The sequence below is a fragment of the Cedecea sp. genome, from assembly GCF_036500665.1.
Classification (GTDB): Bacteria; Pseudomonadota; Gammaproteobacteria; order Enterobacterales; family Enterobacteriaceae; genus Cedecea.
On the sequence record NZ_DASYBS010000042.1, the window covers coordinates 1 to 113,999 of the forward strand.

Consider the following 113,999-nt stretch of genomic DNA (forward strand, 5'->3'; position numbering starts at 1 on the left):
CTCCGTTTTATCTCCCAGTCCTGGGTCGGCTGAGATGCGTTCCCGACGCTCTCAGCCTCCGGCCGTTCCCGACGTCCGGACCCTGGCCAGTCGGAGAGAAAACGGAGGCGATTTAAGCCGGAACCGAGCCTCGCTTCAAACCCGCAGCTACACAGAACATTACAGTCGCTTCAAGACCTACAGCTACACCCTTGTTCCCGGCTCTCATCGCCCCCGGTTATGACCCAACTCAGGCGGGGTTGAGCTGCCGGGAGCAGCGAAAGAGAGCGATCGTCGGGAACGAATCGCGAACGACCCCGACTGTTTGGGTGATGGCCGGTGGGTTTACCGCTTCAGCGGCGATGAGCTTGCCGGGCGCCGGGGCTGTTCGGGGGATGGCGTTATCCCCCGGACACGTTCACCGTGCTCTGAACGTGCAGGGAAAACAGACCTACGGGTGAACGGAATAACTGCGGAGCGACAGAATTCTCCCGGAAGATTTTGAAAGAACGTGGGATAAGAGACAGAGAGAAAGATAAACGAACCCTCCGGCGGGAGGCACCTCCCCCGATTAAGAATTTTCCTTAAGCTAAATCAAACCCCACTGGCAAAGCTGATTTATGCCCCACTGGCTTTGATTTGAAACAAAATTTAACGCTTATAGCGGTTCGCCTAATGCGTTAGTGTGATAAAAATCACATTCAGGCGGCAGTGGAACTGTCGTCGACACCCGTTTTAGTTCCAGTTGAAAGAAAGTTAGGTCGAACGTTATGGATGCGAAACCAACTCGCAGCCCCGGCGGAAAAATTGCGCTGTGGCTGTTTTATGCTTTTTGTTTGTACATCGTTTGGGCGATGGTGCGTTACTTTTGGGTCGTTAGCGGGGTCACCAGCGGCGATTTAGGCACCTTCAGCGGTAAACTCCTCGGGGCGCTGATGGGGTTACTGGTGCTCGGGTCCGTGGCGGCAGTGCTGGGCTGGGTAGCCTGGTACACAAGGCCGCGTGCTTATCCCGTTCGCGCCAGGGAAAATAGACTGCGTTGAATCCAGATTGTCCGATGAGCCACCAGTCTTTGCGTGGCTCAGGATGTATACCTTCCAGCTTTAAAACTTTCCGCTGAACTCATCCTATTTATCTCATATTTTTTCCTGGCATCATTTAATTTTCCCTGTGCACTTCAATGCTATTTTATCCTCATAAAAAAGAGGGTTTTTAGTATTTATATAACTGTGCGTAAAGTCACGTTTGTTATTTTTCGAACTGTCTACACTGCTGGGAGATTTATGGGGGGAACTATGCACGTTTATATTGTTCGAATCATAACGCTTTATCGCTTTATGCTGCTGATGTTCGGCGGCAGGGCGCGCGTCTGGTTGAATAATAGCTGCTGGTTTAATAGCGTGAGCGAACTGGAAAAAGACGACTCCGTTTATTCCGATTCGCTGGATAACGTCTGTGTCGTAAATTGGTCCCGGCTCTGGTGTAGCGCAGAGGATCTATATCATTCGCTTCGGCATCCGCATTTCCCATTATTAAAAGCGAGGCATAGCGTTGTACGTCCGCGCCGCCTGGCCATCCGTAAACGCTATGAACTTGCTTTCTTGTTCCGTATTTCCAGCCTGCATCAGCTGCTGATGTGCCTCCACGCCAGCGGCGACTGTGGAGACGCCAGTATGCAGGAGACTGTTCTACCGCGAAGCACAATGCGCTTTTCAGCCATTGTGCTTTTTTTATTGCCTCAATTCAGCCTGATAAGGAGTTGTTATGTATATCGTTTGTGTTGCAGCTTGTCCTACGGGCGTAGCCCATACCTACATGGCTGCCGAAGCGCTTGAAATCGTTGGTCAACAGCGCGGGCATAACGTCAAAGTTGAGACCCAGGGCGGCATGGGCGTTGAGAATGAAATCAGCGCCGACGATCTCGCCCGTGCAGACGCGGTGATTATTGCCGCCGATGTAGCCATCACCGGGAAAGAACGCTTCGACGGCATGATAAAACTTGAATGCAGCGTGGCGGATCCGATCAAGTTCGGCGCTGCCGTTTTTGAAGCGATAGAGTCGGAGATAGCAAATGGCTAAATTTAAGCCTGAGGGGAGAGCCCCGGCCGGGACCGAAATTAAGACCGCCATCATGACCGGAGTGTCATGGATGCTGCCGTTTGTGATTGCCGGGGCGGTTATCATGGGCATCGCACGTATCGGGGCTTCGCTGTACGGCATCGATAATATTTGGGATGCCAGCCATGCGCAGGCGACGAGCATCGTCGTGCAGGTGCTGCATAAGTTTGACGGTTTTGGTGGCCTGGCGTTGTCGCTGATGCTGCCGATTGTCGCCGGGTACATCAGCTTTGCCATCGCCAATAAGCCGGGGCTTGCGCCGGGAATGGTGGGCGGCTTACTGGCCAGCAGCCTCGGTACCGGCTTCCTGGGCGCGCTGGCGGCGGGGTTTGTCGCGGGGTACATCGTGCGGGGGCTTGCAACCTATATCACGTTGCCTAAAGCCCTGGCTTCTGCGGGGCCGATCTTCATTCTGCCGGTCGGTGGAACGCTGCTTACCTGTATGGTGATGGCTTTTATCATCGGCAGTCCGCTGGCGGCGCTGAATCACGGCATGGAAAGTTGGCTGTTGGCGATGTCCGGCACCAACAAAATTATTCTTGCTGCCGTCGTGGGCGGGATGGTGGGTTTTGACCTGGGGGGGCCGGTTAACAAAGCGGCGGTGACTACTGCGATGGCCTTGCTGGCCTCCGGAATCTATGATCCTAACACCGCCGCGCAGGTTGCTATCATCGTGCCTCCGATCGGTCTTGGCGTTGCCACGCTGATATGGGCGAAGCGTTTCCCACCGTCGCTGCGTGAAGCGGGCAAAGCTTCCACGCTGATGGGGCTTATTGGGGTTTCGGAAGGGGCGATCCCCTTTGCGCTGGCTAACCCGAAAATCATCATCATCAACGTGTTGGGGGCCGCAACCGGCGCGGCGATGGCCGTTGGGCTTGGTGCGGTAAATCACGCGCCAATTTCTGGCTTTTACGGCTGGCTGGCGGTAGATAAATGGCCGATTTACGTGCTTTCTATCGTCACCGGTTCGGCCATTATCGCCGTCGGTTCCTTATTAGTTTTTCGTGGCGAAAATTTCGTTGAAAATAAGGTGGTGGCACCAACGCCGAAATTTAAAGCCGGGCGTTAAAGGCGCATATAATTAATTTAAAGCAGTTCAGGATTTATTAACCACGGTATTTTATGCCGGGGGATCCTGCACCCAAAATTTATCCAAACTGCCGTAAGTAAGGTGGCGTAATGAAGACCGTACATTTGATTCAACACACGCACTGGGATAGAGAATGGTATTTCACGGAGAACGATTCAAAGATCGTACTCTATTATTTTATGCTGGATTTACTGACGCGTATGGAGCAAGACCCGTTGCTGGGGCCGTTTATTCTCGACGGGCAAACAGTGATGCTGGAGGATTTTTTGCAGGTCGCTCCTGAGCAACGTCAGCGCCTGCAACAACTGATCGCCGATGGGCGAGTACTTATCGGCCCGTGGTATACGCAAACTGACTTTTTAGTGGTCGGCGCAGAGTCCATAGCGCGTAACCTGCTGTTCGGTCTGGCGGACTGCAAAGCATGGGGGAGCTACATGCCGGTTGGCTATGTGCCTGACTCCTTCGGGCAAAGCGCGCAGCTACCGATGTTTCTAAATGAATTTGCCATCGACAACGCTGTTATCTGGCGCGGATGGTGTGAGCGCGACGTCGCCAGCAGCGAATTCTACTGGCATGCGCAGGGGGGCCAGCAGGTTCTTACCGCAGTTTTACCCTGGGGCTACGGCTGCGCGAAGTGGTTACCGACCGAGCCAAATACGCTGGCGGAAACGCTGGTGCCCATTCTTGAAAAGCAGGGACGTTTTACCGCTACGGACAATCTATTGCTACCGAACGGTAACGACCAGTCCCCGTTCGAATATGCTGTCCCCGGCGCGCTGACACAGCTTAACGCCGGTCAGCATGCGTACTATTTTAAGCGCAGCAGCTTTAGCGAGTTCTTTGACGCGCTGCGCGCCAGTGAGCGTCGTTTACCGGCGTGGAGCGGCGAGCTGCTCAGCCCCAAATACATGCGCATCCACCGCGGTATTTTCTCCACCCGCGCCGACATCAAGCAGCTCAATGCCTCGCTGGAACAGTTTGTCAGCCAGACGCTGGAGCCTTTACTGACCCTGGGCTGGCGTCTTGGTCTGCCTTATCCGCAGCATGCGCTTGAAAGCATCTGGCGGGAGGCAATGAAGTCCCACGCCCATGACAGCATTGGCGGCTGTAATGCCGACCACGTTAACCAGAGAGTGAAAGGGCGTTTACAGTCCGGGAAAGAAAGCGCGCAGCAGCTGTTCGACCTGAATATGAAAATGCTGGCCGAAGGGATCGACGCGCGTCAGAAAGGTAAAAAAATCATTGCCTTCAACCCGCTTCCCCGCCAGCGCGATGCCCAGCTCAGCCTCACGCTGTATACCCCGGAGCAGGATTTCCGCATCGTCGACGAGGACGGCAACGCCTGCATCTGGCAGCTGTTGCATGAAGAGCCGCAGGATATGTCGCTGGTGGTTCAGGAGCTGTCAAACAGCACCCGCACAATCTGGTATCGCAAGTGCCACATCCTACTGGCGGCGAGGGATCTTCCGGCCTGCGGCTATCAAACCTTTTACCTTCAGGAAGGCAAATCCCCCGGGTTTGTGCCACCGGAGGCGCAGATCGAGCGCCTGGAAAACGAATGGCTGCGGCTGGACGTTAATGCCGGAACGCTGACGCTTATCGATAAGCGTTCCGGCGAGGTTTATCCCCACATTCTGCGGCTGGTGGACGGCGAAGACGCGGGGGATAACTACAACTATTCGCCGCCCGAGGTCGACTGGAAAATCAGCAACAACGGCTGCCTGCATCACAGCGCGCTTGAACGTGGTCCACTGAAGGATACGCTGCTGCTGGACTGGCGTATTCCCGCACCGGCGGACTCGGCCTCCCGTCGCGCCCGTCGCCTGGATGCAATGCTTGAGGTGACGATGACCGTTTCTCTGCCGCACGACAGGGCGTGGCTGGACGTGGAAATAGAGGTCAATAATACGCTGCGCGACCACCGTTTGCAGGTTGAGTTGCCGACGGATATCCGCCATGCGTTTCACTTTGCCGACCAGCCTTTCGGCCTGATCCAGCGCGAAAACATCCCGGCGGCGTTACACGTCTGGCAGCAGGAAAACTGGACCGAAGCCCCTGCATCGCTTTGGCCGATGCAGAGCCTGGTGCTGATGCATGACCGGCAGCGCGGTCTCGGCGTGGTGACCGCCGGGCTACGGGAATACGAAATTCCCGTCGGGCAGCCTGATACTCTGGCGATTACCTTGTTCCGCAGCGTAGGGTGGCTCGGGCAGCCCGCGCTCCCGTGGCGGCCGGGGCGGGCATCCGGCATGGTTCTGCCGTCGCCAGACTCGCAAATACCGGGCCGCCATCATTTCTACCTCGCGGTGTTACCGATGAGCAACGGGCAAAGCCCGGCGTTCTGGGACGCGGTTGAGCAGTGGCGCACGCCCGCTTCTGGTTACCTTGATTCCGGCTGGTCCCGCTTCCGTACCAATGCGCACGCTCTGCGTTTCCCGTCGCACTTCAGCGTACTTAACTGGGAAAGCCAACTGCACTTCAGCACGCTGAAAAAAGCCCAAAACAAAGAGGCTCTGCTGCTCAGGGGCTGGAACCCGGGCCTTGTCCCGCTGGATAACCGTCCCCCGGAAACGGACGGCGAGCTTCAGCAGGTCACGCTGGCGGAAACACGCTGCACCCACCCGGCCAGCACCGTGGCGGCAGGTACGCCTGTCTCCTGGCTCATCGGTTAAATTGAATAAGGCGTAATCACTATGCAGACACTTTTATTTCGTTGCCGGTTAGCCAATGGGCTCCACGCAAGACCGGCCTGCGCGCTTGAGCAACGGGCAGCCCGCTTCAGCGCGACGGTCACCCTGGTCAATCAAAGCAAGTCGCGGCGGGGCAACGCGAAAAGCGTGCTGGCGCTGGTGGGGGCTGATGTTGCCGCGGGGGATGAATGCCAGTTGCTGATCGAGGGGCCGGATGAGCAGGAGGCGCTGGAGGCGCTGCGGCATTTTATTGAACATGAATTTGAGCACAGCGATACACCGCTGGTCGACAGTACCGGGAACGAGCGGCAGCCAATACCGGTGTTTCTCTCCCGAAGTACTTCGCCGGTTTGGCAGGGGAATGGCGTCAGCGAAGGGAGCGCCCTGGCGAAGGCGGTGTATGTCGGGCGGGTAGATCTTCACGACCTTGCGCGGCAGTACGATGAGACGCCGCCTGCCGTTCAGCAACGGCAGCTGGCCGCGGCGTTGAGCGGAGCCAGGCGGAGGCTGCGGGAAGAAGCTGTCCTTAACAAAGGCGAGGTGGCGCAGATCCTTGATGCGCAAAGCCAGCTGCTGGAGGATGAGGCTATCGACGAATGCCTGCGGGAGGATCACCCGGCCCGGAATGCACTGGCCGCCCTGGCGCAGGCTATCGATATCCTGCGTGAACCTTTCCGGCAAAGCGGCAGCGAGTACCTGCGCCAGCGCGAGCTGGATGTCTACGATCTGGGGCTACGGCTGGCCAGCCAGCTCACCGGGCAGAGCCGGCTTTGGATGCCGGTCCTGGATGAGGCGGTAATCGTTATTTGCCAGAATGTTCTTACGCCCGGTCAGCTGTTGATGCTTCGCGGGCCGCATTTGCTGGGAATTGTTATGCCCGACGGCGGCGAAACCTCCCATACCGCAATATTGGCCAGAAGGTTTAAAACGCCGTTGCTGTGTCTTGCCTCTACGGACGCGTTATTTGCTGCTGGCGCCGACCCGTTTCTCCTGGCTGCCAGCCACGGTTTACTGCTGTCGGAGCCGGATGAGGTAGCGCGGCGTTGGCTGGCGCTTGAGAGCGTTAAACAGCGTAGTATGCCTGCTGGCGGGCCCAGTCGAGCAGATGAGGAGATGATTTCTGAGTCCCTGGTGTTTCTCGACGAAACGCTGGGTGATAAACACGAGGTGATTAAGCGGCTAACGGACAATCTCGACGTTCAGCAGCGGTCGGTTTCAGCCACGCTTGCCGAGCACGCCATCTGGCAGCGCGAAGCCGTGTTCACGACTGCGCTGGGTTTTTCTATTGCTATTCCACACTGTCAGTCGGCGGTGATTGCCCGCAGCAGCATCTCCATCCTGCGGCTGAACGAACCGCTGGACTGGGGCAATAGCGTGGCGGTGAAGCTGGTTATTATGCTGACCCTCAGCGAGCATGAGCAGGCGCAGCATATGCGGATTTTCTCAGTTTTAGCCCGTCGGTTGATGCACGAATCTTTCCGTGAAAGGCTGATGGGGGCGGGTACGCCGCGGGAGATGGTGAACCTGCTGCGGGAAGAGGTCATATTATTGTCATAAATCTGGTTATACTCAGACATGCGCTTTTCACGAGAAGGGGAGTATGTGTATGCCGATTGCCCGCTGGCAGAAGCAGTTTGAGGAGTACCTGATTGAAAATTGGGCACAGGATGACAAAGCCCATGACGTGGCGCATTTTCGGCGCGTTTGGAAAACCGCTCAGCATATTATGGAAGGGACGGAGGCGGACAGGCTGGTAGTGCTGACCGCCTGCTATTTCCACGACATCGTTAACCTGCCCAAAAACCACCCGGAGCGGCATCTTGCCTCGATGCAGGCCGCACAGGAAACGCTGCACATTCTGGAAACACACTTCCCGGACTTTCCCCGCGAACGGTATGACGACGTAGCCCATGCGGTGCGAGCCCACAGCTTTAGCGCCGCCATTGTGCCGCAGACGCTGGAAGCCAAAGTCGTACAGGACGCCGACAGGCTGGAATCTCTCGGGGCGATTGGCCTTGCGCGGGTGTTTTACGTGTCGGGCGCGCTTGGGCGCTCCTTATTTGACAGTGACGATCCGCTCGCCGAGCGCCGTGAGCTGGACGACACGCTGTACTCGGTGGATCATTTCCAGAAAAAGCTTTTGCGTCTACCGGACTCAATGCAAACTGAAGCGGGGCGCGCGCTGGCGCACCACAATGCGGACTTCCTCGTTGGCTATATGGCAAAACTGTGCGCCGAGTTGAAAGGTGACTACCTGAACGTGGATGAGCAGGTCCTGCAGCGTTTTAAATCACAGGCCTAATCTTTTCAGCCCGCGCATCTGCGGGCCGTTTCCGTTCTCTCTGGGTCAAATCAGTGATACAGTTTCACTCCCTTTTCCCATATATGGTTCACGATGAACGATCTTGACGCGATTGCAGAACACCTCTCCCTCCAGGCACAGCGCCACAAACAAACTCAGCAAGAAGAAGACCATGCGCTGGTGAGTCGCTTACTTGAAATCTACGATCAGAAAACCGTTGCCCTGCGCCTGCGACAGGTTGGAGGTGACTGGACGCGCGAGTCCCTGAACCGCTGGTATAACGGCAAATCTGCGCCAAGAGGATTAACTGAGGTTGAGGTGCAGATGCTACAAAGCATGCTGCCGTCGCCACCGGCTCACCATGGCCGCTATGCCTTTCGCTTTATTGACCTGTTTGCCGGTATCGGCGGCATTCGCAGCGGCTTCGAGGCAATTGGCGGGCAGTGCGTGTTCACCAGCGAATGGAATAAGCACGCCGTGAGAACCTACAAAGCAAACTGGTATTGCGATCCGGCTCAGCACCAGTTTAATGAAGATATCCGCGATGTGACGTTAAGTCATCGCAGTGACGTTACGGATGAGCAAGCGACGGCGCACATCCAGGCCACGCTGCCCGATCATGATGTGCTGCTTGCCGGGTTCCCCTGCCAGCCATTTTCACTGGCTGGCGTGTCGAAGAAAAACGCCCTTGGGCGCGCGCACGGCTTTGCCTGTGAAACGCAGGGCACATTGTTCTTTGATGTGGCACGGATCATCGCGGCAAAACGTCCGCCCGTTTTTGTGCTGGAAAATGTGAAGAACCTGAAGAGCCACGATAAAGGTAATACCTTCCGCATTATTATGCAGACGCTGGATGAGCTGGGTTATGACGTGGCTGATGCTGCTATCTCCGGGCGTGATGATCCTAAAATTGTTGATGGTAAAAATTTCCTGCCGCAGCACCGCGAGCGCATTGTGCTGGTCGGCACGCGCCGCGACCTGAACCTGGGCTCGGCGGTGACGCTGACAAGACTCAGCGACTACTATCCTGCCCGTCGCCCAACCTTTGGTGAACTGCTGGATGACGAAGTCGATGCGAAGTATGTCCTGACCCCGACGCTGTGGAAATATCTCTATAACTACGCAAAAAAACATCAGGCCAAAGGGAATGGGTTCGGCTACGGGCTGGTTGACCCAACCAATCCGGCAAGCGTGGCGAGAACCCTGTCGGCGCGTTACTTTAAAGATGGCGCGGAAATTTTGGTCGATCGCGGCTGGGATAAGGCGCTGGGAGAGGCCGACTTTAACGATCCCGATAATCAGTTGAACAGGCCGCGCCGCCTGACGCCGCGTGAATGTGCCAGGCTGATGGGTTTTGAATCCCCTCAGGGGAAAGCGTTCCGCATTCCCGTGTCCGATACCCAGGCCTATCGCCAGTTTGGTAACTCCGTCGTGGTTCCTGCTTTTGCCGCGGTGGCAAAACTGCTGGAGCCAACCATTAAACACGTGGTCAAAAAGCGCTAAGCGGAGGCGGCAATGGCGGACGTACACAGTAAAGCAATACGCAGTAAAAACATGCGAGCGATTGCCACCCGCGATACCGCCATTGAAAAACGCCTCTCCGCGCTTCTGGCCGAATGCGGGTTTAGCTTCCGCGTTCAGGATGCCGCGCTACCGGGGAAGCCCGATTTTATTGTGGATGAGTACCGCTGCGTTATTTTTACCCACGGCTGTTTCTGGCATCATCATGATTGCTATCTGTTTAAGGTTCCGGCCACCCGCACTGATTTCTGGCTGAGTAAAATTGGCAGCAATGTTAAAAGAGACAAGCGCGATATCGGGCTGCTGCTGGAGCAGGGCTGGCGAGTGCTGGTGGTCTGGGAATGTGCGCTGCGGGGCCGCAAAAAAATGAGCGATCTGGCACTTTGCGAGCGGTTAGAAGAGTGGGTTTGCAGCGGTGGACGCAGCGCAGAAATCAACGTTACCGGCATCCATCAACGTCATGATGGCGGCCAGCAAACACTGGCCGCAGAGTCGCTTATTTTTCCACTTCGCAGGACGTAATAACGGGTTTGGCCGGGAACAGATATTTGCCCAGCGTGACCAGCACCACGGCAAAAATAATGACGCCCAGCGCCAGCCATTCAATCGACGAAAGACTTTCCCCCGCGAAGGTGGTGCCAAGCAGCACCGCGACGACCGGGTTGACGTAGGCATAGCTGGTCGCCACCGCCGGGGAGACGTTACGAATCAGGTACATATAGGCGCTGATAGAAATCATCGAGCCAAACAGCGCCAGGTAGCCCAGCGCCAGCCAGCCTGAGGTGTCGGGCATCGTCGTCAGGCGTTCACCGGTTAGCGCCGCGAGGCTCAGGGCCACAATCCCTGCGGCCAGCATTTCAACCGCGCCGGCCATCATGCCCTCGGGCAGTTCAATGCGTGACCCGTAAACCGAACCAAACGCCCAGCTCAGGGAACCCATCAGAATTAAAATCGCGCCGGAGGGGTTGCCGCTGAGATTGCCGCCGCTGTTCAGCAGCACAATGCCCGCCAGACCAATTGCAATGCCGAGCCACTCAAGCTTGCGCGTTTTAATGCCAAACAGGCGGCTGAAGCAAAGGGTAAACAGCGGCACGGTGGCGACCATCACCGCGGCAATGCCGGAAGGAACATGTTGGTGCTCGGCCACGGTTACGCAGCCGTTGCCCACGGCGAGCAGAAGAACACCGATAAGCGCCGCGTTAAGGGTTGGGCGCAGCCGGGGAAGCTTGTGGCCACGAATAAGCAGAATGCCCATCAGCAAGGATCCTGCAAGCATAAAGCGCGTACCGGCGAGGATAAACGGTGGCCAGGTTTTCACCCCGATAGCCAGCGCTAAATAGGTTGATCCCCAGATGATATACAACGCAAACAGCGCCGCTATCAGCGGCACTAATTGACCAGAACGAGCACGCATAATCCCTCACCAGATGCTAATTTCAGGCCGATAGTTAACGCCAAAAGGCGGAGGATAGCGAGTCTTTTACTTGTTGATAGAATGTTAATTTACATTGACAAAGACGGGGAATTTTCGCGGCAGCGATTTTGCTTCATACTCTTGGGTAACTAAATCGATAAGGACGGATATTTTGGCTGGAAGTAGCTTACTCACTTTGCTCGACGATATTGCCACGTTGCTGGACGATATCTCCGTTATGGGCAAACTTGCGGCAAAAAAAACGGCGGGCGTTCTGGGTGACGATCTCTCGCTCAATGCTCAACAGGTTTCCGGCCTGCGTGCAAACCGGGAGCTGCCCGTGGTATGGAGTGTGGCAAAGGGGTCGTTTCTCAATAAACTGATTCTGGTGCCGCTGGCGCTGATTATTAGCGCCTTTGCGCCCTGGGCGATTACGCCGCTGCTGATGGTGGGCGGGGCGTTTCTCTGCTTCGAGGGCGTTGAGAAAGTGATCCACAGCCTGCATGCCCGTAAGCATAAAGAGAGCGCGGAAGAGAAACAGGAACGCCTGGAATCCATCGTCGCCCAGGACCCAATGGCGTTTGAAAAAGATAAGGTGAAAGGCGCGGTGCGTACCGACTTTATCCTTTCGGCGGAAATCGTCGCTATTACACTCGGCATCGTGGCCGAAGCGCCGCTGCTGAATCAGGTGTTAATTCTGGCCGGTATTGCGATTCTGGTGACCATAGGTGTGTACGGGATGATCGTGAAAATCGACGACCTGGGCTACTGGCTGGCGGATAAGCGCGCGGCGGTGGCTCAGGCGCTGGGCAAAGCGCTGCTGATCATCGCCCCCTGGTTGATGAAAATACTCACCGTCGTCGGGACGCTGGCCATGTTCCTCGTGGGGGGCGGCATTCTTGTGCACGGCATCCCGGTACTGCATCATGGTATTGAGCACTGGACAGGGCAGTTTGGCGGCGTTGTTCAGCTTGTCGGGCCGACGCTTGTGAATCTGGTGCTGGGCTTTATCGTTGGCGGTCTGGTGCTGCTGGCGGTCAACGGCATAAATCGCCTTCGTGGTGGCGCTTCTCATTCAGCGTGAAAAGAAAAATCTCGCTTTAGTCAGGAAAAAACGCTGACCATTAGCTATAACTGTAGAGGTTTTCACCCCTGATACCGGAGGCGGCAATGGTCTATGTGGTCAGCGATGAAGTCCGGCGTAAAAACGGTGGTCCACGCATGATTGTCACGGGTTATTCCAGTGGCATGGTGGAGTGCCGGTGGTACGACGGGTACGGCGTAAAGCGTGAGGCGTTCCGCGAGGATGATCTGGCGCCAGTAGAAACCAGAGTGCCTCACCAGGCGTGAGGTTTCTGGTTTACCCCACACCCGGAAATATTTTTTTTCGGGTGTGTTATTTACCTGAGCCCGGTTGCGCCGGGTTTTTTTATGCCCCGAAGAAGAGGTATTCAGGGCAACTCGGCTTCGACAACGTCGCCGCGTGGTGGCAAAATCTGTCATGACCTTATCCTTGCGGGTGTTTGCGGGGAGAATTGATAACAGCGGCCAGGGTCGCCCGCCAGGGAGCATCCCCATTGATCGGTAACGCATTTGAACGGTTCTTAAGCCGCTATAAAAGACCGCAGCGGGTGGTAAACCTCTGTTTTATTGTGGTTTTTATTTTCTCAACCCTGCTGACCTGGCGTGAAGTGGCGGTGCTGGAGTCGGCCTATATCTCCAACCAGCGCAACAGCCTGGACAATGTCGCCACCGCCCTGGACCGACAGCTGCAGCACAGCATTGATAACCTGCTGTTTTATCGCAACACCATGCATTATGCGCTGCAGTCGCCAATCTCAACCGATGTCTCCCGCAAAGCGCTGGCCGATTTTGCTATTCAGCGGACGCAACCTTACTGGCAGCTGCGGCTCGATCTTAACCGTGGAATGCCGATTAACGGCGTGTCTGACGAGTTTGTCACCCATAATTCCCTCCTCGACCGCGACAAGAGTCTGCTCTACCCGGAGCTGGGGGCCGCGCTGGAGTTTAGTTACATCATGCAGCTTGCTGACGGTAAACGCGATCTACAAAGGCGCATGTTCTACGCCTCACGTGCCGGCTTTTTCCTCTCCAGCACGCCCCCGGAAAACGATCCGGGGATTGTTTCTCTCTATTATCGCCTGATTGATCAGCCCTATTTTGTTGCCCAGTCGCCGGAAAACAACCCAGACCGTGGTGTGCAGTGGACTCATACCTATAATCCTGGCAGCCGCAGCGGCCAGATTATCACCGCGGCGGTACCGCTGGATTTGAACGATCGCTGGTATGGCGTACTGGCGATGGATTTTCCCGTCAACGCGATGCATCAGTTTCTTCAAAGCCAGTCTCATGACCGCTATGAGGGCACCGTTATGCTTTTTGATAAGACGTTTACGTTGATTGCCAGTGCGGCAGAACACGTTTCGCGGGCGCCGGTGTTTGACGTGAAACAGCAGGCTGAGATTGCCCGCTCCATGGAAAGTGGAGAAGCGGGAGAGCTGCGGATGGACAGCCGTTTTGTGACCTGGGCGAAGCTGATGAACTTTGATGGCGTACTGATCAAGGTGCACACCCTGAGTGAGGGCGTACAGGGTGAATTTGGTCGTATCAGCATTGTACTGACGATCCTTTGGCTGCTCTTCACGCTGATGCTGGGGATATCATGGCGAGTTATTCGTCGCCTGGTGAGCAATATGCTGACCCTACAGCAAACGCTGAGCTGGCGTGCAAACTACGATACCCTGACCCGCCTCTACAACCGTGGTGCCTTCTTCGACATTGCCCGCAACCTTGCGCAGGATTGCCAGCGCAAGGAGCAGCCTTTCTCCGTTATCCAGATGGATCTCGACTTTTTCAAAGGCATAAATGACCGCTACGGGCATCACGCTGGCGATAAAGTTCTTTCCCACGCGGCGGCGCTGCTCGGTTCTGTCATAAGAGAGGAAGATGTGGCCGGGCGCGTTGGGGGAGAGGAGTTCTGTGTCGTGCTGCCGGGAGCGAATCTTGCTGAAGCCGCAAGCATTGCTGAGCGGATCCGGGTGCGTATCAACACGAAGGAACTGTTATTGGTGGCCGGACAAACCATCAAAATCAGCGCCTCGTTTGGCGTAAGCTGCGCGCATGAACGCCATGATTATGACTTTGAACACCTGCAGTCGATTGCGGACGGTCGATTATATAAAGCCAAGGAGAACGGTCGTAACCAGGTCTATACGCGGGACCGATCGGTCCACCAGGGCAATTCCGCTATATCATATAAGCATTGCTGATGCTTTTATGGTGCGCATCGTGGCGTTGCCGGGTAACGTACGCATAAAGTTTTTCCGTGCTTTGAGGGTAAAAATGCGATCGGATTTTCTGTCTTCGGCCTGGTCCGAGGGGAGAACAGGGCGACTTTGGTTTGGGATAAATCTTATTTTTATCAGGCCTGCCATTCCTTCAGGATACGGCCCGGAACCAAAAAGAATACATTTCATAAGGTATTGGCATCAAATTCCCTGCATCAATACCTACCCCTAGGCTCATTCTTCAAAAGAATATATCCTTGTGTTCAATAAAATTTAGGGTAATGTGGTCAACACATCAGATTTCCTGATGTAACGAATTTCAAGTGCTTCTTGCATTAGCAAGTTTTCATCCCGGCTCCCCGGCCGGGATGCTTTTCTTAGCGGTTAATTTCGTTCACGCTGAAATCACGAATATCCAGCTCAAAAGCGTCTGCTAACTCCTTATAGCTGTGCCATTCTCGCCCATTCACGCTCACGCTTTGCGGATGCTCATCGCTTCCTGCGTGACGGATATCGCTTTCGCTAATCTCATTGATAGCGGCCAGCAGTGCGTCAACATCAACCTCCGTTTCCTGATGCGCCGCGCTGCCGCTCATTTTCACGCTCTTCATCACTTAGCCCTCGTCTGACTACCAGCCTTAAGTATAGACGTTTCAGATAATGCGCTAAGCCCTCCCGCGGGGAGGGCGCTGAAAGGGTTTTTGATCTACAATGGCAAGCAATGTATCTGGAGGAAATAACGATGAAAATCAATGACCGGGTAACCGTAAAGACCGATGGTGGCCCGCGCCGCCCCGGCACCGTGCTGGCAGTTGAACCCTTTAACGAAGGGACAATGTATTTAGTCGCGCTGGAAGATTACCCGCTGGGTATTTGGTTCTTTAATGAATCAGGACATCCGGACGGGATTTTCGTGGAGAAGGAAGAGTAGGTTTTGGTGGTCTGAACCTCTCGCTCGAAGGGGGAGGGGAAAACCCGCTACACCACGCTTGGTACGATAATCGCCGCAAAAATCAGCGTGATCGCCGAATACTTCATCGCGTAATACACCTTCCGATTGCGTTTCTTCAGATTTTGCCCGCTGTCGCGCAGCGCGTGAACGTACTTAAATACGCGGTTCAGGGCGCCGGTACGGTCGCTGTCGCTGTTTGGCGAGCTGGCGGCAGACATCAGGGTGGTGCCTACCCAATGGTTCACGGCCTGCGCCCAGCGCCATTTCATCGGCCGCTCAATATCGCAGAACAGAATGATTCGGGTCTGTTCGCTCTTATTTTCGGCCCAGTGCACATAGGTTTCATCAAAAATAACCGCCTCGCCGTCACGCCAGCTATGGCGTTGCCGATCGACCTCAATAAAGCAACGATCGTCGTTTGGCGTGGCCAGGCCCAGGTGGTAACGCACCGATCCGGCATAGGGATCGCGGTGCTTACCCAGATAAGCGCCCGCCGGTAATTCGGCAAACATTGCCGCTTTCACGGAAGGGATCTCACTGACCAGCTTTGTCGTGACTGGACAAAGCTCGTGCGCGGAAGGGTGCGCATCGCTATACCACTTAAGATAAAAGCGTTTCCATCCACGCTTAAAGAAGGTGTTAAAACCGGCATCGTTGTGGCTTTCTGCCGCTTTGATATGACCCTGCAGGCGCAGCGCTTCTTCACGAATGACTTCCCAGTTATCCGTCAGCTTTTGTAGTTCCGGGAAGTCACTGGTCGGGAAATAAGGCTGTTCAGGCGGCAGGCGCGAGAAACGCGTCATGAACATATTGACCGGAGCCATAAAGGTCGAGTGGTCAAAAAGCTGGCGTGAAAACTTTTGTTTTTCGACGCCGCGGGAGTGGGCGTAGAAGACGCTGATAATGAAAATGCCAAGAATAATAACGGCTACCATAGCGACAAATCTCTCCATGTATAAATGTACGGAGTAAGTTTAGTGAGATTTTTCTGCTTTTTTTTGCAAAGGTTGCGGTTTTGTTACGGTTGTGGGTGTCGTTGAGCTTGTATTTAATCTCTGACAGCCGTCAGAGATTAAATACCACGGCCAAAAAGGCGTAGGGGACGGGACGCAAGTAAAAAAACTACCGAAGATTGACAAAAATACCGTTGGTGACGTTATCGGTAAGGCGCACTACATGATATATCACCTGTTTGTTGTGGGTCTTGATTTTGCGTTTAATATTCCCTTTATGCGATGAAACGGTTTTTGCTTTGATGTTCATTTGATCGGAGATTTGAATCGTTCCCTGTCCTGACATCCACATTTTCAGCATGCTGGACTCTGTGCGACTTAGCGAAAGCGTGGGCAAATTAATATGTCCAATACATTGTGCATTTTTTGCTAAGTATTCCGCTAAAATATCGTCTAAAGATTCAGGCTTGATGGATTTTGAGCTGATCAGGAGATTTTCTCTGACCAGCAGATATTCATCAAAATGAATATTGGCAATAGCCATAAAGACTAAAAAGAGCGTACCTGGGTGTTGATTAATGATCTGCTTTATTTGCTGACTACTTTGCGGGTCATGAATAAAACAGTCTTCATTAATAAACACCACGCTGGGTGCCTGCACCCGGCATGCCTGTGCCAGCTGTTCCACCGTCTCTACATCCGTAATATGCCGTTTTCTAACCCCGCGGCTGGCTAAGTAGCCGACAAGCCCCAGCCGGGTATAGCTGCATAAGTCCATAATAATCGTTGACATAGCAAACCCTCACTAAGCGCGTTATACCCGTAATAGCCCGGAGCGCAGATTGAAAGCCGTACTGGTTTAACCAGTGATTGACCGTGTCAGTCCCAGGCAAAGCCAGACCGCCGCATTTTCCGCAGTTCGAATTATTTGGGGTAACCCATTATTAATAATTTAAAAGGCGAAATCACTATCCCGTAAAGTTGCCTATAATTTGCCAGGAATGTTCTTAAAGTAAAGTGAATGTTGTGTATTGTGAACCAGGTAAAATCATATATTCCGCGCCAGATATATCCTGGCGAATGATATTTGAAATTATTTTTAGGAATATCCTCAAAGAGGTATCATAAAAGGTATGGTTATTAATTTGTGGGGATTTCGCTGACTATATCTGCAAGCAGATCAAAAATCTCGCCGAATAAATGCTCGGTGAAAGGGGCGATAAGCGGCATGAGTGCCATAAGAATTAGCATACCGATCGACAAGGTTACCGGAAAACCGATAACAAATACGGATAGCTGCGGTGCCATTCGGTTTAGCAGGCCAAGCGCGATGTTAAGCGTGAGTAACAAAGTGATCAAAGGCAGTGCCAGCATCAGGCCGTTCAGGAAGATGAGTCCGCCCGCCCGCGTCAGCGCCATAAACGCATTGCTGTTGATAGGGTGGCCGCCGATGGGCAGCGTATGAAAAGTATCGACCAGCATCGAAATAAGCCATAAGTGGCCGTTAAAAGTGAGAAACAGCAGCATCGCCAGAATATCAAGGAAGCGTGCCAGCACCGGCATGTTAAGGCGGCTACCCGGGTCAAAGAAAGTGGCAAAGGACAACCCCATCTGCAGGCCAACAATTTCGCCGGCGGTACGCACGGCGGAAAAGGCAAACTGCATGGTAAAGCCCAGGGCCACACCGATAAGAATTTGTTGTATTGCCAGCCAAAAGCCAGCGGCGGAAAAAATCGTCACGCCGGTTAACGGCAGCGAAGGCGCGATGGTGAAGGTTATCATGAGCCCAAGCGCCACTTTTACCCGTTTGGGAATCGTGCGCTCGTTCAGAATAGGGGCCGTCATAATTAGCGCCAGCACCCGCAGCAGTGGCCAGAAATAGAGGCTTAGCCAGTCAAGCCACTGGTTGCTGTCAACGTGGATCATCCAATGGTATTCGGTAGATTGGTCAGTAAAGAACGCATGTAATCAAGCAGCAAATTGAGCATCCACGGCCCGGCAATGACCATGGTGACGAACACGGCCAGAATCTTGGGAATGAACGACAGCGTCATTTCGTTAATCTGCGTTGCCGCCTGCAGCAGGCTGATAATCAGGCCGCTTATCAGCGCGACCAGTAGCAGAGGGGCCGCAAGGGCAAGGGCGACCTTCATCGCTTCGGTGCCCATCATCATGACCGATTCTGGCGTCATTCACTTTCTCCGCTAGCTGTAAAAGCTTTGTGCTAATGAACCCACTAACAGCTGCCAGCCGTCTACCAGCACGAAAAGCATCAGCTTGAAGGGCAGGGCAATGGTCGCGGGGGGAACCATCATCATCCCGAGCGCCATCAGTACGCTGGCAATAACGAGGTCAATAATCAGGAACGGAATAAAGACAGTAAAGCCAATCTGGAACGCCGTCTTCAACTCGCTGGTGACGTAAGCAGGCAGCAGGATGCGCATAGGAACGGCTTCCGGCCCCTGCAGCGGCTGGGTATTGGCAAGGCGAGCAAACAGCGCAAGGTCGGCTTCGCGCGTCTGGCGCAGCATAAACTCCCGCAGCGGCTGAGCGCCTTTATCAATAGCCACGTCCATTGAGATTTTATCTTCGCTGAAAGGCTGGTAAGCGTCGGTATAAATTTTGTCGAACACCGGCGACATAATAAAAAAGGTCAGAAACAGCGCCAGGCCGACCATCACCTGATTCGGTGGTGCAGAAGGCGTACCGAGGGCGTTTCGCAGCAGGCCAAAGACGATGATGATGCGCGTAAAGCTGGTCATCATCAGCAAAATGGCCGGCAGGAAGGTTAATGAAGTAATAAAGACCAGCGTTTGCACCGGCAGCGACCAGCTCTGCCCGCCGTTAGCGAGGGGCTGGCTTATCAGGCCAGGTAATTGTGCAAAGGCGGCGGCAGGGATCAGCAATAATGCGCTAAGTAACGAGAGCGGCAGCAAACGTTTCATCAATCTTTCCCGTTACGTTTAAGCAGGTTCTTCATCAATTTCTGGAAATCGGCAGGGGCGGGCGCTTTTTCAGTGACGTCTGGCGCGGACGCAGGCGGTAGCGTATGCAAATGGGTGATTTGGGCGGAGGTAATGCCGAGAACCAGACGCGCATCCTCAACATCTACCACCACCACGCGCTCGCGCGGGCCTACGCTTACGCTGGCGCTAATGTTCAGCGACTTTTTTGCGCCGACGCCTGCGCCGGTAAACCCAAAGCGTTTTGCCAGCCAGGCGGCCACCAGAATAAAAATAACGATCCCGGCTAACGCCCCGCTCACCTGGACAAGAGGCGAGCTGGCGTTAACGGTCGGTTGGGCAACGGTGGCCTGGGTTTTCATTTAGCGGCTCAGGCGACGCATACGTTCTGATGGGGTAATGATGTCGGTAATACGCACGCCGTATTTGTCGGCCACCACCACCACTTCACCCTGGGCAATCAGGTAACCGTTGATCAGAATATCCAGCGGCTCGCCGGCCAGACCATCCAGCGCAACCACGGAACCCTGCGTCAGGCGCAGCAGCTCTTTGATGGTCATGCGGGTGCGGCCCAGCTCGACGGTCAGCTTGACCGGAATATCCATAATCAGGTCGATATCCTGCACGTTACCGGCGATATCATTGCCTTCCAGCGCACGGAATACGTTGTCCGCGGCGCTTTTTCCGGAACTTTTCTGCTCGTTTAACGCATCAGCCCACAGATCGTCCACTGAGCCTGCATTGTCATCGGACGGTTGATTAATATCACTCATTTGGGCTGTTCCTCATTCAGCGAATTCAATATCGGGTTGATCAAATGTTCGACGCGCAGGGCATACTGGCCGTTGACCGTGCCGTACTGGCTGGTCAATACCGGCACGCCGTCGACATGCGCGATAATACGATCTGGCTTTTCGATGGGCAGCACATCGCCAGGTTTCAGTTTTAGGATTTGGGACAACCGCAGCGGGATATCGGCGAAGTTCGCCACCAACTCCAGCTCGGAATGCTGCACCTGACGCACCAGGGTGTCGCGCCAGCTTTGATCTTCCTGACGTGAATTCTCCAGCGGAGGATTCACCAGCAGCTCGCGCAGCGGCTCAATCATGCTGAACGGCAGACAGATGTTGAACTCACCGGTCAGGTTGCCAATTTCGACGTGGAACGGGGTGTTAACCACGATGTCGTTAGGCGACGTGGTAATATTGGTAAACTTGACCTGCATTTCCGAACGAACGTATTCCACGTCCAGCGGATAAATCGCCTTCCACGCGTCGCTATAGGATTCCAGGGCCAGCTTTAGCATGCGGTTAATGACGCGCTGCTCGGTGTGGGTGAACTCGCGGCCTTCCACTTTGGTCGGGAAGCGCCCGTCACCGCCGAACAGGTTATCTACCGCAATAAATACCAGGCTAGGCGAAAAGACGAATAGGCCGGTACCGCGCAGCGGCTTCAGGTGGATCAGGTTCAGGTTGGTCGGCACCGGCAGGTTGCGGGCAAACTCATGATACGGCTGAATGCGGATTGCCCCGACGGTAATATCCGGGCTACGGCGCAGCAGGTTAAACAGCCCCATACGGAACTGACGAGAAAAACGCTCGTTGATGATTTCCAGCGCCTGTAGACGCTCGCGCACGACGCGGCGCTGGGTGTTCGGGTCATAGGGACGAATATCGCTTTCGCCCGTCGCCCTTGCCTTCGGCTCGTCGTTATTCTCACTGTCGCCGTTTAACAGCGCATCGATTTCGGCCTGAGAAAGAATACTGTCGCCCATGGAGTTACCGCAAAATAAAGGCGGTATACAGCACGTCGCTGACTACCTGTTGAGGTTGCCCGGCTACCAAAGGGGGTGCCAGAGTAGTTTTAATCGCTTCCACCAGCTTCTGCTTACCGGCATCGGTTGCCAGCTGGTTTGCATCCTGACGAGAGAACAGCAGCAGCAGACGGCTGCGGACTTCCGGCAGGAATTCGCTCAGGCGCTGGCGAGTCGCTTCATCTTTTAATCGCAGCGTCACGCCGATGTACAGGACGCGATCCGCATCACCCAGATTGACGGTAAAGGTATCCAGAGCGAAGAACACAGGCGCAGGCGGTGGCTCAGGCGCTTTGGCCTGGGCAGTGGCTGGCGTTTGCTGCATGCGCCAGTAGCTATAGCCTGCGGTCGCGCACGCGGCGAGTGTGATAAGAACCAGTATCGGCACCCAGATGGCGCGCTTACGGCCTTTCGTGATAGCGGTATCAGTCATTGAACGCTTTATTCCTGTATCGGTACTGCTGAAAAGCAATTATCCCGTGTCTGCGGGCGGTCAAAGCCCGGAAAACACACGTTTATTGTCGCTAGCTCTGGCGTTTACCCGTAAAGGGGGCTCAGGCAAAAATGTCCACGGCGCCGTTGCTGCTTGCCAGACGCTGCAGACTATCGGCCACCGGCAGCGGTTCGGCATCGCTGCCGCTAAGAGAGAAACGCTCTCCGCTGCGGGCGCTTTGCTGCTGTTGCTGCTGTCCGGATTGCTGCTGGGCAAAGCTTTCGCTGCTGATGTTGCTCTGGCCAAGCTGGATACCGCTCTCCGCAAGTGCGGTACGGAGCGTGGGGAGCGCGGCTTCCAGCGCGGCACGCACGTGGCCGTGGGGCGACATCATCTGTAGCTGCGCCTGGTTATCTTCTAGTTTTAGACTAATTTGCACCTGACCGAGATCTTCCGGATGCAATCTCAGCTCGGCGCTATGCTGGCCCTGACGGGTAAACAACGTCACGTTCTGAGATATCTGCTGTTGCCATTCGTGGCTTCCCAACTGGGCGCTGATCGTTGGTGCCGTTGGGGTAGCGATGTGCGTTGTGGTTGGGGCGGCAACGGTCACGCTGCTAATAGCGGGCGTCATCTGAGCGGTGACCGGAGCGGTATTGTTCACCTGTGGCGCAGGGATGTCGCGGCTGTCGCCACCGCTGTTGTTGGCTGCCAGTTGAGCTTTATCGTCAACGTGCTGTTGGGCGACCGCTGCGGGGGCTATCTTGCTATCGACAAGTGTAGTAGAGGCCGCTGGCGCTGCTTTTTTCGCATTGCCGTCGGCAGTCAACAGACTGTCTGGCGCGCTTTTACCTGCGGCATTGCTTGCCGTGCTGAGGGCAGATAACGGTGAGGAATCAGTGCCGGTTTTATTCAGCGTCACGGGCTGCGTGGCGGTGACCGGCTGCGGCAGCATGGCAAACAATGCGCTTAGCGTTTGCAGCTCGGCGTCGCTCAGCGGCTTGTCGCTTTTGGCGTCTTTGTCCGCCAGGTCTGGCTTGTTGCCCGCGTCGATTTTGCCAATGGAGGCGAGCAGGGTGGAGAGTGCCTCGGGCTGCTCCGGCGTATTAAGCAATTCATTCAGCACCGCCTGGCCGTCTTTGGCGTCGCCTTTGGCTGCGTTAGTGGCGGCGACTTTGCTTAAGGCCGCGCCCAAAGGCAGAGATTTGCCGTCTTCCAGCTCGACTTTGCCCGGCAGCGCTTTGCTAAGAAGATCCAAAAAGCCTTCGCTGAAGCCTTTGCCATCCGCACCTTTTACATCCCCGGTCGCAGCGGTATCGGCCCCGTTGTTTAACAGAATTTGTGGCAATGTGATCATTCGCCTTTCCTCAATGTGGCCCGCTGGGCGTATTCATCCATCTGTTTCTGATCGAGCCTGTTCTCCGCGAGCAACAGCTCCGCTGCCTTTCTGTCCTGCAGGGTTTGCCATGCCTGCAGGCGCTTTTGTTTTTCCTGCCAGAAACTCAATGCCTGGTCGACTTTATTGGTCCACTGCATCAACTGCTGACGATGCTGGTCGATGGCTTTTTCCAGCGTGCGTATAAACTGCTGGTAGTTTTGCCAGCGCGTGCTGGCAATACCCTGACTCATGTTGTTATTCAGGCTGTTGCTGTACTCAAACTGATAGTTGATCAGCATGTTGAGCTGCTCTTCCGCTTGCTGGCAGCCCCGGCGCATCTCACCTAAACGAATCGCTGCTTTCTCTACTTCCTGGGCGGCGAGTTCACGCAAAGTATCCAGTGCGCTGTTTTGGTTCATGGTCACCTCTTATCAAACCGTCGGGAAGAGCGCCTCCAGTGCGAAGCAGGCTTCTTCCCAGCTTGAACGTTCAAAAATGCCTTGCTGCAGGAATGCTTCCAGATGCGGCCACAGTTCAATGGCTTTATCGAGCATCGGATCGCTGCCTTTGGCGTAAGCCCCCACGCTGACCAAATCACGGTTGCGCTGGAAGCTGGATAACAGCTGTTTGAAACGACGTACCCGGGCGTAATGCTGCTCGGTAATCAACGATGTCATGGCTCGGCTGATAGACGCTTCGATGTCGATGGCCGGGTAGTGGCCCGCTTCTGCCAGGCGGCGCGACAGCACAATGTGGCCGTCAAGAATGGCTCGTGCGGAGTCGGCAATCGGGTCCTGCTGATCGTCGCCTTCGGTGAGTACGGTATAAAAAGCGGTAATCGAGCCGCCGCCGTGAATGCCGTTGCCCGCGCGCTCAACCAGCGCCGGAAGCTTGGCGAACACTGAAGGCGGGTAGCCTTTGGTGGCCGGTGGCTCACCGATGGCGAGAGCAATTTCACGCTGCGCCATTGCGTAACGGGTCAGTGAGTCCATGATCAGCAGCACGTGCTGACCGCGGTCGCGGAAGTCTTCTGCAATACGCGTTGCGTAAGCGGCACCCTGCATACGCAGTAGCGGAGAAACGTCCGCCGGAGCGGCAATCACTACCGAGCGCGCACGGCCTTCGGCACCGAGAATGTTTTCGATAAAGTCTTTTACTTCGCGCCCGCGCTCGCCGATCAGGCCCACGACAATGACGTCGGCCTGGGTGTAACGCGCCATCATGCCGAGCAGGACGCTTTTACCGACGCCAGAGCCTGCGAAGAGGCCCATACGCTGGCCACGACCTACGGTGAGCAGGGCGTTAATCGGGCGTACGCCAACGTCGAGGACATGTTCAATCGCCGTACGCTGGAGCGGGTTAAACGGTGCTGCACCCAGCGCGCCCATCAGGTCGGAATCCGGAGAAGGCAGGCCGTCGAGCGGGCGGCCGCTGCCGTCAAGCACGCGGCCCAGCAGTGCCGGGCCAAGCGGCAATTTTTTACCGCTATGCAGGCCTTCCGCCGTTGCCGAACGGGCATAAACTCGGGCGCCGGGCAGAATACCTTCGACTTCCTCCAGCGGCATCAGAAACAGCTTGTGGCCGTTAAAGCCGACCACTTCACATTCGACTTCACGGTCGTGCTGCTCAATGATGCAGGTTGCCCCCAGAGGCAGCTGCAGGCCGGTGGCTTCCAGCACCAGCCCGGTGGCGCGGGTCAGGCGGCCGTAGCGGCGCACGGACGGCAGTTCTACCATCCGCGCTTCAAAATTATCGAGCGTGTTCAGCCAACGGGTGAGGCGGGCGGTCATCAGAGGACTCCCGGGGCTGCCAGGCGGCAAAGCTCTTGCCAGCGGGTCGCCACGCTGGCGTCGAGATCGCCTTCATCGGCGGAGACTTTGCAGCCGCCCTGATGCAGGCTTGGGTCACCACGAAGACGCCAGCCGTGCAGGCTTAGCGTGGCGCCCAGCATCTCTTCTACCCGCTGCAAGTCATCCGGGTGTACGCGAAGCTGTGGTTTGCCGCTGAACAGCGGCTCCTGCATCAGCAGCCCCTGAATCTGTTTGATCAGCGCGTTGTTATCAACGGCTGGCGTCTGGCCGATGACCTGGCGTGCCGCTTCCAGCGCCATCTGCATCAGGCGGGAGGCGATAACGCTATCCAGCGCGTCCAGCGTGTACTGAAACTCGCTGACCAGCTGCTGCATACGTGCGTGAACCGGCGCCTGCTGCTGGCGGGCTTCGTTGATGCCTTGCTCAAGCCCCTGTTGGAACCCTGCCTTGCGGCCTTCTTCTACGCCCTGATCGTGTCCGGCGGCAAAGCCCGCGCTGTGGCCTTGTTCCCGAGCCTGCGCCTGCATCATCGCCAGCGTTTGCTGAAGGTCCGGCTCGCTTTCTTGTTCTTCCTGCTCCGAACTGGCTTCCGGCATCACTATCTCTTCGAAAACCGGCGTCGGGAAGGCCAGGTCGTCAGGCGTCCAGCGTTTCCATGGCAGCGAATTAGACATAGGTATCCTCGCTGGTGCCGATTACCATCTCGCCGGTTTCGGCCAGGCGGCGTACGATAAGCAGGATGGCTTTCTGTTCGTTCTCGACCTGCGACAGACGCACCGGGCCACGGTTGGCAAGGTCGTCGCGCAGGATATCCGCAGCGCGCTGGGACATGTTGCGCAGGAACTTCTCGCGCAGCGCCTGCTCTGCGCCTTTGAGGGCAATCAGCAGGGACTCGGACTCCACTTCCTGTAGAAGACGCTGAATGCTGCGGTCGTCCACGGCAACGAGGTTTTCGAACAGGAACATCTCGTCGATGATTTTCTGCGCCAGCTCGCCGTCGAAGTCGCGCACGGCGGTAATAACGGCTTCTTCCTGCTGGGTTTTCATCAGGTTGATAATTTCCGCTGCGGTTCTTACGCCGCCCATTTTGCTCCGCTTGAGATTCTGGCCGTCGAGCAGGTTGTTCAGCACTTCGGTCAGCTCTGCCAGCGCGGCAGGCTGGACGCCGCCAAAGGTGGCGATACGCAGCATTACGTCGTTGCGCAGACGCTCGTCGAACAGCGCCAGAATATCCGCCGCCTGGCCACGCTTGAGGTGAACCAGAATGGTGGCGATGATCTGCGGGTGTTCGTCGCGAATAAGATCCGCGGCGCTCTGCGGCTCCATAAAGTTGAGCGTTTCGATGCCGCTCGTGGTGTCGCGCGTTTCGAGAATATCTTCCAGCAGGCTGGAGGCGCGTTCTTCGCCCAGCGCTTTGATCAATACGGTACGCAGGTAGTCGTTGGCGTTGATGCTCAGCGCCGCGAACTGTTCGGCTTCCTGTTCAAATTCCGCCAGCACTTCGGTCAGGACTTTGTTAGAGATCTGATGGGTGTTTGCCATCGCCGCACTTAAATGCTGCACTTCACGCGGGCTGAGGTGCTTGAACACCTCAGCGGCGCGGTCTTCGCCAATGGTCATCAGCAGGATGGCGCTCTTTTCGGTTCCGGTCATACTCATATTTCAGTACTCATCCATTGGCGGATCACCAGCGCAACTACGCGAGGATCGTTATCGGACATATCACGAATTCGCTGACTCATGACTTCGGCGCTCAGGCGCTGGTTAGCTTTGCGCTGCTGCTGTTGCTCGTCACGGCTAAGCGTAACGGCCACGGCTTCTTCTTCGGCTTTCACGCTCTGCTTAGCCTCGTTAGCGGCTTTCAGGATTTCCGCGCGGCGAGTCAGCTGCGGACGAATCGCTTTACGCCACAACAGCCAGGCAACAATCAGCACAATCAGCCAGCGCCCCGCGGAGAGCAGCATGTCGAAGAAGGCCGGGGACTTCCAGAATGGCAGGCTGCTGCCGCTGTCGTCATCGGTGGCGGTGAACGGCGAGTTGACCACGTTCAGGGTGTCACCACGGGTTTCTGAATAGCCCATCGCTTCACGCGTCAGGTTCTCTATCTGCTTCATCTGGTCGGCCGTCAGCGGCAGCGGCTTGCCGTCGGCAAGCGCACGGTAGTTAACGACCACCGCGACGGACAGGCGCTGAATATCGCCGACGTTCAGCTTGGTATGACGAATGGTGCGGTCCACTTCATAGTTGGTGGTTTCGTCACGTGAGGTGTTGCTGCTGCCGTTCTGGCCGGAGGTGCTGGTCTGGTTCTGCTGGCCGTTATTAGCCTGGCCGTTTGGGTTGTTCTGCGGCGGCGTGGAAATCGGCGCCGTGTTCGCTGGCGCAGGCTGGTTGGATAGCGCGCCCGGCACGCCGCCAGGGAACTGGCCGTTAACCTGAGACGTCTGGTTCAGCTGACGGGAACGAATGGCCGTCTGCGCGGGATCGCCGTTCGGGCGATACTGCTCTTCGGTCTGCTCTTTATTGGCGAAATCAATCTGGGCGGTGACCTGGGCGTGAACGTTACCGTTGCCGACAATCGGGCCGAGGATCGATTCAATGCGGCGCTGGTAGCGGCTCTCTACGTCGTTTGCGTACTTCAGCTGCGCGTCGTTAAGGTCGCGTCCTGCGGTATTGGACTGGGTCAGCAGATGCCCCCCCTGATCGACCAGCGTGACGTTACCCGGCGGTAAACCAGCGACGGCGCTGGAAACCATATGCACAACGGCGTTGATCTGCCCTTCATCCAGCGCGCGGCCAGGCGCAAGGCTGAGGGTAACGGAAGCGGAAGGCGATTTTTGTTCACGAACAAACAGCGAAGGTTTTGGCATAGCAAGGTGAACGCGGGCGCTTTTCACCGGACCGAGTGTTTCAATAGTGCGGGCCAGTTCGCCTTCAAGTGCGCGCTGGTAGTTAACCTGCTCGCTAAACTGGCTGATACCAAACTTTTCCTGATCCAGAAGCTCGAAGCCCACGGCCCCGCCTTTTGGCAGGCCCTGCTGAGCCAGGCGCAGGCGCAGGTCATAGACATTATCTGCCGGCACCATAATGGCGCTACCGTTATCGGAGAAGCGGTAGGGGATATTCATTTGCTGAAGCTGAGTCACAATCGCGCCACCGTCCTGATCGGCGAGATTGCTGTAAAGCACACGGTAATCCGGAGATTTTGCCCACAGTACCAGGGCCACCAGCACGGCGACGGCGGCGGCTCCGCCCATCATCAGCGGGATTCTTGGATTTGCACGAAGGCGATTCAACCACTCAAGAGTCTTGTTTTGCGGCGTTTGTGCCTGAGCAGCAGTGGTCATTCCACACCTCGCGGCTTAGCGTTGACAAAATATTCTGAGTAAAGAGTGAACAAGACAGACTCCCGGGTCGACAAACACGACAAAAGTTCCATATGGATGGCAGTGTCATTATTTTCGTTTCGGGAAATTTCGATGGCTGAATTAGCTCTATTTTTTACGTCTATTTAGCGCCTTTATCCTATTGACAAGGTGGTAATCTTCATTCGCTTAACACAAATGGGGCTAAAAAATGGCTATTCAGGGTATCGAAGGCGTATTGCAACAACTTCAGGCGACCGCGCTGTCGGCGACCAATCCCGCGGCATCGGCTGCCGCTGCGCCGACGGTAAGTTTTGCCGGTGAGCTGCAGGCCGCTTTAGGTCGCATCAGTGAAACTTCTACTACCGCGCGTACTCAGGCAGAGAAATTTTCTCTGGGTACCCCCGGCGTGGCGCTGAATGATGTGATGGTCGATCTGCAGAAATCTTCCGTTTCTCTGGCAATGGGCGTGCAGGTTCGTAATAAGCTGGTTTCCGCCTACCAGGAAATCATGAACATGCAGGTGTAGCGCATGGCGAGTGAAAGGCCTGGTGAAAGGCCTTTTACTTGATTCTGGTAAAACGATTAAATGTAATAATCATTCTTATTTCAATTTCATTTATGGCCTACAACAAAACCTTTCAATAATATTAAATTAACAACTCCTCGTTTCATATGAAACTCATTAAGAATATTCCTGCTTAAAGTTAAATAAACGCTAAACTGCATGATGTAGATCAAATTTCTTTCCCTTCTTGCAATGCATATTCAGCGCATCAATTATCACACGATATTACTATTTCATTTTGTTACTGCGAGATAGTTGTTCGCAGATGAAATCTGTTGATTATAATAATTAAATAAACTAAAGCGCCTTAATAAAAGGCGTATTACTTCAAGGTGTTACCCTTGTGGTGTTTTTTTGTTTTTTAGAGAGGTGTGAGAATTGGATTATTAATTTCATATGAAATTATTGATGGCTTTTTTATTAATTGGCGAGATCTGGTGGTGATTGATAAAAAGGACTGAAGGCGATAGTTAACCGGTTGCAGCCGGTTAACTATCAATTTGATCGGATTTTACTAAATCTTCACAAGCAAATATATAGTAGGTTTTTAGTATGAAAAAGGCAACTTTGGCGTTAGTTATTGGTGTTTTTATTAGCCATCTTTCCTATGCTAACGAAACTTCTTATGAAATACAGGGCAATAATGGTAATTTCACTTTAGTCGCAGATACTCTCGATGGAAATACTGTGGCGGGGGGGCCTGGTATCTATAGTCTTGAACAATTTAATATTGATGTAAAAAGAAATGCGGCAGGGTTGCTTGCAACAAAGGCGGATATTAGCACGAACCAAAATGCGATTACCTCGCTGAACTCAGGCTTAAGCGCGAATCAAAATGCGATTACCTCGCTGAACTCAGGCTTAAGCGCGAATCAAAATGCGATTAACACGCTGGACTCAGACGTCAGCGCGAATAAAAGTGCGATTAACACGCTGGGCTCAGACGTCAGCGCGAATAAAAGCGCGATTACCTCGCTGAACTCAGGCTTAAGCGCGAATAAAAGAGCGATTAACACGCTGGGCTCAGGCTTCGGCGCGAATAAAAGCGCGATTAACACGCTGGACTCAGACGTCAGCGCGAATAAAAGCGCGATTAACACGCTGGGCTCAGACGTCAGCGCGAATAAAAGCGCGATTAACACGCTTGGCTCAGACGTCAGCGCGAATCAAAGCGCGATGAAATCGCTGAGCTCAGACGTCAGTGCGAATAAAAGCGCGATTAACACGCTTGGCTCAGACGTCAGCGCGAATCAAAACGCGATGAAATCGCTTGGCTCAGACGTCAGTGCGAATCAAAACGCGATGACATTCATGCACTCAGATGTACAGGTAGCAAAAAATACAGGCACCTATGCTCGCTCCAGGGCCGATGCCGCAATCGCCAACGCCGAAACCAATAAAATGGCGCTGGAGAAAACAAATCAAGCTGTAGCAGCCCATACGGCCGAGCTGGCTAATCATGAGTCGCGAATTAATGCCCTTGAAACCCAGGCTGTTAACAGCAACAGTTTTTCCAGACTTAAAAGCCAGGTGGATGAGAATCGTCAGAGAGCTTCCGCGGGTATTGCAGGCGTTGCTGCGATGGCTAATATCCCACAAGTCACTCAGGGGGCCACTTTCTCCGTAGGCGCAGGGGCGGGTACAACAGATGGTGAAAGCGCTATGGCCGTTGGTTTCTCCGCTCGTGCTACGGAAAGCACGATCATCAAAGCTTCTGTATCGGATGATTCGCAGCAGAATTTTGTTATAGGCGCAGGTGCTGCTTATCAGTGGTGATATAAACGGATAAAGCCTCTGAGCAGGCTTTATTTATAGAGAGTGGCGATGCGATCCTATTTCATGTTTATTCTGTCAACGTGCCTGATCATGGGAATATGTGCGGGTCTGATGTTCTGGCTCTCACGGATCTTTGAGACATATATCTCCGTTTGTTGAGCGAAGTATCGTTTTTGCCAGTAACATCAGCATGATGCGCGCATTTGTTTGACGACGAAAGCAATCTCACTGCAAAATCAGGATGATACCGTTAAGATACCGGAAGGGATTTCCGGTCAAAACTGGGAGCATCTTATCAGCCTATGACCCCGCAACAGACGATAGAAAACAATTACGATGTATTAACGCCCGAGCTGCAGCGTGCTGCCGATTTAACGTTGCACAACACCAGGGACCTGGTTGCGTTGTCGATGCGTGCTTTTGCGTCCCGCATTGGGGTCAAGCCGGCAACGCTACTGCGTTTGGCCCAGCGTCTCGGGTATGTGGGCTGGCGGGAATTTAAAGCCGCTTTTATCCAGCAGCTTGGGCTGAGTCATGAAACACATCAGGCCAGAGCGGAAAAGCTGGTGGATAAGGGCAGCACGGCTTCGCTCTATCAGGAAGTGTTTGATGCCCATGCGGTCAACCTGTCCCATACCGAGGCGGAAAACCAACAAACGATTGGAAAAGCGGTGGAAGTGTTGGATGCGGCCGAACATGTTTATGTTTGTGGTTTCCGCGCCAGCTATTCGGTGGCCTACACGCTGTTTTATATCTATCGCCTGTTTAATAAGAACGTGTCGCTTATCGACGGCCAGGCGAGTAACTACGAGATTTTCACCCGTGAGCTGACGCCAAAAGATGTGGTATTAATGATAGGGTTTGCCCCTTATTCTCGTGAGTCGCTTGATGTGCTGGGTGCCGCACGACAGGCGGGTAGCAAAATTGTGGCGTTGACGGATTCCCCGCTTTCTCCACTTGCAGAACATGCCGCCAGTACGCTTTATTTCTCCGCGCATAGCCCGTCGTTCTTTCCTTCCGTGGTGTCGGCGATGGGCATTGCTGAATGTTTGCTGGCCATGCTGGTGGCTAAACACGGTGAGAGGGCGGTGGAGAAGATTGCCAGCGCGGAACGTTTCCTGTTGGACTCGGGCGCGTGGCTGAAGCCGGTGAGCTAATAAAACGGCCGTTTATCCTCCATGGGAGGGGCATTAATTTGCCCCCCGATTGGATGATTAACGCTGGATAAGGTAGCGAATAGTGGGGCCATCCTGCTGAATATCCAGCACCGTATAACCGTGGTTTTTGGCGTCCAGCGGGATGTTATTGATAGACTGCGGGCAGTCGCTCACCACTTCCAGAATCTCGCCTTTTTTCAGCTGAGGCATCGCCTCAAGCGTGGCGACGGCCGGGTAAGGGCAGGGCTCCCCCACCATGTCCAGGCGGTAGTCAGGGACGATATTCTGGCTCATACGATTTCTCCTGTTGTGGCGTTAATGGCCTGGTTTTTACGGCGGAAGAAGCGTTTTTCCCAGCCGACAATCAGCAGATAAGCGGCCAGCAGCATCAGATAGGTGACCAGCAGCCCACCGAGCGGGCCAAAGATATTCAGCAGGTTTATTTTATCCCAGCGGGTCGCCAGCGCAGGGGAGATATCATCCCAGAACCAGGCCAGCAGCGTTGAGCCGATAACGTTGCCGAGACCAACCCACCAGTAATGCACCTGACCTTCAACCGCGCGGTACATCCAGCCGGTTTCACACCCGCCTGCCAGCACGATGCCAAAGCCAAACAGCAGGCCGCCGATAACCGCGTTCGGCCCTGCCCACATGATTTTGGCTTCCACGCCAAGCTGCACATAGCTGAAAATGCCGATGGCGCTGACCGCCATCCCCAGAATAATGGCTTTGGCCATGTGGGTTCGTCCGGTTATCCACATATCGCGGAAGGCCGAGGTGAAACAAATTTGGGCGCGTTCAATGAGTAGCCCAAAGCCGACGCCAAACAGCATGGCGAGGCCGAGTTTCGGCTGGTTTATGGCGGTGAGGCCCGCCCAGCCGAGCATGCCGATAAACACCAGCATTCCGATGCGGAAGCGGCGCTTAGCCCGTCCTGGCTGCTGCGTGAGCGGGGAGGCGGCGGAGACTTTTTGCAGCTTGACCGGAATGCGGAACATCGGCAGCAGCGTGAAGCGCGCGCCAAACCAGCAACCGATGGCGGTCGCAAGGGCGAAGAACCAGGCGTGCAGTGAGAACTGAGGGATCCCGGTAAAGAAAGCCGCGAGGTTACAGCCCATCGCAAGCCTTGCACCAAAGCCTGCAATAATGCCGCCAAGTACGGCCTGAAGGATGCGAATGCGGTGCTGCGGTAGGCGCAGTTTTACATTATTGGCCCACAGCGCCGCGGCGAAGCAGCCGCCGAACATGCCGATAATCATCATGCCATCGATGCGGGTCAGTGGGCTGCCGTCGAGATGAATCAGCTTGTAGTAACCCCATTCTTCGGCGTGAACGCCCATTAGCTGGAGGAGCTGGCCGCCCCAGCGGGTGAATTCCCCGGTGACGGCCCAGAACGTGCCGGTAATGCCGAAGTAGTAGGTGGAGAGGATCCCGGCCGCAATCACGGCGGGCATTGGTTTCCAGAAGGTTACCAGGTATTGCTGTTTAAAGGAGTGCCAGGTCATGGTTTTCGCCTCTGAACTCAGAAGAACGTGCCGCTATGGGCAGAAGAAGGCGCAATCATACGCCCATCTTTTTAGCTTAACAGGCTGAAAAGATGAAAAAACAATCTGGATCAATTTTCATACCCCGGGAGGAATAGCTGGCGAGGGCAGGGCTTTAATGCCAAAATTATTTTTTCTCCGCAGTCAGGATAGACGATGAAGAAGGTTTTACTTTTGGCAGCGCTGGTAGCACTGAGTGGCTGCGTCGAGGTTAGAGATTATGGGCAGGTCGTGCGCACCGAAGCGCCTGCTGGTCTGGCAGGTTTCTGGCAGTCAACCGGCCCACAGAGCGAGTTGGTTAGCCCGGAGGCGATTGCCTCGCTGGTGGTGACGGCGGAAGGCGATACGCTTGACTGTCGCCAGTGGCAGCGGGTGATTGCGGTTCCAGGAAAACTGACGCATCTGTCTGGCGACCTGCGCAACGTAACCGTTAAGCGTGAAATTTATGCTATTGGGCGTAACGGCGATACGCTGGAGTACGCTGGAATGACGTTAAAGCGTGTTGATCGTTTGACGACGGAGTGCGCTGATTTCCTCGCCAAACACCCTTTGGACAGTAAGTTAACCAAAGAGTAAGAGAAGAACGCCCCTCACCCTAACCCTCTCCCCAAAGTGGAGAGGGAATTTATCGAAGGCCTGATTACCCGCTCTCCCTCCGGGCGAGGGGCCGGGGTGAGGGGGTATTTACAGCACATCCTCAAGTACCCAGACGCTGACGCTGCCGCCGTTACAGGTAAAGGTTGCGGTGCCGGCTGAATCGGTGACAACACTCTCTTCGCGGTTGCTGAGATAATCACGCCAGCTTTTCTCACCGAAGTTTTCGCCTAAGGTCAGCGTTTTTTCGCCGTCATCTCCGTTAGTCATGATGACCACACAGCCCGGCGCCTCAGCAGTACCGCTGCGGCTAAAGGCGATGCAGTTAGGATGATCGAACCACAGCGTCTGTACACCATGGGCGAAGCGCTCGCGGGCGTGAATCAGGTCATCCAGTTGTTCAATGACCGGCATATCAATGTGATAATTCTGGCCGTCCCCGCCTTCATCGTCGTAGCTCGCACCGAAGAGATCGGGGTAGAACACCGAGGGAACGCCGTTTTCACGCAGCAGGATTAGCGCATAGGCCAGCGGTTTAAACCAGGCCTCGACGGGGGCTTCAAGCGCCTGTAACGGCTGTGTGTCGTGGTTAGCCACCAGCGTGACGGCGTGGAACGGATCGGCCTCAACCAGCGTGCCGGTGAAGATCTGACTCATGTCATAGTCACGCCCAAGCCTTGATGCTTCGTGGAATTTCATCTGCAGCGGGGCGTCAAACAGCATCGTTTTGCCCTCAACCTGGGTAATGTATTCCTGCAGTTTGTCCACCTCATGTGACCAGTATTCGGCGACGATAAACAGCGGCTCCTCCGCCACCTGCTGCACGTGCTCAATCCACTCTTTATAAAACCAGGCGGGAATGTGTTTGACCGCATCCAGTCGGAAACCGCTGCAATGGGTTTGCTCCATAACCCAGCGCGCCCAGTACTTCAGCTCTTCAGTCACCGCATGGTTGCGAAAATCAATATTTTCGCCCATCAGGTAGTCAAAGTTGCCGAGCTCGTCGTCAACCTGGTCGTTCCAGCCTTCGCCGGTGTAATCATTGATGATTTTAAAGATGCCGTCTTCATCGGGATTTTCAATATGGTCGACGCCGCTAAAGCATTTGTAATCCCAGATAAACTGCGAGTATTGTCCGGCCCGTGCGGGGAAGGTGTAGCGTGTCCAGGCCTCGCATTCGATGACCTCTGATGAGATCTCGTTTCGGTTCTCTTCGTTGACGCGGTTGACGCGAATCTTCTCCTTTTCGTCAGCGCCCATTTTGTGATTCACCACGACGTCCAGCAGTACCGCGATATTGTTCTCCCGCAGGGCCTGAATGGCCGACAGCAGCTGGGCTTTATCGCCGTATTTGGTGGCCACGCTGCCTTTTTGGTCAAATTCGCCCAGGTCAAAAAGATCATAACAGTCGTAGCCAACCGAATAGCCGCCCGCGCTTCCTTTATAAGCGGGAGGGAGCCAAACCATATTGATGCCGATGTCGCTGAGGCTGGTTGCCCGGTTTGCCACTTCTGACCAAAGCTTACCGTCGCCGGGGGAATACCAGTGGAAAAACTGTAATAGGGTGGGGTTTGTCATCTCGTCCGTGCTCCAGAAGTCATTTAGCTGACCTCTGGAGTATGGTGCAAATCATCAAAAACGTAGTCTATTGATTAAAATCCAGCGGGAAAAGAACATTCCCGGAGAGTTCTCCATAGGCACTGGTCAGTGATTTTTGCCTTCCGGATTGGTCTATCAACTCGCGTAATTCTTCCATTCGTCCCTTCAGGAGAACCTTTAGCTCGGCTTCATTCGCCAGAATGCTGGCGAGGATCTCTTTAGCCTTATCCTGATAATAAGTATTACCCGGAGAAAGAGGATGACGGGCAATCTCCTCCACCAGCGTAATGTACTTAATTTCCTGTTCGATCAGCTCATCCCATTTCCCGGAGTGAGCCAGGTTGAGCATCGTGTAACTTAGCGCCTGAAGCGCCTGCCAGTGATTAAGGGATGAGATGAAATCATTCATCAGAAAGAATCCTGCGTGGGTGAGGTTCCAGGGCCAATTTGCTTCCAGGCACTCGCAATATTGTTCAGCAACGCCTCAACTTCATTGATGATGCTGATGTCGTTATAGAGGTTCGCCTGCAGCAGGCGTTGAACCATATACTCATAAAGCGCCGAGAGGTTGTGCGGAAGTTCACCACCCACTTCCATGTTAAGCCCAGCCTTTAGCCCATTATCAATAATGTTAATTGCCCTGGTGATGGCCTGCCCTTTGGCAGCGGTCTCATTTTGCTCAATAAAGAGGCGTGCCCTGATCAGGGCACTGAGTGCCCCATCAAAAAGAATGACCACCAGTTGATGTGGACTGGCGCTCAAGACCGCCGTTTCAAGCCCTACGCTTTGGTAAGCCTGAACACCAGAGTTGCTATACATACCAGCTCCTTAGCTGCTCTTATTAAATTGTTGAGTCAGGTAGCTTGACGTGTTGTTCAGCTGGTTGACCAACGTGTTAAGACTGGTGAACTGAGCCTTGTAGCGAGCCATGGTGGCATCAATCGAGGCCGACATTTTGTCGTAGTTGTCGCTCAGGGTTTTCAGCGTACTGTTGATCCCGTCTTTTGCGTTCTGGATAACGCCGCTGCTGCCTGACGTGGTGCTTAACATGGCGGTCAACGTGTTATTCATTTGGGTTGCAAAGCCGGTGGTTTTTCCGTCACCAATAAAATAGGCCTGTACCGCCTGAGGGTTGTCGGACAGCGCTTTGGTTAATGCCGCGTCGTCGACTTTCAGGTTGCCCAGCGTGCCGTCTGCGCCGGTCATCGTGTCCTGGTTCACGCCAATCTGGCTCATGATAGCTATGGCGCCACTTTGTACGTTGGTCAGCTGGCTGCGAAGCTGAGACTGAACCGAACGTACGGTACTGTCACCCAGCAGCGCGCCGTTGTTGGAAGACTGATCGTTGCCCGGATCGACCTTGACGTACTTAGTCAGGCTGGTAATGGTTGACTGCAGCGCGTTGTAGGCGGTGACCCAGTTATTGATGGCCTTTTTGTTTGCGTCTGTTGCGCGATCAACGGTCAGCGTTTCGTCTGCAGTACTTTGTGATTTCAGGGTGAAGGTCATACCAGGGAAGGCGTCAGAAATGGTGTTTGACTGACGTTCAATCTTGATATTGTTCACCGTTACCACGGCATTCTGTGAATTGGTTAAGACGTTTAGCGCGCCAGTTTTGCTGGTAGAGTCGTAGCCAATTTTGCCCTGAAGGGTGTCGTCCCCGGTCACTTTGACCGTCATATCGCTGTTCTGACCCGTGGTTTTTGAGGTCAGCATCAGGCGGTAATCGCCGTCGCTGGCTTTTACCACGCTCGCGGTGACGTTGCCGTTGGCCTTATTAATGGCACCAGCAATCCCGTTCAGGGAGGTATCCCCATCGGCCAGGTTTACCGTCAGCGGGGTAGTGGTTCCCGGTTGCGTAATGGTGAGCGTGCGCGTACCGCCGGTTGTGCTGCCCAGCTGCTCGGTCCCGGTAGCGTAGCTGCCGGACGTCAGCACCTGTGCTTTGGCAATCTGATTTACGTTGACGATAAAGTTGCCTGGCGTAGCGCTACTGTCTGTCGTGACGTTAAACGCTGTATTGGTGCTGCTGACAGTTGTTGAGCTCCAGGTGTCTTTGTTGCCCAGTGCAGCGGTCGCCGTCTGCAGACTTTGCAATGCACTCTGCAGTTTCCCATAAGCGCTCAACTGGGCATTATAGGTCGCTTGCTGATTGGTAATTGTGGTCAGTTTGGTTTTTTCAGCAGCTTCCAATTTGTCGTAGAGATCGGACAATCCCAGACTGTTCCCTGCGTTGAGATTACTGATTCCAGCCATACATGTCTTCCTCAAAGTCGATGGGTAGTTTCAGTCAGTTATCGGCGAGCTGATGAAAAAGTTTACTGTGAAATAAAAAAAATAATCAGCGGAATAGGCGGGTGGGATTGAGGCTTATAAAGCGATTGTGTCATCTTCTTGCCTTAATATATGTCTACTTGCCCTGGCGGACGAAATATATTGTCACAGACGTTCCGTTCGTATCCTGTTTCTAATATTAGTCCGACACAGTACCTTGTTGATAAAGTCGTTCTTTGAAGTTTTAATTCCTTTAAAATCATTGTGTTGAAATTTTTTTATGATTAATTCTAAAGTTGGAACAGAGGACGTCGATAACCTTGTTGACGGTGAGAGACGCCGTGAGTGTTAGGCACCGAACCTAAACCCCAAATTTTTAAGGAATTAAAACTATGTCAGTTATCAATACTAACCTGCTGTCCCTGAGCACTCAGAACAACCTGAACAAATCTCAGTCTGCACTGGGTACTGCTATCGAGCGTCTGTCTTCCGGTCTGAAAATCAACAGCGCTAAAGATGATGCAGCAGGCCAGGCGATTGCCAACCGTATGACCGCTCAGATCAAAGGGATGACTCAGGCTTCCAGCAACACCAACGACGGTATCTCCCTGATTCAGACTACCGAAGGTAACCTGAACGAAATCAACACCAACTTACAGCGTATCCGTGAACTGTCTGTTAAAGCAGCGAACGGCACGAACCAGCAGAGCGACCTGGATTCCATCAACACGGAAATCAACCAGCGTCTGCAGGAAATCAACCGTATCTCTGGCTCCGCTAACTTCAACGGCAAAAACCTGCTGGACGGTTCTGCAACCGGCGGCGTGAGCATTCAGGTTGGCGCAAACACCTCGGCTAACGACCGTATCTCTATCGGTAGCGACTCCCTGATCAACGCCAGCGCAAGCGGCCTGGCTTCTGGCACCGTTCTGACCGGTACCGTTAATATTGCTACCTCCGGTGGCGCAAGCGATGTAACTAAAGCTGTTGATACCGCTCTGACCGCAGTGAACAACGCACGTTCTAACCTGGGTGCGCTGCAGAACCGCTTCGAGTCTACTATCAACAACCTGAACAACTCCATCACCAACCTGTCTGCCGCACAGTCCCGTATTCAGGATGCTGACTACGCGACCGAAGTTTCCAACATGAGCCGCGCGCAGATCCTGCAGCAGGCGGGGACTTCCGTGCTGTCTCAGGCAAACCAGGTTCCACAGGCGATGCTGTCCCTGCTGCGTTAATTTTAACGCCAGACGCAGTTCTAAGAAAAAACCCGGCATCTGCCGGGTTTTTGTTTCACACTCGCGACATCGTTCTTATGATTAAAAACGGAAACTATGAAAAGCATCCTGATTTGCATTGATAAATTCGAACATTTTAATCAAATCGAAACGACGTTCTGTGATGTTATCGAATACTTCCTCCAGCAAAACTGGCGGGTCGATGTTGTTGCCAATAAGGTAGGGCGCTACTGGTTGACGCGTCTGGAAACCCATGCACAGCATCAACATATCCGTTTTGTTCTCCCTTCAGAACATGAGCTGCATGCTGAATACGGGCTTATCTGGATTTTTCAGGGCTATGTCAGCGAGCAGTTGAATCTTGCGATGCGCAAGGGCGCGATTAAAGGCAAAATTGTTTTCCAGCACTTTGATTATTATGCGGATATTGATTTACCCTACGGCGCGGGTCTGGAAAACCATTTAGCCTGGCAAAGCCTTTATTGCTCTGCACAGATGCATTTTGTGCTGGCGGACAAAGGCATACATTCCAATAAACTCAGGCCGCTTCCGCTGTCGGTGCCCCATGAATACTGGGCGAGTAGCCATACCCCACGCCAGGAAAATGCGCTGAAAACCGCGCTGGTGATCCACTCGGGGATCATTCCTGATAGCGAGCGCCAGATTGCCGCCTTCAAAGCTCGTGGTATTGAGCTTCACTATTTTAATCTCGATTTTGCCGTTGGCCCCGTCAGCGCGGAGCTGATGGCTAATTATCAGCTGATTATCACCACGGGCAGGTTCGCCGTACAGGCAATGAGTCTGGGCATACCGGTGGTGCTTTCCAATGGTTATTCGACGTCGGGATACCTGAACCAGACCAATTACCCAAAGTTAGCCGACGTCGCGTTCAGCGTCCGAGACGGCGTAGCAATTACCGAACCGGCTGAGTGGGCAGGTGCCGTTGCAGTAGGTTATCCACGCGCGAATAAGTGGGCGCGGGAATTACAGAAACGGGTCAATAACCAGTGCAACCTCGATCGGTTGCTCGAAGGCATTGTGGAAGGACTTCCTCAGCCAGGAACGCTGTTCATTAATGACGAAGAAAGCCGCAGCCTGGAGTTGCACAGAAAGGTGATGGAAGGGCTGGATCATGAAAGTGTCTCCATACAAGGTTGGCTGGCCGACAGAAAGCCTTCGCCAACCCGTATGGCCATTCTTCACTCCTTTATTCAGTCGTACCCGGAGTTTGGGCAAATTGCGGTTGCCGTTATCGATACTCATGGTGACACGGCCAGCCTGGCGAAAACGGTTAACTCGTTAAGCGTGCAGCACTTAGCCGCACACAGCATCACCGTTATTGGCGACAGACCTGCCTCCGCTGCCGCGGGCTTAGGGTTCATCAGCAGCAAAGCGGGCGTCAATAAAGCCCTTAACCAGCTGGCAAATGAAACGGATGCCCGCGGAATTTTAATGCTTAATGCCGGTGCAACCCTCGAGTCGCATGCGTTATTAATTTACGCCGAATACAGCCTCAGAGAACCGCAGGTACCGGCCTGGTATTGCGACGAACATGTTGTTGATGAAAGCGGTGAATCCCAGATCTGCTTAAAGCCGGACTGCGATATCGATTTATTGCGTAGCATTCCCTATATCGGCAGCACCCTGTTTATTACCGCGGACAGCTGGCGGGAGAACGGCGGGCTGTCGGAGGCGTATCCGCTGTTTGCCGGACTGGATCTCTGCTGGCGGATTATTGAAAAGCAGGGGCCTGCAAGCCTGGGTCATATCAATGACGTGCTAATTAATGTGCCGTATACAGTAGAAAGCCTGATCAAACAGCCGGAAATTAGTGCGGAGATGGCGCGGATGACGACTGCGCATCTGCAACGCTGCCGCCTGGCTGCCCATGCTGAGACAGACGGCTACAATGGCGCACTGCGTATTGTTTATCCACTCTCCGTTGAGCCTTTGGTTTCCATTATTATCCCGACGCGAGACCAACTGCCGTTGCTCAGGCAATGTATAGAGTCGCTGGTTGAGGTGACTCGCTACCCGCACTACGAAATTATTCTCGTTGATAATGACTCACAGGATGAAAGCTGCCGCGATTATCTTAATCAGCTGGCTGAGTTCTCACCTGACAGTATCCGCGTCCTTCGCTGGAACAAACCTTTTAATTTCTCGGCGATGAATAACCTTGCGGCAGCGCAGGCGCGTGGTCAGGTGCTGCTCTTCTTAAATAATGATACTCAGCTGGTGGAAACAGACTGGTTGACCAGCCTGCTTCGACACGCTCTGCGCCCTGAGGTCGGGGCCGTGGGGGCCCGTTTAGAATACCCTGACGGGCGAGTGGAGCACGGCGGGTTTATCAATGGCCTCGGGCAGGGGACGCAGGTGGCAAACCAGGGGGCAGGCGCCGAAGACGCTGGCTTCTTGTTGCGGCTGAAAACGACCCGTGGAGCAGCGGCATTAAGTGCTGCCTGCATGATGGTCCGCGCGGATGTGTTTGCGGAGGTCGGCGGGTTTGATGAGCAGAACTTCCCGGTTTATCTTGCCGATGTCGATTTTTGTTTGCGCATTCGCGAGCTTAATTATTTAACCGTCTGGACACCGGACTCTCGTGTCAGGCATTTGGGCGGTGCGACGCGATTGTTTACCGAGAAATTTGGCGTTGCGGCTCATCCGGATGACGACGTCTTCGTTCGTCTGCAGGAGAAATGGGGGAAAACGCTGGCCAAAGATCCGTTTTACAGCGGCCATTTGGCGCGGGTGGGATCGCTGTTCCGCCTGGGAACGCGAACCTCCCGTATTCAGCCGCCTCTGCCGGGTAAACCGTTGCCAATCGTGATGGCATCTCACGTTAACTGGACCGGCTGCGGTAACTACCGGGTCATGAAGCCCTGGCAGGCGCTGGAGCGTGCATTGTGCCTGGAAGGGGGCGTGATACACGGTTTTCCTACCGTCATGGAAGTGGCCAGCGTTCAGCCGGATATGTTGCTGTTAGAGCTTCCACTCGACGACCGTTTACCGGATATGATGCGGCAGTACCGCAAGGTGAGTTCGGCTAAACTGGCGATCGAGTATGATGATAACTACTTAAACATCTCGGCAAAAAATGCCATGGCGTCAAGTTTGCCAAAAGATATGCAGCGCCGCCTGCAGCTGCTTTCTGCGCAAGCTGACTGGATGGTGGTTTCAACGGAGCCACTGGCCCATGCTTACCGCGCGTTCCACAGCGATATTCGTGTGGCGCAAAACCGCCTCAATGTTGAGCAGTGGGCGCACCTGAAGAGTCGCAGACGAGAAGGAAAAAAACCTCGAGTAGGCTGGGCCGGCGGCAGTAGCCATACGGGCGACCTTGAACTTTTGTTGCCGCTTATGAAAGCGCTTGAGGACGAGGTGGACTGGGTCTTTATGGGGATGAAGCCCGAAGGGGTACGCTGCGAGTTCCATCTCGCAGTACCGTTTGAACTTTATCCTGAAAAACTCAGCACCCTGGACCTGGATCTTGCTTTGGTGCCGCTGGAGAATAATGTATTTAACGAATGCAAAAGCAACCTTCGCCTGCTGGAACTGGGCGCCTGTGGCGTGCCGATTATCTGTACCGATATTGAGCCTTACCGGGGCGATTTACCGGTGACCCGGCTACCGAACCGCTTTGCAACATGGTTAAGTGCTATTCGAGAGCAACTTGCTGACCGGCAGGCGTTAAGCCAGCACGGCGATGAGCTGCGAGCGGCTATCCACAAGGACTGGCTGCTGCAAGATGAAGGGCTCAACGACTGGAAACAGGCCTGGCTGGGGTAAGTGACTCTGCGCTCTGTAACATGCCCCACTTCCCGGCTGGGGCATGTTTAATGCCGGAATATAAGGCCTGATTTCTCCGGTAATTCTCCCCTTATTACGCCTGGCCTGGGGCACAATGAAGGCTACTCCAGCGCGATATGCGCCGCTAAGTTTTACCTGTGCAGCTGGCTAACAGTGAATGCTGCCTGGGTACTTCAGGGAATTAAGATGTCACTTTCGCTTGAATATCCATATTTGCTTGTTGCCCCCGACTACCGAGAGTCTTCCCTGGGGATCCAGGTAATGCATCGTCTTTGCCACATGATTAACGAAGCGGGGGGACGCGCATGGATGGTGGGCTGTACGGTTAATCCACGCTGGAATACCCCGGCGTTAACCAATGAAGCGTATCAAACGCTGTTAGCGGGCAATCAACCCTGGATTGCGGTCTACCCTGAGGTGGTTTCGGGTAACCCGCTGTCTGCCCCGATTTGCGTCCGCTACATGCTCAATCGGGAAGGCGTGATTGCGGGCAACACGATTGATGCCGGCCCTGATGACCTCTTTTTCTGGTATCGCGATGAGTTTGCAGAGAAAGATGCAAACCCTAAGCTGCTGAAAATTGAGAGCTATGACATCGCTCTTTTTCAGGATGATGGCGGGGAAAAAGATCTCGATCTTCTGTACATCAACCGCGTTCCGGAAGACAAAATTGACTGGGCCAGTCTGCCGGCCAACATCACCGTGCTGTCCATGCGCAAGCCTCTGACGTTTGAACAGCTTGCCGCCGTGTTAAAGCGAGGGCGCAGACTGTATACCTATGAGTCCTCGGGAACGTGCATACTGGCGTTACTGTGCGGGTGCCCGGTTATTGGGCTTGAAGCGAAGGGGTATGAAGTCTACGCGCTAAACGCGCGGTTCTTGCTGGATTATGGCGAGCATAGTTTTACCAAACATGACACGCCCGAAGCGCTTAATCTCGTTCGTCAACATATGGGGGCGTTTCGTGAAAGTTTCCTCTCCCAAAGAGCGGTGACGGACCGCCAGTTTGAGGTCTTCCTTCAGGTTTCTCAGCACGCAGCTGAAAAGCTTTCACAGCGCCAGCACCGCCATACTTTAACGGGTTGGGCAAAATATCGAACGTTGCCGCTATTGCCCGATACGCTGTGGCCAGGTAGGGCAGTGCCGCGGCTTCTTGTCGTAATAAATCAAGGCGAACACACGACAGAGGCCGTTAGCGAAACGCTGAATTCTCTTCTGCCCCAGCTGGCATCTTGCCCGGGAAGCCGCGTATGGGTAGTGGGGAAGAACCCGGAAATCGGCAGTGAAGATCAATCCGTGGAGTTTGTGGCTGTGCACGACTGGAAACGTCGTGTGCAGCGGTATGCCGAGCGTGCGGCATTTGACTGGCTGCACTGTATTGATGCCGGCGTGACTTACGTGGCAGAAGGATTAACCCTGTGCGCGAGCGCGCTGTCATCGGCGGGAGACTGTAAAGCGATATACCCTGATGAAGCGTTGATGACGCCCGGTGGCGTCTATAAGCCTGCCTTTAAACCAGACTTCAATCTCGATCTTTTTTTAAGCTCGCCGCACCGCTATTTGCGTCGAGGGTTTATCGAACGCCAGGCATTACTGGATGTCGGTGGCCTTTCTACGGTATTTGGTGAGGCTTATGAATTTGACCTGGCGATCAAACTGCTTAGCCGCTTTGATATTGCCGCGCTGGGCCACTTTAGCGAGCTGGTCTCGATCGTCCCCGACGCGCTTTTTGAAATGACAAATGAGCATGAAGAACAGCAGATCCTTGAGGCGTACTTGCGCCAGCGCGGGTTTGTTTCACCGCAGGCTACGCGCAAACCCGCGGGAGTATGGCGGCTCAACTATGGCTCACCCACAACAGAAATGGTTAGCATTCTGATACTGGCCGGCGACGATCCTGCCGTGTTAAACCGCTGCGTGACCAGTCTTATTCATACTACGCAGTGGCTGTATTATGAGGTCATCATCGCTCAACCCGATGCGGTGAGTGAGGCTATGCAGCAGGTGATACGTCACCTGGTAGAGCGTTATCCGGATCGTGTCCGAAGCGCGCTGGTGAACGGTGCGCAACACCCGGTAGCGATGCTGAACCATGCGGCTCACACCGCCCATGGCAGCCAGTTGCTGCTAATAGATAACACTATGCTGTTTGTGTTAGACAACTGGCTGACAGAGCTTCTTAACCATGCGCTTCGCCCGGAAGTGGGCCTGGTAGGCCCTAAAATCATTAATACCAGCCAGCAGGTGTTTAGTGCAGGGCTGGTTCTTGGGGGCGATGAGTGGATTGGTCAGGTTGGGTGGGGAGCCCATCTGAAAGATGACGGCTATATGGCACGTTTGCAAAGCGACCAAAACTACTCGGCGCTAAGTCACCTGTGCATGCTGTTCCGAAAGAGCGCGTGGGAAAGCGTGGGTGGATTCAGTGATGCTTTTTCTTCCATCGAACTCGCGACCACGGCTTTTTGTCTTGCGCTTCGCGAGCGCGGCTATTTTGCTGTCTGGACACCTTTCAGCATTGTAGCTTCTGACCGAAACGCAGCGAGTTTTGCCGACAGACGCTACGGTAAGGAAAAGCAGAGTATTATTGCCCGTTACGCCAGTTTGTTCAGCGACGATCCGGCCTACAACAAAAAGCTGTCGTTGCGCTTTCCCCTGTTTACTGAAGACCGTCATCTCGCGCAGAGCTGGAATCCCCTGAAGGATACCGGGGTACCAACATTTTTAGTGGTAGGAGGTGAGCCTTATGCGGGACATGTGGCCCGATTTATTCAGCTGTGCGAAGCCACCCAACTGCAGGGGAAAGCCCATTTCTGCATCCTGGCTGATTGCCCTACGCTCCCTGAAATGTTGCGCTTATCTCCGCAGGGTATTGTTCTCTTCGGCGGCGTTAACAATGAAATATGTCTGACGCTTAGCCAGTACAAAGCGCTGTCAAAATGCAGCGTAAAATATTTGGCAGGTGAAGATGACGACTCTGTTGACGAGAATGCGGCACCGGCGATGCACATTGTGGATAGCTGGCTGGCAGAGAATGCTGAACAGCAAGCACGGTTGGCCGGGAAAGGCCATGTCAGTCAGCTTTTACCCGCAGCGCTGGTGCAAAGCTGGTTTGTTATGCCCGAAGGCGGTGAAAAGAAACGCGTCAAGAAAGCTGCCCTCTGTATGCCTGCACGGTTAGACCGTCATGAAAGCGCGTTTATGGCGCGGCTAATTGAAGCCACGGCTGAAAAAATTGACTGGATCCTGTTAGGCGAGCATCCAAAACAGTGGCTTCCATGGGTTAAAGAGACCCGGAGAATTCAGGGCGTCACGCTTTCAGCGGCGCAAATTCATGACGTGAGCGCCGATGTTCTGGTCTTACCCCAGAAACAGGGAGAGAAGTGGAGTGCGGCTAACCATAGAACCCTGCGTGAGTTTGCTGCCTGCGGTATACCGACACTGAATCTTGATACCACCCTGAATCCCCTGGAGGATGCTTTCGAGCGTCTCTTATCAACCCATGAGCCTGATGCTGCGAGGATTTTAGCGGAAACCACCCGAGGTTCCTATGCATTCAGCGAACTGAAAATAGAGGCCTTTGTTCACCTGTTATCAACCCACTAAAAGGGGTTGTCGTCAGGAAAATTGCGGCAAGAAATAGCGCTTATTAGGCCGATAGCTTTTTATCGGCTTCATTATGCTGTAGATAGCGCTATTTTACGTAACAGGTTGCTTTATGAGCAAGAATATCTACGTCACCAGCCCACTTCTTCCTCCTCTTGAAGAGTTTATTCCTTATCTTGAACGGATTTGGGAAAACAAAAACCTGACAAATGGAGGCGTTTTTCATCAGCGACTGGAAAAAGAGCTGGCCGAGTATTTAGGCGTAGAACACCTGTGTCTGTTCTCTAACGGCACGCTGGCACTGTTAACCGCGCTGCAGGCTCTTCGTATTACTGGAGAAGTGATTACGACGCCATACTCGTTTGTTGCAACGTCCCATACCCTGTTATGGAACGGGTTAACGCCGGTATTTGCCGATATTGACCCCGTCACCTGCAATATAGATCCGGATAAAATCGAGCAGCTTATTACGCCGGCGACATCGGCAATTTTACCCGTCCATTGTTACGGTATTCCTTGTGACGTGGATAGAATCCAGGGGATTGCCGACGCCTGGGGGTTAAAAGTTATTTACGATGCTGCCCATGCCTTTGGTGTTAAGCTGAATGGGCAAAGTGTGCTGCGTTGCGGCGATTTATCTATTTTAAGTTTCCACGCGACTAAGGTGTTCAATACCTTTGAAGGCGGGGCAATTATTTGCCCGGATGCCAAAATGAAGCAGCGCATTGACTACCTGAAGAACTTTGGTTTTGCCGGTGAGACGACGGTTGTTGCACCGGGCATCAATGCTAAAATGAATGAAGTTCAGGCTTCATTTGGCCTTGTACAGTTACAGCATATCGATCGGGCCCTGAGTGAAAGGGAGCATATCTATCAGCGCTACTGTGAACTGTTGGCCGATGTGCCTGAAATCAGCATTTTTAGTGCTCAGGATAACGTCGAATGGAATCACGCCTATTTCCCAGTATTAGTTAATGATAGCTATCCGCTGAGCCGGGATGGTTTATATGATTATCTGAAACAGCATGATATCTATGCCAGACGCTATTTTTATCCGCTAATCAGTACATTCTCGATGTATCGCCATTTACCTTCCGCTCATCCGGATAGTCTGCCGGTGGCGAGTGCTACCGCGGAAAAAATATTATGCCTGCCGATATTCCCGGGACTGAAAGAGGACGATCTGAAACGAATTGTTGAACTGATTCGCCAGCCGATCGCTAAGCCGGAAAATACCTTTTTAGCGGCTGACGTGGCGGATGATGTGGCATAAGGCCGGGGCCTTCAGGTGCCATTAGGCCGTGGAGAGAAGGGCGGGTATTGGCCCGGCAGGTGAATGACGCCGATCCGAAAGTGAGATTTTTCATCGATAATTTCACCAGGGATAAGGCACCGGTGAGTCGCCTGCCCGCGGAAAATTTGCTAATCCGTTGATGACGCATTTCTCGCTTACCTCGGCGTTTTTTTGGGGAAGAACGGTGCGGTAAAGGAGATAACGCGGAGGGGGAATGCTATTCCCAATGATGGTACTGCACCTTGCAACACGCCGGTGATGACCATTAATGAATGATGCCAAAACATATTTAACCCAAGCTGATGTGAACATAATAATTTGGCCAACACTTTGTAATTGCAAGTAATATTATTCGGTAAAAAAAAGCTTAATCAAACCGATAATCGATCAGAATTGCAGCTTTTTGATGATAACCCCTAAATAACCCCCCATTTTTACCACTATTCATCCGATTAAAACCCCTGCAGAAACGGATAATCATGCCGATAACTCAACTAACGCAGGGCTGTTTATCGTGAATTCACTGTATACCGCTGAAGGTGTAATGGATAAACACTCGCTGTGGCAGCGTTATGTACCGCTTGTGCGTCACGAAGCATTGCGCCTGCAGGTACGTCTGCCGGCGAGTGTGGAGCTCGACGATCTGCTACAGGCAGGCGGCATCGGGTTGTTGAATGCAGTCGAACGTTACGATGCCCTGCAAGGAACGGCATTTACTACCTACGCGGTGCAGCGCATCCGTGGGGCGATGCTTGATGAGTTGCGCAGCCGTGACTGGGTGCCGCGAAGCGTCAGGCGTAACGCCCGCGGCGTGGCACAGGCGATTGGTCAACTGGAGCAAGAGCTGGGGCGCAACGCGACCGAGACGGAAGTCGCGGAGCGGCTGGACATCCCGCTCGACGAGTATCGTCAGATGCTGCTCGACACTAATAACAGTCAACTCTTCTCTTATGATGAGTGGCGTGAAGAGCATGGCGATAGTATCGAACTGGTCACCGAGGAGCACCAGCAGGCAAACCCGCTACAGCAATTACTGGACAGTAATCTACGCCAGCGTGTGATGGAAGCGATTGACGCTTTACCTGAGCGCGAACAACTGGTGCTGACGCTGTATTACCAGGAAGAGCTGAATCTCAAAGAGATTGGTGCGGTGCTTGATGTGGGTGAATCCCGGGTAAGTCAGTTGCATAGCCAGGCGATCAAGCGTTTGCGTACCAAGCTGGGTAAGTTGTAGGGAGTGCCGCACAATTATCTGACGACCTGGGAATTATCATGACGGTGCAGCAGTCAAAAAGACGGCCATTAAGCCGCTATCTCAAAGATTTCAAACACACCCAGACACATTGTGCACATTGCAGTAAGCTGCTTGACCGCATCACGCTCACGCGCAGCGGGGTCATTATCAATAAAGCCACCATCGCTCAACTTGATACGCTTATTGACGAAGCCACGTGGCTTATCGAACAAAAAGAGTGGATGGCGCTGTGCCGTTTTTGTGGCGATTTGCATTGCAAAGAACAAAATAATTACTTCGATATTATTGGTTTCAAACAGTATTTGTTTGAGCAAACAGAAATGAGTCACGGGACGATTCGCGAATACGTCGTTCGTCTACGCCGCCTTGGTAATCATTTGAGTGAGCACAAAGTCCCGCTTCCCGGTTCGCTGCAAGGCCTGCTGGATGAAACGCTGGACGCCTGGCTGCCTCGCACCAGCACGAATAATTACCGCATTGCGTTACGCAAATATTGGCAATTCCAGGTTCAGGGCCACGCGATCCCGCGCCAGGAAATTAGCGCAACCTCCGATATATACTAAATTTGCATAAGTTGTAGCGGACTGGTTTTGATATATCCCGAACCGGCCCGCTACACTACAAAAAAGTAAATAATCGGGGTAAATATGAAACTAGCAATGATAGGGCGTCAGGCGCTGATGGGCGTGCTGGCTGTGACGCTGGTAGCCGGTACAAGCATAAAAACCTTCGCGGCTGAAAATCTTCTCAATAAAGTGAAAGAGCGCGGCACGCTGCTGGTTGGACTGGAAGGAACTTATCCTCCGTTCAGCTTCCAGGGTGATGACGGCAAGCTGACCGGTTTTGAGGTTGAGTTTGCCGAGCAGCTGGCTCAGCACCTCGGCGTTAAAGCGGCACTGAAGCCTACCAAGTGGGACGGCATGCTGGCTTCTTTAGATTCCAAACGTATTGACGTGGTAATAAACCAAGTCACTATCTCTGAAGAGCGAAAGAAAAAATACGATTTCTCCACGCCTTACACTATTTCGGGTATTCAGGCGCTGGTGAAAAAAAGCAATGAAGGCGGAATTAAAACCGCAGCCGACCTGAAGGGTAAAAAAGTTGGTGTTGGCCTCGGCAGTAACTACGAGCAGTGGCTGCGTGAAAACGTGCCTGGCGTAGATATTCGCACCTATGATGATGACCCGACCAAATATCAGGACCTGCGCGTAGGCCGTATTGACGCTATTCTGGTCGATCGCCTGGCGGCGCTGGATCTGATTAAGAAAACCAACGACACGCTGGCGCTGGCCGGGAACGCATTCTCCCGCCAGGAAGCGGGAGTTGCGCTGCGTAAAGGCAATGAAGACCTGCTGAAAGCCATCGATACCGCGATTGCAGAGATGCAAAAAGATGGAACGCTTGCGAAGCTGTCCGATAAGTGGTTCGGCGCCGACGTCACTAAGTAGCGATGCTGAAAAGTAAAAAGGTGCTGATTTCAGCACCTTTTTTATTTGATCTTCCGGCGGCAAATAAAATAGTTTGTCTGGTGCATAATAAAACTAAATATTGACGCGGCTCAGGAGGCCTTATGTCACTGCATCACTTAACGCGTTTCCCGCGGCTGGAGTTTATCGGAGCACCCACGCCGCTGGAGTATCTGCCGCGTTTCTCCGACTATCTCGGACGTGAAATCTACATTAAACGCGACGATGTGACACCCATGGCGATGGGGGGAAATAAACTGCGTAAGCTGGAGTTTCTGGCGGCCGATGCGCTGCGGGAAGGGGCCGATACGCTGGTCACCGCTGGCGCTATTCAGTCGAACCATGTTCGCCAGACGGCCGCGGTTGCCGCGAAGCTTGGGCTGCATTGCGTGGCGTTGCTTGAGAACCCTATAGGCACCCGCGCCGCTAACTACCTGACCAACGGTAATCGCCTGCTGCTCGATCTGCTTAACGCTGAAGTCGAAATGTGTGAGGCGCTAAATGCGCCGGATAAACAGCTTGAAGCGGTCGCTACGCGTCTGGAAGCGCAGGGTTTCCGGCCTTATGTGATTCCGGTGGGCGGGTCCAACGCGCTGGGTGCGCTGGGCTATGTCGAAAGCGCGCTGGAAATTGCCCAGCAGTGTGAAGATGCGGTGAGCTTGTCATCGGTCGTGGTGGCCTCTGGCAGCGCAGGAACCCACGCCGGCCTGGCGGTGGGCCTTGAGCAGTTGATGCCGGATGTTGAACTGATTGGCGTGACGGTTTCCAGAACTGTTGCGCAGCAAAAGCCAAAAGTTGTTGCTCTGCAGCAGGCGGTAGCCCAGTCACTCGAGGTCAGCGCAACCAGCGATATCATCCTCTGGGACGACTATTTCGCCCCAGGCTACGGTACGCCGAACGATGAAGGGATGGAGGCGGTAAAACTGCTCGCCAGGCTGGAAGGGATCCTGCTCGATCCCGTTTATACCGGCAAAGCGATGGCCGGGCTTATCGACGGCATAGCACAAAAGAGATTTAAAGATCAGGGTCCCATTGCCTTTATTCATACCGGCGGCGCACCGGCTCTGTTTGCCTACCATCCGCATCTTTAGCGGACCAAACCGTTACTAATCAGGGTTTATAATGCAAGAAAGCCTGCAACTGGTGCTGGACTCAGCACCCTATCTGCTTAAAGGCGCAGTCTTTACGCTGCAGCTGAGTATCGGCGGAATGTTTTTCGGCCTGATCCTCGGCTTTATGCTGGCGCTGATGCGCCTGTCGTCGTTTTTACCGTTTTCTCTGCTGTCGCGTTTTTATGTTTCCATTTTTCGCGGTACGCCGTTAATCGCCCAGCTCTTTATGATTTATTACGGGCTACCGCAGTTTGGTATTGAGCTGGATCCGATCCCGTCCGCGATGATCGGCCTGTCGTTAAATACGGCGGCATACGCCTCCGAAACGCTGCGCGCAGCTATCTCTTCTATCGACAAAGGGCAGTGGGAAGCGGCTGCGAGCATCGGTATGACGCGCTGGCAGGCGCTGCGCAGGGCTATTTTGCCGCAGTCTGCACGCGTGGCGCTGCCGCCGCTCGGAAACAGCTTCATCAGCCTGGTGAAAGACACGTCTTTGGCGGCCACCATCCAGGTGCCTGAGCTGTTCCGCCAGGCGCAGTTGATTACGTCGCGCACGCTGGAAGTCTTTACCATGTATCTCGCCGCCTCGCTGGTGTACTGGGTGATGGCGACGGTGCTCTCCACGCTGCAAAATTACTTCGAAAATCAGCTTAATCGCCAGGACAGGGAGCCGAAATGAGCGCCATTGACGTAAAAAAACTGGTGAAAAAATTCCACGGTCAGACGGTGCTGCACGGCATTGACCTTGACGTCAAACCGGGAGAGGTTGTGGCGATTATTGGTCCCAGCGGGTCCGGCAAAACGACGTTGTTGCGCAGCATAAACCTGCTTGAAGAGCCGGAGAGCGGCACCATTCAGGTCGGGAATATCACGATTGATGCTGGGAAGTCGCTGGCAAAGCAGAAAGAAAAAATCCGGGCACTGCGACAGCAGGTCGGCTTTGTGTTTCAGAACTTCAATTTGTTTCCGCACCGCACGGTGCTGGAAAACATTATTGAAGGCCCGGTCATCGTTAAGGGGGAGCCGAAAGAAGAAGCCATTGCCCGGGCGCGAGAGCTGCTGGTGAAGGTGGGGCTCAGCGGGAAAGAATCCAGCTACCCACGTCGCCTGTCCGGCGGGCAGCAGCAGCGTGTGGCGATTGCCCGGGCGCTGGCAATGCGCCCGGAGGTTATTCTGTTTGATGAACCCACGTCGGCGCTGGATCCTGAGCTGGTGGGGGAAGTGCTGAACACGATTCGCCAGCTGGCGCAGGAGAAGCGCACCATGGTTATTGTGACGCACGAGATGAGTTTTGCACGTGACGTTGCAGACAGGGCTATTTTCATGGATCAGGGAAAGATCGTGGAACAGGGGCCGGCAAAAGCGCTTTTTGCTCATCCACAGCAGCCGCGCACTCGTCAATTCCTGGAGAAGTTCCTGACGCAATAAACGCCCCTTTCAGGGGCTATTTCACCACCAGGCTGCCGTGGCTGAACCGAGTGCTGCCGGTGGTGTTTCCCAGGTAACCGGTGTACCTGCCAGCATGAGCGGAAACTTCAACCGGTTTGCTGGCCCAAATTCGGACCACTCGATAAGCGGCTGGAAATCATGACGATCGATCGCCGCAAGGGATGTAGGCTCTCCGGCCGGGTGAGCCATTAATAAGGCGGCCGTGCGGGCGAGCGACAGTCGGGCGCTGTAGCCTCGATGCTGTTCATGCCTTACCTTTAATCCTTTTAGCACCGCCGCGGCCATGAGATAGCCCGTTGCATGATCCAGTGCCTGGACGGGAAGCGGGTGAGGGCGTTCGGCTTGTTTCCAGCGCTGTCCAGCCTCGGCAATGCCGCTGGACATTTGTACCAGGCTGTCGAAGCCTCTTTTATTACGCCACGGCCCACGCCATCCCCAGGCGTTAAGTGAAACGTCTACCAACCCAGGGGAAAGTATCTGCCGGGTTTCGGCATCAAACCCTAACGCGTCCAGGGCATCCGCGCGGTAGCCGTGAACCAGGACATCTGCCCCGGCGAGCAAGGTTTTGAACAGCTCTCTGCCCGCCGAAGATTTGAGGTCGAGCCTGGCGCAACGTTTACCGAGCGTTATCTCCTCGACAAGCGTTGGTTCTTCCCATCCGGGAGGATCCAGTCGCAATACCTTAGCACCAAGTCCTGCAAGAAAGCGTGTGGCGACCGGCCCGGCAATAATTCGGGTAAGATCCAATACCCGAATACCCGCCAGCGGACGAGCGGGCGGCAGAGCGTATGCCGGGGAAGGGGCTTCAGCATGATACTGCTGCCAGAATAACGGCTCCGCCGCGACGGTTTTACCGTGTGGATGCGCCAGCCATTCGTCGTGTTTCAACATTGCGGCAGCGCACCCGCCCGCAGAAACGACCGCGTCTTCAAGCTCGATTTTGCCCCAGTCGGCCACGCGCTGCGCAAGCTCGGATTTGTCTTTGCTGATACCCAGAACATGCTCCATCGCCAGCCGATGATGCCGTGCGTTGGTATGCAGACGGATCCAGCCATCACGCGTAGCGTAATCCCCGGCGAATTCATCCCATAGCGCTGCAGATGGGCGATTGAGGGGGAAATGGCTTGCTGAAAACCAGTACGATGCCAGTCTTTGGTCTACGGAGAGAGGGGCATTCTGGCGAGACAGCAGCGCCTGAAGCGCAATGCCCGCGCTAGCCATGCTCGCCGTTGCGAGCCCGGTGACGGGAAAGCAGGCGTCGAGTTCGCCTTCGCGACGGACGGTTATCTGCCGCAAGGGCTCGCTAAGCTCCAGATCCTGAATCATTGCGGCAAGAAGCGCGGAAAACGAGAGGTTAACCATACTGAGCTCCAGTAAATTTTTCCTGACATATGTTAAAACCGAATAATTATGGCGGAAAAGCAATAAATCTCATCAATTACTTTAATAAATGTGTTAGCTTATTACAGTCTATTAATGAATACTTTTTTAGCGCCAGGAGAAACGCCAGATATAATGCTGGAACGTGACTTTTTTAGCTGGCGACGGGAAGCCCTCGAACTTTTCCTGTCAATTACTGAAGCCAGCGAATTACAAACTTTAGTTCAACAACAAACTCAATGCCTGGAATTTGATTATTTCTCGCTGTGTGTTCGGCATCCCGTGCCTTTTACACGGCCCAAATTATCATTGCAAAGTTCTTATCCGCAAAAATGGCTGGAGTGGTACGTCACAGAAAATTACTTTGCTATCGACCCGGTATTGAAACAGTCTAATTTCATGCGCGGTGAAATAATCTGGAGTGACGCATTATTTGCCGAGTCTCGTGAACTTTGGGACGCTGCGCGCGACCATGGTTTGGCTGCGGGAAGAACGTATTGCGTGATGGCGTCGAATCGCGCGGCGGGCTTCCTGTCCGTGTCCCGCTCAAACGTGCGTTCAGACATTCTGCCGGAGGACGAGCTGGGACTGCGTATTAGTTACCTTGCCGAGCTGAGTTTATCTACGTTGAGCCGGCTTGAAGACCCGTCAATGGAAATGATGGATATGAGGCTTAGCAAGCGTGAACGCGAAATCCTGCAGTGGACGGGAGAAGGCAAAACGTCAGCGGAAATTGCAATTATACTGTCCATTTCTGAGAACACGGTGAACTTTCACCAGAAGAATATGCAGAAGAAATTTAATGCGCCAAACAAGACGCAAATAGCGTGTTACGCGGCAGCAATGGGGATTATCTGAGTCTGAAAAGAGGATATTCCGTCAGACACTGACGGCTGGCGAAACAGGTTTCTGCCAGCCGCCCCGGCTTATTGACGGTAAGCCTGTTTAATTTGCTTAACGGTGTTGCAGAATACTTCAGCCTGAGACTGGTCTTCCAGTTGAGCGATTTGCTTTTCCATTTTCAGGATAACGCGGCCCGCATCAGCCTGGCCCATAGACTGAAGCATCAGGGTTAGCAGCGTTTTCAGACAGGTGACTTCTTGTGCCAGTTCGCTGGTGTTTTCGGCGGTGGAAAAAACAGGAGTGCTCATTTACTTTCCTCAATGCTTAGTTAGTACGCTGCCATTATGCACAGTGATATTCATAAGGCGGCGGAGTATAGCATAACATTCAGTAAAATTATTCATGTTAAGGCAGGGCGGATGCGCGCGGGTGTTTACGGTAATAAACGATACCCCTCGGGGGGTTATTAGTCGCGGTGAGGGTAGTGGTTAAAAACATTTTGTTTCGTTCTCGTTTAACTAACGTTAAATAAAGCGGAGCAATTAGTTTTTTATTCTTGTCAGGGCAGCATTTCGGTAATTAGCTGTTTTTTAATCAGAGGATAATAGGGGCTTTGTCGATTCTAAAATGTTGATGCGTACCGCAGACTCCCTCCCGAAAGTAAAGATATATTCTCCTTTTTAGTTAGCACGGCGTGCTTACTGCAATTTGGATTTTAATGTTGCCCGAAAAACGTTAATATATGACCAATTAGCTATCAGCAGCGTTATCCCTTTCTGGAGAATAGCCCTTTGATCAACGTTCTTCTTGTTGATGACCACGAACTGGTGCGCGCAGGGATACGACGCATTCTGGAAGAGATTAAAGGCATCAAAGTCTCGGGTGAAGTGAACTGCGGTGAGGACGCCATTAAATGGTGCCGCAGCAACCCGGTCGATGTCGTGTTAATGGATATGAATATGCCGGGGATCGGCGGGCTGGAAGCCACCCGTAAAATTGCCCGTTACTCTTCAGATATCAAAGTCATCATGTTGACTATCCATACGGAGAACCCGCTGCCTGCCAAAGTGATGCAGGCCGGTGCGGCGGGTTATCTGAGCAAAGGTGCCGCTCCACAGGACGTGGTGAACGCTATTCGCTCCGTCAATGCGGGGCAGCGTTACATCGCCTCTGACATTGCCCAGCAGATGGCCCTGAGCCAGATTGAACCAGAGGCGGAATCGCCCTTTGCCAGTTTGTCTGAGCGTGAATTACAGATTATGCTGATGATCACCAAAGGCCAGAAGGTCAACGAGATCTCTGAGCAGCTTAATCTCAGCCCTAAAACGGTGAACAGCTATCGCTATCGGATGTTTAGTAAACTGAATATCAGCGGTGATGTTGAGCTGACGCACCTGGCGATTCGCCACGGGTTATTCAACGCGGAGACGTTAATCAGTAGTGAGTGAGACCTTTGATTCCCGGGCTTTTCTCAAGACGGTGACCAGCAAGCCCGGCGTCTACCGTATGTACGATGCCGGCAGCACGGTTATCTACGTCGGCAAAGCCAAAGACCTAAAAAAGCGCCTGTCTAGCTACTTCCGCGCGAATCTGGCGAGCCGCAAAACCGAGGCGCTGGTGGCGTTGATCCACCATATTGACGTCACGGTTACCCACACGGAAACCGAAGCGCTGCTGCTTGAGCATAATTACATTAAGCTCTATCAGCCGCGTTATAACGTTTTGCTGCGTGACGACAAATCCTATCCTTTTATTTTCCTGAGCGCAGACAGCCACCCGCGCCTGGCGATGCATCGCGGTGCTAAGCACGCGAAGGGCGAATATTTTGGTCCGTTCCCTAACGGTTACGCCGTGCGTGAAACGCTGGCGTTGCTGCAAAAGGTGTTCCCGATTCGCCAGTGTGAAAACAGCGTTTATCGCAACCGCTCACGGCCTTGCCTCCAGTATCAAATCGGGCGTTGCCTTGGCCCTTGCGTATCCGGTCTGGTCACGGAAGAGGACTATGCTCGCCAGGTCGACTATGTCCGCCTGTTTCTGGCCGGTAAGGACGATCAGGTTCTGACTCAGCTTATCTCTCGCATGGAACAAGCCAGCCAAAACCTGGAGTTTGAAGAGGCCGCCAGGATCCGCGATCAGATTCAGGCGGTGAGACGTATTACCGAGAAACAGTTTGTTTCCAATACCGGCGACGATCTTGATGTCATTGGCGTATCGTTTGATGCCGGTATGGCCTGCGTGCACGTGCTGTTTATTCGTCAGGGGAAAGTGCTTGGTAGCCGCAGCTACTTCCCTAAAGTCCCGGCAGGCACCGAGCTGAGCGAAGTCGTCGAAACATTTGTTGGTCAGTTCTATTTGCAGGGCAGCCAGATGCGCACGCTGCCCTCAGAAATCCTGCTCGATTTTGCGCTGGCGGACAAATCGCTGCTGGCCGACTCACTCAGCGAACTGGCGGGACGCAAAGTGAATGTGCAAACCAAACCGCGGGGTGACCGTGCGCGTTACCTGAAGCTTGCGCGTACCAATGCGGCAACAGCGCTGGTGACCAGGCTTTCCCAGCAGTCAACCATTCAGCAGCGGCTGAAAGCGCTTGCAGAGGTGCTGAAGCTGCCTGAAGTGAAGCGTATGGAGTGCTTTGATATCAGCCATACGATGGGGGAACAAACCGTGGCTTCCTGCGTCGTCTTTGACGGCAATGGTCCGCTTCGTTCGGAGTACCGACGCTACAACATTACCGGCATTACGCCGGGTGATGATTATGCCGCGATGAACCAGGTACTGCGCCGCCGCTACGGTAAAGCAATAGAAGAAAGCAAAATACCTGACGTGATTCTGATCGACGGCGGGAAGGGGCAACTGGGGCAGGCGAAGACCGTGTTTGCCGAGTTGGATGTCTCCTGGGATAAGCACCATCCTTTGTTGCTCGGCGTAGCGAAAGGCAGCGATCGTAAGGCGGGACTTGAGACGCTGTTCTTTGAGCCGGAAGGCGAGGGATTCTCTTTACCACCGGATTCGCCGGCGTTGCACGTGATTCAGCATATCCGTGATGACTCGCACGATCATGCGATATCCGGGCACCGTAAAAAACGTGCTAAGGTAAAAAGTACCAGTTCGCTGGAAACTATCGAAGGGATCGGCCCAAAACGCCGCCAGATGTTGTTGAAGTATATGGGCGGATTGCAACCGTTAATCAACGCGTCCATTGAAGAAATAGCAAAAGTGCCGGGCATCTCGCAGGCATTGGCAGAAAAGATCTACTACTCGTTGAAACATTAAGGGCTCTGTAGCAACATAGAGACAATTTCCACTTATGACAGATAGTTAACCGGCACTATGCGATTCAATATCCCAACACTGCTCACGCTGTTTCGTGTCATCCTTATCCCGTTCTTTGTGCTGGCGTTTTATCTGCCGTTCAACTGGGCCCCGTTCCTTTGCGCTTTTATCTTCTGGCTGGCGGCGATAACCGACTGGTTTGACGGTTTCCTGGCGCGGCGCTGGAACCAGAGTACGCGCTTTGGCGCATTCCTCGACCCGGTTGCTGATAAGGTGATGGTGGTGGTGGCCTTAGTGCTGGTAGCGGAACACTATCACGCCTGGTGGGTCACTCTGCCCGCGGCAACGATGATCGCCCGCGAAATTATCATCTCCGCACTGCGCGAATGGATGGCGGAAATCGGCAAGCGTAGCCGCGTTGCCGTCTCCTGGATAGGCAAAACCAAAACCATGGCGCAAATGCTCGCGTTGATCGGGATGCTGTGGCGCCCGAATATGTGGATAGAGTACACCGGTATTGCGCTTTTCTTTGTTGCTGCAGTACTTACGTTCTGGTCTATGTTCCAGTATCTTGCTGCGGCACGCGGCGATTTGCTCGAACCGTGATCTATCCGGCGCAAAATTCAGCAAACGATTCGTACTGTTATAAAATTTCATTGACTCAGTGCGTCAGGTAAGTAGAATGCAACGCATCGAAAGGCAGCACTGCTTGCCGGAAGATAATAAAATCAAGTGATTAGCTTAACGGCCACCAACGGTCACTTGTACAAAATGCGGGAATAGCTCAGTTGGTAGAGCACGACCTTGCCAAGGTCGGGGTCGCGAGTTCGAGTCTCGTTTCCCGCTCCAGATTTAAGCAATAGACCTTGTCTGTTGCGGCCTGAAAAGGCAAAAGATTTTGGCGCGTTAGCAAAGCGGTTATGTAGCGGATTGCAAATCCGTCTAGTCCGGTTCGACTCCGGAACGCGCCTCCAATTTCTTCCCGAGCCCGGATGGTGAAATCGGTAGACACAAGGGATTTAAAATCCCTCGGCTTATGGCTGTGCGGGTTCAAGTCCCGCTCCGGGTACCATGGGAATAAAAGAATAAAATCAATGATAAGCAGTGTCGTGTAAACCACCTTCGGGTGGTTTTTTATTGCCTGCTATTTGCCTTCCAGAAATTTACGCCTTCGTCCTTTGCCTGTTCCCCTAAAAGAATGCCATGCTGAGCCATCGATTAGCACCACGCTCAGGTGAATATGAACATCTCTTCACGACACTATTTTGACGTCAGTTTTCAGGGCCACAGGCTTTATGCTGACAGCATCTTCGGCAGCAAAGGACACGTGCTGATGATCCACGGAGGGGCAAAAGACCGTGAGGCAGGCCTGCGTTATCGCAACTTACTGGCTGAACTGGGCTTTGGCAGCACGGCGTTTGATTGCATAGGGCACGGGGAAACCGGCGGGGAACTTTCTCACTCTTCGCTGGCCAGCCGCACCGGGCAGGCAGAGGCAATCGCCAGACATCTGGGCTCCCGGTTAACGGGATGTATGGGCGTGAGCATGGGGGCATATAACGCTTTGCAGCTAAGCCGCTCCGTACCCCTGCGCTCATTGGTCCTGATGGTACCCGGCGTGTATCATCCTTCGGCATATCGGGTAAATTTTGGGCCTGAATTTTCTGCGATTATCCGCAAGCCGCTGAGCTGGGCGGAGAGTGATGCGTGGCAGATTATCTCTGAATTTAGCGGGAATGCTTTGGTGATTGCCGCCGCTGAGGATCAAGTGATCCCCGCCGGGATCCCCGGGCGGCTTTATGATTCGGCTTCCAGTCAGATAAATAAAGCGTTGCTGACTATCCCAAATGCCGGTCACAACAGCGTATGGCAGGAATTGCAGCATAACAGGCGGCTCTACGACAAGACTTGTCAATTACTGACGGAATGCCTGTCTGATTCGTAATGCGGCATAACTCTTCGGAGCCGGAACGGGTACAATACGCTACATTTTAAAAAAAAACGCGATATGAGGAGCCCGCTGATGACCCAGGGACCGCTGAACGAAGATGAAATTGTATGGCTTGATGATGTGCTGATGAAATATGGCACGGACCATTCAGTGATTGATGTGGCTGAGCTGGACGGACTACTCACGGCTATTCTCTCCGGGCCAAAAGTGACCGAGCCTGCCACCGTGCTGCGCGCCGTATGGGGCGGGGATGTTGAACCCGAGTGGGAGACCAAAGAAGCGCTCACCCGGTTTAGCGTACTGGTATTCCAGCATATGAATGATATTGCCGAACGCCTCGCGGAGTACCCTGAGCAGTTTGAACCGCTGTTCGGCACCCGTGAAGTGGATAACCGCGAAATCACTATCGTTGAAGAGTGGTGCTACGGCTATATGCGTGGCGTAGCTCTTGAGGAGTGGCCTGCGTTGCCGTCTGCGCTGCAACCGGCGCTGGCTGCGATTGCGTTGCACGGGCTTGAAGAAAATCAGGCGAAATTTGAAAGCATGTCGCCGGAAGCATTCTGGGGGAGCATTGAGGCCATTAAACCTGCGGCACTGGATCTATACGGTTACTGGCATAGTCAGCGTGACGGCGGGGCGCTGCACTAAAATGAAAGCAGCAGGCCGCAATGGCCTGCTGACTGAGAGCAATTAAGCCTGGGTATCCAGGGTTGCCAGCTCTTTATCGACGAAGTACAGGCCTTCGCCGCTTTTGCCCACCAGGCTAAGTTTATCCAGTACGGATTTAAACAGTTTTTCTTCTTCATGTTGCTCGGCAACATACCACTGCAGGAAATTAAAGGTTGGATAATCCTGCGAGGTCATTGCAGAGTGCGCCAGTTCATTAATCTGACGAGTAATTAATTGTTCATGCTCGTAGGTCGCTTTAAATAAATCATCCAGCGAAGCGTACTCTAAATAAGGAGACGGGATAGCGTTAATACGCGGCATGCTCCCGGTATCATTTAAGTAAGCAAACAGGCGCTGCATGTGCTCCATCTCTTCCTGGGCATGGCGACGCAGGAAAGCGGCTGCCCCTTCGAAGCTGTGATAGCTGCACCAGGCGCTCATCTGCTGGTAGAGCAAGGAGGAGTAGAGTTCAAGGTTCATCTGCTCGTTCAGTTTTTCAATCATTTCCGTCTTCAGCATCACAGGCTCCATAATTTTGGGGGGCGTTAATATGGCGCTACTTTAATTATTTATTTTTCTGAATGCAAAGGAATTGTTAATTATATTAGTGTAATGAGAATGGTTGTTACTATTATTTTATTTATGACAACATAAATTAATAATGAGAATTAATCTTGTTCCGCTTTTCTATTTAATGGGCCTGGTTGGCGGTAATAAAACGCGAATATTTTTGATTGAAATAGTAACCATGCTAACGGTAAGCTTATGTTGCCATTGGAAAAACTTATGGCTAAATATTCTTATAGGCGCCATTTACCTGACGCAGTAGCTGTGGCTAAATACGTTTCTTTCAAAATTAGATTGCACATGAATATTCTTCATTTTCTACTCGCACTTGTTGTCATTATGGGACTGGCGTGGCTGGTGAGCTTTGACCGCAAAACCATCCGTATCCGCTATTTGTTACAACTTATCGTTATTGAGGGCCTGCTGGCCTTCTTCTTCCTGCATTCCGACAGCGGGCTGTGGGTGATTAATGGTGTCTCTGGTTTCTTTGGTCACCTTCTGACCTTTGCCGGGCAGGGCAGTGATTTCGTCTTTGGCGGAATGAGTAAGGCGGGTCTGGCCTTTATCTTCCTTGGCGTACTGTGCCCGATAATTTTTATCTCGGCGCTTATCGGTATTCTCCAGCACTTCCGTATTTTGCCGATCGTTATTCGTATCGTCGGTACGTCGCTTTCCAAAGTGAACGGCATGGGTAAGCTTGAGTCGTTTAACGCTGTTAGCTCGCTGATTCTGGGGCAGTCTGAAAACTTTATTGCCTACAAAGGCGTATTGGGTGACCTCAGTTCCCGCCGCCTGTTCACCATGGCTGCGACGGCGATGTCTACCGTTTCGCTGTCGATTGTAGGCGCCTACATGACGATGCTGGAACCCAAATATGTGGTGGCTGCGCTTATTCTGAATATGTTCAGTACCTTCATTATCCTGTCGATCATTAACCCGACTCGTCCGGGCGCTGAGCCAGAAATTAAATTAGAGAAGCTGCACGAGTCGCAGAGCTTCTTTGAAATGCTGGGCGAATACATTCTGGCGGGTTTCAAAGTCGCGATGATTATCCTGGCGATGCTGATTGGTTTTATTGCCCTCATCAGCGCCATCAACGCACTGTTTGCCACGATCTTCGGCCTGAGCTTCCAGCAAATTCTCGGTTACGTGTTCTATCCGTTTGCCTGGCTGGTGGGTATTCCTCCGGCGGATGCGCTGAAGGCGGCCGGTATTATGGCAACCAAGCTTGTCGCCAACGAGTTTGTGGCAATGATTGAGCTGCAAAAAATCATGGCAACGCTGTCACCGCGCGGTCTCGGGATCTTGTCGGTATTCCTGGTGTCGTTTGCTAACTTTGCCTCAATCGGCATTGTTGCTGGCGCCATTAAGGGACTGAATGAAAAGCAGGGGAACGTGGTGTCTCGCTTTGGTCTTCGCCTGGTGTACGGGGCGACGCTGGTCAGTCTGCTGTCGGCGGCGTTTGCCGGGTTAGTACTGTAAAAAAACAAAAACGGCGGGTTTCCCCGCCGTTTTCTTAACGCTGCTTTATCAGAATGCCGCGCAGACCGGCTGGTCAACGCGCATGACGGATTCCTGCGCAAAGCGGGTTTTATAGATAGCACGCAGTTCGTCGACTTTCTTGCTACTCTCAGCGTCGCTACCGCGGATCAGCATAATCGCCTTGCTCGGTTCGTGGGTGACTTCGCCCTTCGCATTCAGCCACTGGCCTTTTGCGTCGTATTCGGTCAGCCCTTCACGGAAGCGTGGGGTCACGTCTTTATCGACAAAGCTACGCCATTCATTGGCGGTGATTTCCGCGCCTGACGGACGGCTGATGCCAAAGTAGAGCGTGGTTTGCGTCATCGGGTCGCCAACCTGGCACTGCTTAGCCGGTGCGGTAACCGCCGTTGTTGTTTTAGCCGGCGCGACACAGCCCGCCAGTACCAGGGCTAATGCCCCTGCAAGTGTTGCTTTATAAAATACCATTATCCACCTGTCTTACTGTCATCATCATTATTAAAATTAAGCGCGGAATTATTCCGACGCGCTATCAAATTACAATTCCATAATTTTCGCAAGTCACCCAGCATCAACAGGGCAAGAATAATCCCGCTCATCCCGCTTCCCAGAAGTACCCACTGCGCCGGGAAGTTGTCGGCAATCCCGCCGGTTATCAGCGGCACGAGCAGCGTGATGCCAAGCTGTAATCGCCAGCTTGAGGCGATTGCCGGGCCAACGTGGCGCGAGGGGAAACTGTCCATGACGTTGAGCGTTGCCACCAGATAGAACCAGTTGCTGAACAGATGGGCGATGACAATAAGCGGTACCGCAATCCACAGGCTACCGGACTGCGCCACGGCGAAATAGCAGAGCGTGAAGAGCAGCAGTGCTATCGTTAAGGGGAGAGTGGCGCTGGCGCGATAGCGCACCTGTCTCTCGCTAAGTACCAGGGGCGCTAAAAGTTGGCCAACGCTGCGGGCAAAAAGCAGTATCAGCCCGTTGTCCGTATTATTGCCGGGCAGAGCGGGAGCCAGGGCGGGAAGCAAAGCCATTACCGGCGCCCCGACCAGCGCCAGGCTGGGCAGCAGTAGCAGGCTACGTTTTTGCTGCGGCGTCAATCTACGCCAGCTAAACCTCTCATTGTCGATATAGGTTGGTTCTTCTTCACCTTGCAAAATAAAGAAGGTGGCGGCACGCCATAGCAAAGCTATCGCGGCCACGAAGCTGAGCGCATCCAGAAAAAGCAGCAGCCAGAGGCTGACGTGGCCATACAGCAGAGTGCCTGCCCCTACGCCAAAAATGACGTTAGCCGCAAAAACCAGCGTTTCAATACCTGCGGCAGCGGGCATCAGGTCTTCTGATAACCCTTGCTTAAAGAGCTGACTGAGTACCGGCACCGTCATACCCGTGCTAAAAGCCGCCGCGGCCTGGCTTAACAGCAGCAATGTTGGATGATCGCCCTGCAGCGCCTGGAACGGAAGAATCAGGCCTGCCAGACCGAGTGTTTCACCCAGGAGTAGAACAGAGAATGCAGGCCATCGGCGCAGCAGCCACACGCCAAGAAAGCTTGCGGGCAAGCCGGGAGCCAGCGCGAGAACATAAGCAAGAGAAAGCCAGGTGGGGGTAGCATGGCTATTTAACAGCTGGCTAAAGACCAGGACATAAGTCAGGCCGTTGCCCATGGAGGAAAACAGCAGTGCAAGCCCGAGTAGCGTGAACCAGCGGTGCTGGCGCAGGGTGCGCAGCAATAAAAGGATCATGATAGGTTCCTGATTAACAAATAGAGTCAAGCCGCCGTTCTGGAAACGGCGGCGCGAGATATTTATCGTCAGGAACGCATTACATTGGCGGCAGGACTCTCTTTAACCAGATGCAATCAACATAGATGAAATTGCCGGAATTACCAGTTACTGGTGACACCAGCATATTGTGGCCCGCTGACTCCGCGGCACTGATACTCCAGTACAACCTGGGTATTCAGGCACAGGCTGCCGCTATAGGTTGTACAGGTTTTTATGTCGCTGCCATAGGGCAAGGCACTGGCATATCCCCACTGTTGGCACTGGCGAGTGGCCGTCGACTGCGCGAGGAATTTGTCCACTTTGGCCGTCTGCAGCGGTGGCAGGTTATAGGCAAGGCGAACGACACCGGAAGGCTCGTTGGCATTGAGCGGTACAGGCGTTTTACTTACTGTACATCCGCCAAGTAACAGGGCGGTAGCGGCCAGATAAATGCGCTTCATCTTTATTTATACCTCGTGCTTAACCGCTGACATGGTAGCACGCGCGGCCTGCAGAAAAGCGTATTCAATACAAAGGGCAGCGGATTTCGTAAATTTCGAATTTTAAATAAGCCTTAATTCAAATTACGACATGAATGCATTTTACCTAACGGAAATTCACCATAAAACGCGTGGCGATTTTTTGATCGAATGCGCGTCAAGTTTTGCTGAAACGTGCCGACAATAGCGCTACGGCGCGATTTAATTTCACTTATGCAGACATACAAGTGGATAAATCAGGACGTGCACCGTTTGAAATAGCACAGGACGTGCCTTTTACTTTTGACCGGGGAATCAGACAGATGAATGTACTTCGTAATATCAAAATCCGCGCAATGGTGGTGCTGATACAGATCTTTTCAAGCCTTGCATGGACGAGCGTGGCGGGGGGCACGCTTTGGCTGCTGCACAACCTGAAGCAACAGCTCACGCTTAGTTCTAGCCAGTCTGAGTGGATAAGCACGGCTCAGTTTATGCTCATGTTTTCAATCGCTATCAGCGTTGCGATTGCTCTCTTCACCGAGCGCTATCTGTGGTTCTGCCTGGTGAAGCCGGTGAATACAATCCGCAACCATATGCACGTCCTGGCGCGCGGCGAACTTGCCGCGACGCTACCGGATTTAGGCCGTAACTGTATTGGCCTGATGGTTCCGCCGATTCAGAAAATGCAGGATAACTGGGAAAAGGCGGTCAGCAGCATTCGCGATAGCGCCGATGCTATTCGCGCTAACGCAACGGAAGTGTCCGGGGTCAATACCGATCTGTCATCTCGCTCTGAGCAGCAAGCCGCCGCGCTGGAACAAACCAGCGCCAGCATGGAGCAGCTTAATAGCACCGTGAAGTTAAACGCCGACAATGCCAACCACGCCAGCCATCTCGCGCAAAACGCTACTAACACGGCGGTTAACGGGGGAGCCTCGGTGAAGCAGGTGGTGAAGACAATGGATGTTATTGCCAGCAGCGCGAACAAAATTGTTGATATCACGACGGTGATTAACAGCATTGCGTTTCAGACCAATATTCTGGCGCTGAACGCCGCGGTGGAAGCCGCGAGAGCAGGGGAGCAGGGGAAGGGGTTTGCCGTGGTGGCCAGTGAAGTGCGCAACCTGGCGAGCCGGAGTGCCGGGGCAGCAAAGGAGATTGAAACCTTACTGAACGAGTCGGTTAGCAATATTCATATTGGTTCACAGCAGGTGAAAAAGGCGGGTGAAGCCATGGATGAGATCCTCAAAGCCGTGAAGCAGGTCAACGATATTATGGGCGAGATTGCCAGCGCGTCCGTTGAGCAAAGCCAGGGGATTGGTCAGGTTGGCGTAGCCGTCAGGGAGATGGACAGCGTAACGCAGCAAAACGTGAACCTGGTGCAGAAATCCGTGCTGTCGTCCGGTGAGTTGGAAAAGCAGGCACACCACCTGCATGATGTGGTGGCGATGTTCCGCCTGGGGAGCATCACACGCTGAAACCGATAAATCGCTAACGCTGAACTGGGCAGCCGAAAGGCTGCTTTTTTTACGCCAGAATACGGCGGAGACGGAAAAATTATGTGATGCACAGGGGGTAAATAATACGCCTTTCGGCCCGCAGACTTTGACGACACACGGTTAGTCAGATTTCAGCTAAGATTATGCTTTTTTATGAACATTTATAAGCGATTGCGAGTGTCGCACTATGCGGGCTCTTATTGAGCAAGGCGTTCCTGAAGCAATGCGTAAACCTCTGGTATTGTCTGCGCTGGTCGCCGCGCTGGCCCTGGCATTAAGCGGCTGTGATGACGCCAAAAAAGAGACCGCTGCAGCATCTGCACCGGCAAAAGAAACCAAACAGGGCGGCAACCTGATTATCGGTATCACGTCCGGCGATCCGCTGGCAATGAACCCGTTGTACGCCAGCGATCGGACTACGTTGACCATTATGCAGGCGTTGTACTCTACGCTGTATAGCTACAACGGCGATAAAATTGAGTGGGACCTTGCATCAATATCCGCACGAGTTTAGCGGCGGGATGCGCCAGCGGGTGATGATTGCCATCGCGCTGTCGTGTCATCCGTCTTTGCTGATAGCCGACGAGCCAACGACCGCGCTTGATGTGTCGGTGCAGGCTCAGGTCGTAAATATTTTGCAGGATCTGCAGCAGGCTCTGGGGCTGACTTATCTGTTTATTGCTCATGACTTGTCTATGGTTCGCCATATTTCTGACCGTATTGGGGTGATGTATCTGGGCACGCTGGTTGAGGAGGCACCGGCCGGGACGCTGTACAGTGAACCGGCACATCCCATCAGCAGTCCCCTCTAATGCAGGAGATTTCACCGGGGCACCGCGTGGCCTGCTGGCAGTTTGAGAAGTAAATCCAGGGGGCTGTTGCTCCCGTTTTATCGTTGAAAAGGAGCCTTATGGGCGTTCCGCTGAATGTTCTGTTGCCTCGCGCCGAGGCGGACGGGTAGACTATCGCGCAAATAAAACAGGAGATTAAAATGGCCGAACAACTCTCTGCCGATCAGGAACTGGTTTCTGACGTCGTGGCGTGCCAGCTGGTGATTAAACAAATTCTCGACGTGATTGATGTGATTGCGCCGGTTGAAGTCCGTGAAAAGATGTCAGAACAGCTGAAAACCATCGACTTTACCAGCCATCCTGCCGCCGTTGATCCGGTAACGCGCCGCGCGATTCAAAAGGCGATAGCCCTGATTGAGCTGAAATTTACTCAGCAGAAAGAGGCGCACTAAGCCGTCTTTCCATTGCGAGACAACGGTGACTTGTCGTGGAGACAGGGGAATAAAATTCATCCGGCGGCTGCCGGGTGAATTTTATCGAAAAGGGGCGCGGATCAATGGTACTGGCGCTCAACAAAGTCCAGCAGATGTCTGTCGGTTTGGCTCATGCACAGGCCCGCTTTTTTAGCGTTGCGCACCTCTTCAAGAATCGTCTGCAAACGTTCGCCATCGCGATCCTGCTCTTCACTTAATGCCACCAGGAAATTTACCACCTTACCTGCGTTTATCGCCCTGGCTTCTTCTTGAAGGTTTGCCAGCGTTTGATGCCGAAGGTGGTAATCATCCAGCATTTGCTGAAACAGCTCTTCAAGGGTCATACAATGACACTCAGGCGGGGGCATAGTGCCGACGCTTGGCATGCCGCCGGACTGCTTCATAAAATTGAATACCCGCATCATGTGCGTGACGTTGTTCTGTGCCTGGCTGCGTAAAAAATTCGCGCTACCGGTCAGGCTCTGTTGCGCGCACCACGCACTCAGATGCAGGCACAAATGAGACGCATAGAACTCACGATTAATTTGCGCATTAAGTTTCTGGATCATGCTTGCCACAGGCATATTAATATCCTTATTTCCAGGAGCGATTTCACGAAGAGATAAAATAAACATACGCTGCAATTCAATAAGAGAAAAGTCCTAATTATTGTTATTTTCGCTTCTTTGATTTTTTTTAATGAGAAAGATAAATAAATGCTGAATTTTATGTGGTGATCTGTAACTTGCTGTATTTGATATAGAATATATCTTTCGTGCGATACGTGCTCCCCTTTTTTGGCCAGTATCAAATATGTCACTAATCCCGGTCATATAAATGTCTATGTTAATCATTTTTTGTCTTATGGTTAAACATTTTCATTTTCCACTAACGCCGAATGAGATCATATTTACCCTTCAAGGGAATACTGGAGCCATTTCATCATTTGCGTTGCAAGCAAGAAATCTCTCCATCAGAGGGAAAGTAACCGTCGGCTTGCCGCCGCCAGTCTTTGTGTACTGACGCGCGAGAAGCATAAAAATAGAACGGTTATGGTCGGTTCAGGACTGCAAAATGTGCCGTTACCGCTAATGAATTGATTTTTACGCTTATCGTAAATCCTTATGACCACGAAGGGGGCGCGTTGGCGCTTTACTGCGCGATTGTCCTGGTACTTGTTCGGCGGGGAAAAAGGGGGGCATCGTGGTTTGTATCAACGATGCTCAACACCTGCCGCAAAAATAGGGTTGTCTAGTAGCACGTTCTGGCCTTTGTCGGGATCGGCAGGATAAAAAATTGAATTTGCAGAAAATGGCGTAATTAGTCGCTATGGAATAACTTAAAAAGTAGAGAACCCGGGGGCAAGGAAGCGGCGTCAGCCCCGCTTCCTGCCGGCAGCTTGTTACAGAGGGACCAGCAGTACATCAACCTGGCTTGAGGCCACGACTGCCTTGGCTGAGCACATTATCTTGCCGAAAAAACTCTGGTTGTGATTGCCACACAGTACCAAATCAACATCGTGTTTCTCACAGATGCTAAGGATGTGTTCGCTTAGTTCCCCAGTGGAAATAATTACATTTTCAATAGGATAATGCGCTTGCTCTGTTAGTTCATCGAGGAAAAGGCGGGTTTCTTCCAGCATTAGCTCGCGCAGGTTTTCAAGCATTGGTGCGGCAAGCTGGTTATACAGTTCCGGATCGGAGGCAAGCGTGACGAGGGTAATTTTGCCGTTACCGGGTTTGACGATGGAGACGGCCTTTTGAACCAGTTGATGGCTTTCAGGCGTGATGGCAACGGCAACCAGCACATGGCGATAGCTCATTCTTTCTCTCCACATTTAGTGTGAATTGTTAACATTTTCTTACACCACTTGTTGCGCTGGCGCAACGTATTCCGCCATACGAAATGTGAAGCCACTCATAGAAATTGTTTAGTTATTCTTATGAAACGAATTTGCAACATTGTTCGGTAGACGATTGGTGAAAATTTGCCATAAGTCTAACCGATTAATTTGCGAACCTGGATCGCGTGATAACTTTCAGTAACGGGTCCTTTTAAAATCATAACGGTCGGTTAAAATTCAATTATAATTTAACTTAAGTCTATGAATAACAGTGAATTACTCCTAACCGCTTTTGTAAAGTGTGATCGCTCAGGCATTCCTGGCAGCCCGTATCGGATAAAAAGCAATGACAACTCATGGCGTTGTGATGTTTAAGTGTCACTATTCGTCTGCCGGCACCTTGAAAATTCTCGATTAGATGAAAAAGCGAGCAAATGAAAAGCGATTCTGATGCTTTTCACTCCGAAGGATGATGTATTTATGTGATCTGCGTCACATAAATTCCAAAATCGCAGATGGCCGCATTGTATGTGCCAGGGGCTGCGAGTAGAGTTTGCCCGAATTAGGAAAAATCTTAGTTTTTTGTAATAAAATGATGAACGACAACAGGCGTTCAGGCTTTGTCAGGGAAGTGGCCTCTACCGCGGTATGCGGAGGGGTTAAGTCAGAGCGCAAGATTTATCCGTGCATTTTGGCCGTAACGATTGTTTTAATTTAACCGGGGCGACCCGGCGACATCGCGGGGTGCGGTAACAACCCCCTAATAGTTCAGAAAACAGCTTTCGTGCGACAGGTTCGCTTCGGTTTCTTACAGCCGTAAGTTTCTGGAGAAATTCTGGACGTTGACACGCTACTGTCATCCGAAATATTTAGGCTAGGCCGCATACAATAATAGTTGGTTATTCGGGATGGAAAAAATGCATACTTCCGAGTTGCTAAAACATATTTACGACATTAATTTATCGTATTTATTGCTTGCACAGCGTCTTATTAGTCAGGATAAAGCTTCAGCAATGTTTCGCTTAGGCATCGCTGAGGATATGGCAAATACTTTAGGGGAACTCACGCTGCCCCAGATGGTGAAATTGGCTGAAACTAACCAATTAGTTTGCCAGTTCCGTTTTAACGAAAGTCAGGCGATTACTCGCTTAACGCAAGACTCCCGTGTGGATGATTTACAGCAAATCCATACCGGTATTTTGTTATCTACCCGTTTACTGAATGAGGTGTCGACGCCTGCCGAGGCACCTAAGAAAAAAAGGGCATAACAAATGAGCGAGAAAAGTATTGTCCAGGAAGCTCGCGACATTCAGCTTGCTATGGAGCTGATAACACTGGGGGCCCGACTGCAAATGCTGGAAAGCGAAACGCAGCTGAGCCGTGGTCGCCTGATCAAACTCTACAAAGAACTCCGTGGAAGTCCTCCTCCAAAAGGGATGCTGCCTTTCTCTACTGATTGGTTTATGACCTGGGAGCAAAACATTCACGCTTCCATGTTCTGTAATGCCTGGCAGTTTTTACTTCGTAGTGGGCTGTGTACCGGCGTTGATGCGGTCATTAAAGCCTATCGCCTCTATCTTGAACAATGTCCTTCTCAGTCTGACGGCCCGCTTTTGGCGCTGACTCGCGCGTGGACGCTGGTTCGTTTTGTTGAGAGTGGGATGCTCCAGCTTAGCCAGTGTAACTGCTGTGGGGGCAATTTTATTACCCACGCACACCAGCCGGTCGGCAGCTTTGCCTGCAGTCTGTGCCAGCCGCCATCGAGGGCGGTAAAAAGACGTAAACTTTCCCTGAACGCTGCCGATATTATTCCACAACTGCTGGATGACCAGGTGGAACAGGCTGTTTAACAGATTCTGTGTTTGCGCATTCCAGCAGCGGTAAGAGATTACCGCTGCTTTTTTTATGCCCAAACATAACGCTGCTTCTGCCTTCCTGGGCATCCTCGCTACACTCAACGGCGTAAGGATGATCTCGTGCTGATTTTAATAGGTTACCTGGTTGTTTTAGGGACAGTGTTCGGCGGTTACATGTTAACCGGCGGCCACCTTGGCGCACTTTATCAACCTGCTGAGTTTGTGATCATTGGTGGGGCGGGTATTGGTGCGTTTATCGTAGGGAATAACGGTAAAGCGATTAAGGGCACCTTAAAAGCATTACCGCTGCTTTTCAGGCGTTCAAAATATACCAAAAGCATGTATATGGACTTGATGGCATTGCTTTATCGCCTGATGGCTAAATCTCGCCAACAGGGTATGTTTTCGCTTGAAAGAGACATCGAAAACCCTAAGGAAAGCGAAATCTTCGCCAGCTATCCGCGTATTTTAGCGGACACCATGATGCTTGATTTTATTGTCGATTATTTGCGTTTGATCATCAGCGGAAATATGAATACTTTCGAAATTGAAGCCCTGATGGATGAAGAAATCGAGACCCATGAAAGCGAATCGGAAATACCGGCGAACAGCCTTGCGCTAATGGGCGATTCATTACCTGCATTCGGTATCGTTGCGGCGGTTATGGGGGTGGTACACGCTCTGGCTTCTGCTGACCGTCCTGCTGCTGAATTAGGCGCGTTAATTGCGCACGCAATGGTGGGGACGTTCCTGGGTATTTTACTGGCCTACGGTTTTATTTCCCCATTAGCGAGCGTGCTGCGCCAGAAAAGCGCTGAAACAACAAAAATGATGCAGTGCGTTAAGGTCACTTTGTTGTCCAGCCTCAATGGCTATGCCCCGCCTATTGCGGTGGAGTTCGGCCGTAAAACGCTTTATTCCAGCGAACGTCCGTCGTTCATTGAGCTGGAAGAGCATGTCCGGGCGGTACGTTCGCCGAACGCGCAGCGCGCGACGGAAGAAGAAGTATGAAAAATCAGGCCCATCCCATCGTTGTCGTAAAGCGCCGCAAGCACAAGGGACACGGCGGGGCGGCTCACGGCTCCTGGAAGATTGCCTATGCAGACTTTATGACTGCAATGATGGCTTTCTTTCTGGTCATGTGGCTGATTTCAATCTCCAGCCCGAAAGAGCTGGCGCAAATTGCTGACTATTTCCGCACGCCGCTAGCCCAGGCGATTACCGGTGGTCAGCGTATTGCCGACAGCGAAAGCCCGATCCCCGGCGGCGGCGATGATGTCACCCAGCAGCAGGGCGAAGTGAAAAAACAGCCCAATATTGAAGAGCTGCGCAAGCGGATGGAAACCAACCGCCTGAAGCGCATCAAAGGCGATCTGGACCAGCTTATTGAGTCGGATCCTAAGCTGCGCGCGCTGCGCCCGCATTTGCAAATAGACCTGGTTCAGGAAGGTCTGCGAATTCAGATTATCGACAGTCAAAACCGCCCAATGTTTAAAAACGGCAGCGCGGAAGTGGAGCCGTACATGCGCGATATTCTGCGCAAAATCGCCCCGGTGCTGAACGGTATTCCAAACAAAATCAGTCTGTCGGGCCATACCGATGATTTGCCTTACGCCAACGGCGAACGCGGCTACAGCAACTGGGAGCTTTCCGCCGATCGCGCGAACGCTTCCCGTCGTGAGCTGGTAGCGGGCGGTCTCGACGACGGCAAAGTGCTGCGCGTCATTGGGATGTCCTCGCAGATGAGCCTCTCCAAACGCGGAGGCGGTGACGCCATTAACCGTCGCATCAGTTTGCTGGTGCTTAATAAACAGACCGAAGACGCCATCATGCACGAGAACTCAGAGAGCGATAACCAGCCGATCGGTGTTCTGCAGCAGGATCCTACGGCGGCTCCGGCGAATAACACAGTTGCGCCACAACCAGGTATGAGGTGATAGCGTGAGCATGGATATTAGCGATTTTTATCAGACATTTTTTGACGAAGCCGATGAACTGTTGGCCGATATGGAGCAGCACCTTTTGGATCTGGTGCCTGAGGCGCCTGACTCTGAACAGTTGAACGCGATTTTCCGTGCGGCCCATTCCATTAAGGGCGGTGCCGGAACGTTTGGCTTCTCCGTGCTGCAGGAAACGACGCACCTGATGGAGAACCTGCTGGACGAAGCGCGACGCGGTGAGATGCAGCTTAACACCGATATCATCAACCTGTTTTTGGAAACCAAGGATATTATGCAGGAACAGTTGGACGCTTATAAAAACTCTGAAGAGCCGGATGCTGCAAGCTTCGACTACATCTGCAAAGCATTACGCCAGCTGGCCCTGGAGGCCAAGGGGGAAGCCCCTACGGCACCGGCCAAACTTTCCGTAGTTGAATCGGAGCAGCCAGCGTCCGTGCCTGCCGATAATGGCGGCAAACTGCGGGTGGTGATTGATGGGCTGAAAGAAGCTGAACGCGACCTGATGCTGGAAGAGCTGGGTAATCTTGGCACCCTGAGTGATGTGGTTAAAGACACGGCTTCCGTTACCGCGACGCTTGAAACCAGCGTCAGCGAAGATGACATTACCGCCGTGCTTTGCTTCGTCATTGAGCCCGAGCAAATCAGCTTTGTGCCGGTCACCGTAGCCAGCGCCCCAGCGGTGGCGGAAACCACGTCGGTTGCCGTTGCTGATGCGCCTGCTCAAACCGCCGTGGCGGTACAAAAAGCCGGTCTTCCTGAACCACTGACGCCTGCAACGGGGCGCGTTGAACGGGATAAGCCTGCTGCCCGTGCGTCAGAATCAACCAGTATTCGTGTGGCGGTGGAAAAAGTTGACCAGCTGATTAACCTGGTTGGCGAGTTGGTGATTACGCAGTCGATGCTGGCTCAACGCTCTAACGAACTTGACCCGGTGAACCACGGCGACCTGATTACCAGCATGGGGCAGCTCCAGCGCAACGCTCGCGATCTGCAAGAGTCGGTGATGTCGATTCGAATGATGCCGATGGAGTATGTGTTCAGCCGCTTCCCGCGGCTGGTGCGCGATCTCGCCGGTAAGCTGAATAAACAGGTAGAGCTGACGCTGATGGGCAGCTCCACCGAGCTGGATAAGAGCCTGATTGAGCGCATTATCGATCCGTTAACGCACCTGGTGCGTAACAGTCTCGATCACGGTATTGAGTCGCCCGAAAAACGCCGGGCGGCGGGGAAGTCTGAGGTCGGTAACCTGATTCTCTCGGCTGAGCACCAGGGCGGTAATATCTGCATTGAAGTCACCGATGACGGCGCGGGACTTAACCGCGAACGTATCCTCGCCAAAGCTCTCTCTCAGGGGATGCCGGTCAGCGAAAGCATGAGCGATGATGAAGTTGGCATGCTTATCTTTGCGCCGGGCTTCTCTACCGCTGAGCAGGTAACCGATGTCTCCGGCCGTGGTGTCGGTATGGATGTGGTGAAACGTAACATCCAGGAGATGGGCGGCCACGTTGAAATTCAGTCGAAGGCCGGAGCCGGTACAACTATCCGTATTCTGCTGCCGCTGACGCTGGCTATCCTTGACGGCATGTCGGTTAAGGTGAGCGACGAAGTGTTCATCCTGCCGCTGAACGCGGTAATGGAATCTCTGCAGCCGCAGGAAGAGGACCTGCATCCGCTGGCGGGCGGCGAGCGCGTGCTGGAAGTGCGTGGTGAATACCTGCCGCTGGTTGAACTGTGGAAAGTCTTTGACGTGCAGGGGGCGAAGACCGAAGCGACTCAGGGCATTGTTGTTATCCTGCAAAGCGCAGGACGCCGCTATGCGCTGCTGGTCGATCAGCTGATTGGTCAGCACCAGGTCGTCGTGAAGAACCTTGAAAGCAACTACCGCAAGGTGCCGGGAATTTCTGCTGCCACCATTTTGGGTGACGGCAGCGTGGCGCTGATCGTCGATGTTTCTGCGCTGCAGGGGCTAAACCGTGAACAACGTCTGGCGCTTACCGTCGCCTGATTAACCGCATAAGAAAATAGGTACGCAAATGACTGCACTAACGAATGTGACAAAACTGACCGGGGAAAACGTAGGCCAGGAGTTCCTGGTGTTTACCCTTGGCGATGAAGAGTACGGCATTGATATCCTGAAAGTGCAGGAGATCCGCGGTTACGACCAGGTAACGCGTATCGCGAATACGCCTGCGTTTATCAAAGGCGTGACCAACCTGCGCGGCGTGATTGTGCCGATCATCGACCTGCGCCTGAAGTTCGAGCAGGACGGCGTGGAATATAACGACAATACCGTGGTTATCGTGCTGAATCTTGAGAAGCGCGTGGTCGGGATCGTGGTTGACGGCGTATCCGACGTGCTGTCGCTGACCGCTGACCAGATTCGTCCTGCACCGGAGTTTGCGGTGACGCTGTCTACTGAATACCTGACGGGCCTGGGCGCGCTGGGCGAGCGTATGCTGATTCTGGTGAACATCGAGAAGCTGCTGAACAGCGAAGAGATGGAGCTGCTGGATTCTGCGGTTGCTTAATCCGGTTTGCTAAAATAAGAAGGGCTACCCGAAGGTAGCCCTTTATTTTTTACCAAAGAGGGAAAAGGCGTGGTTTTCCCCTCTTTTTTTATGCCTTAACGTCTTCCAGCGGCACGGTGTCGGTTTCTTCCAGCATGCCTTCATTCTTGGACAGCATCGCGGTAGCCACGCCGTTGCCCAGCACGTTGATGGCCGAGCGGCCCATATCCAGGAAGTGATCAATACCCATCAGCAGCAGGATCCCGGCAACCGGGATGTTGAAGCTTGGGATGGTCGCGGCCAGCACAACAAGCGCGGAGCGCGGTACCCCGGCAATCCCTTTCGACGCCAGCATCAGCGTCAGCATCAGTACGGCAATCTCAGAGAAGGAGAGGTGAATGTTGTAGGCCTGGGCAATAAACATCGACGCGAAGGAGCAGTACACCATCGACCCGACCAGGTTAAAGGAATAGCCGATAGGCAGAACGAACGATGCGATGTTACGCGAGCAGCCAAAGCGGGTCAGCTGATCCAGCGTTTTTGGATAAGCGGCTTCAGAGCTGCTGGTGGTGAATGCCACCAGAACCGGATCTTTCAGCATCGCCAGCAGACGGAAGACATCACGCTTCAGCACCATATAGCCAACGCTAATCAGCACCACGCAGGTCAGCACGATAGCCACATAGTAGCCGCCGATAAATGAAGCGTAGTTCAGCAGAATGCCAAGGCCCTGGGTGGCAATCACCGAAGAGATAGCGGCGAAAATCGCCAGCGGCGCAACGTACATGACGTAGCCGGTGACTTTCAGCATGATATGGGAAACCACATCCAGCGCGCTGACCAGCGGAGCGTTAAATTTCTCACCCAAAGAAGCCCCGGCTATGCCGAAGAACATCGAGAACACCACAATCTGCAGGATCTCGTTGTCCGACATCGCGCCAGCAATGCTGGTTGGAATGGTGTGGGAAATAAAGGCTTTCAGGGTCATGCCGCTAACGGCGAGGCCGGTTTGAACGGCTTCCGTCGGCACTTCCAGGTTCATGCCCGCGCCCGGATGCGCCAGGGTAACGATAAACAGGCCGACCAGAATCGACAGCACCGAAGAAGAGACAAACCACACCATTGCTTTGCCGCCTACGCGGCCAATGGTGGAGGTCTCGCCAAGCTTCATGATGCCCACCGTCAGGGTACTGAACACCAACGGTGCAATCACCATCTTGATAAGGCGCAGGAAAATATCGGTAAATAACGTGATGTTATCGGCATAGCCTTTGATGACGTCGGCGGCGGCGTATTCGTGGATGGCCGCGCCGGTGAAGATCCCCGCTATCATGAACAAAATGATGAATAGCGTGAGTTTGTTTGAACTTGCCACTGACTTAGTAACCCCGTAGTTGACTGTAGTTAATGTGTGTCTGTTTGTAACTTACTGACCCCTATATAATTATTATTCACGGGCAGTAAATATGCGGAGCATAAATTGAATCAAACGGCGCCGATATACAACTCTTTTTTATAAATTCTGTAAATTGTTAATTAAGTAGCACTTAATTATTATTTGTGATTGGTGTCACAAATTTGCGGATATATTCCTTTCAGTTTGCAGTGAGGTACGAGGGGGGGAGGTTAACTTGCTGTTTTAAAGGAGAATAAATCGTCAATCCACCGTTTCACTGAATTTGACCACGCGGTTGGTTATTTCCGGATCTCTAAACTAAATTTCAACTAAGTGATGACGTAACGTACTGATTTTTTTCTAACCCGTCGCTTATGAATGTCGCGAGAAGAAACCGTATTGCCTGACTGTAAAATGAACAATCAGGTGTAAACGGTTCCGGAAATATGGGTTTCGGCATTGTTGACGCGATTTTATGAACAGCGTATGTGATTTCAGGGTGAATTATATTAACGACAAGTTACGGAGTCCGCTGCCTGTATTAAAAACGTTAAATCATCACGTGCCGCTTCGCTGTGTATCCACGAAGCATGTTTGAGTCATTTGAATAAGGTTAAGGATATGAATTCAGCCACTGCAGCACGCTTAATTCTTTCTTGTACTGCGTTTTCGATTATTCCATCGGCTAATGCGGCGGTGGCAAACGGTACGTTTCAGGTCCTGATTACTATTCAAAAGTCCTGTGCGGTGACCGCCGGCAGCGGCTCGAATATTAACCTGGGGACGGTTAACGCCAGTGCAGTAAATACCTCGCAAAGCAATACGTTTACCGTTAACTGTTCAAAGACAACGCCTTATTTTATCGGCCTTGCACCTTCCGCAGCGAATGGGGGAACCACCACAGGTTCGGGTGCCATGTCGTCCGTTGCTAACTCCGCGACTAACACCGACAAAGTCCCTTATCAATTGAACCAAACCTCGGCTACCGGGCCGGTTTGGGGGAACACCGCTACCACAACCGTAGTGGGTAACGGCGTGGCGGGCACGGGGTCAGGGGCCGCGCAGACTTATACCGTCTATGCGACGGCGGCGAGTGCGAATTTCACGCCAGACAGCTATGCGGATACGGTTACCGTCAACGTTAACTACTGATTTCAGGACAGCGGATGAAATTGAAATTAGGTGGACTATCTGCCTGCGCGTGCCTGTGGCTGGCGCTGGCGGCGGGGGGAGATGCGGTAGCCGGTGGCCTGCAAATATCACCGGTTAACCTGACGTTAAAGGCGGCACAAAACGCCGATGGTATCTGGTTAAGTAATGAAGGTGATGCGCCGCTCAACGCGCAGGTGCGAGTTTTTAACTGGCAGCAAAGCGGCTATGCCGACAAGCTGTCGACGTCTCAGGGGCTGGTTATCAGCCCGCCTATCGTGACGCTGCCTGCGGGCGAGCGCCAGCTCATTCGTGTTATCCGTACAGGGCCTGCCTCCAATCAGGTGGAACAGGCGTACCGCTTGTTTATCGATGAACTTCCACCGGCCAAACTGCAGCGAAATAAAATTCAGTTTGTGATGCGCTATTCCGTTCCGGTGTTTTTGCAGCCCGTTGGGCAGGCGGAAAACACGGCGAAGCTAAAATGGGCATTAATGAATATCGATGGCAAAACGTTTGTCGATGTGAGCAATCAGGGTAACAGCCACGCTCAGCTTTCAGCCATGACGTTTATTCAATCTAATGGTGCGCGAAAAACAATTACTTCAGGTCTGCTAGGTTATGTTCTTCCCGGTTCAACTATGCGGTGGATAATATCTTCGTCTGCCAGCGATACTTACCATAGTGGAAAAGTTGAAGTCACTATCAATGGTCAAAAAACAGAACAAGATCTATGACTGGCCATATTCTTTGGTAAAAATTATATTGCTTAATGGTTTATTTTTCTCAGGCATGACAGCAGCACAAGATACTAATAATGACTTACCTCAGAATGCGGCCACGAATGACACAGCTCAGCCTGTAGGCGTTGATTTATATCTCGACACGACGGTGAATGGTAATCCCGTGGGTCTGGTTCATCTTGGCTACGCTGAAGGGAAATTATACGGCGACGCGATGGCCCTGCGTCAGTTGGGATTTCGCCTGCCAGAAAAAGCGCTGCCGCCTTTTTACCTCAATGACATTTCGCAGGTTACGGTTGACTATAACGTTCAGCAGCAAACCCTGGCGCTGAACGCGCCGCTGAGCCTGTTAGATCTGAAAACCACCCAGCTTAATCAGTCAGATATGTCCTCTCCCACGGCCTCAAACGCCTTCGGGGCGTTGCTGAACTACGATCTCTATGCGGACAGTGGAAAAGAAAGTAACGTCAACTCATTCAGCGAGTTCCGTGCATTTAACGCTGCGGGTGTGCTGAGCTCAACCCAGCTGACCCGTTATTCTACGGAGCAAAACGATAACGACTCCTTTAGCCGCCTGGATACCAGCTGGCGCACCTCATTCCCTGACAAAATGCTGGCGGTTACCCTCGGCGATACATTAACAAGCTCGCTCTCGTGGTCCCGCCAGACGCGAATCGCCGGGATAAAAATAGGTACTGATTTTGGCCTAAAACCCTACATGCCTACAACGCCGCTGCCGGCCTTTCTCGGCTCGGCAACGCTGCCGTCAAGCGTTGAGCTGTATGTCAATGGAGTGAAATATTATAACGGCGAAGTGCCTGCGGGCAGTTTCCAGTTGAATACTCTGCCAAATATCACCGGGGCAGGGAATGCTCAGGTGATGATGACGGATGCGCTGGGCAGAAGCAGCGTGCAGAACTTCTCCTTTTATAACGATCAGCTTTTGCTGCGGCAGGGGTTGACGGACTGGTCCCTCGAGCTGGGCGTGGTGAGAAAAAACTACGGCTATTCCTCCTTCGACTACGCCAGTGAGCCTGCCCTAAGCGGCACCTGGCGGCGGGGCTTCAGTAACAGCCTGACCGCCGGCGGCCATTTGGAAGCCAGCGACAGTCTGGTCAACGGCGGGATCGGCAGTGACTGGATCCCCTGGAGCCAGTCCGGAACGATTTCAACTGCGCTGGCGGCAAGTTCTGATGCCGGGGAGAACGGCTATTTGTATAGCCTGGGCTACCGTTGGTCCGGCGGGCGCTTCAACTTTAGCTCCAGCGCGACGGCCACGTCCGGTGACTATCACGATGTTGCGACGAGGTATGGTGCCCCGCCGCCTGCCTTCAGCGGCAGCGCGGTGGTGGGATATAACTTTGGTGTGGGCGGGAATCTCAGTCTGAGTTACCTGCAGTTTCGCTACCCTGACCAAAGCGCTATTCGTTACGCCAACGCCAGCTGGTTTAAATCCATCACCGAAAACGTCTCCCTCAGCGCCAGCTTTAACCAAAATATTGATAACACCCGCGACCGCAGCGTTTATCTGATGTTGACCGTCAGTACCAGCAATAGCCTGACTGTCGGCGCGACGGTGCAGCGTACCGGCGACAAGATGGGTTACCAGCTTAATGCCAGCCAGAGTCCGCCGTCCGAAGGCGGGGTGGGCTGGAACGTGGCTGCCAGCCAGCAGAGTTCACAGCAAACCGGGCAGGGCGAAGTGGGTTACCTGGGGCGCTATGGCCGCGTATATAGCGGCTTCCGCAGCATTCCTGACAACAATTACGGCTATGCGGGGGCGACGGGGTCGCTGGTGATGATGGGCGGCGGTGTGTTCGCCGCCCGGGAGATCAACAACGGTTTTGCCGTGGTTTCTACGGACGGGATCCCGGATGTCCCGGTTAAGCTGCAGCATAATCTGGTGGGCACCAGCGACAGCAGTGGCCTACTGCTGGTGACGCCGCTCAACAGCTACCAGAACAACCTGATCAGTATCGATCCGATGAACCTCCCGGCCAATATGCGGATCCGCAGCGTCAGCCTGAACGCCACGCCTGCAGACCGCTCCGGTACGCTGGTGAATTTTGATATCAAGCCGGTTCGCGCCGCGCAGGTAAGCCTGGTTGATACTAAAGGCAAGGCTATCGCCGAAGGCAGCCCAATCAGGTTGATGTCCGGTATTGGGCAGAACTCGGTTGTCGGGTTTGATGGCCTGGCCTATTTCGACGCGCTTGAACTGCACAATCAGCTAAGAGTGACCACGGAAAACGGCATTTGCATCGCCGAGTTTGACTACCCCGAGAACCAGAAAAGCGTAACGAATATCGGGCCGATACTGTGCCGCTAATGAATCTGTGGCCTTTTGAAACAGGAGTTATCCGCGTGAGATTAAAACAATTATTGCTGCTGGCGGTGCTCTTGCTGTCCCCCGGGATTAGCCATGCGGTGGTTTGCTCGGTGAGCAATGTACAAACGGTTAACTTTGGCACCGTCAACCCGCTGGCGACAGGCACCCCCAACACATCGATGACCTTCGATTACAGCTGCTCCAAACAATTGGGGGATCTGCTGGCCGGGGTGACGCTCTGCTTTAATATTGACGGGGCCGGAGTGGGGAACCACAAAATGTCTTTTGCCGGGCCGCCTGCCAGCACGCTGTCCTATGAGCTTTATCAGGGAACATTAAGCGGGGGGGCATGGGGGAGCCAGTTCCAGTCGGGAACAACCTACCCGGTGGTGCAGCTCAATTTGCTTAATCTGACGCCCGTCACCGGCAGCCTGACGGTCTACGCCCAAATGACGCTGCCACAAGCCTCCGCGGCGCCGGGGGGCTATCAGGATATTTACACCAGCGGTATGACCACGGTTACGCTCAATACCGGCCTGCTGGCGCCGCCCGCGAACTGCGGCACGGGCGTCGCAACAAACTTTCCCTTCAACGTGGTGGCAAACGTGAGCAAGCAGTGCAGCGTCAGCTACGCCAATAATGTGAGCTTCGGGGCAGTGGCTGCTATGCAAAGTAATCTGGCTTCAAACAACACCATCGGCATTGCCTGTACCAACGGCACACTTTACACCGTGGGTCTTACTCCTTCGAATAACAACACCGGTGGTACCGGGGCGCTAAAAGGCACCGGGGCGAATACCGATCAGGTGCCTTATCAGCTCCGGCAGGCGTCCGGGGCATCGGGTGCCGTGTGGGGGAACACGGCATCAAACTATCGTTCCAGCACGGGGACCGGCAGCGCCCAGGCGTACCCGGTCTATGTCACCATCCCGAGCACTAACTATACCCCCGATGATTACGCCGATACGGTGACCATCACCGTAACTTATTGATCGCCGCCACGTCTTACCCATAGCCGGTTGCTGTAGCGCAACCGGTTAATTTCCCTGTGACTTAACGTAAAGTTCCCGCGGCCTGTGCCGATAACTTCGGGAACAAGTCGTTAAAAGGGCGTCCTATGTTAAAGCGTATTCGCGTTGTCACCATGCTAATGATGGTGCTGGTGGTGTTCGCGCTGCTGCAAATCATTTCCGGTGGAATGTTCTTTAATTCTTTAAAAAACAATAATGACAACTTCAAGGTTTCTCGAGAATTACGCGTTCAGCAGGCTGAATTAAACCAGGCCTGGATCCTGATGCTGCACACGCGTATCAACCTTAGCCGCTCAGCCGCGCGAATGATGATGGATCCGGCCAATAGCCAGAGCGCCGCCAGGACCGACCTGCTGAACAATGCGAAGAAATCTCTCGCCAGCGCCGAACAGCACTACAACAGCTTTAAACAGGTCGCCCCGATTTCCGCCGAAATGAACGCCGTGGTGAAAGACATCGACGGTGACTACCAGGCCTACCATCAGGCGCTGGCAGAACTTATCGGTTACCTGGAAAGCGGCAATATGGACGCCTACTTTGGCCAGTCAACTCAGGGCATGCAAAACGCGCTCGAAAAAGCCTATGACGGCTATCTGGCGCTGAACGACCGCATGTACGAAGCCTCTTACGTCGACAGCCGAGCCGGTTATACCTTCGCCATCTGGCAACTTGGGATTTTAGCCCTGGCGCTGGCCGCGGTCATACTGCTGGTCTGGGTCGGTATGCGCCGGATCCTGCTCAAGCCGCTGAACGTGGTGATTGGCCATATTCGCGAAATTGCCGCCGGTAACCTGACGGAAAATATTATCGTCGAGGGTAAAAACGAGCTCACCCAGCTGGCCTCCAGCGTGCAGCACATGCAGAAAGCGCTGAGTACCACTGTCAGTAGCGTACGTGAAGGTTCGGACGCCATCTACAGCGGCACGACTGAGATAGCCGCCGGTAACAATGACCTCTCTTCACGGACCGAGCAGCAGGCAGCTTCCCTTGAAGAAACCGCCGCCAGCATGGAGCAGTTAACCGCCACCGTTAAGCAGAATGCCGAAAATGCCCGTCAGGCTTCCCGGCTGGCGCTTAACGCCTCTGAAACCGCACAGCGTGGCGGCAAGGTTGTGGACGGTGTGGTGAAAACCATGCACGACATCGCCGGCTCCTCGAAAAAAATCGCCGACATTATCAGCGTCATCGACGGCATCGCTTTCCAGACCAATATTCTGGCGCTCAATGCCGCGGTAGAGGCGGCCCGTGCGGGTGAGCAGGGGCGTGGCTTTGCGGTGGTGGCCGGTGAAGTGCGCAACCTCGCCAGCCGCAGCGCACAGGCCGCGAAAGAGATTAAAACGCTTATTGAAGATTCCGTTTCACGTGTCGACACCGGTTCCGTACTGGTTGAAAGCGCAGGGGAAACCATGAGTGACATTGTGAACGCCGTTACGCGGGTCACGGACATCATGGGGGAAATCGCCTCGGCCTCTGATGAGCAAAGCCGGGGTATCGACCAGGTTGCACTGGCCGTTTCTGAAATGGACAGAGTGACGCAGCAGAATGCCTCCCTGGTGGAAGAATCTGCTGCCGCGGCCGCCGCGCTGGAAGAGCAGGCTAGCCGCCTGACTCAGTCGGTTGCGACGTTCCGTTTGCAAGGGAATGCGGGCAGTAAAAAACCTGTAGCGGCCGCGCCGACGGCGCAAAGCCCTGCGGTACACACCCCGCGTACTCCGGCCAGGGCCGGTGATGACGATAACTGGGAAACTTTCTGATCAGATGAATACCGGCCAAATGGCCGGCAGAGGGAAGCTTTGATGTTAAACCGTATCCGAATCTCGACCACGCTTTTCCTGATTTTGATTGTCTGCGGCGTGCTGCAGATTGGCAGTAATGGTTTGTCTTTCTGGGCTTTTCGTGACGATTTTCAGAATCTCAAAATGGTCGAGGCTGGCAATCAGCAGCGCGATACGTTAACGCAAAGCCGCGCCGCGCTATTGCAGGCAAGTAACGCCTTAAACCGGGCGGGAACGCTCACGGCGCTAAGCTATCCGCCTGAGGATATTAAACGTCTGATGGCCAACGCCCGCAGCAGCCTGAAGCAGGCGGATATGCTGTTTAACCAGTTCGCCGGGATCCCACAGAAAGGGGACGAGGGCGAGAAGATGCTGGCGTCTACGAAACAGAGCTTCACCGCTTTTCGTGACGACCTGCAGCATCAGGCTACGTGGCTTGAAAACAACCAACTTTCCGATTTCATGAGTGCACCGGTACAGAAATCGCAGGATGTCTTTGATGCGAACTTCAATGCCTGGCAGCAAAGTATTAATCAAATAGTGGCGACCGCCAGCGGCGACAGCCAGAAAAATTACCATATCTCTGCGGTAATTTTCGTCGTAGTCACGATTATCGCCGTGGTGCTTCTGCTCGGCTCGCTTGCCTGGTCACGCAAAATGATCGTTCAGCCGTTGGCGATTGTACGCAGCTATTTCGACAGCATCGCCGCCGGGGACCTGGCAAAACCGATTACGGTCTACGGGCGCAATGAAATCTCGGAAATTTTTGCTGGCCTGAAGAACATGCAGACCGCATTAAAAGAGACGGTAAGCCAGGTACGCAGCGGCACCAGCGCGATGCATACCGGCATCGGTGAGATTGCCGCAGGAAATAACGACCTTTCGGCGCGTACCGAGCAGCAGGCCGCCTCGTTGGCCGAGACCGCAGCAAGCATGGAGCAGCTAACGGCAACTGTGGGTCAGAATGCCGACAACGCGCGCCAGGCCGCGCAGCTTTCCCGCAGCGCGGCCGATACCGCGAAGCAGGGCGGGCAGCAGGCGGCCAACGTGGCAAGCACCATGCGCGATATCGCCGGCAGCTCGCAGAAAATTAGCGATATCACCAGCGTTATCGACGGCATTGCATTCCAGACCAACATCCTGGCGCTGAACGCCGCGGTCGAAGCGGCGCGCGCCGGTGAGCAGGGGCGGGGTTTTGCCGTCGTCGCCGGTGAGGTTCGTAACCTTGCCAGCCGCAGCGCGCAGGCGGCAAAAGAGATCAAAGTATTAATTGAGGAGTCCGTTGACCGCGTTCAACAGGGGTCAAAGCTGGTTGATACGGCGGCGACCACGATGGCCGAGATTGTCCGTTCGGTGACGCAGGTTAACGACATTATGGGCGAAATCGCCTCGGCATCTGATGAACAGCGTCGTGGCATCGAGCAGGTCGCCCAGGCGGTAAGTCAGATGGATCGGGTGACACAGCAAAACGCCGCGCTGGTTGAAGAGGCGGCGAGTGCCACCGATGCGCTGGCGGGCCAGGCCGAATATCTCTCCGGCGTGGTGGCCGTATTTAACCTGAGCGGTGCCGAACCTCAGCCCTCCGCCAGTGAATTTGTCGCTTCCGGAGAATGGGTAACATCTTGAATGGAATGAAGAAGGCGCTATGACATCACCAACGCCCACGGGGCAACAGTCATTAATGCTACAGATGACACAGCGTCTGCCGCTCTCCGACGCGCATTTTCGTCGGATATGCCAGTTGATCTACCAGCGCGCGGGAATCGTGCTGGCCGACCATAAACGAGACATGGTTTACAACCGTCTGGTTCGCCGCCTGCGTCTGCTGGGGCTGGATGATTTTGGCCGTTATTTGGGCATGCTGGAGGCGAACGCCAGTACTGCCGAATGGCAGGCCTTTATTAACTCGCTGACCACTAACCTGACGGCGTTTTTCCGCGAAGGGCACCACTTCCCGATCCTGGCGGAACACGCCCGCAAGCGCGCCGGAGATTATAAGGTCTGGAGCGCCGCGGCTTCGACCGGCGAAGAGCCCTATTCCATCGCCATTACGCTTGCCGATGTACTGGGCGGCGGCGCGGGGCGCTGGAAGGTGTTTGCCAGCGATATCGACACCCAGGTGCTGGAGAAGGCGCAAAGTGGTGTCTATCGGCAGGAAGAGCTGAAAACGTTGTCACCGGTACAGATGCAGCGCTACTTCATGCGCGGAACGGGGCCGCATCAAGGTCTGGTTCGGGTACGCAGCGAATTGTCCAGTCACGTGGATTTTGCGCCGATTAACCTGCTGGACAAGCAGGCGCCGGTGCCGGGGCCTTTTGACGCAATCTTCTGTCGGAATGTGATGATTTATTTCGATAAACCAACGCAGCAGGCGATTTTGCAGCGCTTTGTTCCGCTGCTGAAACCCGGCGGGCTGCTGTTTGCCGGGCATTCGGAGAACTTCAGTAACCTCAGCCGTGACTTCTGGCTGCGTGGCCAGACGGTCTATGGCCTGAGTAAGGAAAGAACATGACGAAAATACGTGTCTTATCGGTCGATGACTCCGCGCTGATGCGGCAGATAATGACGGAAATTATCAACAGTCATAGCGATATGGAAATGGTTGCTACCGCCCCGGACCCGCTGGTGGCGCGCGATCTGATTAAAAAGTTTAATCCGGATGTGCTAACGCTGGACGTCGAAATGCCCCGTATGGACGGCCTCGACTTCCTGGAGAAGCTGATGCGCCTGCGGCCTATGCCGGTGGTGATGGTCTCTTCGCTGACCGGAAAAGGGTCTGAGGTTACGTTGCGGGCGCTGGAACTGGGCGCCATCGACTTCGTGACCAAGCCGCAGCTCGGCATCCGCGAAGGGATGTTGGCCTACAGCGAAATGATTGCCGAAAAGGTGCGTACCGCCGCCAGGGCGAAGATTGCCGCTCATGCACCGGCCGCCGTGCCTGCGACCCTGAAGGCCGGGCCGCTGCTGAGCTCGGAGAAACTGATTGCCATTGGCGCCTCTACCGGAGGCACCGAGGCGATTCGCCACGTGCTGCAGCCGCTGCCGCTTTCCAGCCCGGCGCTGCTGATAACCCAGCACATGCCGCCTGGCTTTACCCGTTCGTTTGCCGAGCGCCTGAATAAGCTCTGTCAGATAAGCGTGAAAGAGGCGGAAGACGGCGAGCGCGTGCTGCCGGGGCATGCCTACATCGCCCCGGGGGATAAGCACATGGAGCTCGCCAGAAGCGGGGCGAACTATCAAATCAAATTACATGACGGCCCACCCGTGAACCGGCATCGCCCGGCCGTGGATGTGCTGTTCCATTCGGTGGCGAAGCATGCGGGGCGTAACGCCGTGGGCGTGATCCTCACCGGGATGGGTAATGACGGTGCCGTCGGGATGCTGGCGATGCACCAGGCAGGGGCGTGGACCATCGCCCAAAACGAAGCAAGTTGTGTGGTGTTCGGCATGCCGCGTGAGGCCATCAATTCTGGTGGCGTCAGCGAAGTGGTCGATTTAAGCCAGGTTAGCCAGCAGATGCTGGCGAAAATTAGTGCCGGACAGGCAATACGTATTTAACTGAAGGAGCCCGGATTTTATGGCGGACAAAGAACTCAAGTTTCTGGTCGTAGACGACTTTTCAACCATGCGCCGCATCGTGCGCAACCTGCTTAAAGAGCTGGGTTTTAATAACGTTGAAGAAGCGGAAGACGGCGTAGACGCGCTGAACAAACTGCAGGCCGGTGGTTTTGGCTTTGTTATCTCTGACTGGAACATGCCGAACATGGACGGTCTGGAACTGCTGAAAACCATTCGTGCCGACGGCGCGATGTCAGCGATGCCGGTGCTGATGGTCACGGCAGAAGCCAAGAAAGAAAACATCATTGCAGCCGCACAGGCCGGGGCAAGCGGCTACGTCGTTAAGCCATTCACCGCGGCAACACTGGAAGAGAAACTGGGCAAAATTTTCGAAAAGCTCGGCATGTAAGGAGGCGCAAATGCACTCATCAACAAACCCGGCAACAGAGATACACGAGCATTCACCGACCGATATCATTGCACGTATCGGCAGCCTGACCCGCATGCTGCGCGACAGTCTGCGTGAGCTGGGGCTCGATCAGGCGATTGCCGAAGCGGCCGAAGCTATTCCTGACGCCCGCGATCGCCTGGACTATGTCGTGCAGATGACCGCGCAGGCCGCCGAGCGCGCCCTGAACTGCGTGGAGCTGTCTCAGCCTCACCAGAACCAGCTGGAAAGCGAAGCAAAAGCGCTGAGCGGCCGCTGGGATGCATGGTTTGAGAATCCTATCGAGCTGAAAGATGCGCGTGAGCTGGTGACCGATACCCGCAGTTACCTGTCAGGGGTCCCGGAGCATACCAGCTTCACCAACGCCCAGCTGCTCGAGATCATGATGGCGCAGGATTTCCAGGACCTTACCGGCCAGGTTATCAAACGCATGATGGACGTTATTCAGGAGATTGAACGCCAGTTGTTGATGGTGTTGCTGGAGAACATGCCGGAGCCGGACGCGCGCGCCAAACGCGTGAATGAAGGCCTGCTGAATGGCCCGCAGCTTGACACAACCGCCGCAGGCGTAGTGGCAAGCCAGGACCAGGTTGACGATTTACTCGACAGCTTAGGCTTCTAACTTACTTGTCGCCTCTCCTGCGTGCGCGGGGGAGGCGGCTTCTTAACGCCAAAATAAACGTACAAAAACGTTTGTAATTCCTCTATTAGCCCAACCGTGCTCTGGCATGCTGTCCTTGAAATTGCGGCCACGAGATTGTTGCGGTGTCTGAAGATAGCGATCAGGAAAAAACAGAAGCCCCCACGGCCCACCGACTTGAAAAGGCGCGCGAAGAGGGACAGATCCCGCGCTCCAGAGAACTGACTTCACTGCTGATGCTGCTGGTGGGGCTGTGCATTATCTGGATGGGCGGCGCGTCGCTTGGCAAGATGCTTGGCGCGATGCTGTCTGACGGCCTGCACTTTGACCATAAGATTATCAACGACCCCAGCCTTATCGTGCATCAGATCAGTCATCTGATAAGGTTTGCCGTGATGGCGCTGCTGCCGCTGATCTCCGGGCTGGTGATTGTGGCGATAGCCGCACCTATGCTGCTGGGGGGCGTGAATTTCAGCGCAAAATCAATCCAGTTTAACCTTGGCAAACTCAACCCGATCGCCGGGATTAAGCGCATGTTTTCCATGCAGACGGCGGCGGAGCTGCTGAAGGCAATGCTGAAGGCGATTCTGGTAGGGTGCGTTGCCGCCTGGTATCTGTGGCACAACTGGCCGGCGATGATGCGCCTGATGAGCGAATCCCCGATAACCGCGCTGGCTAACGCGCTGAACATGGTAGCACTTTGCGCCCTGCTGGTGATCCTGGGACTTATCCCGATGGTGGGGTTTGATGTCTTCTTCCAGATCTACAGCCATATTAAAAAGCTGCGAATGACCCGCCAGGATATTCGCGACGAGTACAAACAGAACGAGGGCGACCCGCATATTAAAGGGCGTATTCGCCAGCAGCAGAGGGCGATCGCGCGCCGCCGCATGATGGCTGATGTCCCTAAGGCTGACGTTATCGTGACGAACCCGACCCACTATGCGGTGGCGTTGCAATACGACGAAAACAAAATGAGCGCGCCAAAAGTGCTGGCCAAAGGGGCCGGACTGGTGGCTCAGCGTATTAAAGAAATTGGTAATGAAAACCGCATCCCGATGCTGGAAGCGCCTCCGTTGGCGCGTGCGCTGTACCGCCACGCTGAGATTGGTCAGCAGATCCCCGGTCAGCTCTATTCGGCCGTAGCAGAGGTGCTGGCCTGGGTATGGCAACTGCGACGCTGGCGCGTGGCGGGCGGCTTAATTCCGAAGAAACCTGAAAATCTTCCGGTGCCTGAGGCACTGGACTTTGCAAACGAGAAGGACTCCGATGGCTAATCTGGCTGCGATGTTGCGCCTGCCGGGCAACATGAAATCCGGGCAATGGCAAATTCTTGCCGGTCCGGTACTGATCCTGCTGATTCTTTCGATGATGGTGCTGCCGCTGCCGCCGTTTGTCCTCGATCTGCTGTTTACCTTTAACATCGCGCTGTCGATCATGGTGCTGCTGGTGGCGATGTTCACTCAACGTACCCTGGACTTCGCCGCGTTCCCGACTATTTTGCTGTTTACCACGTTGCTGCGCCTGGCGCTGAACGTCGCCTCTACCCGTATCATCCTGCTTGAAGGCCATACCGGTGCGGCAGCGGCGGGTAAAGTGGTTGAAGCCTTCGGTCATTTCCTGGTCGGCGGCAACTTCGCCATCGGTATCGTGGTGTTTATTATCCTCGTTATCATCAACTTTATGGTTATCACCAAAGGTGCGGGACGTATTGCCGAAGTTGGGGCGCGTTTTGTGCTGGACGGGATGCCGGGTAAACAGATGGCCATCGATGCCGACCTGAATGCCGGGATCATTGGTGAAGAGGAGGCGAAAAAGCGCCGTTCGGAAGTGACCCAGGAAGCGGACTTCTACGGCTCCATGGACGGTGCGAGTAAGTTCGTGCGCGGCGACGCCGTTGCCGGGCTTATCATCATGGTGATTAACGTAGTCGGCGGCCTGATGGTCGGCGTTATCCAGCACGATATGGCGATGGGCGCGGCGGCACAAAGCTATACCCTGCTGACCATCGGTGACGGCTTGGTCGCTCAAATCCCCGCGCTGGTTATCTCCACGGCGGCGGGCGTTATCGTTACCCGCGTGGCGACCGATCAGGACGTTGGCGAACAGATGGTCACCCAGCTGTTCAATAACCCGCGCGTGATGTTGTTGGCCGCTGGCGTACTCGGGCTGCTCGGTATGGTGCCGGGAATGCCAAACTTTGTCTTCCTGCTGTTTACCGCTGCGTTACTGGGCTTAGCCTGGTGGATGCGTGGCCGCCAGATGGCCGCGCCCGAAGCGCCTCAGCCGGTGAAAATGCCGGAAAATACTCAGGCGGTGGAAGCCACCTGGAATGACGTTCAGCTGGAAGATCCGCTCGGCATGGAAGTGGGCTACCGCCTGATCCCGATGGTGGATTTCCAGCAGGATGGCGAATTGCTCGGGCGCATTCGCAGTATTCGTAAAAAATTCGCTCAGGAAATGGGGTTCCTGCCGCCGGTGGTGCATATCCGCGACAATATGGATCTGCCGCCAGCACGCTACCGCATTTTGATGAAAGGCGTTGAAATCGGCAGCGGGGATGCCTACCCGGGCCGCTGGCTGGCGATTAACCCAGGCACGGCTGCGGGTACCTTACCGGGCGAGGCGACTATCGATCCGGCCTTTGGTCTGGCCGCCATCTGGATTGAGAGCGCGCTGAAAGAGCAGGCGCAGATTCAGGGCTTCACCGTGGTTGAAGCAAGTACCGTAGTGGCGACACACCTTAACCACCTCATCGGACAGTTTGCGCCGGAGCTGTTTGGTCGCCAGGAAGCGCAGCAGCTGCTTGACCGCGTGACCCAGGAAATGCCGAAGCTGACCGAAGATCTGATCCCTGCCGTAGTGACGCTCACCACGCTGCATAAAGTGTTGCAGAACCTGCTGGAAGAGAAAGTGCCGATTCGCGATATGCGCACCATTCTGGAAACGCTGGCCGAGCACGCGCCTATTCAGAACGACCCGCATGAGCTTACCGCCGTGGTTCGTGTGGCACTGGGCCGGGCGATTACCCAGCAATGGTTCCCGGGGACGGGGGAGGTGCAGGTTATCGGTCTGGATGCGGCGCTCGAACGCCTGCTGCTCCAGGCGCTACAAGGTGGCGGTGGACTTGAGCCAGGTCTTGCGGATCGCCTGCTTGAGCAGTCCCAGGATGCCCTTCAGCGTCAGGAAATGTTAGGCGCACCGCCGGTTCTGTTGGTGAACCATGCGCTGCGCCCGCTGCTGGCGCGTTTCTTACGCAGAACGCTGCCGCAGCTGGTGGTCCTGTCGAGCCTTGAGCTGTCGGACAACCGCAACATTCGTATGACGGCAACGATCGGAGCGAAATAATGAAAGCGTTACTTTTGATGTTGCTGGTGCCGTTTGGCGCGCTGGCGTTAGGTGAGGGCTCATGGCAGGACAGCAGCATCGGCGTGACCCTGAGTAACCGTGGCGTGGCGGCCTCGTCCCGCCCACTGAAGCCGATGCAGCCCGTCAGCGGCAGGATGACGCTGATTGCCTGGACCTATGTGCTGGATGGCCCGACGCCTGCGGGACTGACGGTCAAGCTTTGCTCGCCAACCAACTGTACGCCTCTGGAAGGCGATAACGGCACCACGCGCGGCCTGACCAATACCGACGCGAATCAGCCTTTGCGTTTCGTCTGGGAAGTGCCGGGCGGCGGGGCTATGTACCCGCCGCTGCGGGTGCGCAGCAATCAGGTTATCGTTAATTACGTCCAGTAAGCTCTCCTTTTCGGCCATCGGGCTCATCCGGTGGTCGACGCCTCGTTTTTCCTCCAGCTAATTTGTTTTATCAATCAGTGATTCAGGCACGGGTCCCCTTTGCATTTTTGCCATTTTTCGTTTGCCGGTGGCAGAAGCGGAAAGGTATCACTGCGGCGATGCTTTTACTTTTAACCGTGTACTTACTCCCGGAGCGAGGAGCAGTCATCAGGGAGTCTCCCAAAAACCATAAGGGCTGACGGCGATGAAAACACGGAAAATTGGACTAACGAACTACCTGGCCTATGGCTCAGGCGACTTTTTGGGAGCAGGGACCACGGCGCTAACGGCGGCCTGGCTGCTCTATTTTTACACCACGTTTTGCGGGCTCTCTCCTATTGAGGCCACCTTTATTTTTGCCGCGGCCAGGGTGCTGGATGCGGTAGTCAGCCCGCTAATGGGCTTCCTGACCGATAACTTCGGTTCCACCTGGCTCGGCAAGCGCTTCGGACGAAGAAAGTTCTTTATCCTGCTCGGCATTCCCTGCGTATTCAGCTACTCGCTAATGTGGGTAGGGGAGATGGATTTCTGGTACTACCTGGTCACCTACCTGATCTTTGACGTCGTCTACACCATGATTCTGGTGCCTTATGAAACGCTGGTGCCGGAAATGACCGACGACTTTAAACAGAAAACCAAGTTTTCAGGCGCGCGTATTTCTATGGCGCAAATGTCGGCCATCCTGGCTTCTTTCCTGCCGGGCATATTGCTGACCCAGTTCGGTAAAGACAATGCCATCTCCTTTTTCTATGCGAGCCTGGTCTTTTCGGTGCTGTGCGCGCTGATGCTGACGTTTGTCTGGTGCTTCACCTGGGAGCGCCCGCGTGCAGAGTGGACGGAAGCCGCGCTGAGGGCGGAAGCAGAGAGGCAGCAGCTAAGCCTCGGGCAAAGCCTGAACCGCCTGTTCGTAGAACTGAGTTCCACGCTGCGCGTCAGGATTTTTCGCCAGCATCTGGGCATGTACCTTGGCGGCTATATAGCGCAGGACGTTTTTAACGCGGTCTTCACTTATTACGTGGTGTTCGTGCTGATGCAGGAGGCGTCGATGGCCTCCAATCTGCTGGGCACCATGGCTATCTTCCAGTTTATTGCGGTTATCGCGATGATCCCGCTGTGCATCCGCTTTGGACCCGCGCCCTCGTATCGCATGGTTGTCGTGCTTTTTGGCCTGAGCTCGTTTTCCTACGCCGTGCTCTATTATGCCGGGCTCAGCGATGTTTATGCGCTGTTGCTGCTGGTTTCGGCCGTTGCCGGGCTAGGGCGCGGCGGCATCAACTATGTTCCGTGGAATACCTATACCTACATCGCCGACGTGGATGAAGTGATAACCGGCCAGCGCCGGGAAGGGATATTTGCCGGGATAATGACTCTGACGCGCAAAGCCTCTCAGGCGGGGGCGGTGATGCTGGTCGGCGTGGTGATGCAAATGTCGGGCTTTGTCAGCGGGCAAAAAATACAGCCGGTGGAAGTGAGCCACACTATTTTGACCATCCTGAGCGTAGGTACGCTGCTGGTGCTGGCCTGCGGGTTCCTGGTCTCCCTGCATTTCAGGCTCAACTTACAAACCCACAGCACGCTGCGTGAAGAGACGGCCAAAATGCGCGAGTTTGGCAGCGCAATTGAGCAGGCCAGCTCGCCGGAAGCTCGCGCAACGGTAGAAATGCTGGCCGGGATGCCTTTCGAAGCCCTGTGGGGCAATAACAACATTGGTTATCTCAACCGCAATAAGCCGCCTGCGCCCACGCTTAAAGCCGACGTGCCGCTGAATTCAACATACCATGGAGGTTAATACTATGAAGGTTTGGCCTGTTAAGCATAGCCAGCTGCTTCGCCAGCCTCAGCGCTTTATCGCGAGGGATGAACTTAAAGCGCTGATTGAGAACGTTACGCGAAGCCTGGTGAGTATTCGTGATGAAAGCGGTGAGTTTTTGCTGCGGCTGGACGACGGCCGGGTGATAGACACCAAGGGTTGGGCTGGCTGGGAGTGGACGCACGGTATCGGGCTGTATGGGATCTGGCAGTATTACCGCCTGACGGGCGATACCGCGATGCGGGATATCATCGATAGCTGGTTTGCCGCGCGCTTTACCGAAGGCGCTACGACCAAAAATGTTAATACCATGGCGCCTTTCCTGACGCTGGCGTACCGCTACGAAGAGAGCAAGGATCCGGCCTGGCTACCGTGGCTGGAAAGCTGGGCCGAATGGGCGATGTACGAGATGCCGCGCACGAGCTTCGGCGGGATGCAGCACATTACGCTGGCGGAGGAAAATCACCAGCAGATGTGGGATGACACGCTGATGATGACGGTGCTGCCGCTGGCGAAAATCGGCAAACTGCTTGGCCGCGAAGAGTATGTGGAAGAGGCGGCCTATCAGTTTCTGCTTCACGTTCAGAACCTGATGGACCGGGAGACCGGCCTGTGGTTTCACGGCTGGAGCTACGAAGGCTGCCACAATTTTGCCAACGCCCGCTGGGCACGTGGCAATAGCTGGCTGACCATCGTTATCCCGGACTTCCTCGAGCTTATCGACCTGCCTGAAAGCAGCGCGGTACGCCGCTATCTGTTGCAGGTGCTGAACAGGCAGGTTGAGGCGCTGGTAAAATGCCAGAATGAAAATGGTCTCTGGCACACCCTGCTTGACGACCCGGATTCTTACCCGGAAGCTTCGGCGACGGCGGGTTTTGCCTACGGCATTCTCAAGGCGGTACGCAAGCGTTACGTCAGCGCAGAGTATGCTGATGCGGGAGAAAAAGCGATACGCGGTATCGTGGCCAATATCTCGCCGGGAGGGGAATTGTTGCAAACGTCGTTTGGGACAGGAATGGGCAGCAATCTTGAGTTTTACCGCCAGATACCGCTGACCTCAATGCCTTACGGCCAGGCGATGGGAATCCTGTGTATGACGGAATACCTGCGCAGCTACTTCTGATTAGCGATAAAAAAACCCGGCAAATTAGCCGGGTTTGAGCGTGAAACGCTTTACGCTTACATGCGCTCTACGGTTTGAATGCCCAGCGTATCCAGACCCAGCTTCAGGGTCTTCGCGGTCAGTAATGCCAGCTTCAGGCGGCTGTTGCGGGTGGCCTCGTCGGCGGCGCTCAAAATAGGGCAGTGCTCGTAGAAGCCAGAGAACAGGCCTGCTACATCGTAAAGGTAAGCACACATCACGTGCGGCGTGCCGTCGCGGGCAACCACATTCAGCGTTTCCTCAAACTGCAGCAGGCGAGCGGCCAGCTGTGCTTCGCGGTCTTCGGTAATCACGACCTTCGTTTTCAGCAGTTCGGCTTCGTCGAGATTGGCTTTACGGAATACGGACAGCACGCGGGTATAGGCGTATTGCATATACGGCGCGGTATTCCCTTCGAAGGCCAGCATGTTGTCCCAATCGAAGATGTAGTCGGTGGTGCGGCTCTTGGACAGGTCAGCGTATTTCACCGCGCCAATACCTACCGCTGTCGCCAGATTTTCCAGTTCATCCGCCGGCATGTCAGGGTTTTTCGCTGCAACCAGGATGCGTGCGCGTTCCATAGCTTCATCGAGAAGGTCGGTCAGCTTAACGGTACCGCCGGAGCGGGTTTTGAACGGCTTGCCGTCTTTGCCCAGCATCATGCCGAACATCTGATGTTCCAGCGTGACGGACTCAGGCACGTAGCCTGCCTTACGCACGATGGTCCACGCCTGCATCAGGTGCTGGTGCTGGCGGGAGTCGATGAAGTACAGCACGCGGTCGGCATGCAGGGTTTCGTAGCGGTATTTCGCACAGGCGATATCGGTAGTGGTATACAGATAGCCACCGTCTTTCTTCTGGATGATAACGCCCATCGGGTCGCCGTCTTTGTTCTTGAACTCGTCCAGGAACACTACGGTTGCGCCTTCGCTTTCTACCGCCAGACCTTTCTCTTTCAGGTCAGCAACAATTCCCGGCAGCATTGGGTTGTAGAGACTTTCACCCATCACGTCGTCGCGGGTCAGGGTCACGTTGAGGCGCTGGTAGGTTTTCTGGTTCTGCGTCATGGTGATGTCGACCAGCTTGCGCCACATCTCACGACAGTATTCGTCGCCGCCCTGCAGCTTAACCACGTAACCGCGAGCGCGTTCGGCAAAGGCTTCGTCTTCGTCGTAGTGTTTCTTGGCGGCGCGATAGAACTCTTCCAGGTCGGCCAGGGCCATTTCACCCGCATTTTCCTGCTGCTGTTTTTCCAGGAACGCAATAAGCATGCCGAACTGGGTACCCCAGTCACCGACGTGGTTGGCGCGAATCACTTTGTGACCGAGGAATTCGAGGGTACGTACAGCGGCATCACCGATAATGGTGGAGCGGATATGGCCAACGTGCATCTCTTTGGCAACGTTAGGCGCGGAGTAGTCCACAACGATAGTTTGCGGTTTAGACACGCTAACGCCCACGCGATCGGACGTAAGGGCATCATCGATGTTTTTAGCAAGGAACGCCGGGTCGAGGAAAATATTGATAAAGCCAGGGCCTGCAATTTCAACTTTGCTGGCGATCCCGGTCAGATCGAGGTTAGCGATGACCTTCTCTGCGACCTGTCGCGGCGGCATGCCCAGCGTTTTAGCAACGGACATCACGCCATTAGCCTGATAGTCGCCGAACTGGACTTTTGCCGACTGACGAACCTGCGGCTCGCAGCCCGCTGGCGCGCCTGCAGCAATCAGTGCCTGACTGACTTTTTCTGAGAGAAGAGACTGAATATTCACCGGGATACCTTACAATTTGTACTGGGCCGCCGCATCAAGGGCAGCCTGAAAATGAGGAACGAAACAGGGCGTGAGTATAACGTTATTTGCGGCCTGGCGTCAGCAAAAGCCTTGCCTACCGGCGGCGCAATTATTATTAACGGCGCAATGAATAACCATTCATCTGATTTTGGCCCCGGCGGGGAGTTGGCTCGCTCCCAGGAACAGGGTAGATTACGCGCTTTCTGAAAAAGAGGATGGCGGCATGGCAAACTGGCAGGCGGTAGATGAACTGCATGATATTTCGGCAGATCTGCCGAGATTTACGAAAGCGTTAACAGAACTTGCCACCCGGCTTGGGCTCGAGGTTGCGCCGCTTGATGCCGATCACATCTCTTTGCGCTGCCATCAGAACGCGACCGCCGACCGCTGGCGCGCGGGGTTGAAAAAATGCGGCACGTTACTGAGTGAAAATATCATCAACGGTCGCCCGATTTGTTTATTCAAGCTGGATGAACCGGTGTGTGTAGAGCACTGGCGGTTTACGGTGGTGGAACTTCCCTGGCCGGGCGAGAAGCGTTACCCGCACGAAGGCTGGGAACATATTGAAATTGTGCTGCCGGGCGAGCCGGAAACGCTCAATGCACGGGCGCTGGATCTGCTGTCCGACGCCGGGCTGCGTGAAACAGGTATTTCGGTGAAAACCAGTTCGCCAAAAGGCGAGCGCGAAAGGTTGCCTAACCCCACGCTTGCGGTAACCGACGGCAAAGTTACGATTAAATTCCATCCCTGGACCATCGAGCAGATCGTCGCCAGCGAACAGGCTGACTGATTAACGCGGCTTGACCGCGTTTTGCAGGCGGCGGATGGCTTCATCAAGCACCGCCGCCGTACAACCAAAGTTAATTCTTACAAACTGCTTCTCGCCGAAATCTGCTCCGGGCGAGAAACCCAGACCGGCATCAAGAAAGAACTCAGCCGGGTTCTTTACGCCTAATCCGCTGGCATCAACCCAGCCGAGGTACGTGGCTTCCGGGGGCTGTATATTCAAACCTGGAATGTTGTTTACCGAGGTGACCAGCTTGTCACGGTTAGCGCGCAGATACACCAGTAGTGCCTGCAGCCACGCCTCGCCGTCTCGCCAGGCCGCTTGCGCCGCAGTCAGAGCAAGGACATCGACTTCAGGCACAATGCCTGTGCGAGCCGCTTTGAACTTACGGCGTAGTTCTGCATTGGGAATAACGGCCACCGAGGCACCAAGCCCGGCAATATTAAAGGTTTTGGACGGAGAGAGCAGGGTAATGGAACGCTGCGCCGCATCTTCGCCTAATGTCGCGAAAGGAATATGTTTTGCGTCAGGCTCAAGCAGCAAATCGCAATGGATCTCATCCGAGCAAACGACTAAATCGTGGCGCTGGGCAAAGGCTAGCTGCTGTTCCAGTTCGTTGCGGCGGTAAACCGTGCCGCCAGGATTTTGTGGGTTACAGAGCATAAACAGTTTTTCGTTGCCCGTCATGCTGGCTGTTAACGCATCAAGATCGATAACCCAGCGTTTTTCTTGCAGCCTGAGCGGCGCATTTATCTGATTACGCTGGGCAAACAGAGCGGCTTTGCGAAACGGCGGGTAAATCGGCGTGGGGGCAATCGTCAACGCTGAGGCAGTGGTAAAGGCGCGAACGCATAAATTCAGGCCTGCCACTACCCCGGGCAAAAAGAGCAGCCATTCGGGTTTAATGCGCCACTGATAGCGGGCGGCGAGTCTTTCGGTGATGACGTCAATCAGCGCATGCGGGCGCGCACCATAGCCAAATACACCGTGCTGAATACGCGCTTGCAGCGCTTCAAGGATGCAGGGCGGCGAGCGGAAATCCATATCGGCGACCCACATTGGCAGCACCGCGTCAGAAAATTTATTCCATTTCGCGCTATCGCTGTGACGTCTGTCGATCCATTCATCAAAATTGAATGCCATAGTACGCTACCTTTTTGTGAGCTTGTTTTCAGATTATCATCCAGAAACAGGTTAACAACCGGCGACCTGCAGGTTTTTTAGGAGTAATCAATGGCTTTGCTTGAAATATGCTGTTATGGAATAGATTGTGCTGTCACTGCAGAACAAGCCGGCGCGGACAGAATTGAACTCTGCTCTGCGCCTAAAGAAGGCGGGCTGACGCCTTCCGCTGGCGTGCTTCGGCAGGTCAGACAAAAAGTGTCGATCCCCGTACACCCGATTATTCGCCCGCGCGGCGGTGACTTTTGCTACACCGACGGCGAATTTGCCACCATGCTGGAAGATATCGTCTTCGTGCGTGAGCTCGGTTTTCCGGGGCTGGTGATCGGTATGCTTGATGAGGACGGCAATATCGATCTGCCGCGAATGGAGAAGGTGATGCAGGCCGCCGAAGGGATGGCCGTGACGTTCCACCGCGCTTTTGATATGTGCCATCATCCGCTGCAGGCGTTCGAACAGCTGGCGGCATTAGGCGTTGCGAGAATACTGACTTCAGGGCAGCAGCAAACGGCCGAAACGGGAATCTCACTTCTTCGGGAACTAAAACAGCATTCTCGTGCTCCAATCATTATGGCGGGCGCAGGCGTGCGTCTTAGCAACGTTAGCAAGTTTGTTGCAAACGGTATTGAAGAGCTTCACAGCTCTGCCGGGCACTCGGTTCCTTCGCCGATGCGCTATCGCAAAGCGGGCGTTTCCATGAGCGCCGATGCCGAAGCCGATGAGTTTAATCGTTACTGCGTGGATGCAGACGTAGTGGCGGCAATGAAAAACGCGCTGGCGGTGACAAACCCGTCGCGCTGAAAAGATTTTTACCGCGCATCATGTCGCCCAATATGATGCTTGCTCGTACCAGGCCCCGGCGGATTGCTGGGGCTTTTTTTATCTATATCAATGCATTCCGGTGTTTTGGGGGGCTGAACCAGGCAATTTAAAAGCCCTAATAAGTTCAGATAACCCCAAAAAGGCTTTTTTTGCTGGTGATTTTTTCAGTTAGCTTTCATCTGATCAAATAGTTCCCTTTCTTGCAACGCTCGAGAATTTCCCAGGCGTGACATACATACGTTACCGCCCCAGCGGCATCTTATCTGAGCTCCATAAGAAATTACTCAAGCTTGTCAGGCTGCCCTCTAATGGTGTCTCTACTAACCATTCTTTACACTACCTGACAATTATTTATATGAGAACGTTGCACCCGAAATACTATGGATATGATAAATAAAATTCGTATTGCTGCCGCGAGCATACTGGGCGTGCCTTTGGTGGCATCAGCACATGTTAAATGGTTTGTCGATTTCGACACCACGAAAGCCCCTGAATCGCTGGCTCAGATGGCTGGCACCCTGGACTTCTGGGCATTGCTGATTTTTTCTATTGCGGTAGTTTTTGCTACTTCCGTCCTGGATCGCAAAATTCCCTCCTTTACCGACCGCCCGCAGTTTAACGGATGGTTAGATAAATCGCATAATGCCGTACCGGTAATTATGCGCTGGGGAACGGGTGCATTCTTTCTGATTCTGGGGATTTTTTACCCCCATGTTATTCTTACTCCAGAACTGCTTATTGAAAATCCGTGGCTGAAATATATCCATTACGCCATTGCAGTCACCGCCTTCTCGAGAAGAACCAGTCTTATTGCAGGTTTTGGGATCCTGTTTTTATACAGTTATGCCGTTCAGCTGTATGGCGTATTTCATATGCTGGATTACTTTATTTTTATCGGCACCGGCGTTTATTTAATTATTCAGACAATATTACCTAAAAGAGCTTATGGCGCGGAACTGGAACTACTGCGTTTCGTGCTTTGCTATTCCTTCCTGTGGGGCGCCATAGAGAAATTTATGCAGCCCGATTTATTCTATCAGCTTCTGGAAGATCACAGCTATCTGGCGATGGGGTTGGACTGGGAGTTTTATGTCCGAGCCTGCGGTTTTGTTGAATTATGCCTTGCCTGGCATATCTACACCGGAAAACTGGCGGGTTATGCGAGCATCGGCGTTCTTGCCACCATTGTAGTGTTGGCATTCATTCCTTTTGGTTTAACGGATTTCATCGGCCACTTCCTGTTCATAATTCCGCTGGTTGCCGTATTACTGACGCCGCGTAAAACCTTCATCTTCCGTACGGCGATGACCAGTACCGTTGGTTTTATAATAACATCGATTGCTTTGCTGCTTTTTGGATATATGAGTTACTATGTTTTACATTTTAACCTGCATCCACATTTGCACCCTTAATGTCACCCCCTTGAAAGATTTAATTATAACCGAAATGTAATATCTGAGATTCTCTCTGGTGAGATGGTTAAGGCTTTTTCTTTAGTTGAAAATATTTTTGGGCTGTACTTTCCCGAAGTGATAAATATTTTTTTAATTACACGATATCTTTATTTTCAAGGAATAAGTATTTATGAAAAGAATAACGAATACTGTTATTAGTTTGGCGGTGGTCATGGCCTGCACATCGTTGTCGCCATTGGCTTATGGGCACGGTGCTGTTTCCTGGCCTGTCTCTCGTCAGCTCCAGTGTTACAGGGAGGGGGGCTTCTGGGGGCCGCTCGAGAATATTCCTAATAGTGGGTGTCGCGCCGCTGTGGCAAAATCCGAGCAATACCCGCTGGTTCAGTGGAATGAAGTGGCTGCAAACCCGAGCCCTCGCAATGATCTGGACGCAATCAAAAAAGCCGTTCCTGACGGATTATTATGTGCAGCCGGAGATCCGAAGAAAAGAGGGCTTGATGAGCCGCAAAGTGCCGGATGGAAGCTTACCTCTGTCCAGGCTGGGGCAAAGATCAACCTGACGTGGGATACAACTGCAGCGCATAACCCGGCACGGTATACCGTATATATCACTAAACCCGGTGTTAATTATCAAAATCGAGCGCTGAAGTGGGAAGACTTGACGCAGATTGCAACCGGTCAAATGCCCAATGCCATCCAGGCATCACCCTATCCACAATACAAAATACCGGTGACATTGCCAGCCAATCGTACAGGAAATGCAATTCTGTACAGTGTCTGGCAGCGTGAAGATGCTGGAAATGAAGGCTTCTTTAACTGTAGCGATATTTCCTTCGAAGGTGGGGTTGATCCCAAGCCTCCTGTCCCCGACGATGGATGGCTGCAAGAACAGCCGTTCGTGAAACCGGGCATCCCGTCCCCTGATGAAGGCGATCGTGTTCGTTTCCGGTTATTGGGTGGGAGTGGGAGCCGCGGCCTGGAAGTTGTCGATCTGAGCATAGAGATCACTGCTGGAAATAAAAATAACTACCGCTGGGCAGAAGAACTGGCCAGTGAGCTGAATGACACCCAGGAAAAATATGTACAAGTTGGCGTGAAAAAGAACGGCAGTATCCAATTCGAAAGCGGTGCGGATCGTATTCATCAGAACCAAGTCTGGGTAAAAGATTCCCGCTACAGCAGTTCATTGTCGGTGATCGCAGCAGATAAACCCGGCCCGGATGCGGACAAGGTATGGCCAAACGGTATTGGTACCTATCTCGCAGGCAAAACAGTGGTTAAAGGCACGGATGGTAAGAAATGGCGTTGCCGCGAATTCCCTCAGGGAGGATGGTGTAACATCAATCATCCAGCTTACGAGCCCGGAGGCAAAAACATGGCAACAGTAGCAAGCCAGCAAGCCTGGGAGCCGGTGAAATAACACAATTTTATTCTCCGCCCAGCGTGTAGATATGATGGCGTAAACTTCAAAGGTCTTTGTTAAAGCAAGCCTGCCCGCCTGGCGTTACCTCGCCAGGCTTTTTTGATTGGTATAAACACAGTTTTTCAACTGCGATTACTCGAAGCTCTCAAGGTTTTCCGTCCTCGGTTTTACCCCCCACTTCTCCCCCAACAATTCCCCGGATAAAACGAAGGAGCAAAAATAGCCGTAAGAAGCTGGTTTTAAATATTTATTGGGTTGGAACGTGATGATTTGAACCTGCGCCCTCTGACACCCCTTGCTTTTGTCAGGCTTTGCTTCGTCAACGGCAGGTTTTCTCTGTGAAGGTTTTTCCCAGCCTTGACGCCGACGGTGCAGCGATAACGAGGTGTGCCATCACTCCGAAGCCTTTTTTCGATAATGTAATAAGCCATTATTCATTAAGCCCGGCGGACTGCCGGGGCTTTTTTTATTCTGTAACCAGCGAAGCGTTATGTAACGTCTCCTGCATTTTTTGTACACATTGTTTAATTTCGTTTTCCAGTCACTTACGTTCCCAAACGCCCTGTTAGCAATAATCACTCCCGACAACTATCAACGTTATAGGGATTTAAAAAATGAAAAAATTAACAGCAACCGTGATTCTTGCTCTGTCTTCCGTTTTCGCTTCAGCCGCTTTTGCTGCGCCGTTGCCTGAACTCATTAATAGCAGCGCTGTAGGTCAGGAGCGCATTGGCGTGGTTTCAGTCAGCGGCGTACCGGGAAGCACCGATGATGCAATCAATCAGTTAAGAGAAAAAGCCCAAAAAATCGGCGGCAGCAAAATTCAGATAGTAGGACTTGGAACGCCGGGCGACTCCAGCCTGTGGAGCGGGAGCGCTCAGGTATATCGCTAACCAATAGCGACGATAAAAAAACCGGCATTCAGCGCCGGGTTTTTTATTTAAAGATTATGGCTTACGCGCTACCAGAACGGCTCTTAACGGGGCTGGGTAGCCTTCGAGGGTTTTACTGCTGTCGTTCGGGTCAAGGAAGTCACCCAGCGACTCGGTTATCATCCACGAGGTTCGGCGCTGTTCTTCCTGCGTTGTCAGGCAGCGATCGACAATTTTCACGTCAACAAAACCGCATTTTTCCAGCCAGTTTTTCAACGCCAGCGCTGACGGGATGTAGTAAACGTTACGCATTTGCGCATAGCGCTCACCCGGTACCAGCACGGTATTTTCATCGCCTTCCACAACCAGCGTTTCCAGCACCAGCTCACCTTCTTTCACCAGCTGATTCTTTAGCTGCCAGAGATGGTCCAGCGGTGAGCGACGGTGATAAAGCACGCCCATTGAAAATACGGTGTCAAAGGCGTTGAGCTCGGGAAGCTGCTCAATCCCGAGCGGCAGAACGTGCGCACGCTGATCGTTACCCAACAGTTTACGTACCGCTTCGAACTGGCAAATAAACAGCTGCATAGGGTCGATACCTACAGCCAGTTGCGCGCCGGCGCCGATCATGCGCCACAGGTGATAGCCGCTGCCGCAGCCGACGTCGAGAATGGTTCGCCCGGCAAGCGGGGAAATGTGCGGTAAAACGCGATCCCACTTAAGGTCTGAGCGCCACTCGGTATCGATGTCTACGCCATAGAGGGAATACGGACCTTTACGCCACGGCATCAGGTTACGCAGCAGCTTTTCAATGCCAAGACGCTGGCCTTCACTCAGCGGTGCCGCCGGCTCAGCGGTTACGCTGTGAAGCAGATCGAGGCGGTGAGGCGTCATGTCCGGCAGATAGTTAACCGTGTTGTACCAGTGCTTAAACTGGCCATGTAGCGACTCGCGTTGCCAGCTGGCTATTTGTGCAGGGAGTGTTTCCAGCCACGGTGCAAGATGGTTTTTGGCGATCAGCTGATAAAAATTTCCGAAATCAATCACGCGGTTTCTCCGGATTTGACGGCCACCAGAGAGCCAAAGTTAAAGCACTGGAACCACAGTTCTGCGTGTTCAAAGCCCGCCTGTTTGAGGCGTTTTTTATGCGTCTCAACCGAGTCCGTCAACATGACATTCTCCAGCATGCTGCGTTTCTGGCTGATTTCGAGTTCGCTGTAGCCGTTCGCACGCTTAAAGTCATGGTGCATGTTAAACAGCAGCTCGCCGACTTCAGCGTCTTCAAAACTGAATTTTTCTGACAGCACCAGGGCGCCGCCCGGTTTCAGGCCCTGCCAGATTTTGTTCAGCAGCAGTTGGCGGTCATCAGGCTCGAGGAATTGTAGGGTGAAGTTGAGTACCACCATTGAGGCATTTTCAATCGTAATATTGCGAATATCGCCTTCGATAACGTCGACCGGCGTCTGGGCTTTAAAGGCATCGAGATGGCGGCGGCAGCGTTCTACCATTGCCGGAGAGTTGTCGACGGCGATGATTTTGCAGCTATCGTGATGAATGTTACGACGCACCGATAATGTTGCCGCGCCCAAAGAGCAGCCGAGGTCATAAACCTGGCTATGTGGCTGCACAAAGCGCTCCGCCAGCATACCAATCATGGAGATGATATTGGAGTAACCGGGCACCGAGCGCTGGATCATATCGGGGAACACTTCGGCTACCCGCTCATCAAAGGTCCAGTCGCCCAGCTTGGCAATTGGGGCGGAAAACAGCGTATCGCGGTCAGACATAACGTTAAATCCGGAAATTCGAAAGGGGCGTATTTTGCGTTAATGGAGCGAGAAAACCAACTCCCAAGGCATATACCATAAGTTAGCCAGCACCATCAGCAGCAGTGAACACCAGGTGGCACCCATGCCGGAGCGACGCCAGCGGATCAGCCGGTGGTGATAACCGTAGTAGTGGAGCAGGCGTCCGGCCAGCAGCATAATACCGCAAAGATGCACCATCCAGGTTTCGGCACCGTCCATCTCCATAAGCAACAAAAGCAGAAGGGCGATGGGAATGTACTCTACGGCGTTACCGTGAATCCGAATCGCGCTTTGGAGTTCGCTAAACCCCCCGTCGCCGTAGGAGACGCGATACTGCATGCGCAGGCGGACGACATCGAACGAAAACTTAATTAACAGCAGGGCAGCCAGCACCGCATATAGCGCGCTTACCATATTAACTCCATGTCGAAACAGTCACGGCTCCCGCTATCATAGCTTGCAACAGGGATGCTGTCGCTAGTGCTCAGAAAAGTGTGGCCTGCTGCGGGATTTCAGGAGGTGCGCCTAATTCAGGAAACGCCTGTTGCAGCGCGGGCCACAGCGTATGTACCAGCTCAGGCGCCTGGGCTATGTTCGGGGTATGAAGAAACAGATAAGGTGTCGTTTTCGTCGCCCATTCAGGCAGCTTTTTTAACCAGACGTCGAACAGCGCGGCGTTTTGCTCCATGTTATCGCTGCCGATAAATCGCACCAGCGGATTTGATGCGGTCACGATGGCATGAACCGGAACCTTGGGCTTCTTCCGCTGGGCTTCACGCACCGCTTCGTTGTGCGGTACGGCGCTGTGAATAGGGCGGCTATCGAGAATGGCGCGGTTAACGTTGCGTTCGTGTAGACCGCGATTCAGCGCCTGTTCATCAGCCCCTTTGCTGAAAAAGGCCGGGTGTCGCACTTCAACGCCATAGGTAAATTCTTTGGGCAGGGTGTCCAGAAAATGCCACAGCGCAGGAAGATCTGTCGGGCCAAACGTTGCCGGTAGCTGGAGCCAGTATTGCCCGATGCGATTTGCCAGCGGCGACATGCGGTCAAAAAACTCGGCGCTGAGATCGCCGCAGTTGCGCAGAGCGGCGTTATGGGAAATGGTGGCGGGGAATTTGAAGCAGAAGCGAAAACTGTCGCCTGTCATTTCCCGCCAGCGCTGTACGGTTTCTGCTTTTGGCAGCGCGTACTGCGTGGTATTGCCTTCCACACAGTTAAAATGGCGAGCGTAATCCTCAAGCGAGGTAATGCCGAGCCGGTTCCATTTTGGGTGCTGCCACTGCGGAAGGCCGATATAAATCATAGCGCAGCGATAATGTCGTCGGTGCTGCGAATACGGGCGATGCGCGGGAAGATAAACTTCAGGCTATGGTTGTGCTGTTCGGCGCTTGCCGCGCTGCAGGCATCTTCCGCCAGAACCAATGAGAAGCCCATTTCCCAGGCATTACGTGCGGTGGACTCAACGCCGATATTGGTTGAGATACCGCAAAGTACGATAGTGTCGATGTCGCGGCGGCGTAGCTGTAGCTCCAGATCGGTACCGTAGAAGGCCCCCCACTGGCGTTTGGTGACTTCGAGATCGCTCTCTTTTTTACCGAGCGCAGCCGGGTAGCTCCACCAGTTAGCGGGCAGGGCATGGCCGGGAGGGGCGGCATCAACAGGTTGTCTCAGCGCTTCGGCATAGTCCGCCGACCAGCCCACGCGCACCATCACTACCGGCGAACCGTTAGCACGGAATTTCTCGGCCAGCCGCGCGGCGCGTGCTACAACATCTTCGGCGCTGTGTGGACCACCGGCAAACGGTAAAATACCTTCCTGCAAATCAATGACCACCAGGGCGGTGCGGGATGCGTTGAGTTCTGTCATGGTGACTCCGGTTCTGAGAAGGATTAAAGGTCAATACCTTACGCTGGAAGCCAGGTTACTGAGTTTACAAATTTTGTTAATTTTTGTGAGAATCTGCAATACCGGCGCTGCGATTCGCGCCAGTCGGCGGTTTCGGGGTTATCGCCAGCCATTATTTCCAGTATAATAGCCCCCTTTTTTCATCCAGTTGTGACAGTCGAAATAGCTGCCACCAAAGCGCCTGCCGTCGCAGGTGGCGGGTCGCGTGCAGCTAATTAAGGGATATCTCATGCGTACAGTATATTGCGGGCAGCTCAATCAATCCCATGTGGGACAGCAAGTAACGCTTAGTGGGTGGGTCAATCGTCGCCGTGACCTCGGTAGCCTTATCTTTATTGATATGCGCGATCGTGAAGGCATCGTGCAGGTGTTTTTCGACCCGGACCGTCAGGAAGCGTTCCAGCTCGCCTCTGAACTGCGTAATGAGTTCTGTATTCAGGTTGTTGGCACCGTGCGTGCTCGCGACGAGCGTAACGTAAATAAAGACATGGCCACCGGTGAAGTGGAAGTGTTCGCCACCGAACTGACCATCATCAACCGCTCCGACGTACTGCCGCTCGACTCTAACCACGTCAACACGGAAGAAGCGCGCCTGAAGTACCGCTACCTGGACCTGCGTCGTCCGGAAATGGCTCAGCGCCTGAAAACCCGCGCTAAAGTGACCAGCTTTGTGCGTCGCTTTATGGACGACCACGGCTTCCTCGACATCGAAACCCCGATGCTGACCAAAGCCACGCCGGAAGGCGCACGTGACTACCTGGTGCCCTCCCGCGTGCATAAAGGTAAGTTCTACGCGCTGCCGCAGTCTCCTCAGTTGTTCAAACAGCTGCTGATGATGTCCGGCTTCGATCGCTACTATCAGATTGTTAAATGCTTCCGTGACGAAGATCTTCGCGCTGACCGTCAGCCAGAATTTACCCAGATAGACGTTGAAACTTCCTTTATGACCGCGCCGCAGGTGCGTGAAGTAATGGAAGACTTGGTGCGTAAACTGTGGACTGACATCATTAACGTTGACCTGGGCGACTTCCCGGTGATGACCTTCGCCGAAGCCGAGCGTCGTTATGGTTCCGATAAACCGGACCTGCGTAACCCGCTGGAGCTGGTGGACGTGGCTGACCTGGTGAAAGATGTTGAATTTAAAGTCTTCTCCGGCCCGGCGAACGACGCCAAAGGCCGCGTTGCCGCGCTGCGTGTGCCGGGTGGCGCACAAATCAGCCGCAAACAGATTGACGACTACGGCAAGTTCATTGAAATTTACGGCGCTCGCGGCCTGGCGTACATCAAGGTTAACGAGCGTGCGAAAGGCATCGAAGGAATCACCAGCCCGGTGGCGAAATTCCTGAACGCGGACATCGTGGAAGGTATCCTGGCGCGCACCGGTGCGGCCGATGGCGACATGATCTTCTTCGGCGCGGACAGCAAGAAAGTGGTTGCAGACGCGCTGGGTGCGCTGCGTCTGAAAATCGGTAAAGATTTGCAGATCACCGATGAAAACAAATGGGCGCCGCTGTGGGTGGTTGACTTCCCAATGTTTGAAGATAACGGTGAAGGCGGCCTGACCGCGATGCACCACCCGTTCACCGCGCCGAAAGACATGACGCCGGATGAACTGGCGGCGCAGCCGGAAACCGCGATTGCCAACGCCTACGATATGGTTATCAACGGTTATGAAGTGGGCGGTGGTTCCGTGCGTATCCACAACGGCCAGATGCAGCAGACCGTGTTCGGTATTCTGGGCATTAACGAGCAGGAACAGCGTGAGAAATTCGGCTTCCTGCTGGACGCGCTGAAATACGGTACACCGCCGCACGCGGGCCTGGCGTTTGGTCTGGATCGCCTGACCATGCTGTTGACCGGTACCGACAACATCCGTGACGTTATCGCCTTCCCGAAAACCACGGCCGCGGCCTGTCTGATGACTGAGGCACCCAGCTTCGCTAATCCGGCATCCCTGAGCGAGCTGGGTATTGAAGTTGTTAAAAAGGCTGAGAAAAACTGATGACCTTTAAGCGTCCCGTTTCGATTCTGGTAGTGATTTTCGCGCAGGATACCAAACGGGTGCTGATGTTACAGCGGCGCGACGATCCTGATTTCTGGCAGTCGGTTACCGGCAGCCTCGAGGAAGGGGAAAGCGCGCTGCAGGCCGCTCAGCGCGAAGTAAAGGAAGAGGTCGCTATCGACGTGGTCGAAGAGCCACTTCCCTTAGTGGACTGCCAGCGCCGCGTGGAGTTTGAGATATTTACTCATTTGCGTCATCGCTATGCGCCGGGGATTACGCGTAATACGGAATCATGGTTCTGTCTTGCGCTGCCTCATGAACGCCAGATTACCATTACGGAACATCTGGCCTGGAAATGGGTGCCCGCCGAAGAGGCGGCCCTGATGACCAAGTCATGGAGCAACCGGCAGGCGATTGAAGAGTTTGTAATTGATGCCGCCTGATAAAGGCGCTTTTGGAGATTGTTATGGCAGGTCATAGTAAGTGGGCCAACACGAAACACCGCAAAGCAGCACAGGATGCCAAGCGCGGTAAGATTTTCACCAAAATTATTCGCGAGCTGGTAACCGCGGCCCGTCTGGGCGGCGGAGACGCAGGGTCAAACCCGCGCCTGCGCGCCGCTATTGATAAAGCGCTGTCAAACAACATGACGCGTGACACCCTGAACCGCGCGATTGCACGCGGCGTAGGCGGTGATGATGATGCGAACATGGAAACCATCATTTATGAAGGTTATGGTCCTGGCGGTTCAGCCGTCATGGTTGAATGCCTGAGTGATAACCGTAACCGTACCGTTGCCGAAGTTCGTCACGCATTCAACAAGTGCGGCGGCAACCTGGGTACCGACGGTTCCGTAGCCTACCTGTTCAGCAAAAAAGGGATTATCTCCTTTGAAGCCGGCGACGAAGATCAAATCATGGAAGCGGCGCTGGAAGCGGGTGCTGAAGACGTTGTGACCTTCGACGATGGCGCAATCGACGTTTACACCGCGTGGGAAGAAATGGGCGCCGTGAAAGACGCGCTGGAAGCGGCTGGCCTGAAGGCTGATAACGCGGAAGTCTCCATGATCCCTTCCACCAAAGCGGATATGGACGCGGATACCGCGCCTAAGCTGATGCGTCTGATCGATATGCTGGAAGATTGTGATGATGTGCAGGAGGTTTACCATAACGGTGAAATCTCCGATGAGGTGGCGGCTACTCTGTAATGGGGCAGCCTAACCCTGACCTGTGTTCAGGAGACGCGTGATGGCGATTATTCTCGGCATCGACCCGGGGTCACGCGTGACCGGCTACGGCGTGATTCGTCAGACCGGGCGGCAGCTAACCTATCTTGGCAGCGGCTGTATCCGAACGCAGGTCGCCGACTTGCCCTCGCGTTTGAAGCTAATTTACGCGGGGGTAAGCGAAATCATTACCCAGTTTCAGCCTGAGTATTTTGCTATTGAACAGGTGTTTATGGCGAAGAATGCGGATTCCGCGCTCAAGCTGGGGCAGGCTCGGGGCGCGGCAATTGTTGCTGCGGTAAATGCCGACCTGCCGGTGTTTGAATACGCTGCGCGTCAGGTCAAACAAACCGTGGTGGGTATTGGCAGCGCGGAGAAAAGTCAGGTACAGCACATGGTGCGTACCTTGCTGAAGCTTCCGGCCAACCCGCAGGCGGATGCCGCAGATGCACTGGCGATAGCCATTACGCATTGCCACGTGACGCAAAACGCGACGCAGATGAGCGAATCAAGGCTCAATCTGGCGCGGGGGCGATTAAAATAATTAAGGCTGGATATCTATCCAGCCTTTTTTATATCATAGGTTTAATAATTCGCGCATCAACGCTAAAACGCAGGAGCAGAATGTGATAGGTCGACTCAGAGGCATCGTGCTGGAAAAACAGCCTCCGCTGGTATTGCTGGAAACTAACGGTGTGGGTTACGAGGTATACATGCCAATGACCTGCTTCTATGAACTGCCGGAAATCGGCAAGGAAGCGGTGGTGTTTACGCAATTTGTGGTGCGTGAAGATGCTCAACTGCTGTATGGCTTTAATAATAAGCAGGAGCGCACGCTGTTCCGCGAGCTGATTAAAGTGAATGGCGTTGGGCCAAAACTGGCGCTGGCTATTCTTTCCGGCATGTCTGCCCAGCAGTTTGTGAATGCCGTTGAGCGCGAAGAGATTGGTTCTCTTATCAAGCTGCCGGGCGTCGGTAAGAAAACCGCAGAACGTCTGATTGTTGAGATGAAAGACCGTTTCAAAGGCATGCATGGCGATCTGTTTACCCCTGCAGCTGACCTGGTGCTAACCTCTCCGGAAAGCGGCCAGGCGGATGATGCGGAGCAGGAAGCCGTTGCCGCGCTCGTTTCTCTGGGCTATAAACCACAGGAAGCCAGCCGTATGGTGAGCAAAGTGGGCCGGGCCGGTGCCGACAGCGAAACCCTGATCCGCGAAGCGCTGCGCGCGGCGCTATGAGGTAGAGGATGATTGAAGCAGACCGCCTGGTATCGCCAGGAAACATCACCCAGGACGAATTAATCGATCGTGCTATCCGTCCGAAACTGCTTGAAGAGTATGTCGGCCAGCCGCATGTGCGCTCGCAGATGGAAATCTTCATCCAGGCGGCGAAGCTGCGCGGCGACGCGCTGGATCATCTTTTGATCTTTGGGCCGCCGGGGCTTGGTAAAACCACGCTTGCCAATATTGTGGCCAATGAAATGGGCGTTAATCTGCGCACCACGTCCGGGCCGGTGCTGGAAAAGGCGGGTGACCTGGCGGCGATGCTGACCAACCTTGAACCTCACGACGTGCTGTTTATCGATGAGATTCACCGTCTTTCTCCGGTGGTGGAAGAGGTGCTGTATCCGGCGATGGAAGACTATCAGCTCGATATCATGATTGGCGAAGGTCCGGCTGCGCGTTCGATCAAAATCGATCTGCCGCCGTTTACCCTGATTGGTGCCACCACGCGAGCGGGTTCATTGACCTCGCCCCTGCGCGACCGTTTCGGCATTGTGCAGCGGCTGGAGTTTTATCAGGTTGCCGATCTGCAGCATATCGTCGGGCGCAGCGCCAGCGTGTTGGGGCTGGAGATGAGCGAGGAGGGGGCACTGGAAGTTGCCCGCCGCGCTCGCGGTACGCCTCGTATTGCAAACCGCCTGCTGCGCCGCGTGCGTGACTTTGCCGAAGTGAAACACGACGGCGCGATTACGGCAGAAATAGCGGCGCAGGCGCTGGATATGCTTAACGTCGACAGCGAAGGTTTCGACTACATGGACCGCAAGCTGCTGCTGGCGGTTATCGACAAATTCCTTGGCGGCCCGGTTGGGCTGGACAACCTTGCCGCAGCCATCGGTGAGGAGCGTGAGACGATTGAAGACGTGCTGGAGCCGTTCCTGATCCAACAGGGTTTCCTGCAGCGTACGCCACGTGGGCGTATTGCCACGCCACGCGCCTGGACGCACTTTGGCATTGTGCCACCGGCTCAGCCGTGAATATTCCGCATTAAAAAAGGCGCCTTCGGGCGCCTTTTTCGTGTCTACATGAAGGTTAAGCCGGCTGTTTCTTTGCCATGCTGAGAATAAACAATACCGCAGCGGCCAGCACAACGGACGGGCCCGCCGGTGTATCGTAAAGTGCGGAGAAAGCGAGCCCACCGGTAACGGCAATGATACCAATAAGGACCGCAAAGCCGGCCATTTGCTCAGGCGTACGCGCGAAACGACGCGCGGTTGCCGCCGGGATAATCAGTAGAGAGGTAATGATCAGCGCCCCGACAAACTTCATTGCGACGCCGATGGTTAACGCCGTTACCAGCATCAGCAGCATTTTCACGCGCTGCAGATTCACGCCGTCGACGTGGGCGAGGTCCGGGCTGATGGTCATCGCCAGCAGACTGCGCCACTGCCACGCCAACACGCCAAGCACCACGACTACGCCTGCGGCGATGGACACAATGTCCGGCAGCGTGACCGACAGTAAATCGCCAAACAGGTAGGCCATCAGGTCAACGC

110 protein-coding genes, 3 tRNA genes and 1 pseudogene (1 of these 114 running past the window's edge) are annotated in these 113,999 nt (G+C 53.9%); 74 read left to right on the plus strand and 40 right to left on the minus strand.

All coding sequences use genetic code 11. The annotated features are described in order from the left end of the window. Positions 1-191 precede the first annotated feature (191 nt). The 9 genes from VGM55_RS06590 (at position 192) to VGM55_RS06630 (ending at position 10,222) form a co-directional block, all read left to right on the plus strand. Complete coding sequence (locus VGM55_RS06590) at positions 192-440, plus strand: hypothetical protein (protein WP_331635047.1); 249 nt, start codon at positions 192-194, stop codon at positions 438-440. Positions 441-749: 309 nt separating this feature from the next. Beyond that, positions 750-1,022, plus strand: a complete 273-nt coding sequence (drpB, locus tag VGM55_RS06595; protein WP_061278816.1) for a cell division protein DrpB — start codon at positions 750-752, stop codon at positions 1,020-1,022. A gap of 721 nt (positions 1,023-1,743) precedes the next feature. After that, positions 1,744-2,058 carry a PTS fructose transporter subunit IIB gene (locus VGM55_RS06600; protein ID WP_331635049.1) on the plus strand — a complete coding sequence of 105 codons (315 nt, stop codon included), beginning with the start codon at positions 1,744-1,746 and terminating at the stop codon, positions 2,056-2,058. Beyond that, positions 2,051-3,166 (plus strand): PTS fructose transporter subunit IIC, encoded by a 1,116-nt coding sequence (locus tag VGM55_RS06605; protein ID WP_154186483.1) that lies wholly within the window; start codon positions 2,051-2,053, stop codon positions 3,164-3,166. The genes VGM55_RS06600 and VGM55_RS06605 overlap by 8 nt, the downstream gene beginning before the upstream one ends. A 110-nt stretch (positions 3,167-3,276) precedes the next feature. Next, positions 3,277-5,859 (plus strand): glycoside hydrolase family 38 C-terminal domain-containing protein, encoded by a 2,583-nt coding sequence (locus VGM55_RS06610; RefSeq protein ID WP_331635051.1) that lies wholly within the window; start codon positions 3,277-3,279, stop codon positions 5,857-5,859. Between the two features lie 21 nt (positions 5,860-5,880). Next, positions 5,881-7,434, plus strand: coding sequence for an HPr family phosphocarrier protein (locus VGM55_RS06615; RefSeq protein ID WP_331635052.1), 1,554 nt, complete (start codon positions 5,881-5,883; stop codon positions 7,432-7,434). Positions 7,435-7,483: 49 nt separating this feature from the next. Further along, positions 7,484-8,179 (plus strand): phosphohydrolase, encoded by a 696-nt coding sequence (locus VGM55_RS06620; protein WP_331635053.1) that lies wholly within the window; start codon positions 7,484-7,486, stop codon positions 8,177-8,179. Positions 8,180-8,272: 93 nt separating this feature from the next. Next, the gene (locus tag VGM55_RS06625; protein ID WP_154186487.1) at positions 8,273-9,682 is read left to right on the plus strand and encodes a DNA cytosine methyltransferase; all 1,410 of its coding nucleotides are present in this window, start codon (positions 8,273-8,275) and stop codon (positions 9,680-9,682) included. 12 nt (positions 9,683-9,694) lie between these two features. Then, on the plus strand, positions 9,695-10,222 hold the full coding sequence (locus tag VGM55_RS06630; protein WP_154186488.1) for a very short patch repair endonuclease: 528 nt from the start codon (positions 9,695-9,697) through the stop codon (positions 10,220-10,222). On the opposite strand, the gene yedA is transcribed toward VGM55_RS06630, so the two are convergent. Beyond that, entirely contained in the window at positions 10,197-11,114 is a 918-nt protein-coding gene (gene yedA / locus VGM55_RS06635) for a drug/metabolite exporter YedA (protein ID WP_154186489.1), read from the minus strand. The genes VGM55_RS06630 and yedA overlap by 26 nt on opposite strands. 169 nt (positions 11,115-11,283) lie before the next feature. Between yedA and VGM55_RS06640 the strand changes: the two genes are divergently transcribed. The 3 genes from VGM55_RS06640 to dgcQ all read left to right on the plus strand — a co-directional run bounded on the left by VGM55_RS06640 (position 11,284) and on the right by dgcQ (position 14,404). Then, positions 11,284-12,198, plus strand: a complete 915-nt coding sequence (locus tag VGM55_RS06640) for a DUF808 family protein (RefSeq protein ID WP_331635120.1) — start codon at positions 11,284-11,286, stop codon at positions 12,196-12,198. Between the two features lie 86 nt (positions 12,199-12,284). Continuing rightward, positions 12,285-12,464, plus strand: coding sequence for a YodC family protein (locus VGM55_RS06645; RefSeq protein ID WP_154186491.1), 180 nt, complete (start codon positions 12,285-12,287; stop codon positions 12,462-12,464). A 227-nt stretch (positions 12,465-12,691) separates the two neighbouring features. Further along, a complete protein-coding gene (gene dgcQ, locus VGM55_RS06650; RefSeq protein ID WP_331635054.1) occupies positions 12,692-14,404 on the plus strand; it encodes a cellulose biosynthesis regulator diguanylate cyclase DgcQ in 1,713 nt (570 codons plus the stop codon). A gap of 395 nt (positions 14,405-14,799) precedes the next feature. Here the strand turns inward: dgcQ and yodD are convergent, their stop codons facing one another. Next, positions 14,800-15,033 (minus strand): YodD family peroxide/acid resistance protein, encoded by a 234-nt coding sequence (gene yodD / locus VGM55_RS06655; protein ID WP_331635055.1) that lies wholly within the window; start codon positions 15,031-15,033, stop codon positions 14,800-14,802. 131 nt (positions 15,034-15,164) lie between these two features. Between yodD and dsrB the strand changes: the two genes are divergently transcribed. Continuing rightward, entirely contained in the window at positions 15,165-15,353 is a 189-nt protein-coding gene (gene dsrB, locus VGM55_RS06660) for a protein DsrB (RefSeq protein WP_331635056.1), read from the plus strand. A gap of 47 nt (positions 15,354-15,400) precedes the next feature. Here dsrB and lpxO read toward each other — a convergent pair whose 3' ends face one another. The 15 genes from lpxO to fliF all read right to left on the minus strand — a co-directional run bounded on the left by lpxO (position 15,401) and on the right by fliF (position 28,069). Continuing rightward, entirely contained in the window at positions 15,401-16,309 is a 909-nt protein-coding gene (gene lpxO / locus VGM55_RS06665) for a lipid A hydroxylase LpxO (protein WP_045783013.1), read from the minus strand. Between the two features lie 187 nt (positions 16,310-16,496). Further along, complete coding sequence (gene rcsA, locus VGM55_RS06670; RefSeq protein ID WP_154186495.1) at positions 16,497-17,120, minus strand: transcriptional regulator RcsA; 624 nt, start codon at positions 17,118-17,120, stop codon at positions 16,497-16,499. Positions 17,121-17,467: 347 nt separating this feature from the next. Continuing rightward, a complete protein-coding gene (fliR, locus tag VGM55_RS06675; protein ID WP_154186497.1) occupies positions 17,468-18,253 on the minus strand; it encodes a flagellar biosynthetic protein FliR in 786 nt (261 codons plus the stop codon). Then, the gene (gene fliQ / locus VGM55_RS06680; RefSeq protein WP_154186498.1) at positions 18,250-18,519 is read right to left on the minus strand and encodes a flagellar biosynthesis protein FliQ; all 270 of its coding nucleotides are present in this window, start codon (positions 18,517-18,519) and stop codon (positions 18,250-18,252) included. Before fliQ ends, fliR begins: the two co-directional genes overlap by 4 nt. A gap of 12 nt (positions 18,520-18,531) precedes the next feature. Further along, positions 18,532-19,272, minus strand: a complete 741-nt coding sequence (gene fliP, locus VGM55_RS06685; protein WP_154186500.1) for a flagellar type III secretion system pore protein FliP — start codon at positions 19,270-19,272, stop codon at positions 18,532-18,534. Further along, positions 19,272-19,652: a flagellar biosynthetic protein FliO gene (fliO, locus tag VGM55_RS06690; RefSeq protein WP_331635058.1), complete on the minus strand. Its 381-nt coding sequence runs from the start codon at positions 19,650-19,652 to the stop codon at positions 19,272-19,274. The genes fliP and fliO overlap by 1 nt, the downstream gene beginning before the upstream one ends. Then, positions 19,653-20,063: a flagellar motor switch protein FliN gene (gene fliN, locus VGM55_RS06695; protein ID WP_154186504.1), complete on the minus strand. Its 411-nt coding sequence runs from the start codon at positions 20,061-20,063 to the stop codon at positions 19,653-19,655. It lies immediately after the preceding gene. Then, positions 20,060-21,064: a flagellar motor switch protein FliM gene (gene fliM / locus VGM55_RS06700; RefSeq protein ID WP_154186506.1), complete on the minus strand. Its 1,005-nt coding sequence runs from the start codon at positions 21,062-21,064 to the stop codon at positions 20,060-20,062. Before fliM ends, fliN begins: the two co-directional genes overlap by 4 nt. Positions 21,065-21,068: 4 nt before the next feature. Continuing rightward, positions 21,069-21,536, minus strand: a complete 468-nt coding sequence (gene fliL, locus VGM55_RS06705) for a flagellar basal body-associated protein FliL (protein ID WP_038481606.1) — start codon at positions 21,534-21,536, stop codon at positions 21,069-21,071. A gap of 121 nt (positions 21,537-21,657) precedes the next feature. Next, a complete protein-coding gene (locus VGM55_RS06710) occupies positions 21,658-22,893 on the minus strand; it encodes a flagellar hook-length control protein FliK (protein ID WP_331635059.1) in 1,236 nt (411 codons plus the stop codon). Continuing rightward, on the minus strand, positions 22,890-23,333 hold the full coding sequence (fliJ, locus tag VGM55_RS06715; RefSeq protein ID WP_154186510.1) for a flagellar export protein FliJ: 444 nt from the start codon (positions 23,331-23,333) through the stop codon (positions 22,890-22,892). The genes VGM55_RS06710 and fliJ overlap by 4 nt, the downstream gene beginning before the upstream one ends. Positions 23,334-23,345: 12 nt before the next feature. Beyond that, positions 23,346-24,704 (minus strand): flagellar protein export ATPase FliI, encoded by a 1,359-nt coding sequence (fliI, locus tag VGM55_RS06720; protein WP_154186512.1) that lies wholly within the window; start codon positions 24,702-24,704, stop codon positions 23,346-23,348. Continuing rightward, positions 24,704-25,399 carry a flagellar assembly protein FliH gene (fliH, locus tag VGM55_RS06725; RefSeq protein WP_154186514.1) on the minus strand — a complete coding sequence of 232 codons (696 nt, stop codon included), beginning with the start codon at positions 25,397-25,399 and terminating at the stop codon, positions 24,704-24,706. Before fliH ends, fliI begins: the two co-directional genes overlap by 1 nt. Beyond that, a complete protein-coding gene (fliG, locus tag VGM55_RS06730; RefSeq protein ID WP_038481620.1) occupies positions 25,392-26,384 on the minus strand; it encodes a flagellar motor switch protein FliG in 993 nt (330 codons plus the stop codon). The genes fliH and fliG overlap by 8 nt, the downstream gene beginning before the upstream one ends. Further along, positions 26,381-28,069 carry a flagellar basal-body MS-ring/collar protein FliF gene (gene fliF / locus VGM55_RS06735; RefSeq protein ID WP_154186516.1) on the minus strand — a complete coding sequence of 563 codons (1,689 nt, stop codon included), beginning with the start codon at positions 28,067-28,069 and terminating at the stop codon, positions 26,381-26,383. The genes fliG and fliF overlap by 4 nt, the downstream gene beginning before the upstream one ends. Before the next feature lie 229 nt (positions 28,070-28,298). Between fliF and fliE the strand changes: the two genes are divergently transcribed. The 3 genes from fliE (at position 28,299) to VGM55_RS06750 (ending at position 31,588) form a co-directional block, all read left to right on the plus strand. Beyond that, the gene (fliE, locus tag VGM55_RS06740; RefSeq protein ID WP_154186518.1) at positions 28,299-28,616 is read left to right on the plus strand and encodes a flagellar hook-basal body complex protein FliE; all 318 of its coding nucleotides are present in this window, start codon (positions 28,299-28,301) and stop codon (positions 28,614-28,616) included. 591 nt (positions 28,617-29,207) lie between these two features. Further along, positions 29,208-30,431: a YadA-like family protein gene (locus VGM55_RS06745; protein WP_331635060.1), complete on the plus strand. Its 1,224-nt coding sequence runs from the start codon at positions 29,208-29,210 to the stop codon at positions 30,429-30,431. Between the two features lie 302 nt (positions 30,432-30,733). After that, positions 30,734-31,588: a MurR/RpiR family transcriptional regulator gene (locus tag VGM55_RS06750; protein ID WP_154186522.1), complete on the plus strand. Its 855-nt coding sequence runs from the start codon at positions 30,734-30,736 to the stop codon at positions 31,586-31,588. A 57-nt stretch (positions 31,589-31,645) separates the two neighbouring features. Here the strand turns inward: VGM55_RS06750 and yedF are convergent, their stop codons facing one another. Beyond that, on the minus strand, positions 31,646-31,882 hold the full coding sequence (gene yedF, locus VGM55_RS06755) for a sulfurtransferase-like selenium metabolism protein YedF (RefSeq protein ID WP_016537040.1): 237 nt from the start codon (positions 31,880-31,882) through the stop codon (positions 31,646-31,648). Next, positions 31,879-33,093 (minus strand): selenium metabolism membrane protein YedE/FdhT, encoded by a 1,215-nt coding sequence (gene yedE, locus VGM55_RS06760; protein WP_154186524.1) that lies wholly within the window; start codon positions 33,091-33,093, stop codon positions 31,879-31,881. Before yedE ends, yedF begins: the two co-directional genes overlap by 4 nt. A gap of 195 nt (positions 33,094-33,288) precedes the next feature. Between yedE and yedD the strand changes: the two genes are divergently transcribed. Continuing rightward, on the plus strand, positions 33,289-33,708 hold the full coding sequence (gene yedD / locus VGM55_RS06765) for a lipoprotein YedD (RefSeq protein WP_154186526.1): 420 nt from the start codon (positions 33,289-33,291) through the stop codon (positions 33,706-33,708). A gap of 108 nt (positions 33,709-33,816) precedes the next feature. Here the strand turns inward: yedD and amyA are convergent, their stop codons facing one another. From amyA to fliD, 4 genes are all read right to left on the minus strand, one after another. Next, entirely contained in the window at positions 33,817-35,304 is a 1,488-nt protein-coding gene (gene amyA, locus VGM55_RS06770) for an alpha-amylase (protein ID WP_154186528.1), read from the minus strand. 67 nt (positions 35,305-35,371) lie between these two features. Continuing rightward, positions 35,372-35,734, minus strand: a complete 363-nt coding sequence (fliT, locus tag VGM55_RS06775; RefSeq protein ID WP_154186530.1) for a flagella biosynthesis regulatory protein FliT — start codon at positions 35,732-35,734, stop codon at positions 35,372-35,374. Continuing rightward, positions 35,734-36,144 carry a flagellar export chaperone FliS gene (gene fliS, locus VGM55_RS06780; RefSeq protein ID WP_331635062.1) on the minus strand — a complete coding sequence of 137 codons (411 nt, stop codon included), beginning with the start codon at positions 36,142-36,144 and terminating at the stop codon, positions 35,734-35,736. The genes fliT and fliS overlap by 1 nt, the downstream gene beginning before the upstream one ends. A gap of 9 nt (positions 36,145-36,153) precedes the next feature. Next, entirely contained in the window at positions 36,154-37,581 is a 1,428-nt protein-coding gene (gene fliD / locus VGM55_RS06785; RefSeq protein WP_154186534.1) for a flagellar filament capping protein FliD, read from the minus strand. A 410-nt stretch (positions 37,582-37,991) separates the two neighbouring features. On the opposite strand from fliD, the gene VGM55_RS06790 reads away from it, so the two are divergent. The 10 genes from VGM55_RS06790 to tcyN all read left to right on the plus strand — a co-directional run bounded on the left by VGM55_RS06790 (position 37,992) and on the right by tcyN (position 52,808). Further along, entirely contained in the window at positions 37,992-38,840 is an 849-nt protein-coding gene (locus VGM55_RS06790; protein WP_154186536.1) for a flagellin, read from the plus strand. Between the two features lie 96 nt (positions 38,841-38,936). Next, the gene (locus tag VGM55_RS06795; protein WP_154186538.1) at positions 38,937-42,629 is read left to right on the plus strand and encodes a glycosyltransferase; all 3,693 of its coding nucleotides are present in this window, start codon (positions 38,937-38,939) and stop codon (positions 42,627-42,629) included. A gap of 207 nt (positions 42,630-42,836) precedes the next feature. After that, positions 42,837-46,253 carry a hypothetical protein gene (locus VGM55_RS06800; protein WP_331635063.1) on the plus strand — a complete coding sequence of 1,139 codons (3,417 nt, stop codon included), beginning with the start codon at positions 42,837-42,839 and terminating at the stop codon, positions 46,251-46,253. A 112-nt stretch (positions 46,254-46,365) separates the two neighbouring features. Further along, positions 46,366-47,526 carry a DegT/DnrJ/EryC1/StrS family aminotransferase gene (locus tag VGM55_RS06805; protein ID WP_331635064.1) on the plus strand — a complete coding sequence of 387 codons (1,161 nt, stop codon included), beginning with the start codon at positions 46,366-46,368 and terminating at the stop codon, positions 47,524-47,526. 535 nt (positions 47,527-48,061) lie between these two features. Then, positions 48,062-48,781 carry an RNA polymerase sigma factor FliA gene (gene fliA / locus VGM55_RS06810; RefSeq protein ID WP_331635065.1) on the plus strand — a complete coding sequence of 240 codons (720 nt, stop codon included), beginning with the start codon at positions 48,062-48,064 and terminating at the stop codon, positions 48,779-48,781. 38 nt (positions 48,782-48,819) lie between these two features. Then, entirely contained in the window at positions 48,820-49,365 is a 546-nt protein-coding gene (gene fliZ, locus VGM55_RS06815; RefSeq protein ID WP_038481662.1) for a flagella biosynthesis regulatory protein FliZ, read from the plus strand. Positions 49,366-49,449: 84 nt separating this feature from the next. Continuing rightward, positions 49,450-50,250 carry a cystine ABC transporter substrate-binding protein gene (gene tcyJ, locus VGM55_RS06820; protein ID WP_154186544.1) on the plus strand — a complete coding sequence of 267 codons (801 nt, stop codon included), beginning with the start codon at positions 49,450-49,452 and terminating at the stop codon, positions 50,248-50,250. 122 nt (positions 50,251-50,372) lie between these two features. Then, positions 50,373-51,359, plus strand: coding sequence for a D-cysteine desulfhydrase (gene dcyD, locus VGM55_RS06825; RefSeq protein ID WP_154186546.1), 987 nt, complete (start codon positions 50,373-50,375; stop codon positions 51,357-51,359). 31 nt (positions 51,360-51,390) lie between these two features. Continuing rightward, positions 51,391-52,059 (plus strand): cystine ABC transporter permease, encoded by a 669-nt coding sequence (tcyL, locus tag VGM55_RS06830; RefSeq protein ID WP_154186548.1) that lies wholly within the window; start codon positions 51,391-51,393, stop codon positions 52,057-52,059. Next, complete coding sequence (tcyN, locus tag VGM55_RS06835; RefSeq protein WP_154186550.1) at positions 52,056-52,808, plus strand: L-cystine ABC transporter ATP-binding protein TcyN; 753 nt, start codon at positions 52,056-52,058, stop codon at positions 52,806-52,808. Before tcyL ends, tcyN begins: the two co-directional genes overlap by 4 nt. A 21-nt stretch (positions 52,809-52,829) precedes the next feature. On the opposite strand, the gene VGM55_RS06840 is transcribed toward tcyN, so the two are convergent. Continuing rightward, on the minus strand, positions 52,830-54,191 hold the full coding sequence (locus tag VGM55_RS06840) for a CoA transferase (protein WP_331635066.1): 1,362 nt from the start codon (positions 54,189-54,191) through the stop codon (positions 52,830-52,832). Between the two features lie 153 nt (positions 54,192-54,344). On the opposite strand from VGM55_RS06840, the gene sdiA reads away from it, so the two are divergent. Next, a complete protein-coding gene (gene sdiA / locus VGM55_RS06845) occupies positions 54,345-55,067 on the plus strand; it encodes a transcriptional regulator SdiA (RefSeq protein ID WP_154186554.1) in 723 nt (240 codons plus the stop codon). A 68-nt stretch (positions 55,068-55,135) separates the two neighbouring features. Here the strand turns inward: sdiA and VGM55_RS06850 are convergent, their stop codons facing one another. Continuing rightward, entirely contained in the window at positions 55,136-55,360 is a 225-nt protein-coding gene (locus VGM55_RS06850; protein WP_331635067.1) for a DUF2594 family protein, read from the minus strand. Positions 55,361-55,843: 483 nt separating this feature from the next. Between VGM55_RS06850 and uvrY the strand changes: the two genes are divergently transcribed. The 8 genes from uvrY to VGM55_RS06890 all read left to right on the plus strand — a co-directional run bounded on the left by uvrY (position 55,844) and on the right by VGM55_RS06890 (position 60,924). Further along, positions 55,844-56,500: a UvrY/SirA/GacA family response regulator transcription factor gene (uvrY, locus tag VGM55_RS06855; RefSeq protein WP_016537015.1), complete on the plus strand. Its 657-nt coding sequence runs from the start codon at positions 55,844-55,846 to the stop codon at positions 56,498-56,500. Next, the gene (gene uvrC / locus VGM55_RS06860) at positions 56,493-58,325 is read left to right on the plus strand and encodes an excinuclease ABC subunit UvrC (RefSeq protein ID WP_331635068.1); all 1,833 of its coding nucleotides are present in this window, start codon (positions 56,493-56,495) and stop codon (positions 58,323-58,325) included. Before uvrY ends, uvrC begins: the two co-directional genes overlap by 8 nt. A gap of 57 nt (positions 58,326-58,382) precedes the next feature. Further along, positions 58,383-58,931 carry a CDP-diacylglycerol--glycerol-3-phosphate 3-phosphatidyltransferase gene (gene pgsA, locus VGM55_RS06865; protein ID WP_039294681.1) on the plus strand — a complete coding sequence of 183 codons (549 nt, stop codon included), beginning with the start codon at positions 58,383-58,385 and terminating at the stop codon, positions 58,929-58,931. Between the two features lie 167 nt (positions 58,932-59,098). After that, a tRNA-Gly gene (locus VGM55_RS06870) sits at positions 59,099-59,174 on the plus strand. A 51-nt stretch (positions 59,175-59,225) separates the two neighbouring features. Then, positions 59,226-59,299: transfer RNA gene (locus VGM55_RS06875), tRNA-Cys, on the plus strand. A gap of 12 nt (positions 59,300-59,311) precedes the next feature. Continuing rightward, positions 59,312-59,397 (plus strand) — tRNA-Leu (locus tag VGM55_RS06880). Between the two features lie 168 nt (positions 59,398-59,565). Next, positions 59,566-60,270, plus strand: a complete 705-nt coding sequence (locus VGM55_RS06885) for an alpha/beta hydrolase (protein WP_331635069.1) — start codon at positions 59,566-59,568, stop codon at positions 60,268-60,270. A gap of 78 nt (positions 60,271-60,348) precedes the next feature. After that, a complete protein-coding gene (locus VGM55_RS06890) occupies positions 60,349-60,924 on the plus strand; it encodes a UPF0149 family protein (protein ID WP_154186560.1) in 576 nt (191 codons plus the stop codon). A 42-nt stretch (positions 60,925-60,966) separates the two neighbouring features. Here VGM55_RS06890 and ftnA read toward each other — a convergent pair whose 3' ends face one another. Continuing rightward, on the minus strand, positions 60,967-61,464 hold the full coding sequence (gene ftnA / locus VGM55_RS06895; RefSeq protein ID WP_154186562.1) for a non-heme ferritin: 498 nt from the start codon (positions 61,462-61,464) through the stop codon (positions 60,967-60,969). A gap of 348 nt (positions 61,465-61,812) precedes the next feature. Here ftnA and VGM55_RS06900 point away from each other — a divergent pair, with 348 nt between their 5' ends. Beyond that, a complete protein-coding gene (locus tag VGM55_RS06900) occupies positions 61,813-62,994 on the plus strand; it encodes a NupC/NupG family nucleoside CNT transporter (RefSeq protein WP_154186564.1) in 1,182 nt (393 codons plus the stop codon). Positions 62,995-63,042: 48 nt separating this feature from the next. Here the strand turns inward: VGM55_RS06900 and VGM55_RS06905 are convergent, their stop codons facing one another. The 3 genes from VGM55_RS06905 to yecR form a co-directional block, all read right to left on the minus strand. Beyond that, on the minus strand, positions 63,043-63,480 hold the full coding sequence (locus tag VGM55_RS06905) for a DUF3574 domain-containing protein (RefSeq protein ID WP_154186566.1): 438 nt from the start codon (positions 63,478-63,480) through the stop codon (positions 63,043-63,045). Further along, complete coding sequence (locus tag VGM55_RS06910; protein ID WP_154186568.1) at positions 63,480-64,754, minus strand: hypothetical protein; 1,275 nt, start codon at positions 64,752-64,754, stop codon at positions 63,480-63,482. The genes VGM55_RS06905 and VGM55_RS06910 overlap by 1 nt, the downstream gene beginning before the upstream one ends. 140 nt (positions 64,755-64,894) lie before the next feature. Beyond that, positions 64,895-65,236 carry a YecR family lipoprotein gene (gene yecR / locus VGM55_RS06915; protein WP_154186570.1) on the minus strand — a complete coding sequence of 114 codons (342 nt, stop codon included), beginning with the start codon at positions 65,234-65,236 and terminating at the stop codon, positions 64,895-64,897. A gap of 341 nt (positions 65,237-65,577) precedes the next feature. Between yecR and VGM55_RS06920 the strand changes: the two genes are divergently transcribed. The 4 genes and pseudogenes from VGM55_RS06920 (at position 65,578) to VGM55_RS06935 (ending at position 67,999) form a co-directional block, all read left to right on the plus strand. Beyond that, positions 65,578-66,735: a methyl-accepting chemotaxis protein gene (locus tag VGM55_RS06920; RefSeq protein WP_154186572.1), complete on the plus strand. Its 1,158-nt coding sequence runs from the start codon at positions 65,578-65,580 to the stop codon at positions 66,733-66,735. A gap of 244 nt (positions 66,736-66,979) precedes the next feature. Beyond that, positions 66,980-67,270 (plus strand): hypothetical protein, encoded by a 291-nt coding sequence (locus tag VGM55_RS06925; RefSeq protein WP_331635070.1) that lies wholly within the window; start codon positions 66,980-66,982, stop codon positions 67,268-67,270. After that, positions 67,245-67,565: pseudogene (locus VGM55_RS06930) on the plus strand (ATP-binding cassette domain-containing protein); the annotation flags it as partial. The gene VGM55_RS06925 and the pseudogene VGM55_RS06930, both read left to right, overlap by 26 nt. A 182-nt stretch (positions 67,566-67,747) precedes the next feature. Continuing rightward, positions 67,748-67,999 carry a DUF2766 family protein gene (locus VGM55_RS06935; protein ID WP_038481723.1) on the plus strand — a complete coding sequence of 84 codons (252 nt, stop codon included), beginning with the start codon at positions 67,748-67,750 and terminating at the stop codon, positions 67,997-67,999. Positions 68,000-68,100: 101 nt separating this feature from the next. On the opposite strand, the gene VGM55_RS06940 is transcribed toward VGM55_RS06935, so the two are convergent. Both VGM55_RS06940 and uspC read right to left on the minus strand, forming a co-directional pair. After that, positions 68,101-68,604, minus strand: coding sequence for a non-heme ferritin-like protein (locus tag VGM55_RS06940; protein ID WP_154186574.1), 504 nt, complete (start codon positions 68,602-68,604; stop codon positions 68,101-68,103). Positions 68,605-69,422: 818 nt separating this feature from the next. Beyond that, on the minus strand, positions 69,423-69,842 hold the full coding sequence (uspC, locus tag VGM55_RS06945) for a universal stress protein UspC (RefSeq protein ID WP_154186576.1): 420 nt from the start codon (positions 69,840-69,842) through the stop codon (positions 69,423-69,425). Between the two features lie 938 nt (positions 69,843-70,780). On the opposite strand from uspC, the gene flhD reads away from it, so the two are divergent. The 6 genes from flhD to cheW all read left to right on the plus strand — a co-directional run bounded on the left by flhD (position 70,781) and on the right by cheW (position 76,208). Next, the gene (gene flhD, locus VGM55_RS06950; RefSeq protein ID WP_038481732.1) at positions 70,781-71,131 is read left to right on the plus strand and encodes a flagellar transcriptional regulator FlhD; all 351 of its coding nucleotides are present in this window, start codon (positions 70,781-70,783) and stop codon (positions 71,129-71,131) included. 3 nt (positions 71,132-71,134) lie between these two features. Then, positions 71,135-71,713 carry a flagellar transcriptional regulator FlhC gene (gene flhC, locus VGM55_RS06955; RefSeq protein WP_154186578.1) on the plus strand — a complete coding sequence of 193 codons (579 nt, stop codon included), beginning with the start codon at positions 71,135-71,137 and terminating at the stop codon, positions 71,711-71,713. A 126-nt stretch (positions 71,714-71,839) separates the two neighbouring features. Then, on the plus strand, positions 71,840-72,730 hold the full coding sequence (gene motA, locus VGM55_RS06960) for a flagellar motor stator protein MotA (RefSeq protein ID WP_312739657.1): 891 nt from the start codon (positions 71,840-71,842) through the stop codon (positions 72,728-72,730). After that, complete coding sequence (gene motB / locus VGM55_RS06965; RefSeq protein ID WP_154186580.1) at positions 72,727-73,656, plus strand: flagellar motor protein MotB; 930 nt, start codon at positions 72,727-72,729, stop codon at positions 73,654-73,656. Before motA ends, motB begins: the two co-directional genes overlap by 4 nt. A gap of 10 nt (positions 73,657-73,666) precedes the next feature. Beyond that, a complete protein-coding gene (cheA, locus tag VGM55_RS06970; protein ID WP_154186913.1) occupies positions 73,667-75,685 on the plus strand; it encodes a chemotaxis protein CheA in 2,019 nt (672 codons plus the stop codon). A 28-nt stretch (positions 75,686-75,713) separates the two neighbouring features. Next, entirely contained in the window at positions 75,714-76,208 is a 495-nt protein-coding gene (gene cheW / locus VGM55_RS06975) for a chemotaxis protein CheW (protein WP_016536985.1), read from the plus strand. An 88-nt stretch (positions 76,209-76,296) separates the two neighbouring features. Here the strand turns inward: cheW and VGM55_RS06980 are convergent, their stop codons facing one another. Next, complete coding sequence (locus VGM55_RS06980) at positions 76,297-77,562, minus strand: dicarboxylate/amino acid:cation symporter (protein WP_331635073.1); 1,266 nt, start codon at positions 77,560-77,562, stop codon at positions 76,297-76,299. A 642-nt stretch (positions 77,563-78,204) separates the two neighbouring features. Between VGM55_RS06980 and VGM55_RS06985 the strand changes: the two genes are divergently transcribed. The 15 genes from VGM55_RS06985 (at position 78,205) to VGM55_RS07055 (ending at position 95,971) form a co-directional block, all read left to right on the plus strand. Next, the gene (locus VGM55_RS06985; RefSeq protein ID WP_154186582.1) at positions 78,205-78,735 is read left to right on the plus strand and encodes a Csu type fimbrial protein; all 531 of its coding nucleotides are present in this window, start codon (positions 78,205-78,207) and stop codon (positions 78,733-78,735) included. Between the two features lie 14 nt (positions 78,736-78,749). Beyond that, positions 78,750-79,469, plus strand: a complete 720-nt coding sequence (locus VGM55_RS06990) for a fimbrial biogenesis chaperone (protein WP_154186584.1) — start codon at positions 78,750-78,752, stop codon at positions 79,467-79,469. Positions 79,470-79,524: 55 nt separating this feature from the next. Next, positions 79,525-81,804 carry a fimbria/pilus outer membrane usher protein gene (locus tag VGM55_RS06995; protein WP_331635074.1) on the plus strand — a complete coding sequence of 760 codons (2,280 nt, stop codon included), beginning with the start codon at positions 79,525-79,527 and terminating at the stop codon, positions 81,802-81,804. 35 nt (positions 81,805-81,839) lie between these two features. Beyond that, positions 81,840-82,796, plus strand: coding sequence for a spore coat U domain-containing protein (locus VGM55_RS07000; protein ID WP_331635075.1), 957 nt, complete (start codon positions 81,840-81,842; stop codon positions 82,794-82,796). A gap of 125 nt (positions 82,797-82,921) precedes the next feature. Beyond that, positions 82,922-84,589, plus strand: a complete 1,668-nt coding sequence (tar, locus tag VGM55_RS07005) for a methyl-accepting chemotaxis protein II (RefSeq protein ID WP_154186590.1) — start codon at positions 82,922-82,924, stop codon at positions 84,587-84,589. A 42-nt stretch (positions 84,590-84,631) separates the two neighbouring features. Continuing rightward, entirely contained in the window at positions 84,632-86,236 is a 1,605-nt protein-coding gene (locus VGM55_RS07010; RefSeq protein WP_154186592.1) for a methyl-accepting chemotaxis protein, read from the plus strand. Positions 86,237-86,255: 19 nt separating this feature from the next. Next, positions 86,256-87,122, plus strand: coding sequence for a protein-glutamate O-methyltransferase CheR (gene cheR / locus VGM55_RS07015; protein ID WP_154186594.1), 867 nt, complete (start codon positions 86,256-86,258; stop codon positions 87,120-87,122). Next, complete coding sequence (locus VGM55_RS07020) at positions 87,119-88,168, plus strand: chemotaxis response regulator protein-glutamate methylesterase (RefSeq protein ID WP_331635076.1); 1,050 nt, start codon at positions 87,119-87,121, stop codon at positions 88,166-88,168. Before cheR ends, VGM55_RS07020 begins: the two co-directional genes overlap by 4 nt. A gap of 19 nt (positions 88,169-88,187) precedes the next feature. Further along, positions 88,188-88,577, plus strand: coding sequence for a chemotaxis response regulator CheY (gene cheY, locus VGM55_RS07025; protein WP_008453900.1), 390 nt, complete (start codon positions 88,188-88,190; stop codon positions 88,575-88,577). A gap of 10 nt (positions 88,578-88,587) precedes the next feature. Further along, entirely contained in the window at positions 88,588-89,238 is a 651-nt protein-coding gene (gene cheZ, locus VGM55_RS07030) for a protein phosphatase CheZ (RefSeq protein ID WP_154186596.1), read from the plus strand. A 143-nt stretch (positions 89,239-89,381) separates the two neighbouring features. Continuing rightward, entirely contained in the window at positions 89,382-90,533 is a 1,152-nt protein-coding gene (flhB, locus tag VGM55_RS07035) for a flagellar biosynthesis protein FlhB (protein ID WP_331635077.1), read from the plus strand. Next, entirely contained in the window at positions 90,526-92,604 is a 2,079-nt protein-coding gene (gene flhA / locus VGM55_RS07040; RefSeq protein WP_154186598.1) for a flagellar biosynthesis protein FlhA, read from the plus strand. Before flhB ends, flhA begins: the two co-directional genes overlap by 8 nt. Beyond that, positions 92,604-92,999, plus strand: a complete 396-nt coding sequence (flhE, locus tag VGM55_RS07045; RefSeq protein WP_154186600.1) for a flagellar protein FlhE — start codon at positions 92,604-92,606, stop codon at positions 92,997-92,999. Before flhA ends, flhE begins: the two co-directional genes overlap by 1 nt. 244 nt (positions 93,000-93,243) lie before the next feature. Next, the gene (locus tag VGM55_RS07050) at positions 93,244-94,827 is read left to right on the plus strand and encodes an MFS transporter (protein WP_154186601.1); all 1,584 of its coding nucleotides are present in this window, start codon (positions 93,244-93,246) and stop codon (positions 94,825-94,827) included. Positions 94,828-94,831: 4 nt separating this feature from the next. Further along, on the plus strand, positions 94,832-95,971 hold the full coding sequence (locus VGM55_RS07055) for a glycoside hydrolase family 88/105 protein (protein WP_331635079.1): 1,140 nt from the start codon (positions 94,832-94,834) through the stop codon (positions 95,969-95,971). A 56-nt stretch (positions 95,972-96,027) separates the two neighbouring features. On the opposite strand, the gene argS is transcribed toward VGM55_RS07055, so the two are convergent. Next, positions 96,028-97,761, minus strand: a complete 1,734-nt coding sequence (gene argS, locus VGM55_RS07060) for an arginine--tRNA ligase (RefSeq protein WP_331635080.1) — start codon at positions 97,759-97,761, stop codon at positions 96,028-96,030. A gap of 51 nt (positions 97,762-97,812) precedes the next feature. Between argS and VGM55_RS07065 the strand changes: the two genes are divergently transcribed. Further along, positions 97,813-97,989: a hypothetical protein gene (locus VGM55_RS07065; RefSeq protein WP_154186605.1), complete on the plus strand. Its 177-nt coding sequence runs from the start codon at positions 97,813-97,815 to the stop codon at positions 97,987-97,989. A gap of 16 nt (positions 97,990-98,005) precedes the next feature. Beyond that, on the plus strand, positions 98,006-98,572 hold the full coding sequence (locus VGM55_RS07070; protein WP_331635081.1) for a VOC family protein: 567 nt from the start codon (positions 98,006-98,008) through the stop codon (positions 98,570-98,572). Here VGM55_RS07070 and VGM55_RS07075 read toward each other — a convergent pair whose 3' ends face one another. Then, complete coding sequence (locus VGM55_RS07075; RefSeq protein WP_331635082.1) at positions 98,573-99,712, minus strand: PatB family C-S lyase; 1,140 nt, start codon at positions 99,710-99,712, stop codon at positions 98,573-98,575. A 90-nt stretch (positions 99,713-99,802) separates the two neighbouring features. On the opposite strand from VGM55_RS07075, the gene cutC reads away from it, so the two are divergent. The 4 genes from cutC (at position 99,803) to VGM55_RS07100 (ending at position 104,304) form a co-directional block, all read left to right on the plus strand. Further along, positions 99,803-100,552 (plus strand): copper homeostasis protein CutC, encoded by a 750-nt coding sequence (cutC, locus tag VGM55_RS07080; protein ID WP_154186611.1) that lies wholly within the window; start codon positions 99,803-99,805, stop codon positions 100,550-100,552. Positions 100,553-100,953: 401 nt separating this feature from the next. Next, positions 100,954-101,985 carry a hypothetical protein gene (locus VGM55_RS07085; RefSeq protein ID WP_154186613.1) on the plus strand — a complete coding sequence of 344 codons (1,032 nt, stop codon included), beginning with the start codon at positions 100,954-100,956 and terminating at the stop codon, positions 101,983-101,985. A 172-nt stretch (positions 101,986-102,157) separates the two neighbouring features. Next, complete coding sequence (locus VGM55_RS07090) at positions 102,158-103,408, plus strand: lytic polysaccharide monooxygenase (RefSeq protein WP_154186615.1); 1,251 nt, start codon at positions 102,158-102,160, stop codon at positions 103,406-103,408. A gap of 617 nt (positions 103,409-104,025) precedes the next feature. Then, positions 104,026-104,304 (plus strand): DUF1471 domain-containing protein, encoded by a 279-nt coding sequence (locus VGM55_RS07100; RefSeq protein ID WP_154186617.1) that lies wholly within the window; start codon positions 104,026-104,028, stop codon positions 104,302-104,304. Positions 104,305-104,358: 54 nt separating this feature from the next. On the opposite strand, the gene cmoB is transcribed toward VGM55_RS07100, so the two are convergent. From cmoB to VGM55_RS07125, 5 genes are all read right to left on the minus strand, one after another. Further along, the gene (cmoB, locus tag VGM55_RS07105; RefSeq protein WP_331635083.1) at positions 104,359-105,330 is read right to left on the minus strand and encodes a tRNA 5-methoxyuridine(34)/uridine 5-oxyacetic acid(34) synthase CmoB; all 972 of its coding nucleotides are present in this window, start codon (positions 105,328-105,330) and stop codon (positions 104,359-104,361) included. Then, the gene (cmoA, locus tag VGM55_RS07110; RefSeq protein ID WP_154186619.1) at positions 105,327-106,070 is read right to left on the minus strand and encodes a carboxy-S-adenosyl-L-methionine synthase CmoA; all 744 of its coding nucleotides are present in this window, start codon (positions 106,068-106,070) and stop codon (positions 105,327-105,329) included. Before cmoA ends, cmoB begins: the two co-directional genes overlap by 4 nt. Positions 106,071-106,109: 39 nt before the next feature. Then, positions 106,110-106,505 (minus strand): MAPEG family protein, encoded by a 396-nt coding sequence (locus VGM55_RS07115; RefSeq protein WP_154186621.1) that lies wholly within the window; start codon positions 106,503-106,505, stop codon positions 106,110-106,112. Between the two features lie 70 nt (positions 106,506-106,575). Then, complete coding sequence (locus VGM55_RS07120; protein WP_331635084.1) at positions 106,576-107,394, minus strand: DUF72 domain-containing protein; 819 nt, start codon at positions 107,392-107,394, stop codon at positions 106,576-106,578. After that, on the minus strand, positions 107,391-107,957 hold the full coding sequence (locus VGM55_RS07125; RefSeq protein WP_154186625.1) for a hydrolase: 567 nt from the start codon (positions 107,955-107,957) through the stop codon (positions 107,391-107,393). The genes VGM55_RS07120 and VGM55_RS07125 overlap by 4 nt, the downstream gene beginning before the upstream one ends. Before the next feature lie 268 nt (positions 107,958-108,225). Here VGM55_RS07125 and aspS point away from each other — a divergent pair, with 268 nt between their 5' ends. The 6 genes from aspS (at position 108,226) to ruvB (ending at position 113,480) form a co-directional block, all read left to right on the plus strand. Next, complete coding sequence (gene aspS, locus VGM55_RS07130; RefSeq protein WP_331635085.1) at positions 108,226-109,998, plus strand: aspartate--tRNA ligase; 1,773 nt, start codon at positions 108,226-108,228, stop codon at positions 109,996-109,998. Further along, the gene (gene nudB / locus VGM55_RS07135) at positions 109,998-110,441 is read left to right on the plus strand and encodes a dihydroneopterin triphosphate diphosphatase (RefSeq protein ID WP_154186629.1); all 444 of its coding nucleotides are present in this window, start codon (positions 109,998-110,000) and stop codon (positions 110,439-110,441) included. Before aspS ends, nudB begins: the two co-directional genes overlap by 1 nt. A 23-nt stretch (positions 110,442-110,464) precedes the next feature. Further along, the gene (locus VGM55_RS07140; RefSeq protein WP_154186631.1) at positions 110,465-111,205 is read left to right on the plus strand and encodes a YebC/PmpR family DNA-binding transcriptional regulator; all 741 of its coding nucleotides are present in this window, start codon (positions 110,465-110,467) and stop codon (positions 111,203-111,205) included. 40 nt (positions 111,206-111,245) lie between these two features. Beyond that, on the plus strand, positions 111,246-111,767 hold the full coding sequence (gene ruvC, locus VGM55_RS07145) for a crossover junction endodeoxyribonuclease RuvC (protein ID WP_154186632.1): 522 nt from the start codon (positions 111,246-111,248) through the stop codon (positions 111,765-111,767). Positions 111,768-111,849: 82 nt separating this feature from the next. Beyond that, the gene (gene ruvA, locus VGM55_RS07150; protein ID WP_331635088.1) at positions 111,850-112,461 is read left to right on the plus strand and encodes a Holliday junction branch migration protein RuvA; all 612 of its coding nucleotides are present in this window, start codon (positions 111,850-111,852) and stop codon (positions 112,459-112,461) included. Between the two features lie 8 nt (positions 112,462-112,469). Beyond that, entirely contained in the window at positions 112,470-113,480 is a 1,011-nt protein-coding gene (ruvB, locus tag VGM55_RS07155) for a Holliday junction branch migration DNA helicase RuvB (RefSeq protein ID WP_154186634.1), read from the plus strand. A 55-nt stretch (positions 113,481-113,535) separates the two neighbouring features. Here ruvB and znuB read toward each other — a convergent pair whose 3' ends face one another. Next, positions 113,536-113,999, minus strand: the 3' portion of a protein-coding gene (znuB, locus tag VGM55_RS07160) for a zinc ABC transporter permease subunit ZnuB (protein ID WP_331635090.1). Its footprint extends 322 nt past the window's final position; 464 of the gene's 786 nt are visible here — the last part of the coding sequence; the start codon falls outside the window, past its right edge — the gene reads right to left on this strand; the stop codon is at positions 113,536-113,538.

Bases quoted from the DNA above. Each gene is read 5' to 3' on its own strand.
- drpB (WP_061278816.1), top strand. From the start codon at position 750: ATGGATGCGAAACCAACTCGCAGCCCCGGCGGAAAAATTGCGCTGTGG.
- VGM55_RS06600 (WP_331635049.1), top strand. From the start codon at position 1,744: ATGTATATCGTTTGTGTTGCAGCTTGTCCTACGGGCGTAGCCCATACC.
- VGM55_RS06605 (WP_154186483.1), top strand. From the start codon at position 2,051: ATGGCTAAATTTAAGCCTGAGGGGAGAGCCCCGGCCGGGACCGAAATT.
- VGM55_RS06610 (WP_331635051.1), top strand. From the start codon at position 3,277: ATGAAGACCGTACATTTGATTCAACACACGCACTGGGATAGAGAATGG.
- VGM55_RS06615 (WP_331635052.1), top strand. From the start codon at position 5,881: ATGCAGACACTTTTATTTCGTTGCCGGTTAGCCAATGGGCTCCACGCA.
- VGM55_RS06620 (WP_331635053.1), top strand. From the start codon at position 7,484: ATGCCGATTGCCCGCTGGCAGAAGCAGTTTGAGGAGTACCTGATTGAA.
- VGM55_RS06625 (WP_154186487.1), top strand. From the start codon at position 8,273: ATGAACGATCTTGACGCGATTGCAGAACACCTCTCCCTCCAGGCACAG.
- VGM55_RS06630 (WP_154186488.1), top strand. From the start codon at position 9,695: ATGGCGGACGTACACAGTAAAGCAATACGCAGTAAAAACATGCGAGCG.
- yedA (WP_154186489.1), bottom strand. From the start codon at position 11,114: ATGCGTGCTCGTTCTGGTCAATTAGTGCCGCTGATAGCGGCGCTGTTT.
- VGM55_RS06645 (WP_154186491.1), top strand. From the start codon at position 12,285: ATGGTCTATGTGGTCAGCGATGAAGTCCGGCGTAAAAACGGTGGTCCA.
- yodD (WP_331635055.1), bottom strand. From the start codon at position 15,033: ATGAAGAGCGTGAAAATGAGCGGCAGCGCGGCGCATCAGGAAACGGAG.
- dsrB (WP_331635056.1), top strand. From the start codon at position 15,165: ATGAAAATCAATGACCGGGTAACCGTAAAGACCGATGGTGGCCCGCGC.
- lpxO (WP_045783013.1), bottom strand. From the start codon at position 16,309: ATGGTAGCCGTTATTATTCTTGGCATTTTCATTATCAGCGTCTTCTAC.
- rcsA (WP_154186495.1), bottom strand. From the start codon at position 17,120: ATGTCAACGATTATTATGGACTTATGCAGCTATACCCGGCTGGGGCTT.
- fliR (WP_154186497.1), bottom strand. From the start codon at position 18,253: ATGATCCACGTTGACAGCAACCAGTGGCTTGACTGGCTAAGCCTCTAT.
- fliQ (WP_154186498.1), bottom strand. From the start codon at position 18,519: ATGACGCCAGAATCGGTCATGATGATGGGCACCGAAGCGATGAAGGTC.
- fliP (WP_154186500.1), bottom strand. From the start codon at position 19,272: ATGAAACGTTTGCTGCCGCTCTCGTTACTTAGCGCATTATTGCTGATC.
- fliO (WP_331635058.1), bottom strand. From the start codon at position 19,652: ATGAAAACCCAGGCCACCGTTGCCCAACCGACCGTTAACGCCAGCTCG.
- fliN (WP_154186504.1), bottom strand. From the start codon at position 20,063: ATGAGTGATATTAATCAACCGTCCGATGACAATGCAGGCTCAGTGGAC.
- fliM (WP_154186506.1), bottom strand. From the start codon at position 21,064: ATGGGCGACAGTATTCTTTCTCAGGCCGAAATCGATGCGCTGTTAAAC.
- fliL (WP_038481606.1), bottom strand. From the start codon at position 21,536: ATGACTGATACCGCTATCACGAAAGGCCGTAAGCGCGCCATCTGGGTG.
- VGM55_RS06710 (WP_331635059.1), bottom strand. From the start codon at position 22,893: ATGATCACATTGCCACAAATTCTGTTAAACAACGGGGCCGATACCGCT.
- fliJ (WP_154186510.1), bottom strand. From the start codon at position 23,333: ATGAACCAAAACAGCGCACTGGATACTTTGCGTGAACTCGCCGCCCAG.
- fliI (WP_154186512.1), bottom strand. From the start codon at position 24,704: ATGACCGCCCGCCTCACCCGTTGGCTGAACACGCTCGATAATTTTGAA.
- fliH (WP_154186514.1), bottom strand. From the start codon at position 25,399: ATGTCTAATTCGCTGCCATGGAAACGCTGGACGCCTGACGACCTGGCC.
- fliG (WP_038481620.1), bottom strand. From the start codon at position 26,384: ATGAGTATGACCGGAACCGAAAAGAGCGCCATCCTGCTGATGACCATT.
- fliF (WP_154186516.1), bottom strand. From the start codon at position 28,069: ATGACCACTGCTGCTCAGGCACAAACGCCGCAAAACAAGACTCTTGAG.
- fliE (WP_154186518.1), top strand. From the start codon at position 28,299: ATGGCTATTCAGGGTATCGAAGGCGTATTGCAACAACTTCAGGCGACC.
- VGM55_RS06745 (WP_331635060.1), top strand. From the start codon at position 29,208: ATGAAAAAGGCAACTTTGGCGTTAGTTATTGGTGTTTTTATTAGCCAT.
- VGM55_RS06750 (WP_154186522.1), top strand. From the start codon at position 30,734: ATGACCCCGCAACAGACGATAGAAAACAATTACGATGTATTAACGCCC.
- yedF (WP_016537040.1), bottom strand. From the start codon at position 31,882: ATGAGCCAGAATATCGTCCCTGACTACCGCCTGGACATGGTGGGGGAG.
- yedE (WP_154186524.1), bottom strand. From the start codon at position 33,093: ATGACCTGGCACTCCTTTAAACAGCAATACCTGGTAACCTTCTGGAAA.
- yedD (WP_154186526.1), top strand. From the start codon at position 33,289: ATGAAGAAGGTTTTACTTTTGGCAGCGCTGGTAGCACTGAGTGGCTGC.
- amyA (WP_154186528.1), bottom strand. From the start codon at position 35,304: ATGACAAACCCCACCCTATTACAGTTTTTCCACTGGTATTCCCCCGGC.
- fliT (WP_154186530.1), bottom strand. From the start codon at position 35,734: ATGAATGATTTCATCTCATCCCTTAATCACTGGCAGGCGCTTCAGGCG.
- fliS (WP_331635062.1), bottom strand. From the start codon at position 36,144: ATGTATAGCAACTCTGGTGTTCAGGCTTACCAAAGCGTAGGGCTTGAA.
- fliD (WP_154186534.1), bottom strand. From the start codon at position 37,581: ATGGCTGGAATCAGTAATCTCAACGCAGGGAACAGTCTGGGATTGTCC.
- VGM55_RS06790 (WP_154186536.1), top strand. From the start codon at position 37,992: ATGTCAGTTATCAATACTAACCTGCTGTCCCTGAGCACTCAGAACAAC.
- VGM55_RS06795 (WP_154186538.1), top strand. From the start codon at position 38,937: ATGAAAAGCATCCTGATTTGCATTGATAAATTCGAACATTTTAATCAA.
- VGM55_RS06800 (WP_331635063.1), top strand. From the start codon at position 42,837: ATGTCACTTTCGCTTGAATATCCATATTTGCTTGTTGCCCCCGACTAC.
- VGM55_RS06805 (WP_331635064.1), top strand. From the start codon at position 46,366: ATGAGCAAGAATATCTACGTCACCAGCCCACTTCTTCCTCCTCTTGAA.
- fliZ (WP_038481662.1), top strand. From the start codon at position 48,820: ATGACGGTGCAGCAGTCAAAAAGACGGCCATTAAGCCGCTATCTCAAA.
- tcyJ (WP_154186544.1), top strand. From the start codon at position 49,450: ATGAAACTAGCAATGATAGGGCGTCAGGCGCTGATGGGCGTGCTGGCT.
- dcyD (WP_154186546.1), top strand. From the start codon at position 50,373: ATGTCACTGCATCACTTAACGCGTTTCCCGCGGCTGGAGTTTATCGGA.
- tcyL (WP_154186548.1), top strand. From the start codon at position 51,391: ATGCAAGAAAGCCTGCAACTGGTGCTGGACTCAGCACCCTATCTGCTT.
- tcyN (WP_154186550.1), top strand. From the start codon at position 52,056: ATGAGCGCCATTGACGTAAAAAAACTGGTGAAAAAATTCCACGGTCAG.
- VGM55_RS06840 (WP_331635066.1), bottom strand. From the start codon at position 54,191: ATGGTTAACCTCTCGTTTTCCGCGCTTCTTGCCGCAATGATTCAGGAT.
- sdiA (WP_154186554.1), top strand. From the start codon at position 54,345: ATGCTGGAACGTGACTTTTTTAGCTGGCGACGGGAAGCCCTCGAACTT.
- VGM55_RS06850 (WP_331635067.1), bottom strand. From the start codon at position 55,360: ATGAGCACTCCTGTTTTTTCCACCGCCGAAAACACCAGCGAACTGGCA.
- pgsA (WP_039294681.1), top strand. From the start codon at position 58,383: ATGCGATTCAATATCCCAACACTGCTCACGCTGTTTCGTGTCATCCTT.
- VGM55_RS06885 (WP_331635069.1), top strand. From the start codon at position 59,566: ATGAACATCTCTTCACGACACTATTTTGACGTCAGTTTTCAGGGCCAC.
- VGM55_RS06890 (WP_154186560.1), top strand. From the start codon at position 60,349: ATGACCCAGGGACCGCTGAACGAAGATGAAATTGTATGGCTTGATGAT.
- ftnA (WP_154186562.1), bottom strand. From the start codon at position 61,464: ATGCTGAAGACGGAAATGATTGAAAAACTGAACGAGCAGATGAACCTT.
- VGM55_RS06900 (WP_154186564.1), top strand. From the start codon at position 61,813: ATGAATATTCTTCATTTTCTACTCGCACTTGTTGTCATTATGGGACTG.
- VGM55_RS06905 (WP_154186566.1), bottom strand. From the start codon at position 63,480: ATGGTATTTTATAAAGCAACACTTGCAGGGGCATTAGCCCTGGTACTG.
- VGM55_RS06910 (WP_154186568.1), bottom strand. From the start codon at position 64,754: ATGATCCTTTTATTGCTGCGCACCCTGCGCCAGCACCGCTGGTTCACG.
- yecR (WP_154186570.1), bottom strand. From the start codon at position 65,236: ATGAAGCGCATTTATCTGGCCGCTACCGCCCTGTTACTTGGCGGATGT.
- VGM55_RS06920 (WP_154186572.1), top strand. From the start codon at position 65,578: ATGAATGTACTTCGTAATATCAAAATCCGCGCAATGGTGGTGCTGATA.
- VGM55_RS06925 (WP_331635070.1), top strand. From the start codon at position 66,980: ATGCGTAAACCTCTGGTATTGTCTGCGCTGGTCGCCGCGCTGGCCCTG.
- VGM55_RS06935 (WP_038481723.1), top strand. From the start codon at position 67,748: ATGGCCGAACAACTCTCTGCCGATCAGGAACTGGTTTCTGACGTCGTG.
- VGM55_RS06940 (WP_154186574.1), bottom strand. From the start codon at position 68,604: ATGCCTGTGGCAAGCATGATCCAGAAACTTAATGCGCAAATTAATCGT.
- uspC (WP_154186576.1), bottom strand. From the start codon at position 69,842: ATGAGCTATCGCCATGTGCTGGTTGCCGTTGCCATCACGCCTGAAAGC.
- flhD (WP_038481732.1), top strand. From the start codon at position 70,781: ATGCATACTTCCGAGTTGCTAAAACATATTTACGACATTAATTTATCG.
- flhC (WP_154186578.1), top strand. From the start codon at position 71,135: ATGAGCGAGAAAAGTATTGTCCAGGAAGCTCGCGACATTCAGCTTGCT.
- motB (WP_154186580.1), top strand. From the start codon at position 72,727: ATGAAAAATCAGGCCCATCCCATCGTTGTCGTAAAGCGCCGCAAGCAC.
- cheA (WP_154186913.1), top strand. From the start codon at position 73,667: ATGGATATTAGCGATTTTTATCAGACATTTTTTGACGAAGCCGATGAA.
- cheW (WP_016536985.1), top strand. From the start codon at position 75,714: ATGACTGCACTAACGAATGTGACAAAACTGACCGGGGAAAACGTAGGC.
- VGM55_RS06985 (WP_154186582.1), top strand. From the start codon at position 78,205: ATGAATTCAGCCACTGCAGCACGCTTAATTCTTTCTTGTACTGCGTTT.
- VGM55_RS06990 (WP_154186584.1), top strand. From the start codon at position 78,750: ATGAAATTGAAATTAGGTGGACTATCTGCCTGCGCGTGCCTGTGGCTG.
- VGM55_RS06995 (WP_331635074.1), top strand. From the start codon at position 79,525: ATGACAGCAGCACAAGATACTAATAATGACTTACCTCAGAATGCGGCC.
- tar (WP_154186590.1), top strand. From the start codon at position 82,922: ATGTTAAAGCGTATTCGCGTTGTCACCATGCTAATGATGGTGCTGGTG.
- VGM55_RS07010 (WP_154186592.1), top strand. From the start codon at position 84,632: ATGTTAAACCGTATCCGAATCTCGACCACGCTTTTCCTGATTTTGATT.
- cheR (WP_154186594.1), top strand. From the start codon at position 86,256: ATGACATCACCAACGCCCACGGGGCAACAGTCATTAATGCTACAGATG.
- VGM55_RS07020 (WP_331635076.1), top strand. From the start codon at position 87,119: ATGACGAAAATACGTGTCTTATCGGTCGATGACTCCGCGCTGATGCGG.
- cheY (WP_008453900.1), top strand. From the start codon at position 88,188: ATGGCGGACAAAGAACTCAAGTTTCTGGTCGTAGACGACTTTTCAACC.
- cheZ (WP_154186596.1), top strand. From the start codon at position 88,588: ATGCACTCATCAACAAACCCGGCAACAGAGATACACGAGCATTCACCG.
- flhA (WP_154186598.1), top strand. From the start codon at position 90,526: ATGGCTAATCTGGCTGCGATGTTGCGCCTGCCGGGCAACATGAAATCC.
- flhE (WP_154186600.1), top strand. From the start codon at position 92,604: ATGAAAGCGTTACTTTTGATGTTGCTGGTGCCGTTTGGCGCGCTGGCG.
- VGM55_RS07050 (WP_154186601.1), top strand. From the start codon at position 93,244: ATGAAAACACGGAAAATTGGACTAACGAACTACCTGGCCTATGGCTCA.
- VGM55_RS07055 (WP_331635079.1), top strand. From the start codon at position 94,832: ATGAAGGTTTGGCCTGTTAAGCATAGCCAGCTGCTTCGCCAGCCTCAG.
- VGM55_RS07065 (WP_154186605.1), top strand. From the start codon at position 97,813: ATGAGGAACGAAACAGGGCGTGAGTATAACGTTATTTGCGGCCTGGCG.
- VGM55_RS07070 (WP_331635081.1), top strand. From the start codon at position 98,006: ATGGCAAACTGGCAGGCGGTAGATGAACTGCATGATATTTCGGCAGAT.
- VGM55_RS07075 (WP_331635082.1), bottom strand. From the start codon at position 99,712: ATGGCATTCAATTTTGATGAATGGATCGACAGACGTCACAGCGATAGC.
- cutC (WP_154186611.1), top strand. From the start codon at position 99,803: ATGGCTTTGCTTGAAATATGCTGTTATGGAATAGATTGTGCTGTCACT.
- VGM55_RS07085 (WP_154186613.1), top strand. From the start codon at position 100,954: ATGGATATGATAAATAAAATTCGTATTGCTGCCGCGAGCATACTGGGC.
- VGM55_RS07090 (WP_154186615.1), top strand. From the start codon at position 102,158: ATGAAAAGAATAACGAATACTGTTATTAGTTTGGCGGTGGTCATGGCC.
- VGM55_RS07100 (WP_154186617.1), top strand. From the start codon at position 104,026: ATGAAAAAATTAACAGCAACCGTGATTCTTGCTCTGTCTTCCGTTTTC.
- cmoA (WP_154186619.1), bottom strand. From the start codon at position 106,070: ATGTCTGACCGCGATACGCTGTTTTCCGCCCCAATTGCCAAGCTGGGC.
- VGM55_RS07115 (WP_154186621.1), bottom strand. From the start codon at position 106,505: ATGGTAAGCGCGCTATATGCGGTGCTGGCTGCCCTGCTGTTAATTAAG.
- VGM55_RS07120 (WP_331635084.1), bottom strand. From the start codon at position 107,394: ATGATTTATATCGGCCTTCCGCAGTGGCAGCACCCAAAATGGAACCGG.
- VGM55_RS07125 (WP_154186625.1), bottom strand. From the start codon at position 107,957: ATGACAGAACTCAACGCATCCCGCACCGCCCTGGTGGTCATTGATTTG.
- aspS (WP_331635085.1), top strand. From the start codon at position 108,226: ATGCGTACAGTATATTGCGGGCAGCTCAATCAATCCCATGTGGGACAG.
- nudB (WP_154186629.1), top strand. From the start codon at position 109,998: ATGACCTTTAAGCGTCCCGTTTCGATTCTGGTAGTGATTTTCGCGCAG.
- VGM55_RS07140 (WP_154186631.1), top strand. From the start codon at position 110,465: ATGGCAGGTCATAGTAAGTGGGCCAACACGAAACACCGCAAAGCAGCA.
- ruvC (WP_154186632.1), top strand. From the start codon at position 111,246: ATGGCGATTATTCTCGGCATCGACCCGGGGTCACGCGTGACCGGCTAC.
- ruvB (WP_154186634.1), top strand. From the start codon at position 112,470: ATGATTGAAGCAGACCGCCTGGTATCGCCAGGAAACATCACCCAGGAC.